The 111,669-nt window shown below is 63.6% G+C and carries 113 protein-coding genes, 2 tRNA genes and 2 pseudogenes (2 of these 117 cut by a window edge); 47 read left to right on the plus strand and 70 right to left on the minus strand.

All coding sequences use genetic code 11. The annotated features are described in order from the left end of the window. Both FJW06_RS07075 and rpiA read right to left on the minus strand, forming a co-directional pair. Positions 1-79 carry the start of a DUF2059 domain-containing protein gene (locus tag FJW06_RS07075; protein WP_140750036.1) on the minus strand. Its footprint begins 539 nt before the window's first position, so 79 of the gene's 618 nt are visible here — the first part of the coding sequence; its start codon is at positions 77-79; the stop codon falls past the left edge of the window. Positions 80-100: 21 nt separating this feature from the next. Next, positions 101-796, minus strand: a complete 696-nt coding sequence (gene rpiA, locus FJW06_RS07080) for a ribose-5-phosphate isomerase RpiA (RefSeq protein ID WP_140750038.1) — start codon at positions 794-796, stop codon at positions 101-103. Positions 797-955: 159 nt separating this feature from the next. Between rpiA and FJW06_RS07085 the strand changes: the two genes are divergently transcribed. After that, entirely contained in the window at positions 956-1,636 is a 681-nt protein-coding gene (locus FJW06_RS07085) for a phosphoglycolate phosphatase (protein WP_140750040.1), read from the plus strand. A gap of 66 nt (positions 1,637-1,702) precedes the next feature. Here the strand turns inward: FJW06_RS07085 and FJW06_RS07090 are convergent. From FJW06_RS07090 to FJW06_RS07095, 3 genes are all read right to left on the minus strand, one after another. Continuing rightward, positions 1,703-1,777, minus strand: a tRNA-Val gene (locus FJW06_RS07090). A gap of 111 nt (positions 1,778-1,888) precedes the next feature. Then, positions 1,889-2,059 (minus strand): hypothetical protein, encoded by a 171-nt coding sequence (locus FJW06_RS30045; RefSeq protein ID WP_167449170.1) that lies wholly within the window; start codon positions 2,057-2,059, stop codon positions 1,889-1,891. A gap of 98 nt (positions 2,060-2,157) precedes the next feature. Further along, entirely contained in the window at positions 2,158-2,421 is a 264-nt protein-coding gene (locus tag FJW06_RS07095) for a hypothetical protein (RefSeq protein WP_140750042.1), read from the minus strand. 532 nt (positions 2,422-2,953) lie between these two features. Here FJW06_RS07095 and FJW06_RS07100 point away from each other — a divergent pair. After that, the gene (locus tag FJW06_RS07100) at positions 2,954-3,637 is read left to right on the plus strand and encodes a Crp/Fnr family transcriptional regulator (RefSeq protein ID WP_140750044.1); all 684 of its coding nucleotides are present in this window, start codon (positions 2,954-2,956) and stop codon (positions 3,635-3,637) included. Positions 3,638-3,701: 64 nt separating this feature from the next. Here the strand turns inward: FJW06_RS07100 and FJW06_RS07105 are convergent, their stop codons facing one another. Then, positions 3,702-7,928, minus strand: coding sequence for a cytochrome P450 (locus FJW06_RS07105; protein ID WP_140750636.1), 4,227 nt, complete (start codon positions 7,926-7,928; stop codon positions 3,702-3,704). A gap of 118 nt (positions 7,929-8,046) precedes the next feature. Beyond that, on the minus strand, positions 8,047-9,828 hold the full coding sequence (locus tag FJW06_RS07110) for an adenylate/guanylate cyclase domain-containing protein (RefSeq protein ID WP_140750046.1): 1,782 nt from the start codon (positions 9,826-9,828) through the stop codon (positions 8,047-8,049). A 418-nt stretch (positions 9,829-10,246) separates the two neighbouring features. Between FJW06_RS07110 and FJW06_RS07115 the strand changes: the two genes are divergently transcribed. After that, positions 10,247-10,504 (plus strand): PepSY domain-containing protein, encoded by a 258-nt coding sequence (locus FJW06_RS07115; RefSeq protein ID WP_140750048.1) that lies wholly within the window; start codon positions 10,247-10,249, stop codon positions 10,502-10,504. 183 nt (positions 10,505-10,687) lie between these two features. Continuing rightward, positions 10,688-11,173 carry a hypothetical protein gene (locus FJW06_RS07120; protein ID WP_140750050.1) on the plus strand — a complete coding sequence of 162 codons (486 nt, stop codon included), beginning with the start codon at positions 10,688-10,690 and terminating at the stop codon, positions 11,171-11,173. Positions 11,174-11,213: 40 nt separating this feature from the next. Here FJW06_RS07120 and FJW06_RS07125 read toward each other — a convergent pair whose 3' ends face one another. Together FJW06_RS07125 and FJW06_RS07130 are read right to left on the minus strand one after the other, a co-directional pair. Further along, positions 11,214-13,097, minus strand: a complete 1,884-nt coding sequence (locus tag FJW06_RS07125; protein ID WP_140750051.1) for a murein L,D-transpeptidase — start codon at positions 13,095-13,097, stop codon at positions 11,214-11,216. A gap of 219 nt (positions 13,098-13,316) precedes the next feature. Next, positions 13,317-14,063 carry a 3-oxoacyl-ACP reductase family protein gene (locus FJW06_RS07130; protein WP_140750053.1) on the minus strand — a complete coding sequence of 249 codons (747 nt, stop codon included), beginning with the start codon at positions 14,061-14,063 and terminating at the stop codon, positions 13,317-13,319. Between the two features lie 107 nt (positions 14,064-14,170). Between FJW06_RS07130 and FJW06_RS07135 the strand changes: the two genes are divergently transcribed. From FJW06_RS07135 to plsY (FJW06_RS07145), 3 genes and pseudogenes are all read left to right on the plus strand, one after another. Further along, on the plus strand, positions 14,171-14,782 hold the full coding sequence (locus FJW06_RS07135) for a TetR/AcrR family transcriptional regulator (protein ID WP_140750055.1): 612 nt from the start codon (positions 14,171-14,173) through the stop codon (positions 14,780-14,782). Positions 14,783-14,854: 72 nt separating this feature from the next. Next, complete coding sequence (locus FJW06_RS07140) at positions 14,855-15,256, plus strand: rhodanese-like domain-containing protein (protein WP_040994826.1); 402 nt, start codon at positions 14,855-14,857, stop codon at positions 15,254-15,256. Positions 15,257-15,289: 33 nt separating this feature from the next. Further along, positions 15,290-15,980: pseudogene (gene plsY, locus FJW06_RS07145) on the plus strand (glycerol-3-phosphate 1-O-acyltransferase PlsY). Positions 15,981-16,095: 115 nt separating this feature from the next. On the opposite strand, the gene FJW06_RS07150 reads toward plsY (FJW06_RS07145), so the two are convergent. Beyond that, positions 16,096-16,986 (minus strand): alpha/beta hydrolase, encoded by an 891-nt coding sequence (locus FJW06_RS07150; protein WP_140750059.1) that lies wholly within the window; start codon positions 16,984-16,986, stop codon positions 16,096-16,098. A 47-nt stretch (positions 16,987-17,033) separates the two neighbouring features. Between FJW06_RS07150 and FJW06_RS07155 the strand changes: the two genes are divergently transcribed. Beyond that, positions 17,034-17,486 (plus strand): MarR family transcriptional regulator, encoded by a 453-nt coding sequence (locus tag FJW06_RS07155; RefSeq protein WP_140750061.1) that lies wholly within the window; start codon positions 17,034-17,036, stop codon positions 17,484-17,486. Positions 17,487-17,654: 168 nt separating this feature from the next. Here the strand turns inward: FJW06_RS07155 and FJW06_RS07160 are convergent, their stop codons facing one another. Together FJW06_RS07160 and FJW06_RS07165 are read right to left on the minus strand one after the other, a co-directional pair. Next, positions 17,655-18,266, minus strand: a complete 612-nt coding sequence (locus tag FJW06_RS07160; protein ID WP_140750063.1) for a pyridoxamine 5'-phosphate oxidase family protein — start codon at positions 18,264-18,266, stop codon at positions 17,655-17,657. 194 nt (positions 18,267-18,460) lie between these two features. Further along, complete coding sequence (locus FJW06_RS07165; protein WP_140750065.1) at positions 18,461-18,814, minus strand: DUF971 domain-containing protein; 354 nt, start codon at positions 18,812-18,814, stop codon at positions 18,461-18,463. Between the two features lie 303 nt (positions 18,815-19,117). On the opposite strand from FJW06_RS07165, the gene moaA reads away from it, so the two are divergent. From moaA to FJW06_RS07230, 13 genes are all read left to right on the plus strand, one after another. After that, complete coding sequence (gene moaA / locus FJW06_RS07170; protein ID WP_140750067.1) at positions 19,118-20,113, plus strand: GTP 3',8-cyclase MoaA; 996 nt, start codon at positions 19,118-19,120, stop codon at positions 20,111-20,113. A gap of 53 nt (positions 20,114-20,166) precedes the next feature. After that, positions 20,167-20,661: a hypothetical protein gene (locus FJW06_RS07175; RefSeq protein WP_140750069.1), complete on the plus strand. Its 495-nt coding sequence runs from the start codon at positions 20,167-20,169 to the stop codon at positions 20,659-20,661. An 87-nt stretch (positions 20,662-20,748) separates the two neighbouring features. Beyond that, positions 20,749-21,105 carry a hypothetical protein gene (locus FJW06_RS07180; RefSeq protein WP_140750071.1) on the plus strand — a complete coding sequence of 119 codons (357 nt, stop codon included), beginning with the start codon at positions 20,749-20,751 and terminating at the stop codon, positions 21,103-21,105. 123 nt (positions 21,106-21,228) lie between these two features. After that, positions 21,229-22,149, plus strand: coding sequence for a DMT family transporter (locus FJW06_RS07185; protein WP_140750073.1), 921 nt, complete (start codon positions 21,229-21,231; stop codon positions 22,147-22,149). Positions 22,150-22,153: 4 nt separating this feature from the next. Then, on the plus strand, positions 22,154-22,786 hold the full coding sequence (mobA, locus tag FJW06_RS07190; protein WP_140750075.1) for a molybdenum cofactor guanylyltransferase MobA: 633 nt from the start codon (positions 22,154-22,156) through the stop codon (positions 22,784-22,786). Beyond that, the gene (gene mobB / locus FJW06_RS07195) at positions 22,783-23,298 is read left to right on the plus strand and encodes a molybdopterin-guanine dinucleotide biosynthesis protein B (protein WP_140750077.1); all 516 of its coding nucleotides are present in this window, start codon (positions 22,783-22,785) and stop codon (positions 23,296-23,298) included. Before mobA ends, mobB begins: the two co-directional genes overlap by 4 nt. 151 nt (positions 23,299-23,449) lie before the next feature. Beyond that, on the plus strand, positions 23,450-24,235 hold the full coding sequence (locus tag FJW06_RS07200) for an ABC transporter substrate-binding protein (RefSeq protein ID WP_140750079.1): 786 nt from the start codon (positions 23,450-23,452) through the stop codon (positions 24,233-24,235). A gap of 77 nt (positions 24,236-24,312) precedes the next feature. Further along, positions 24,313-25,029 (plus strand): ABC transporter permease, encoded by a 717-nt coding sequence (locus tag FJW06_RS07205; protein WP_140750081.1) that lies wholly within the window; start codon positions 24,313-24,315, stop codon positions 25,027-25,029. After that, a complete protein-coding gene (locus tag FJW06_RS07210) occupies positions 25,026-25,850 on the plus strand; it encodes an ABC transporter permease (RefSeq protein ID WP_140750083.1) in 825 nt (274 codons plus the stop codon). The genes FJW06_RS07205 and FJW06_RS07210 overlap by 4 nt, the downstream gene beginning before the upstream one ends. Before the next feature lie 113 nt (positions 25,851-25,963). Next, entirely contained in the window at positions 25,964-26,833 is an 870-nt protein-coding gene (locus FJW06_RS07215) for an NAD(P)-dependent oxidoreductase (protein ID WP_140750085.1), read from the plus strand. A 6-nt stretch (positions 26,834-26,839) separates the two neighbouring features. Then, complete coding sequence (locus FJW06_RS07220) at positions 26,840-27,544, plus strand: DNA alkylation repair protein (protein WP_140750087.1); 705 nt, start codon at positions 26,840-26,842, stop codon at positions 27,542-27,544. Then, positions 27,504-28,082 (plus strand): GNAT family N-acetyltransferase, encoded by a 579-nt coding sequence (locus tag FJW06_RS07225; RefSeq protein ID WP_140750089.1) that lies wholly within the window; start codon positions 27,504-27,506, stop codon positions 28,080-28,082. Before FJW06_RS07220 ends, FJW06_RS07225 begins: the two co-directional genes overlap by 41 nt. Positions 28,083-28,146: 64 nt before the next feature. After that, a complete protein-coding gene (locus FJW06_RS07230; protein WP_140750091.1) occupies positions 28,147-28,719 on the plus strand; it encodes a DUF3299 domain-containing protein in 573 nt (190 codons plus the stop codon). A gap of 21 nt (positions 28,720-28,740) precedes the next feature. On the opposite strand, the gene FJW06_RS07235 is transcribed toward FJW06_RS07230, so the two are convergent. From FJW06_RS07235 to FJW06_RS07250, 4 genes are all read right to left on the minus strand, one after another. Beyond that, complete coding sequence (locus tag FJW06_RS07235; RefSeq protein ID WP_006205209.1) at positions 28,741-29,232, minus strand: Lrp/AsnC family transcriptional regulator; 492 nt, start codon at positions 29,230-29,232, stop codon at positions 28,741-28,743. Positions 29,233-29,339: 107 nt separating this feature from the next. Beyond that, positions 29,340-29,957: a uracil-DNA glycosylase family protein gene (locus tag FJW06_RS07240; protein WP_140750093.1), complete on the minus strand. Its 618-nt coding sequence runs from the start codon at positions 29,955-29,957 to the stop codon at positions 29,340-29,342. A 28-nt stretch (positions 29,958-29,985) separates the two neighbouring features. Further along, positions 29,986-30,597 carry a glutathione S-transferase gene (locus FJW06_RS07245; RefSeq protein WP_140750095.1) on the minus strand — a complete coding sequence of 204 codons (612 nt, stop codon included), beginning with the start codon at positions 30,595-30,597 and terminating at the stop codon, positions 29,986-29,988. 47 nt (positions 30,598-30,644) lie between these two features. Beyond that, positions 30,645-31,268 carry a thermonuclease family protein gene (locus tag FJW06_RS07250; RefSeq protein ID WP_140750097.1) on the minus strand — a complete coding sequence of 208 codons (624 nt, stop codon included), beginning with the start codon at positions 31,266-31,268 and terminating at the stop codon, positions 30,645-30,647. A 76-nt stretch (positions 31,269-31,344) separates the two neighbouring features. Here FJW06_RS07250 and FJW06_RS07255 point away from each other — a divergent pair, with 76 nt between their 5' ends. After that, entirely contained in the window at positions 31,345-32,871 is a 1,527-nt protein-coding gene (locus tag FJW06_RS07255; protein WP_140750099.1) for a HAMP domain-containing sensor histidine kinase, read from the plus strand. Between the two features lie 16 nt (positions 32,872-32,887). Here the strand turns inward: FJW06_RS07255 and FJW06_RS07260 are convergent, their stop codons facing one another. Further along, positions 32,888-33,883 (minus strand): nicotinate-nucleotide--dimethylbenzimidazole phosphoribosyltransferase, encoded by a 996-nt coding sequence (locus tag FJW06_RS07260; protein ID WP_140750101.1) that lies wholly within the window; start codon positions 33,881-33,883, stop codon positions 32,888-32,890. Positions 33,884-34,048: 165 nt separating this feature from the next. On the opposite strand from FJW06_RS07260, the gene FJW06_RS07265 reads away from it, so the two are divergent. Continuing rightward, complete coding sequence (locus FJW06_RS07265) at positions 34,049-34,279, plus strand: DUF1289 domain-containing protein (RefSeq protein WP_140750103.1); 231 nt, start codon at positions 34,049-34,051, stop codon at positions 34,277-34,279. A 10-nt stretch (positions 34,280-34,289) separates the two neighbouring features. Continuing rightward, positions 34,290-34,994, plus strand: coding sequence for a TIGR02281 family clan AA aspartic protease (locus FJW06_RS07270; RefSeq protein WP_140750105.1), 705 nt, complete (start codon positions 34,290-34,292; stop codon positions 34,992-34,994). 7 nt (positions 34,995-35,001) lie between these two features. Here FJW06_RS07270 and dusA read toward each other — a convergent pair whose 3' ends face one another. Both dusA and FJW06_RS07280 read right to left on the minus strand, forming a co-directional pair. Beyond that, entirely contained in the window at positions 35,002-36,009 is a 1,008-nt protein-coding gene (dusA, locus tag FJW06_RS07275) for a tRNA dihydrouridine(20/20a) synthase DusA (protein WP_140750107.1), read from the minus strand. Positions 36,010-36,210: 201 nt separating this feature from the next. Then, a complete protein-coding gene (locus tag FJW06_RS07280; RefSeq protein ID WP_040987705.1) occupies positions 36,211-36,513 on the minus strand; it encodes a DUF982 domain-containing protein in 303 nt (100 codons plus the stop codon). 305 nt (positions 36,514-36,818) lie between these two features. Here FJW06_RS07280 and FJW06_RS07285 point away from each other — a divergent pair, with 305 nt between their 5' ends. Then, positions 36,819-38,276, plus strand: coding sequence for an NCS1 family nucleobase:cation symporter-1 (locus FJW06_RS07285; RefSeq protein WP_140750109.1), 1,458 nt, complete (start codon positions 36,819-36,821; stop codon positions 38,274-38,276). Positions 38,277-38,349: 73 nt separating this feature from the next. On the opposite strand, the gene FJW06_RS07290 is transcribed toward FJW06_RS07285, so the two are convergent. From FJW06_RS07290 to tpiA, 5 genes are all read right to left on the minus strand, one after another. Further along, positions 38,350-38,895, minus strand: a complete 546-nt coding sequence (locus FJW06_RS07290; protein ID WP_140750111.1) for a DUF1697 domain-containing protein — start codon at positions 38,893-38,895, stop codon at positions 38,350-38,352. A 22-nt stretch (positions 38,896-38,917) separates the two neighbouring features. Beyond that, complete coding sequence (locus FJW06_RS07295; RefSeq protein ID WP_140750113.1) at positions 38,918-40,555, minus strand: CTP synthase; 1,638 nt, start codon at positions 40,553-40,555, stop codon at positions 38,918-38,920. A 208-nt stretch (positions 40,556-40,763) separates the two neighbouring features. After that, positions 40,764-41,894 carry a L,D-transpeptidase gene (locus FJW06_RS07300; protein WP_140750115.1) on the minus strand — a complete coding sequence of 377 codons (1,131 nt, stop codon included), beginning with the start codon at positions 41,892-41,894 and terminating at the stop codon, positions 40,764-40,766. A 211-nt stretch (positions 41,895-42,105) separates the two neighbouring features. Continuing rightward, on the minus strand, positions 42,106-42,597 hold the full coding sequence (gene secG / locus FJW06_RS07305; RefSeq protein WP_140750117.1) for a preprotein translocase subunit SecG: 492 nt from the start codon (positions 42,595-42,597) through the stop codon (positions 42,106-42,108). A gap of 263 nt (positions 42,598-42,860) precedes the next feature. After that, complete coding sequence (gene tpiA / locus FJW06_RS07310) at positions 42,861-43,628, minus strand: triose-phosphate isomerase (RefSeq protein ID WP_140750119.1); 768 nt, start codon at positions 43,626-43,628, stop codon at positions 42,861-42,863. A gap of 143 nt (positions 43,629-43,771) precedes the next feature. On the opposite strand from tpiA, the gene FJW06_RS07315 reads away from it, so the two are divergent. The 6 genes from FJW06_RS07315 to lexA all read left to right on the plus strand — a co-directional run bounded on the left by FJW06_RS07315 (position 43,772) and on the right by lexA (position 50,030). Further along, positions 43,772-45,667 (plus strand): peptidyl-prolyl cis-trans isomerase, encoded by a 1,896-nt coding sequence (locus FJW06_RS07315; RefSeq protein WP_140750121.1) that lies wholly within the window; start codon positions 43,772-43,774, stop codon positions 45,665-45,667. Beyond that, positions 45,664-46,674 carry an anthranilate phosphoribosyltransferase gene (gene trpD, locus FJW06_RS07320; protein WP_140750123.1) on the plus strand — a complete coding sequence of 337 codons (1,011 nt, stop codon included), beginning with the start codon at positions 45,664-45,666 and terminating at the stop codon, positions 46,672-46,674. The genes FJW06_RS07315 and trpD overlap by 4 nt, the downstream gene beginning before the upstream one ends. 4 nt (positions 46,675-46,678) lie before the next feature. Then, positions 46,679-47,491 (plus strand): indole-3-glycerol phosphate synthase TrpC, encoded by an 813-nt coding sequence (gene trpC / locus FJW06_RS07325; RefSeq protein WP_140750125.1) that lies wholly within the window; start codon positions 46,679-46,681, stop codon positions 47,489-47,491. A 1-nt stretch (position 47,492) separates the two neighbouring features. After that, positions 47,493-47,969, plus strand: a complete 477-nt coding sequence (moaC, locus tag FJW06_RS07330) for a cyclic pyranopterin monophosphate synthase MoaC (RefSeq protein WP_140750127.1) — start codon at positions 47,493-47,495, stop codon at positions 47,967-47,969. After that, positions 47,969-49,174, plus strand: a complete 1,206-nt coding sequence (glp, locus tag FJW06_RS07335; RefSeq protein ID WP_140750129.1) for a gephyrin-like molybdotransferase Glp — start codon at positions 47,969-47,971, stop codon at positions 49,172-49,174. Before moaC ends, glp begins: the two co-directional genes overlap by 1 nt. Positions 49,175-49,289: 115 nt before the next feature. Beyond that, positions 49,290-50,030 (plus strand): transcriptional repressor LexA, encoded by a 741-nt coding sequence (lexA, locus tag FJW06_RS07340; protein WP_140750131.1) that lies wholly within the window; start codon positions 49,290-49,292, stop codon positions 50,028-50,030. Here the strand turns inward: lexA and FJW06_RS07345 are convergent. Further along, positions 50,024-52,483, minus strand: a complete 2,460-nt coding sequence (locus FJW06_RS07345) for a ComEC/Rec2 family competence protein (RefSeq protein WP_140750133.1) — start codon at positions 52,481-52,483, stop codon at positions 50,024-50,026. The two genes, lexA and FJW06_RS07345, sit on opposite strands and share 7 nt — an antisense overlap. 102 nt (positions 52,484-52,585) lie before the next feature. On the opposite strand from FJW06_RS07345, the gene gltX reads away from it, so the two are divergent. After that, the gene (gltX, locus tag FJW06_RS07350) at positions 52,586-54,010 is read left to right on the plus strand and encodes a glutamate--tRNA ligase (RefSeq protein ID WP_140750135.1); all 1,425 of its coding nucleotides are present in this window, start codon (positions 52,586-52,588) and stop codon (positions 54,008-54,010) included. A gap of 182 nt (positions 54,011-54,192) precedes the next feature. Beyond that, positions 54,193-55,521 (plus strand): citrate synthase, encoded by a 1,329-nt coding sequence (gene gltA, locus FJW06_RS07355; RefSeq protein ID WP_040994963.1) that lies wholly within the window; start codon positions 54,193-54,195, stop codon positions 55,519-55,521. 81 nt (positions 55,522-55,602) lie between these two features. On the opposite strand, the gene lpxB is transcribed toward gltA, so the two are convergent. The 13 genes from lpxB to FJW06_RS07420 form a co-directional block, all read right to left on the minus strand. Then, positions 55,603-56,796, minus strand: a complete 1,194-nt coding sequence (gene lpxB / locus FJW06_RS07360) for a lipid-A-disaccharide synthase (protein ID WP_140750137.1) — start codon at positions 56,794-56,796, stop codon at positions 55,603-55,605. After that, positions 56,786-57,703, minus strand: a complete 918-nt coding sequence (gene lpxI, locus FJW06_RS07365; RefSeq protein ID WP_140750638.1) for a UDP-2,3-diacylglucosamine diphosphatase LpxI — start codon at positions 57,701-57,703, stop codon at positions 56,786-56,788. The genes lpxB and lpxI overlap by 11 nt, the downstream gene beginning before the upstream one ends. After that, positions 57,690-58,529 carry an acyl-ACP--UDP-N-acetylglucosamine O-acyltransferase gene (lpxA, locus tag FJW06_RS07370; protein WP_140750139.1) on the minus strand — a complete coding sequence of 280 codons (840 nt, stop codon included), beginning with the start codon at positions 58,527-58,529 and terminating at the stop codon, positions 57,690-57,692. Before lpxA ends, lpxI begins: the two co-directional genes overlap by 14 nt. Before the next feature lie 15 nt (positions 58,530-58,544). After that, positions 58,545-59,006 carry a 3-hydroxyacyl-ACP dehydratase FabZ gene (gene fabZ / locus FJW06_RS07375; RefSeq protein ID WP_040994967.1) on the minus strand — a complete coding sequence of 154 codons (462 nt, stop codon included), beginning with the start codon at positions 59,004-59,006 and terminating at the stop codon, positions 58,545-58,547. Next, positions 58,999-60,054, minus strand: a complete 1,056-nt coding sequence (gene lpxD / locus FJW06_RS07380; protein WP_140750141.1) for a UDP-3-O-(3-hydroxymyristoyl)glucosamine N-acyltransferase — start codon at positions 60,052-60,054, stop codon at positions 58,999-59,001. Before lpxD ends, fabZ begins: the two co-directional genes overlap by 8 nt. 78 nt (positions 60,055-60,132) lie before the next feature. Next, the gene (gene bamA, locus FJW06_RS07385) at positions 60,133-62,499 is read right to left on the minus strand and encodes an outer membrane protein assembly factor BamA (RefSeq protein WP_140750143.1); all 2,367 of its coding nucleotides are present in this window, start codon (positions 62,497-62,499) and stop codon (positions 60,133-60,135) included. Between the two features lie 217 nt (positions 62,500-62,716). Then, entirely contained in the window at positions 62,717-63,859 is a 1,143-nt protein-coding gene (gene rseP / locus FJW06_RS07390) for an RIP metalloprotease RseP (RefSeq protein WP_140750145.1), read from the minus strand. Between the two features lie 104 nt (positions 63,860-63,963). Next, positions 63,964-64,779 carry a phosphatidate cytidylyltransferase gene (locus tag FJW06_RS07395; protein ID WP_140750147.1) on the minus strand — a complete coding sequence of 272 codons (816 nt, stop codon included), beginning with the start codon at positions 64,777-64,779 and terminating at the stop codon, positions 63,964-63,966. Positions 64,780-64,791: 12 nt separating this feature from the next. Then, positions 64,792-65,511 carry an isoprenyl transferase gene (locus tag FJW06_RS07400; RefSeq protein ID WP_140545922.1) on the minus strand — a complete coding sequence of 240 codons (720 nt, stop codon included), beginning with the start codon at positions 65,509-65,511 and terminating at the stop codon, positions 64,792-64,794. Between the two features lie 29 nt (positions 65,512-65,540). After that, positions 65,541-66,095: a ribosome recycling factor gene (gene frr / locus FJW06_RS07405; RefSeq protein WP_082037291.1), complete on the minus strand. Its 555-nt coding sequence runs from the start codon at positions 66,093-66,095 to the stop codon at positions 65,541-65,543. 90 nt (positions 66,096-66,185) lie between these two features. After that, the gene (gene pyrH / locus FJW06_RS07410; protein ID WP_140750149.1) at positions 66,186-66,908 is read right to left on the minus strand and encodes a UMP kinase; all 723 of its coding nucleotides are present in this window, start codon (positions 66,906-66,908) and stop codon (positions 66,186-66,188) included. A 163-nt stretch (positions 66,909-67,071) separates the two neighbouring features. Beyond that, positions 67,072-68,181: an aldo/keto reductase gene (locus tag FJW06_RS07415; RefSeq protein ID WP_140750151.1), complete on the minus strand. Its 1,110-nt coding sequence runs from the start codon at positions 68,179-68,181 to the stop codon at positions 67,072-67,074. 35 nt (positions 68,182-68,216) lie between these two features. Then, entirely contained in the window at positions 68,217-68,744 is a 528-nt protein-coding gene (locus tag FJW06_RS07420; protein ID WP_140750153.1) for a nuclear transport factor 2 family protein, read from the minus strand. A 113-nt stretch (positions 68,745-68,857) separates the two neighbouring features. On the opposite strand from FJW06_RS07420, the gene FJW06_RS07425 reads away from it, so the two are divergent. After that, positions 68,858-69,784 (plus strand): LysR family transcriptional regulator, encoded by a 927-nt coding sequence (locus FJW06_RS07425; protein ID WP_140750155.1) that lies wholly within the window; start codon positions 68,858-68,860, stop codon positions 69,782-69,784. Between the two features lie 53 nt (positions 69,785-69,837). Here FJW06_RS07425 and tsf read toward each other — a convergent pair whose 3' ends face one another. The 4 genes from tsf to FJW06_RS07445 all read right to left on the minus strand — a co-directional run bounded on the left by tsf (position 69,838) and on the right by FJW06_RS07445 (position 73,054). Next, positions 69,838-70,758 (minus strand): translation elongation factor Ts, encoded by a 921-nt coding sequence (gene tsf / locus FJW06_RS07430; RefSeq protein WP_140750157.1) that lies wholly within the window; start codon positions 70,756-70,758, stop codon positions 69,838-69,840. A 121-nt stretch (positions 70,759-70,879) separates the two neighbouring features. Further along, positions 70,880-71,659, minus strand: coding sequence for a 30S ribosomal protein S2 (gene rpsB, locus FJW06_RS07435; protein WP_140750159.1), 780 nt, complete (start codon positions 71,657-71,659; stop codon positions 70,880-70,882). A gap of 202 nt (positions 71,660-71,861) precedes the next feature. Next, positions 71,862-72,140 (minus strand): DUF4031 domain-containing protein, encoded by a 279-nt coding sequence (locus tag FJW06_RS07440; protein ID WP_040987257.1) that lies wholly within the window; start codon positions 72,138-72,140, stop codon positions 71,862-71,864. An 83-nt stretch (positions 72,141-72,223) separates the two neighbouring features. After that, a complete protein-coding gene (locus FJW06_RS07445; protein ID WP_140750161.1) occupies positions 72,224-73,054 on the minus strand; it encodes a cell envelope integrity EipB family protein in 831 nt (276 codons plus the stop codon). 140 nt (positions 73,055-73,194) lie between these two features. On the opposite strand from FJW06_RS07445, the gene FJW06_RS07450 reads away from it, so the two are divergent. The 5 genes from FJW06_RS07450 (at position 73,195) to FJW06_RS07470 (ending at position 76,797) form a co-directional block, all read left to right on the plus strand. Further along, positions 73,195-73,659, plus strand: coding sequence for a RidA family protein (locus FJW06_RS07450; protein ID WP_040994991.1), 465 nt, complete (start codon positions 73,195-73,197; stop codon positions 73,657-73,659). A gap of 8 nt (positions 73,660-73,667) precedes the next feature. After that, positions 73,668-74,396, plus strand: coding sequence for a glycerophosphodiester phosphodiesterase (locus FJW06_RS07455; protein WP_140750640.1), 729 nt, complete (start codon positions 73,668-73,670; stop codon positions 74,394-74,396). 167 nt (positions 74,397-74,563) lie between these two features. Beyond that, positions 74,564-75,778: a GNAT family N-acetyltransferase gene (locus FJW06_RS07460; protein WP_140750163.1), complete on the plus strand. Its 1,215-nt coding sequence runs from the start codon at positions 74,564-74,566 to the stop codon at positions 75,776-75,778. Between the two features lie 121 nt (positions 75,779-75,899). After that, on the plus strand, positions 75,900-76,304 hold the full coding sequence (locus FJW06_RS07465) for a hypothetical protein (protein WP_140750165.1): 405 nt from the start codon (positions 75,900-75,902) through the stop codon (positions 76,302-76,304). A gap of 64 nt (positions 76,305-76,368) precedes the next feature. Continuing rightward, entirely contained in the window at positions 76,369-76,797 is a 429-nt protein-coding gene (locus FJW06_RS07470; RefSeq protein WP_140750167.1) for an HIT domain-containing protein, read from the plus strand. A gap of 89 nt (positions 76,798-76,886) precedes the next feature. Here FJW06_RS07470 and clpA read toward each other — a convergent pair whose 3' ends face one another. The 3 genes from clpA to FJW06_RS07485 form a co-directional block, all read right to left on the minus strand. Next, positions 76,887-79,352, minus strand: coding sequence for an ATP-dependent Clp protease ATP-binding subunit ClpA (gene clpA, locus FJW06_RS07475; RefSeq protein ID WP_140750169.1), 2,466 nt, complete (start codon positions 79,350-79,352; stop codon positions 76,887-76,889). Positions 79,353-79,358: 6 nt separating this feature from the next. Further along, positions 79,359-79,685 carry an ATP-dependent Clp protease adapter ClpS gene (gene clpS / locus FJW06_RS07480; RefSeq protein WP_246674561.1) on the minus strand — a complete coding sequence of 109 codons (327 nt, stop codon included), beginning with the start codon at positions 79,683-79,685 and terminating at the stop codon, positions 79,359-79,361. 277 nt (positions 79,686-79,962) lie between these two features. Then, the gene (locus FJW06_RS07485; protein WP_040972326.1) at positions 79,963-80,292 is read right to left on the minus strand and encodes a phasin family protein; all 330 of its coding nucleotides are present in this window, start codon (positions 80,290-80,292) and stop codon (positions 79,963-79,965) included. Between the two features lie 288 nt (positions 80,293-80,580). Between FJW06_RS07485 and FJW06_RS07490 the strand changes: the two genes are divergently transcribed. Continuing rightward, on the plus strand, positions 80,581-81,996 hold the full coding sequence (locus FJW06_RS07490; RefSeq protein ID WP_140750171.1) for a D-alanyl-D-alanine carboxypeptidase family protein: 1,416 nt from the start codon (positions 80,581-80,583) through the stop codon (positions 81,994-81,996). Between the two features lie 43 nt (positions 81,997-82,039). Here the strand turns inward: FJW06_RS07490 and FJW06_RS07495 are convergent, their stop codons facing one another. The 3 genes from FJW06_RS07495 to FJW06_RS07505 form a co-directional block, all read right to left on the minus strand. Then, positions 82,040-82,738 (minus strand): molecular chaperone DnaJ, encoded by a 699-nt coding sequence (locus FJW06_RS07495; RefSeq protein WP_140750173.1) that lies wholly within the window; start codon positions 82,736-82,738, stop codon positions 82,040-82,042. 175 nt (positions 82,739-82,913) lie between these two features. Beyond that, positions 82,914-83,351 (minus strand): DUF1489 family protein, encoded by a 438-nt coding sequence (locus FJW06_RS07500; protein ID WP_140750175.1) that lies wholly within the window; start codon positions 83,349-83,351, stop codon positions 82,914-82,916. Between the two features lie 84 nt (positions 83,352-83,435). Next, positions 83,436-84,839 carry an L-serine ammonia-lyase gene (locus FJW06_RS07505; protein WP_140750177.1) on the minus strand — a complete coding sequence of 468 codons (1,404 nt, stop codon included), beginning with the start codon at positions 84,837-84,839 and terminating at the stop codon, positions 83,436-83,438. Between the two features lie 178 nt (positions 84,840-85,017). Between FJW06_RS07505 and FJW06_RS07510 the strand changes: the two are divergent. Continuing rightward, positions 85,018-85,736: pseudogene (locus FJW06_RS07510) on the plus strand (DUF599 domain-containing protein). Here FJW06_RS07510 and FJW06_RS07515 read toward each other — a convergent pair. The 5 genes from FJW06_RS07515 to FJW06_RS07535 all read right to left on the minus strand — a co-directional run bounded on the left by FJW06_RS07515 (position 85,709) and on the right by FJW06_RS07535 (position 89,701). Further along, positions 85,709-86,506 (minus strand): YdcF family protein, encoded by a 798-nt coding sequence (locus FJW06_RS07515; protein WP_140750179.1) that lies wholly within the window; start codon positions 86,504-86,506, stop codon positions 85,709-85,711. The pseudogene FJW06_RS07510 and the gene FJW06_RS07515 overlap by 28 nt on opposite strands. A 29-nt stretch (positions 86,507-86,535) precedes the next feature. Then, positions 86,536-88,101, minus strand: a complete 1,566-nt coding sequence (locus FJW06_RS07520; RefSeq protein ID WP_140750181.1) for an amidase family protein — start codon at positions 88,099-88,101, stop codon at positions 86,536-86,538. Next, on the minus strand, positions 88,101-88,559 hold the full coding sequence (locus FJW06_RS07525; RefSeq protein WP_140750183.1) for a GNAT family N-acetyltransferase: 459 nt from the start codon (positions 88,557-88,559) through the stop codon (positions 88,101-88,103). Before FJW06_RS07525 ends, FJW06_RS07520 begins: the two co-directional genes overlap by 1 nt. 4 nt (positions 88,560-88,563) lie before the next feature. Then, positions 88,564-88,851 carry an Asp-tRNA(Asn)/Glu-tRNA(Gln) amidotransferase subunit GatC gene (gatC, locus tag FJW06_RS07530; protein ID WP_140750185.1) on the minus strand — a complete coding sequence of 96 codons (288 nt, stop codon included), beginning with the start codon at positions 88,849-88,851 and terminating at the stop codon, positions 88,564-88,566. 142 nt (positions 88,852-88,993) lie between these two features. Further along, entirely contained in the window at positions 88,994-89,701 is a 708-nt protein-coding gene (locus FJW06_RS07535; protein WP_140750187.1) for a metal-dependent hydrolase, read from the minus strand. Positions 89,702-89,818: 117 nt separating this feature from the next. Here FJW06_RS07535 and ruvX point away from each other — a divergent pair, with 117 nt between their 5' ends. Further along, on the plus strand, positions 89,819-90,301 hold the full coding sequence (gene ruvX / locus FJW06_RS07540) for a Holliday junction resolvase RuvX (RefSeq protein WP_140750189.1): 483 nt from the start codon (positions 89,819-89,821) through the stop codon (positions 90,299-90,301). On the opposite strand, the gene FJW06_RS07545 is transcribed toward ruvX, so the two are convergent. From FJW06_RS07545 to FJW06_RS07555, 3 genes are all read right to left on the minus strand, one after another. Beyond that, entirely contained in the window at positions 90,243-90,584 is a 342-nt protein-coding gene (locus tag FJW06_RS07545) for a DUF6105 family protein (RefSeq protein ID WP_140750191.1), read from the minus strand. The two genes, ruvX and FJW06_RS07545, sit on opposite strands and share 59 nt — an antisense overlap. After that, positions 90,584-91,141, minus strand: coding sequence for a hypothetical protein (locus FJW06_RS07550; RefSeq protein ID WP_140750644.1), 558 nt, complete (start codon positions 91,139-91,141; stop codon positions 90,584-90,586). Before FJW06_RS07550 ends, FJW06_RS07545 begins: the two co-directional genes overlap by 1 nt. Positions 91,142-91,340: 199 nt before the next feature. Next, the gene (locus tag FJW06_RS07555; RefSeq protein ID WP_140750193.1) at positions 91,341-92,969 is read right to left on the minus strand and encodes a DNA alkylation response protein; all 1,629 of its coding nucleotides are present in this window, start codon (positions 92,967-92,969) and stop codon (positions 91,341-91,343) included. Between the two features lie 200 nt (positions 92,970-93,169). Here FJW06_RS07555 and FJW06_RS07560 point away from each other — a divergent pair, with 200 nt between their 5' ends. The 4 genes from FJW06_RS07560 to dprA all read left to right on the plus strand — a co-directional run bounded on the left by FJW06_RS07560 (position 93,170) and on the right by dprA (position 97,408). Then, complete coding sequence (locus tag FJW06_RS07560; protein WP_140750195.1) at positions 93,170-94,135, plus strand: aspartate carbamoyltransferase catalytic subunit; 966 nt, start codon at positions 93,170-93,172, stop codon at positions 94,133-94,135. After that, the gene (locus FJW06_RS07565) at positions 94,132-95,418 is read left to right on the plus strand and encodes a dihydroorotase (protein ID WP_140750198.1); all 1,287 of its coding nucleotides are present in this window, start codon (positions 94,132-94,134) and stop codon (positions 95,416-95,418) included. The genes FJW06_RS07560 and FJW06_RS07565 overlap by 4 nt, the downstream gene beginning before the upstream one ends. 284 nt (positions 95,419-95,702) lie before the next feature. Further along, positions 95,703-96,284 carry a glycerol-3-phosphate 1-O-acyltransferase PlsY gene (plsY, locus tag FJW06_RS07570; protein ID WP_140750216.1) on the plus strand — a complete coding sequence of 194 codons (582 nt, stop codon included), beginning with the start codon at positions 95,703-95,705 and terminating at the stop codon, positions 96,282-96,284. After that, positions 96,281-97,408 (plus strand): DNA-processing protein DprA, encoded by a 1,128-nt coding sequence (dprA, locus tag FJW06_RS07575; RefSeq protein ID WP_140750218.1) that lies wholly within the window; start codon positions 96,281-96,283, stop codon positions 97,406-97,408. Before plsY (FJW06_RS07570) ends, dprA begins: the two co-directional genes overlap by 4 nt. A gap of 12 nt (positions 97,409-97,420) precedes the next feature. On the opposite strand, the gene FJW06_RS07580 is transcribed toward dprA, so the two are convergent. The 3 genes from FJW06_RS07580 to FJW06_RS07590 form a co-directional block, all read right to left on the minus strand. Next, the gene (locus FJW06_RS07580) at positions 97,421-98,563 is read right to left on the minus strand and encodes a hypothetical protein (RefSeq protein ID WP_140750220.1); all 1,143 of its coding nucleotides are present in this window, start codon (positions 98,561-98,563) and stop codon (positions 97,421-97,423) included. A gap of 115 nt (positions 98,564-98,678) precedes the next feature. Then, entirely contained in the window at positions 98,679-98,885 is a 207-nt protein-coding gene (locus FJW06_RS07585; RefSeq protein ID WP_140750222.1) for a hypothetical protein, read from the minus strand. Between the two features lie 98 nt (positions 98,886-98,983). After that, a tRNA-Lys gene (locus tag FJW06_RS07590) sits at positions 98,984-99,059 on the minus strand. A 277-nt stretch (positions 99,060-99,336) separates the two neighbouring features. On the opposite strand from FJW06_RS07590, the gene FJW06_RS07595 reads away from it, so the two are divergent. Further along, complete coding sequence (locus FJW06_RS07595) at positions 99,337-99,789, plus strand: BA14K family protein (RefSeq protein WP_140750224.1); 453 nt, start codon at positions 99,337-99,339, stop codon at positions 99,787-99,789. A 120-nt stretch (positions 99,790-99,909) separates the two neighbouring features. On the opposite strand, the gene FJW06_RS07600 is transcribed toward FJW06_RS07595, so the two are convergent. The 11 genes from FJW06_RS07600 to FJW06_RS07650 form a co-directional block, all read right to left on the minus strand. Continuing rightward, a complete protein-coding gene (locus tag FJW06_RS07600) occupies positions 99,910-100,338 on the minus strand; it encodes a DUF6882 domain-containing protein (RefSeq protein ID WP_246674554.1) in 429 nt (142 codons plus the stop codon). A 21-nt stretch (positions 100,339-100,359) separates the two neighbouring features. Then, positions 100,360-101,853: a glycerol kinase GlpK gene (glpK, locus tag FJW06_RS07605; RefSeq protein WP_140750226.1), complete on the minus strand. Its 1,494-nt coding sequence runs from the start codon at positions 101,851-101,853 to the stop codon at positions 100,360-100,362. 90 nt (positions 101,854-101,943) lie between these two features. Further along, positions 101,944-103,668 (minus strand): ABC transporter substrate-binding protein, encoded by a 1,725-nt coding sequence (locus tag FJW06_RS07610; protein WP_140750228.1) that lies wholly within the window; start codon positions 103,666-103,668, stop codon positions 101,944-101,946. Positions 103,669-103,745: 77 nt separating this feature from the next. After that, entirely contained in the window at positions 103,746-104,033 is a 288-nt protein-coding gene (locus tag FJW06_RS07615) for a DUF2160 domain-containing protein (protein WP_140750230.1), read from the minus strand. Between the two features lie 2 nt (positions 104,034-104,035). Next, complete coding sequence (locus tag FJW06_RS07620) at positions 104,036-104,944, minus strand: carbohydrate ABC transporter permease (protein WP_140750232.1); 909 nt, start codon at positions 104,942-104,944, stop codon at positions 104,036-104,038. 3 nt (positions 104,945-104,947) lie between these two features. Further along, positions 104,948-105,814 (minus strand): sugar ABC transporter permease, encoded by an 867-nt coding sequence (locus tag FJW06_RS07625; protein WP_041007042.1) that lies wholly within the window; start codon positions 105,812-105,814, stop codon positions 104,948-104,950. Further along, on the minus strand, positions 105,815-106,882 hold the full coding sequence (locus FJW06_RS07630; RefSeq protein WP_140750234.1) for an ABC transporter ATP-binding protein: 1,068 nt from the start codon (positions 106,880-106,882) through the stop codon (positions 105,815-105,817). Positions 106,883-106,892: 10 nt separating this feature from the next. After that, the gene (locus FJW06_RS07635) at positions 106,893-107,972 is read right to left on the minus strand and encodes an ABC transporter ATP-binding protein (RefSeq protein ID WP_140750236.1); all 1,080 of its coding nucleotides are present in this window, start codon (positions 107,970-107,972) and stop codon (positions 106,893-106,895) included. A 39-nt stretch (positions 107,973-108,011) separates the two neighbouring features. Next, a complete protein-coding gene (glpD, locus tag FJW06_RS07640) occupies positions 108,012-109,538 on the minus strand; it encodes a glycerol-3-phosphate dehydrogenase (RefSeq protein WP_140750238.1) in 1,527 nt (508 codons plus the stop codon). Positions 109,539-109,663: 125 nt separating this feature from the next. Beyond that, the gene (locus FJW06_RS07645; RefSeq protein ID WP_140750240.1) at positions 109,664-110,431 is read right to left on the minus strand and encodes a DeoR/GlpR family DNA-binding transcription regulator; all 768 of its coding nucleotides are present in this window, start codon (positions 110,429-110,431) and stop codon (positions 109,664-109,666) included. Positions 110,432-110,556: 125 nt separating this feature from the next. Further along, positions 110,557-111,669, minus strand: the 3' portion of a protein-coding gene (locus tag FJW06_RS07650) for a pyridoxal-dependent decarboxylase (protein WP_140750242.1). 300 nt of this gene lie beyond the right edge of the window; 1,113 of the gene's 1,413 nt are visible here — the last part of the coding sequence; the start codon falls outside the window, past its right edge; it ends in the stop codon at positions 110,557-110,559.

Raw genomic sequence — 111,669 nt, forward strand, 5'->3', positions numbered from 1 at the left:
ACGCCGGCGAGGACAGCGCAAGAACGGCCGAGGCCGCCAGAAACATCGAAAGGCGGCGAACTCGTTTAGGCAACATCATGGTCGGTAGAACTCCCTGGTTTCAGGCTGCATGGACGGTTTCGATACCGTCGCCGCCGGCAATGATGGCCGTTGACGCCAGCCCGATGAATAGACCGTGCTCGACAACGCCTGGAATGGCGAAGAGAGCATTCGAAAGCGCTCTTGTATCCGGAATGCGGCCAAAAGATGCATCGAGGATAAAGTGGCCGCCGTCTGTAACAAATGGCTGGCCCCCCGTCATCCTCAATGTAACCAGGCCGGAAAGGCCGAGCTTTGCCGCGGTGGCTCGAACCGCGATCTCGGTGGCGCGCAGGCCGAACTGATTGACCTCGATCGGCAGCGGGAACCGGCCGAGGGTCTCGACCAGCTTGGATTTGTCGGCAATGACGATCATGCGCTGGGACGCTGCCGCGACGATCTTCTCGCGCAGCAGCGCGCCGCCGCCGCCCTTGATCAAGGTCAGGTCCCGATCGACCTCGTCGGCGCCGTCGATGGTAAGGTCGAGTTCCGGCGTGTCCTCCAGCGTGGATAGCGGCACACCGAGCTCGCGGCAGAGCGCCGCGGTGCGCTCCGAGGTCGGAACGCCGATGATCTTGAGGCCGGTCGCGACCTTCTCGGCCAGAAGCCGCACGAATTCTTCCGCCGTGGTGCCGGTGCCGATGCCGAGCCGCATGCCGCTGCCGACATGGGCGAGCGCGGCCCGCGCGGCTTCGACCTTCAACTGCCTTGCATGCATGGGAACCCCGATTTCGCCGGTCTCGCGGGCCTCCTAGCATTTTTGCCTGCCCCGTCAAAGGCTCCCTCGTTAAAGGCTCTGTGGACCGATCGAGGCTCCTTGCTTGAACCCTGGCCAGCCTGTATCGGCTGCGGCAACGCAATTGTTGCAGGACAGCCCATGACCCGCCCGATCATTGTCTTCGACCTCGATGGTACGCTGATCGATACGGCACCGGATTTGCTGGACAGTCTCAACCACAGCCTGGCGGCAAGCGATCTCGCCGCCGTCGATGAAGCGGGCTTCAGGCGCTTCGTCGGCCATGGGGGGCGCGTCATGATCGAACGCGCGCATGCCGCGCAGAACAAGGCGCTGGCGGCCGAGGAGCACGACCGGCTCCTGAAGCTGTTCCTCGACCACTACACGCTGAACATTCCCGGAAAATCCCGCCCCTACCCCGGGGTCATCGCTGCGCTCGATCGTTTCCAGGCCGCGGGCTACCTGATGGCGGTCTGCACCAACAAATACGAAGCGAACTCCGCGACGCTGATCGGCGCGCTCGGCATGTCGAGCTATTTTGCCGCGATCTGCGGCCAGGACACGTTCGCCTTCCGCAAGCCCGACCCGCGCCATCTGACCGAGACGATCAGGCTGGCCGGCGGCGATCCGAACAGCGCCGTGATGGTCGGCGATTCGCAGACCGACATCGACACCGCCAAGGCGGCCGGCATTCCCGTGGTCGCAGTCGATTTCGGCTACACCGACCGCCATGTGCGCGAATTCGAACCGACGCTGGTGATCTCGCATTTCGACACGCTGACGCCGGACCTGGCGGAGCGGCTGATCGCGGCGGCGCGCTAGGTTTGCGACCACTGAGCTAAATTTGGTGGGATTCGTGAGATCATCCAACCTTTTCAGAAGGTTGGATGGTGGGCGATGCAGGGATTGAACCTGCGACCCCACCCGTGTGAAGGGTGTGCTCTCCCGCTGAGCTAATCGCCCGCTTGTTGCCCGAAGGCCAAGCGAGCCGCGATATAAGGGAGCCAGGCTCTCGAAGTCAAGGCGATCTACAGACGATCTTTCAAGGCCTTCAAACCTCGATCACGCCGTCGCCTAAATCAGCCCCCTCCTCACATTCATCCGGGTCACGGCCGTCACCAGAACGGCGCCGGTCATGAAATAGAGCGTGGCGATGATGTGGCCTTGGTGGAAATGCAGCCCGGCAAACAACAGGGCCGTGACCACGGCAAGGAAGGCGATGACGCGGGAGAAGGCATCGGGCATGGGGCGACCTTGTGCAATGTGTTGAGTGGCCGCCCTCATTCAGCCGCTCGCTCCATAGAGCGGTTTTCGTTTTTTCGCAATCCGCTCGTTGCGGACTGTCAGGCTAGGTCCACTTCCACCCACAGTCCGCCTGGCCCGCGCGCCGCGCCACCGACGAAATCGGTGAAACCCGGCCAATGCGGCGACGTGCCGTCGAGCTTGTTGCCGGCAAGCAGGCTGAGCGTGCCGGTGCCATGGCCGCGATTGCTGGTGAGCGTGCCGGCCTCTGCTTCGATCCCGCCAATCCGGGGCGGCCGGCCTCGCATCGCGAGGCCCGCGCCGTCGCCATGAACCTTTACAAGGAGTCCCTTCGCGGCCGCCACGGCGTGCCTCTCCCCAAAACCAGCCATGGCGCCGACCGTCCGCTCCAGTCAAGCCAAGGTTTCTGCCATGCTTCGATTGAGCTCTTTGCCGACTAGGCAATCATGCAGCCTGTCTTCAAAGCAAAGGCGACCGAGTCATGAACCCACATATTTCAGACACGACAGTCGCTCCCGCGGACATGCATATCTGTGAGCGCCTTCACATACACCGAACAGGATTTGCGCGCAGATATTGCATCGGATTCTCGATGAGAAATTTCGATCACCTAGCCATTTTCAGATTTGCTGTCTGCGCGCATGGGCGCCTCCCACCCAAGCGCGCGGACGGCGTTTCGAAGGATCGGCCCGCAACCGCCATTGCGCCCGGTCTCCTTGCAGTTTGCCGGCTTGTCCGAATTCGGCGTGTCGGGCGTGACATCAGACCTCCTGTCCGCCCTGCCGAATTCGGTCAGCCACCACAAAAGGAGACGACGCTTTGATCGAGCACGCACTTGTCCTACAATTTCCGCTCAACGAGAGGCGGAATCGTATCATGGCTACAAACGGCGCGGACGACAGGAACCTGCCGCGCCTGGCGCGCATAGACCCGCGCCAGTTCGACCTGCTGTTCGCGGGCTGCAAGCTGGAGCGCTATGCCGCCGGCCAGCATTTGTTCGTCCAGGAGGATGCGTCCGACCGCATTTACGGCGTGATGAGCGGCACCGTCGAGATTTCGATCTATTCGCCGGGCGGGCAGAAGCTGGTGGCCAATATCGAGCTGTCGCGCAGCCTGGTCGGCGAGATCGGGGCGCTCGACGGGCGCCCGCGCACCGCGACCGCCATCTGCCTCACCGCCTGCGAGCTGGTTTCGCTGAGCCGGACACAACTCTTTGACCGCATGGAGAAAAACCCGCCTCTCGCACGCGCGATGATCGAGTTGCTGTGCGCGAGACTTCGCTGGGTCAGCGGTGAACTGGGCGACCAGGCCTTTTTCGGCATCGAGGCCCGGCTGGCAAAGCGGCTGGTTTTCCTGAGCGGCGTCATGGCCGACAGCGCCGGCTGGATTCCGATTTCGCAGTCGGAACTCGGCGAGTTCCTCGGCGCGACGCGCGAATCCGTCAACAAGACGCTGAACGATTGGCGCAACCGCCAGATGATCGCCATCAAGCGCGGCGGGTTGCGCATCACCAATCTCGCCGCGCTGAACCACATCGCCGAATCGCAGGACGACGACTGAGCGTTCGGATTCCGCGACCTCGCCGGGTTTCTCTCGTCTCGACGAAGCGACCAGCCGCATCAGATCACAACCGCGAGATCATATAGCGCAGCGCCGAGCGGCTCGGCATGAAGAAATAGCCGCCGCCCCTCGTGGTGACGAACTGCGGCACATCCTTGAGCACAGTGACTTTTTCCCAGGAAGGGATCGAGAACCGGCCGCCGCCACGCCGCGCGCCGATTGTCGGATCCGTCTCGCCCACAAGGCCCTGGAACGAGTTCGATGAGACCCAGGTCTGCTGGATGAACTCGTATTGGCGTTCGATATCGGCGTTGAGGCACATGAAGAGCAGTCCCTTCTCTGTCTTCCCGCCTTTGCCCTTCTTCTCATAGGTGCGGCCGACGCGCAGGATGCGGTGGCGCTTGCCGATCCTGATCTGCGTCTCGCGATCCTCGCCCAGCGAATCGCGCGGATTGGAACGGCGTATGTGGGAGCCGAGCGGACAAGCATGCCCCTGCGGGTCTTCGGCGCCGAGCGCGAAATCATTGTCGATGCCGCGGCCCGGACGCCCGTTCGGGTTGCGCACCAGCGAGCTGCCGTCCTGCCAGCGGCCGAGCATCTTTGCCGCCACCCAGCGCGGTGTAATGGCTGCATCGCCGGTTTCGCCGGAGGCCCGAACGGCCGCCTGCCGGCAATAATCGTCGAACAATTCGACATGCTGCTCGAACTGGCGCACGACGAGGAAGGTGCCGTTGCGGCCGAAATCGCGCGGCGGAGGCGGTTGCCCCGGGATCTGCCGGTTGCGCCGCACCTGCGACAGGATGCCGGTGCGGTCCAGCGCCGCCTCGACCGATGGCGAAGCCGGGTAGAAGCCATGCTCGTCGCGATAGCCGAACAGGAACTCGCCGGGCGCGACGAGATGCATGGGCGCGGCTCCCTTGGCGGCGCGCGCCGTGCCCCGTACGATCGGCTGCGAGACGCCGTCGACGAAACCGAAATGCTCGACCGCCCGCTTGCCGTCGCGCTTCACCAGCAGCGGCAGCTCGGTGGTCACGGACATGCCGGCACCCGTCGTCTGTCGCTTCATGGCCGCGATTTCGGCTTTCAACGCGGCCGGCGTCTCGGCGTAGCAGACGATGACGAGGTCGACAGGATTCTTGGGCGAGCCCCATTGCCATTTGTCGGGAGCGTCGGGACCGGTATCGTTGAGGATGCGGCTGCGCTCGGGCGTCCCCATGCCTTGGCGGAAAGCGACCGGGAACGTATCCAACGGCTCGTCGTCGACGCCGCCTTGAAGCCCGAGCCGGCGCAGGCCGTTGGGGCCGAACGCCACCGTCATGGCACGGCCGGCCGGCACGCCGTCGCCGAAGCTGGTCTTGTCGATGACGAAATCGAGCCACGCCTTGCGCTTGGCTGCCGGCAAACCATCCGGCACTTCGATCGCAAGCATATGCGCGTGACCGAGCGCACCGAATGGGCCGAAGAAGATCGACTGGATTTCCCCGGATTCCAGCTCTTCGAGCGGGGCGGACGCCGGTTCGGGCAAGCTGGTCGTGTCCGCCGGGCGCGCTTGCGGGCGCGGCAGGGAGCCAAACAGGCTTAGCCAGTCGCGCGCCTCGTTGCCGGTGGCCGAAGCGATGCCCCGCCTGATCCTGGAGTTGATGCGGATGCGCGTGGTGTTGAGATGCGGATAGGCGCTATACCAGAACAGCGTCGGCACCTGCTGGCGCCGCGCCCAGCGCTTGAAGCGATCGCCGTCGCGCGCGCCGTCGAGGAACAGCCAGCGCGTGCGCGGATAGCCTTCAGTGTTGCTCCACACACCGGTCAGGCCGGCCGCGGCCTTGGCGATGAAATCCTCGAGATAGCTTTCCCAGCTGCCGCCGTAATTGGAAAAGAACACCAGCCTGTCCGTGCCGGGCAACAACACCCAGCGGGCGAAATGAATGGTGTTGATGGTGGCTAGGAAGCCCGGACGGAATACTTTCTGCGCCGATATCGAGATGAGATAGAAGGTGAGCCTCAGCGCGAGCCGCCTCAAGATCCCAGGCTTCATCGTCGAGATCGCCGTCAGGTTATTCTGCGCGGTGTGATCCTCCTTGGCGAGGATCTTTTCGAGCGCGCCGATATCGACCGGGGTGTTCGCCGGCCGGTCCTTGTCCTCGAGCCGCCTCAGCGCCAGGAAGCAAAGGCCTAGGAACAGGAGGAGAATGGCCAGCAGGCCGAGCACCGAAAGCAGAAGCGCCGCCCCGGCGATCGCGATATTGGCGAAAGTGACGCCATGCGGATTGCCGAACACGAGCACATAGGTCATGCGCCAAAAAGCGAGAACGACGAGCGCGACGGTGGCGAACATCGCCGGAGTGAGCAACGTCGTCGTCAACGCGCGGGCCCAGTGGCCCGCCGGTCGTTCCAGCAAGCTTTCGGCGGGCTCGAACGCCCAGCCGAATTGCCCGAGACAGCGGACATGCAGGCGCGCCTCGGCAAGTACGTCCATCGCATTGCCGTTGCCTACGCGCGGCTTCTCGACGATCTCGCGCACGCTGTCGGCGAGCTTGGCCTCCGCCAGGATCCGCCGCACGGAATGTCCCGGCGTGCCCGAGAAAACCAGCCCGGCGGCGCTGCCGAAGGAGGGCGATATCTCGATATGGTTCTTCTTCAGGAAGTCCTCCAGCGACCCGCCATCCGGCAGGCCGCAGACATCCCTGAAGATCGGCTGCAGCCGATGCCCGATCGATTGCGTGACGGCGGCGATGACCTCGTCGGTGCTGCCGTCGCCCGAGATTTCGAGCACCAACGCGCCGGTCTCGGTCCCCGTCTTCTCGTCCTTGCCGGTCGGAACGACGGCCAGGCTGGTGAAATGAATGGTGCCGACCTCGTCGAGCGCGGCGCGGATCTCGCCGATCGCCGGATTGCCGAGATCCGCGACCTTGTCGCGCACCGCGTCGAGCGGCATCGGTCGGGTGATCGGGCAGACCACCGTCACCATCGACTGTTCGGCGGTGCGGCAAAGCGGCGAGCGCTCGAAATCGACTTTGAGGCTCGCTGGATAGGCGCCGACATTGATCATCTTGCCGGCCCTGCCCCTTGCGCAGGCCAGCTTCGGTTTGCTGAACAGGGCACGAACACATTCGCCGATCTGGATGCGGGCGATCTCTGCGCCGATGCACAGATGGATGCCGTAGCCGAACACCATGTAGTCGCGATGCGGGCGCGACGTATCGAACTCGTTCGGCCGCTGCACGATCTCCGGATCGAACATGGCTGAAAGCGTCGCCGGCATCACCACCGTTCCGGCCTTGACCAAACGCTCGCGGCGCGTGCCCTTGCCGATGACCGCGTCACGCCGCGTGTAGCGCCACGGCCCGATCCAGATCGGCTTGAAGCGCATGGCCTCCATGATCGACCGGTCGAGCTTGCCGGTATCGCCGGCCGCGATAGCTGCATCCACCGCCTGTCGCGCATCGGCTCGCGACAGGATCACATCCAGACAGTTGCCGCTGGCGAGCACGTTGGTCGGCACAAAGCCGGCGACCATGCCGAGCATGATCGAATGGATGTCGGGCAGCGAGAGCCGCCCCTGGTCCATCAACGCCACGAGGCGGGCCAGCGGCCGGTCGTCCCTGCCCGCCCTTTCCCTGATCGCGGCGATCGAGCGGTCTATGACCTTGATCAGGCGATCACCGCCGACCACGGCAAGCTGGCGCGTGGTGGGGTTTGCCGTCGGGTCGGAGAAGAACAATGCGCTGAGCGCGATCGACCAGTCGGCGAACTCGGTTTCGTCGTCGATCTCGAGGCCGAAATAATCGCGGCAGATGCGCACCGGCACGATCTTCATCAACCCGGCGATGGCATCGAAACCAGGGCTGGCGCGGGTCATGATATCGCGCGAATGGCGCTCGGCGATCGGCCGGACGATGGCTTCGACTTCCGCTGGCGGGAACGCGCTCAGCACCGCCGATTTCATCTGCCGGTACGCGGCGCCGTCCTGCATGCCGAGAATAAAATTCGAGCCCCGGGCGAGCTCGGCCATTTCCGGCCCGTAGGGCGTCTCGAACTCGTCGCCCCGCTCCAATATGTCGCGCACATCCGCGCCCTTGGTGACGAGCAGGAAATTGCCGAAGCCGAGATTCGGCCAGAAACGGCGCAGCAGCGCCAGCAGCCAGCGCGGATCGCCAAGAAGAAAACCGGCGATGCGGGAAGCGATGCCGTCCTTGGAGCGCAGGCGGTTGATGTCGAAAGGCGGCATCTCGGCGACGGGACGCTGGCTCTTCTGAGCAGCGCGGACGGCGGCGAAGTATTTCAAGGTGATCATCGCGTTCAAGCCCCCCGGCTGTCCACGTCAATGCGATGCCGGCGTTGTTCTGGCCTAGGTTTGCATCGGTCCGGCGTATGTGAACCCATTCACAGTCATTTAATGTCGGCCCCGACAATCATCCGGCAGACTTGGCCAGGTCGAAATTGCCGATCAGGAACTTGTTCTTGGCCGGGTCCGCGAACGGTATCCAACGTATCCTTTGCTCGGAAAAATCGGGATGCCTGGTCATGAAAATCGCAAGCTCGCGCGCCGCCTCGTCGCGCCGGCCGCTTCTCATCAGCGCCCCTATCTTCAGGAACCTGGCGTAGAAGTAGCCTGGCGACAGGTTGAGCGAGCGCTCTGCGGTGGCGATCGCGGCCGGCCAGTCCTCGACGAAGCAATAGGCCGCGGCCAGTTCTCCCAGGTTGTGGAAGCGATAGAGGTCGAACGGGCTCAACCGCTCGGTGTCGAGGAAGAACGGTATCGCGCCGGTCGCATCGCCAAGCAGCAAATGTGCGCTGCCCATGGCCGAGCGGGCGAAGGCAAAGCTCGGATTGATGTGGATCGCCTCGGCAAGGTGCTCGACCGCCAATGCCGGCAGGCCGCGCATGATGTCGGCTGCCCCGAGATAGGCATGGGGGCGCGAATCGAGGCTGTCCATCAGCAGCGCCTTGCGCGCAAGCGTCTCGACCTTCTCGAGATCGTCACTGTCGCCGAAACGCAGCCATGCCCGCCAGAAATACCACCATGCGAGCTCGTTGAGCACGGCGCTCGAATTCGGATCTTCCTGATAGGCCTTGTCGAAGAAGTCGAGGGCGATGTCGGTGTCGCGGCGGGTACGCCTGTTCATGTGCCAGCGGCCACGCCTGACCAATTGCCAGGTTTCGAGGCTTTCCCACGGCACTTGGAACGTGCGCGCCTGCTCGGCGCGATCGACCTCCTTGTCGAGGATGGAAACGATCTCACTGCCGATCTGGTCGCGCAGGCTGAAGATGTCGACGAGATCGCGGTCGAAGCGTTGCGACCAGACCAGGCGCCCGTTCGAGGTGTCGGTGAGCGATGCATTGAGGCGGATCTGCCTGTCGGAGCGCGCCAGCGTGCCGCCGACGATATAGCGCGCGCCGAGCGCATTGCCGATGAGCCTCGTGCCCAGGCTGTCGTCGCGAAACTGGAAGCTGGACCCCTTGGCGATGACCGAAAGCCAGCGCGTGTTGGAAAGCCCGTATATGATGTCCTCGGCGATGCCGTCGGCCATATAGCCGACATCGGGTTCGCTCCCGTTGCCCTGGAACGGCAGCACGGCGACTGCAGGCGGGCCTTTGGCGATCGGCCGGTAATGGCCGGGCGCGACGGGGATGGAAGCGAAGGAAGCCGCCGCCACGGGGCCGTTGCTGCCGCGGCCCGCGATCAGGACCTGCACCGGCAGGGCGATGTTCTTCAGGCTGAATTCGCCGAGATCGGTGAAGACGGCCGACGTCTTGTCCTTCACGTGATGCCATGTCGTGGCCGAGATGGCGACGCCGTCATGCGGCGCGAATTCCTGGAGCCGGGCTGCGATGTTCACGTCGTCGCCGTAGAGCCGGCCTTCCCGGACGATGACGTCGCCGGTGTTGATCCCGGCGCGAAACGGCATGCGCATGTCCTGGGCGACCGCGGCATTCAGCGCCACGATCCGGTCCTGGAAATCGAAGGCCGCGCGCAAGGCTTCGATCGGGGTGCCGAATTCGGCCATGATGCTGTCGCCGGCATCGCCGAACGTGCGCCCGCCAAAGGCGCCGCAACTGTCGGCGATGATGTCGCGCCTCTCCTCGAAGGCGGCGACGGCGAGCTCGTCGTCGATGCCCATCAGCCGGGAGAACCCTACGGCGTCGATTGAAATGATTGTCGCAAGCTGACGGGTATAGTTCCGTTCAGCCATGATCGAGCCCCCAGTCCCCGCTTCCAGTCCAGAACAGGCGACCTGCGCTCAAAAGAAACACGTCGCCGTCTGCCGATGGATATCCCCGGCAGGTCCAGCGCGCCATTGCCACCCTGTTATGACCAGAACTCTATCAGGGTCTTGCCGAAAGCTCTACTACGAACAGCTAATATGACAAACTCCCCATCCGGCGCATGGTTAGTCGTTCGTTACATCGAGCAACACTTCCGGACAACACCTCTACCCTTTGAATCAAAGGACCTTTTGCGCCAAGCGATTCCTAAACTGGGTCCTGCCGAACGTGGATTGGCTGCATTGAGGCAAACGCTTCGGCAAGCGTTATTCTTACGTGGCGGAACCAACCTGCCCAGGTGCGAGTTTCTGACCGCATCTGCCAACACGAGATTTGAGGGCTCTCATGCGCGCTGTTGTCTTGGCAACCGGTATCGCGGTCTTCCTGGCCGGCGGACCGGCCTTCGCGGCGGATGACAAGGCACTACCCCCGCAGAATGCCAAGAAGCTCTCGGAAATCCTCGCCAAGGTCGAGCACCGCACCGACTTCCGCTATGTGAAGGAAGTCGATTGGGACAGCGACGGCTACACCATCACCTACTACACGACGGACAAGGCCAAGGTTCAAATCACCTATGACCCCGTGACCGGCGAACCCAAATAGCCTGTGCCTCAGCGTTCCGCCAAGTCTACCGAGCATACAAGCCCCTGCCCGCCAGTGTCCCACCTCGGTGCCTTGGTGCTCAACACTCCTTCGCCGCGCGCGAAACCCGGTGCGGCGGACCACGCTTGCATCGATAAACCTTTGGTGGCTGACTGCTCGCCATGATTGCGGGCACGGGGGTGCATGGCAAAGATCGGCTACGTCCTGAAGCGCATCCTGATGGTGCTTGTCGGCTATCTGGTCGCTGTGCTCGTCGGATTGATCGCCGTGGTGGTGATCTACGCGGTATTGAGCTCGCTGCCCAATGCGCCGGCGTATTTCGGGCTTATGGAGTTCACGCCCGTCGCCGTGCTGATTGTTCCACCGCTCGGCATGTTCGTCTATTTCCTGACGATCATCCTGACGGGGATGCAGACGCTGGTCTTTGCCCTGATCGCCGAGTTCTTCTCGCTACGAAACTTTTGGCTGCACATGGTCTTCGGCGCCGCCGCCGCGGCTGCCGGTTTCATGCTGGTCTGGCGCGACACTGCCGATGACCCGGAACGCTGGGCCGATATGGGCATCATCGCCGGCGCCGGCCTGGTGGCCGGCCTGGTCTACTGGTTGGTTACCGGGCGCGACGCCGGCCTCCGCCGGCCGTTGATCAAAGCAATTCCAGGAAAAGTGTGAAGCGGTTTTTCCGTCCGGAATTGCTTGAAAGTAAAAGCGCTCAGCTTGACGGCGTGCGCACCGCTTCGGTCGCGTCCAGCGCCTGCATCAGCTTGGAATCGCGGTCATAGACGTCGTCGAAATACTCGATTTTGCCCGACATGTCCGGCCATGCGGTGAAATAAGCGACATAGACCGGGATGACACGCGTGACATTCTCGGTCGAATGGCCGTGCTTCAGTTTCTCAGCGATGTCGTCGACCGTGGTGCCGAGCACGGCGGCGGCCATGCCGCGCGGATCCTGCAACCGGACACAGCCGTGGCTGAGCGCGCGCATGTCGCGTGCGAAGAACGACTTCTGCGGCGTATCGTGCATGTAGATGGCATGCTTGTTGGGGAAGAGTATCTTCAATTCGCCCAGTGCGTTGGCCTCGCTCGGCTGCTGACGCACGCTGAAGGGGATTTTAGCGCCATACGCGCCCCAATCGACCTCAGAGGAGGGAATGCGCTTGCCGCGTGCATCCGTCACCTCGTAGCCGGCGCGGTCGAGATAGCCGGGATCGCTGCGCAGCCTTGGCAGCATCTCGTTGACGATGATCGACTGCGGCACGCCCCAATAGGGATGGAAGTCGACCTGCTTGATCTGGTTGTAGAAGAAGGCGGTCTGGTTGGTGACCCGGCCGATGACCGCGCGGGTCTTCAGCTTTTCCTCGCCGTTGTCGATATAGCTGGCGGTGAAGGCGGGCTGGTTGATGAAGACGCGCGGGCTGCCGAGATCCGATGGCATCCAGCGCAATTCCTCGAGCGCCACCATGACCTTCTCGATCTTGTCGGCCTTCGACGTGCCGGCCAGCGAAGCCACCGTGCGCGGGCCGATGACGCCATCGCCCTTCATGCCGGCGCGCTGCTGCACGGCCTTGATCACCGGCACCAGCTCGGGATCGTAGAGCTCGCTCTTGCCAAGCCTGGCGAGCACCTCGCCGTAATTGCCGCCCATCTCATCGTCGAGATTGCGCGAAATCAGCGTCAGCAACTTCGGCAGTTCGGGACTGCTCTCGCCGGGCTTGAGCAGCAATTTGGGATCGACGACGATCTCGTTTTCCTCGCTGGCCTCGAGCGCTTCCAGTTCGACCCGCAGCGCCTGGTATTCGGCATTCTGCGGGTGCCGCGATTCGAGATAGGTGCGGACCTCCTGGGTATGCGCCAGTGTGTTCAGCGCGCCTTCCAGATCGAAGGGCTTGGCCGGGAAATCATAATAACCGGTCATTCGGTTTGGGTCGACACGCCCACTCTGGGCATCATGCGCATAGCGCAGCACGCGCGCCGATAGCGCCATCTCGAAGCGCGCCAGTTCCTTGGTCCGCTCTTCCGGTGTGGCGGAACTGGCGGCAGCCGGAACATCGACGGAGTAGTCGCCCGGCGTCAGGCCGTAACTCGCCGCCTCGCCAAGCACACGCAGCGCGTCCTGCGCCCTGCTGTTGGGAGCGTTGTCGCTCACCCAGATGAAATCCGGATTGGCCGAATAATAGGCGACCAGCGCCTTGGCGATTTCCGGCTCGGCAAACAACTCGTAGTCACTCAAGCCTGCGACGGCGTCACGGAAGCTGTTGCTCGTCACCGACGGGACAAAGGCGGCGTCCTGCGCGGTCGCCGGCTGCGGCGCCGGCAGCAGCGCCTTGAAATCGACCCGCACAAGCTTGTCCGCCCTGTAGGTGTTGTAGGTCGGGCTGCTGATCCTGGCGCCACCACCCTCTTCGGCTGGCACGCTCGGCCGAATCTTGCGCGGCTTGGGCGGTGGCGGAAATTCGCCTTGCGGATTGTGCCGGATGCCGCCGCCGAACAGCATGTCGAACAGCCCTTGCGCGCTCGCCGGCTGCTGTCCGAGGGCAAGCGTCGCCGCGATCGCGATCGGCAGGACGGCCTTTTTGTTCCCGAGGATTTTCATGTTTCACCCGCACCGGTTGAAACCGGTTCCCGTTCCGCACCGCTGGACGGTCCCGCCCTCCGCATGGCGGATGTATGACGTGACTATACCGATTCATACTGATTTCGTTAAGCTTCCATAAATTTCCGGAGCCGTGTTGCAGAACGGTTTCACATCGTCGTGAGACCCGAAGCAGCGATCGCTCCGGGCCCGGCGCACTCGCAAAGGTATCGGAAACAATCAGGCGTTGGCGCCGCCATCGATGGTCAGCGATGCCCCCGTGACGAAGCGTCCTTCAGTGCTCGCCAACCAGGCCACCATTCCCGCGATCTCCTCAGCCTCGCCGAAACGCGGCGTCGCCATCTTCCGGCGCTGGTGCTCCGCATGTGGCCCGTCGGCCGGATTCATGTCGGTGTCGGTAGAGCCTGGATGAACGATGTTGGCGGTAATGCCGCGCGGACCGAGGTCGCGCGCCAAAGCCTTGGTCAGTCCGATCAGCGCCGCCTTGCTGGTCGAATAGGCGCTAAGACCCGGATCCGTTACGCGCTCGGCCAGATTGCTGCCGATCGAGATGATCCTGCCGCCATCCGCCATATACCGCGCGGCGGCCTTGGAGGCGACGAAAGGCGCTCTGAGATTGACCTCCATGCTCTCGTCGAAATCGGCGAGCGACAAGGCGTCGATCGGCCCGGCGCGCCAGATGCCGGCGCTGTTGACCAGGATGTCGAGCCGCCCGAACGCATCCATCGCGTGGTCGACGGCGCTCTCGATCGCCTGGGCGTCGCGCCCATCGGCCTTGATGGCGATCGCGCGCCCGCCGGCTGCCTCGATTTCATCGACAACCGTGCGCGCCTGCGCTTCGCCCATCACGTAGGTCAACGCGACGCTCGCGCCGTCACGCGCGAGTCTTTTCGCGATAGCAGCGCCGATACCGCGGCTGCCGCCGGTGACGAATGCGGCCTTGCCGCGCAACTGATTTGAAGACATCCGATTCTCCTTTGTGTAATGATCGATACACAAATAGCTGCCAAGCTTGCCAGGTGCCGTCAAGTAAATTATGTATCGATCAACACAGAATCGAACGGAAGGGCACCATGCCGGAAAGGGGCCGCCCGCGCAGCTTTGATCGAGCCGCCGCCTTGCGCCGGGCGATGGAGGTTTTCTGGGCCAAGGGCTATGAGGGCGCATCGCTCAGCGATCTGACCGCGGCCATGGGCATCAATTCGCCCAGCCTCTACGCCGCCTTCGGCAGCAAGGAAGCGCTCTTCCTCGAGGCGACCGACCTCTACACGCGCAGCGAAGGCACCGACATCTGGTCGACGCTGAAAGAAGCCCCGACCGCGCGGCTCGCGATCGAGGGTTTTTTGACTGAGACCGCGCGGGCCTATTCACGGGCCGACCGGCCGCAGGGTTGCCTTATCGCGCTCGGAGCCTTGCACCAGGATTCCACGCAAGGGCTGATCTGCCAGGATTTGCGCCGCCGCCGCGCCGAAAATCAGACGGCGCTTCAAGCGCGTCTGGACCGGGCCGTGGCGGAAGGCGAGCTGCCTGCCGATTTCGATTGCCGGGCCGCGGCCACCTTCTTCGCCACCGTACAGCATGGCATGTCGATCCAGGCGCGCGACGGCGCAACCCATGCCGCCCTCATGGCGACCGTTGCCGGCGCCATGGCGGCATGGCGGACGATGGCCGGGGCCAACACCTGACCCCGTGACAAACGCCAGGCTTTGTGATCGAAATTTCGGCGGCCGCAGCAAACGTGGCCGGGAGGATTTGCCGTGAAGAAAGGGTATCGCCAGCTTCTCGACGAGGCGAATGCCGAGATCGAGGTCGTGTCGCCGGAGGAGGCAGCGGGGCTGCTGGAGGATGACGAGACGATCTTCGTCGATCTGCGCGACCCGCGCGAGGTCGAGCGCGACGGGAAGATCCCGGGCGCCAAGCATGTGACGCGCGGCATGCTGGAATTCTGGATCGATCCCGAAAGCCCCTACCACAAGCCGTTCTTCGCAAGCGGCAAGACCTTCGTCTTCTTCTGCGCCGGCGGCTGGCGCTCGGCTTTAGCCACCAAGACGGCGCAGGACATGGGCCTGACGCCGGTCAAGCACATCCTCGGCGGCTACACCGCCTGGAAGGCGGCCGGCCTGCCGGTAGAGCCGGGGCAGAAAAAGAAGGCGGACTGATCACAGTCCTTCGCAACACCTGGGACCGACCCGATGGTTTTCTGGATAGCGAGCGCGGTTGGATCGGTGGTCGCCTCTCCTCGGTTCGACGCCTTCCGGCTATCTGGCCGGCAGACTGCTCAAGGGCATCGACATCCGCGAGCACGGCTCCAAGTCGACCGGCGCGACCAATGTGCTCAGAACCCTGGGAAAATGGCCCGCGTTGGCGGTGCTGCTGGTCAATATATTGAAAAAATTGAAAGGCGTAGCGGCGATCGTCTTTGTTCGCTGGTTCTACCCCTGGTGCTTCACGATATCGTCCGCGCCGCCGCCGACGGCACTTGAACCGCAAATCTGGGTGTCTTGGGCCGTATGCCTGGCCGGACTTGCCGTACTGCTCGGGCATGGCCGGTCGGTCTGGTTGAATTTCACGGACGGAAAATCCGCGGCGGCAGGATTGGGCGTGCTGCTGGCAATGTCGTGGCCCGCGGGATTGGGTGCCGTGACGGCATTTGCCGTCACGCTGGCTCTTTTCCGGGTCGTTTCCCTCAGCTCGATGCTGGCGGCGCTGACGGCGGTCGCCCTTGTCTGCGGCTTGGAGCAACCGTTGCCCTATCGCTTGCTGGTGATCGCAGGCAGCCTCTACGTGATCCTGCGCCATCTCGCCAACATCCAGCGGCTGCTGGCCGGAACCGAGCCCCGCCTAGGTCATAGAAGCCCGGGACAGGGCGCGGCACGTCCCTAGAGCATGATCCCGAAAAGTGGGAACCGGCTTTCGAGAAAGATCATGCTCCAACAAAGAGTAAGATCGTGAGGGCGATTCAACGAAACGCCATCACGATCTAGTGCAAGGTCGCTTCCTACTGCCCGGTCACAAAGCCCACCGCGCGTGCAACGACATCTTTGTCGGCGAGGATTCGCCGATGGCCAAGCCCGTCGGCCCAGTGCAGATGGACATGTTTACCGGCACCCGCGTAACGCTTCGCATGGTCGGCATGGACCTCACGATCGTCCGGCGCGTGGATGATCAGCGTCGGCACGGATGCAGCGGCCAGTTGGCGGTCGCCAGTGAACTCGCTGAGCGGCCGCCCGGAAAGACGTTTCACCCTGTCCGCCATGGCGACGCGGGAGCGCGGCCCGACATTCATAATGTCGCTGAAATCGTCGAAGATCGCAGGCAGCGAGCTCGGCGCGGCAATCAGCACGAGCTTCTGCGCCTTGAGCGGCGGCATGCCTTTGACAGATGCCGCCACGGCATTGGCGGCAATCGCGCCGCCGAAGGAGTGACCGACGACGGCGGCAAAGGGACCAAACCATTCGCCCGCGACCCGCGCCGCGTCCACGGCATTCACCATGTTGAGATGACGGCCGAGCGAATGGCCATGCCCGGGCAAATCGAGCGAGACGACCTTGTAGCCGGCGCCGCGAAACCCTTCGATCAGGGCGCGCATGTATTCGGTGCGCGAGCGCCAGCCATGGATGACGAGCACGGTGCCGCGCGACTCTCTGCCCGGCTCCGCGCGGAATTCGTGCACGGCGACGCAGTCGGTCCTGGTCTTCAGCCGGTGATGGCGCGCTTCGGCCATGAAGGCTGAAGCGCGGTCGACAGCCCGGCGCTCGCCGTCGCTCAAGGCCTTGACGCTGGGTGTCCGGCAAAACAATTCGAACGCGGCGCGGCCGCTGAGACGCGGCGCAACATGCTCGCCCGCGCCGAAAACGCCCCGGATGACCTTCATTCCAAATGATGCCATATTGGCAGTTCATCCATTAGTTCAAGCATGAACATAATAGTTCAAACATGAACATTAAGCAAGAGCTGCCCTGGGACAATCCTCGCTTTCGCAACTGGGTTGCGGTGGCGCGCGCCTGCCACGTGCTGGAGCGCACGCTTGCCGTGAAGCTCGCCCCGTTCGACCTCAAGCCCGCGCAGCTCGACGTGCTGATGAACCTCTACCGGCACCCCGGCATGTCGCAGCACGACCTTGCCCGAAAACTCCTGGTCGGGCGCTCCAACGTCACCATGCTGTTGCCGCAGCTCGAGACGCGCGGACTGGTGCGGCGCGAGGGCGACGAGAAGGACAAGCGGGTGCTGCGGCTGAACCTCACTGAGGCGGGCGAGGCCCTGCTGATGAAGGCGCTGAAGGTTCACATGGCACTGATCGAGAAGGCGATGAGCCAGTCGACGCCGGAACAGTGCGACATGATCGGCGAACAGATGCGCAAGATCGCCGACGTGCTGAAGGAAGCCTGAGCGTAGGTTTGCCAAGACTTGGCTCAGGTGCGCTGAGATTTCGGTCAGGCCGAGTCGAAAATGGTGGGCTCCGAGAACCGGAGCGGAGCGTACTCAAGGTACGTGAGCACCGGAAGCGCAGGAACCCGCCATTTGCAGGCCGGCCTCACCGAACTATCGGCGCACCTGTCACCACATCGTCTTCTTTGCTCTTTCCGGCCATTCCTGGTCGTACTTCTGGCCGTCGATGTTCTTGCGGCTGGTGACCTCGAGGATCTGGCCGGGCGTCGGCAGCGACTTCAGGTCGACATGCCTGGCCGGGTTCCAGAGGTCCGAGCGCACGATGGCGCGGGCGCACTGGAAGTAGACCGTGTCGACATCGACGACGGTGACCGAGCGGGCCGGCTTGCCGTCGACCATGAAGGACGCGCAAAGTCCGACATCGGTCGTGATATGAGCACGGCCGTTGACGCGCAGCGTGGTGCCCGAGCCCGGCACCAGGAAGAGCAGCCCGACGCGCGGATCTCGAATGATGTTCTTCAGCGAATCGGCGCGGTTGTTGCCGCGCCTGTCCGGCATCATCAGCGTCTTGTCGTCGACGATGCGCACGAAGCCGGCAAGATCGCCGCGCGGCGAGCAGTCGAGCCCCTCGGGTCCGCTGGTCGCCAGCGCCACGAAGGGCGAGGCCTCGATGAAGGCGGCATATTCGAGAATCACATGGTCGAGTTCCTTGACGACCGAAGCCTCGCCCGGCAGCCCGTAAAGCGCCTCGAGCTGTTCGATGGATGTGATGCGCGACATCTTCTTCGCCTCCTGACCTTTTGCCGGCGCTACCCCATGTCCATGACGCCTTGACGACAGTCGGCTGCCGATATCGGGCTGCCAGGCGCCGGGCTAGTTCGTTTCACCGTTTCACGGAAACGTTGAAACGCCCTATCTCTTTGTTTTTACGCAATTCCGGGCGGAAAACCGATCACACTTTTCCTGGAATTGCTCTAACGGTCCCGGCTCAGCCCCTTCTCTGCCAACTCGGCAAGATAGGCGTTCCAACGCTCGTCCTTTTCGTGGCCGAGCGTATGCAGATAGTTCCAGGTGAAGATGCCGGTGTCGTGGAAATCGTCGAAGGTGATGCGCACCGCATAATTGCCGACCGGCTCGATCTTGAGGATCGCGACATTGCGTTTGCCGGGGACCGTCACCCGCTGCTCCGGCGAATGGCCCTGCACTTCCGCCGACGGCGAAACCACGCGCAGGAACTCCGCCGGCAATTCGAAGGAATGATGGCCGGGAAAGGTCACGGTCAAGAGCTTGCGGTCCTTCGAGACCCTGAGTTCTTTTGGCGCGGTCATGACTGGTCCTGTCTAGAGACGGATGATTTCAGGTCGAATCGACCTGAAATCTGAATCCGTCTCTAAGTCAAAGAGATAGAGCATGATGTCGTCCGAAAAACCGCTTCACACTTTTCGGCATCATGCTCTGGTTGCACCCTCCCCTACGCCGCTTCGCGCGATCCGGAAAGCCACTTGAGGCCGGCCGACACGCGATGTCGGTCGGGGAATGTTACCAAAGATCAAGACCTTTTATCTTGAATGCGTCGCCGGATCGTATCACATAGCCGTATATAACGACGCCGCTCAGGCCACGGGAAACGCTTGCACATGATCGATCCCTTCGGTCGCACGATCAGCTATCTGCGCATATCGGTCACCGACCGCTGCGATTTTCGCTGCACCTATTGCATGGCCGAGGACATGACCTTCCTGCCGAAGAAGGATCTGCTGTCATTGGAAGAGCTTGACCGGCTCTGCACCGTTTTCATTGAGAAGGGCGTGAAGAAGCTGCGGCTGACCGGCGGGGAGCCGCTGGTGCGCAAGAACATCATGCATTTGGTGCGTCAGCTTTCGCGGCATCTGGACAGCGGCGCGCTTGACGAATTGACGCTGACCACCAACGGCTCGCAGCTTTCGCGCTTTGCCGCCGAACTCGCCGATTGCGGCGTCAAGCGCATCAACGTCTCGCTCGACACGCTGGATGCCGAAAAATTCCACCAGATCACGCGCTGGGGCAATCTCGGCAAGGTCATGGAAGGCATCGACGCCGCGCAGAAGGCAGGGCTGAAGATCAAGCTCAATGCGGTCGCGCTGCGCGACTTCAACGACGCCGAAATCCCCGGGCTTATGCGCTGGGCGCATGGGCGCGGCATGGACCTCACCCTCATCGAGACCATGCCGATGGGCGAGATTGAGGCCGACCGCACCGACCAGTATCTGCCGCTGTCCCTGCTGCGCGCCCAGCTGGAGCGCCAGTTCACGCTGCGCGATATTCCATACAAGACCGGCGGCCCTGCCCGCTATGTCCAGGTCGCCGAGACCGGCGGCCGGCTCGGCTTCATCACGCCGATGACGCATAATTTCTGCGAAAGCTGCAACCGCGTGCGGCTGACCTGCACGGGCACGCTCTATATGTGCCTCGGCCAGGAGGACGCCGCCGATCTGAGGGCGCCGCTGCGCGCCTCCGAGGGTAACGAGCTGCTCGAAGCGGCCATTGACGAGGCCATCGGCCGCAAGCCCAAGGGCCATGATTTCATCATCGACCGCCGCACCAGCCGTCCTTCGGTATCGCGGCATATGAGCGTCACCGGCGGCTGATTTTTTCTGCGATTTGGTGCAGGATCGCCTTTGGTCATCGACCAGGGGGCATCATGCAGCATCTTCGTCGCATCGGCTTGTTTTCCGCGTTTCTGTTCTTGACGGCAACGACGCCGGCCAAGCCGTTCGCCTATGTCAACGCGCGCTTCGGCACCGTGTGCACGTTCCCGGAGCAGATTTTCAGCAAGCGCATGCCTGAGCCGGAAAACGGCGACGGCCTGGAATGGCAAAGCGCCGACGGCGCCAGCGTGACCTGCTACGGCGGCTACAATGCACAGGGCGACACACCCAAGAGCCTCGTCGAGAACGAAAAAGCCAGCCCGGAGCCAGGTGAAAAAGTCACCTACGGCAAGACCGGCAAGAACTGGGCGGTTCTGTCGGGTACGAAGGATGATAAGATCTTCTATCGGCGGTCCGTGTTCGGCAAGGGGGACGTCATCCATACCGTCTTCATCGAGTATCCTGCAGCGCTCAAGGCGAAATACGACCCGCTGGTCGGCGCCATCGCCGCGAGCCTGCACGAGGTGTCCGGGCCACACTCGAAATAAACCATCTACACGGCCTTCCGGCCGATTTACCGCCGGCCTTTTCGGGCCTAGCCTTGGAGCGCGATTTCGCTCTAGGGGGGGGTGCACATGCGCACATTCATGCTTTCACTTGCAATGCTTGGGATTGCCTCCATGCCGGCCGCGGCTCAGTCGATCGGCGGCACCTACACGGTCGCCGGCACCAATTTCGACGGCTCGAAATATGGCGGCGAGGCAACGATCGCGCTGACCAGCGACACGACCTGTACGATCCACTGGGAAACCGGCGGCTCGACCTCGGACGGCATCTGCATGCGTAACGACAATGCGTTTTCCGCCGGCTACGCGATGGGCAAGGAAGTCGGTCTCGTCGTCTACAAGATCGAGAAGGACGGCTCCCTGCATGGGCTATGGACCATCGCAGGCCAGAACGGCAACGGCACCGAAGTGCTGACGCCGAAGTAAGTCTTCGGGATTTCGGCAAATCGATCTCACGGGCCGCGCAGAAATTCGTGGCCCATTCCTTTTGGCGTTGCTGTTTCCGCCGACCTGCTACAGGTTCGATCCAAATAGGATCCGGAAACGCCTTTGCCCCTCTCGCCCAATCTGCGCGGCGCGCTGTTCATGATCGTGGCCATGGTCGGCTTCACCTTGAACGACGCGATCACCAAATTCTCTTCCGAATCGATGAACATGGCGCAGGTCATGCTGGTGCGCGGCGCCTTTGCGACCGTCTTCGTCGTTCTGCTCGCCTGGCGGCGTGGCGCGCTTGCCAATCCGGCCGCGATGCTGCAGCCGATGGTGGCCATGCGTATCGCCGGCGAGGCAGGCGCCACCGTGTCGTTCCTGATCGCGCTTGCGCATCTGCCGATCGGCAATGTCTCCGCCGTCATGCAGGCGCTGCCGCTGGCGGTGACCATGGGCGCGGCCCTGGTGTTCGGCGAAGGCGTCAGCTGGCGGCGCTGGACCGCGATTGCCGCCGGCTTCGTCGGCGTGCTGATCATCGTGCGGCCGGGGTTCGAAGGGTTTAGCGTCTATTCGCTGGTGGCACTGGCCAGCGTTGCCTGCTGCGCGGTGCGCGACCTCTCCACCAAGCGCATCCCGCAATCGATCCCGACGCTTCTGGTGTCGACGGCGACCGCCCTTGCCATGACGGCGCTGGGCGCGCTGCTCTTGTCGCCAATGGGCGGCTGGACGCCGATGAGTGGCCGGGCGACCGCGCTTCTGGCGCTCGCGGCGGTGCTGGTGCTCATCGGCTATCAGTTCATCATCATGGCGATGCGCTCGGGCGACATCTCCTTCATCGCGCCTTTCCGCTACACCGCCCTGCTCTGGTCTATCCTGCTCGGCCTCGTCATTTTCGGCGACGTCCCCGATCTGCCCATGATCGCCGGCGCCGCCATCATCATCGGCTCGGGCATCTATGCGCTCTACCGCGAGCGCGTCGTCGGCAGTCGGCAACCTGCTGCCGAAAGCGCTGGACCCGCCATGGCGCCGGACGCCATATAGGCCGATGGACCAAGACGTTGCGGGGATCATTCTGGCGGGAGGCCAGGCGCGCCGGATGAGCGGCGGCGACAAGCCGCTGCTTCCGTTAGGCAAAACCAGGCTGATCGATCATGTCGCGGCGCGCTTGAAACCGCAGGTCGCGATCCTGGGGCTCAACGCGAACGGCGACCCGGCGCGATTTGCCGGCATGGGCCTGCCGGTGATCGAAGACACGGTGCCGGGCCATGCCGGACCGCTGGCAGGCATCCTCGCCGGCCTCGAATGGGCGGCAAAGCAAACAGGCTGTCTTTGGCTGATGAGCGCCGCCGGCGACACGCCGTTCTTCCCCGACGACCTCGTCGAGCGCCTCGCAGCCGCAACCCGCGACCGGCCCGGCGCGATCGCCATCGCGAGCTCGGACGGCAGATGGCATCCGACCTTCGCGCTCTGGCCGCTTGGCCTGCGCGACGCCTTGCGTCGTTTCCTGGTCGACGAGGCCAACCGGCAGGTTTCGGCCTTCATGGAACGCCAGGGCCACGTCGAGGTCGAGTTCCCCATGATCGCGGCCGGCAGCCAGAAGATCGACCCGTTCTTCAACGTCAACACACCGGACGACCTTGCAGCGGCGGAGCGTCTGTTGCAAATCCTCAGGCCATGAGACGCGTATTCGGCATCACCGGCTGGAAGAACTCCGGCAAGACGACCCTGACGGAAAAGCTCGTCACCGAGCTGGTGGCGCGCGGCTGGACGGTTTCGACCGTGAAGCACGCCCACCATGACTTCGACATCGACAAGCCGGGCGCCGACAGCTTCCGCCATCGGCAGGCGGGCGCCACCGAGGTTGCCATCGTTTCCGGCCGGCGCTGGGCGCTGATGCACGAGTTGCGGAGCGAGGACGAACCGACGCTGGATGACATCCTGGCGCGGCTGTCGCCCTCGGACATCGTGCTGGTCGAGGGCTACAAGCGCGAAGCGCACAAGAAGATCGAGGCAAGGCGGCTCGGAGCCAGGGACCGGACGCCGCTTTCGGCCAACGACCCCAACATCGTCGCGGTCGCCGCTGACTTTACAGTCGAAGGCGAAGACCTGCCGGTTTTCGATCTCGACGATACCAAATCGATAGCCGACTTTGTCGAGCGCAGCACAGGTCTCGTTGTCCAAACCAAGTAACGCAGCGGCACATCCTGATCTTCGTTTGCCGTTGATTTGGAGTTGCTTTTTTCTTGGAAAGAGTGGGAGTATCCGCCTCAGCGGGCGGTAAAGAAGCTCCGCCCACAAGAGCCGCACGGGACAGCGGCCATGACAATATGAGAGGATTATCATGCGTATTGCACTGCGTATCGCGCTTGCCGCTTCGGCCGCGCTGCTGACACTTGGCGTCGCCCAGGCTCAGGAAAAGACCCTGAGGATCGGCACCGAAGGCGCGTACCCGCCCTTCAACAACCTTACCTCGGACGGCCAGCTGGTCGGCTTCGACATCGATATCGCCAAGGCTCTCTGCGACGAGATGAAGGTGAAGTGCACCTTCGTCGCGCAGGATTGGGATGGCATTATCCCGGCGCTCCAGGCCGGCAAGTTCGACGCCATCGTCGCTTCGATGTCGATCACGCCAGAGCGCCAGGAAAAGGTCGACTTCACGCACAAATACTACAACACCCCTTCGGCCATCGCCGTACCGAAGGATTCGCCGCTCAAGGGCGTGACCAAGGCAGACCTCGCCGGCAAGACCATCGGCGTCGCCACCACGACCACCCACTACAATTATGCTTCGAAGACCTACACGGACAGCACCATCAAGGGCTATCCGAGCAGCCCCGAGGAGCAGGCCGACCTCGCCAATGGCCGTCTCGACGCCATCGAGGACGACATCGTCGTGCTGCAGCAGTGGCTGGATTCGCCGGACGGCGCCTGCTGCAAGATCCTCGGCCAGCCCTCGCCTCAGCCGGTCGAGATATTCGGACCGGGCGCCGGCATCGCCGTGCGCAAGGGCGAGACCGATCTGGTCAACAAGCTGAACGCCGCCATCGACGCCATTCGCAAGAACGGAAAGTACAAGGAAATCAACGACAAGTACTTCAAGTTCGACGTCTACGGCGCCGAATCCTGATAAGTTAGCCAGGGCGGTGAGGCACCCCTCGCCGCCCCTCTCTTCTCCCGGGATCGCCACGGAGACACGACCCGTCAATGCCGGCCCAAAGCATTTGGACACTTCTCAGCTGGGGACCGGACGGCTGGAGTGACGACATTGCGTCTGGCGTTCTGGTCACCATTGCATTGGCGCTCGCCACATTGCCGATCGGCCTGGTGATCGGCTTTTTCGTTGCCTTCGCCAAGCAGCATGAAGAGCCGTCGCTCAGGCTCGCCGGCAACATCTACACCACGGTCTTTCGCGGCCTGCCGGAACTGGTGACGCTGTTCCTGTTCTTCTTCGGCATGCCGCTTCTGTTGCAGTATGTGGTGCGGTTGTTCAATCCGAATGCCACCATCGACGTCAACAGCTTCGTCGCCGGCATGATCGTGCTGTCATTGATCTTCTCCTCCTACGCCAGCGAGGTCTTCCTCTCCGCGTTCCGCGCCATTCCGAAAGGCCAATATGAGGGAGGCTACGCCGTTGGCCTGTCGAAATGGCAGACGATGCGGCTGGTGATCCTGCCGCAGCTGATACGCATCGCTTTTCCGGGTCTCGAGAATTGCTGGCTGAGCCTGCTCAAGGACACCTCGCTGGTCTCGGTGGTCAATCTTGCTGAAACCTTGCGCCAGTCCAGTGTCGCGGCGCGCGTCACCAGGCATTCCTTCCTGTTCTACAGCGTCGCGGCGCTGATCTTCCTGGCATTGGCCGTCCTGTCGTCGATCGCCACGAGCTACATCCTGCGCTATCTCGGGCGGTGGGAAGCGCGATGAGCGTCAGCCAGGCGGTCGCCATCGACAAGCCGCCGCCGCAAGCGCGCGGCTGGCCGCGAGCCCGCATCCTCGGCTACGCGCTGGTCGGCATCTGGATTCTGTTCGGCGCCGGCATCGTGGCCTACCTGGTCTATGCCTGGAATCCCGAGTTCTTCGCCAGATACGCGCCGGCCTATCTTCAAGGCTTGGGAACCACCCTGTCGCTGGTGGCGATTTCCATGGTCCTCGGCGCCATCCTGTCGCTTCCGGTCGCCTATGGCCGCATGTCGAAAAGCCCGATCCTGTCCGGGCTTGCCTATTGCTACGTCTATTTCTTCCGCGGCACGCCGCTGCTCGTGCAGACCTACCTGGTCTATTACGGCATCGGCTCGTTCCGGCCTGAGCTTGAGACGGTCGGGTTGTGGTGGTTCTTCCGCGAAGCCTTCTACTGCGGCGTCTTTGCCTTTTCGCTCAACACCGCCGCCTACCAGGCGGAAATCCTGCGCGGCGCCATCGAAAGCGTGCCGCGCGGCCAATGGGAAGGTGCCGCCTCGCTCGGCCTGCACAAATTGCAGACGTTGCGCAAGGTGGTGCTGCCGCAGGCGATCATCGTCGCGCTCAGGCCCTACGGCAACGAGCTCATCCTGATGATCAAGGCCTCGGCGATCGTCGCCATCATCACCGTCTATGATCTGATGGGCAACGCCAAGCTCGCCTACGCGAAGTCCTTCGACATCCAGGCCTATATCTGGGTGGCGATCGTCTATCTGGTGATGGTCGAGATCCTGCGCCACGGGGTCGAATGGATCGAGCGCCGCATCACCATCCACCTGCATCGCTAGATCAAGCCGTTCAGGCCTGCACCAGCCGATGCGGCGCTGCGTGCCTTGACGAATTTTTCGCATGGCCTAGACCTTCCGCCACTGGAAACCGTGTTTTGTTGGAAGGCAGGTCTATGGCATCGGTTGCATTTCTCGGTCTTGGCGTCATGGGCTACCCGATGGCCGGGCACCTCAGGAACAAGGGCGGCCATGACGTGACCGTTTATAACCGCACCAAGGCAAAGGCCGAGCAGTGGGTGACCCAGCATGGCGGCAAACTGGCGCTGACGCCGGCAGAGGCTGCCGAGGGCAAGGATTTCGTCTTCTCCTGCGTCGGCAATGACGATGATCTGCGTTCGGTGACCACCGGCCCGAGCGGCGCCTTCGCGGCGATGAAGAACGGTTCCGTCTTCATCGACAACACCACCGCCTCGGCCGAGGTCGCGCGTGAGCTGGACGAAGCCGCGCGCAAAGCGGGCTTCTCCTTCCTCGACGCGCCGGTGTCCGGCGGCCAGGCCGGCGCCGAGAACGGCGTTCTGACCGTCATGGTCGGCGGTGATGAGGCCGCTTTCGACGAGGCGAGGCCCGTCATCGACGCTTACGCCCGCATGGTCGGGCTGATGGGGCCGGCCGGCGCCGGCCAACTCACAAAGATGATCAACCAGATCTGCATCGCAGGCCTCGTCCAAGGTTTGGCCGAAGGCATTCATTTCGGCAAGAAGGCAGGCCTCGACATCGAAAAGGTGGTCGAGGTGATCTCCAAGGGGGCGGCCGGCTCCTGGCAGATGGAGAACCGCCACAAGACCATGAATGCCGGCAAGTATGATTTCGGCTTCGCTGTGGACTGGATGCGCAAGGATCTCGGAATCTGCCTGGCGGAGGCCAACCGCAACGGCGCCAAGCTGCCGGTGACGGCGCTTGTCGACCAGTTCTACAAGGACGTGCAGGATATGGGCGGCAAGCGCTGGGACACCTCGTCGCTGCTGGCGCGACTGGAAAAATAGGCGACGATGCCTCTGCCCGATCCAAGCTGGAGCGCCGACGACATCATTGCGCATTTGCGCGCGGTCGGCACCGACGAGAACCGGGCGGGCATGGCGCGCTTCGGCATCAATACGGCAAGCGCGCTCGGCGTCGGCAATTCGCAATTGCGGCCGCTGGCGCGAAAACTCAAGAAGAACCATGAGCGATCGCTTCTGCTGTGGAACAGCGGTGTCCGCGAAGCCCGGCTGATAGCGGCCTTCACCGGCGAGTCTAAGAAGGTCGATATCGATCAATGCCGGCGCTGGGCCGCGGATTTCGACAGCTGGGAGATCGTCGACACCGTAGCGGACCTGTTCGCTGAGACGCCATTCTGGCGTGAATTGATAGACGAGTTCGCCGAAGACGACCGCGAATTCGTTCGGCGCACCGCCTTTGCCATGCTGGCCTGGAGCGCGGTGCATCTCAAGAAAGAGCCGGACGCGACCTTCCTTGCTTATCTGCCGCTGATCGCGAAACACGCCGGCGATCCGCGCAATTTCGTCCGCAAGGCGGTCAACTGGGCGCTGCGGCAGATCGGCAAGCGCTCGATGAGCCTGCACGCACCTGCCCTTGCGCTGGCGGAAAAACTGGCGGCATCCTCGGACAAGGCGGCGCGCTGGATCGGCAAGGATGCGGTGAAGGAACTGACGAATGCCAAACAGCTCGCAAGGCTCGCAGCCGCAAAAATTTGACCTTTCCGGCGTCCGCTTTGTCGAGGTGACGCAAGAAACGCGCGGTCGTTTCGAAACGCTGTTCGAGCAGCCCGGCGCGCCGAAATATTGCTGGTGCATGGCCTGGCGCCATTCCAGCCGCGAGCACATCGAAAACGACGAGAAGAAGCGCATGATGATGGCGCGCATCGATGATGGTACTCCCGTGGGCATCGTCGCCGAGTTGGAGGGCAAGCCCATCGGCTGGTGCTCGGTTGCGCCGCGCGAGACCTACCGGAAACTGTCAAGGCAGCAGGACGATAGCGAGACCGGCATATGGTCGATCGTCTGCTTCTATGTGCCGAGGGCTTTGCGCGGCGGCGGGCTGGCCTCCGCCCTGCTCGATGCCGCGGTCGACCATGCCTTCGGCAAAGGCGCGCGTGCCGTCGAAGCCTATCCCGTCGACGAGGCGGCACCCAGCTATCGCTTCATGGGCTTTCGCGGCATGTTCGCCGCGCGGGGCTTCCATGAGATCGGAACCGCCGGCACGCGCCGGCATGTGATGCGGCTCAGCCGTTGAACCCGGACCGGTCAGGACGCTTTTACTCGATTCCGGAAATCGGCTGGCGGAGGATGGAGGGATCATGAACAAGCGGTTCAAATCATGCGCGACGCTGGCCTCCATGCTGCTGTTCGCAGCCACCGGAGCCGATGCCGCGGCCAATGTCGCGCATATCTTCTGGAAAGATCTGCGCCCTGCGACGCAAGCGATTGCCGAGGACGCGAACCTGCCGATGATCGCGGCAAAACTGCCCGACCACGGCGAGACCTTGTCGCTCGATCTGCAGGACAAGATGATACAACTAGCCGGCTATGCATTGCCGGTCGACCGCGAGGGTGACCTCGTCTACCAATTCCTGCTGGTGCCGTGGACCGGCGCCTGCAGCCACATGCCGACGCCGCCGCCCAACCAGATCGTGCTGGTGACGCCAGCGCATCCCTACAAGATGAAAGAGGCCTATGAACCGGTCGCCGTCACCGGCGTGCTGCGGCCCGGCATGGAGAAAAGCCAGCTCTTCATCCTCGACGGCGTGTCGATCGTCCAGTCCGGCTACACGGTGCGAAAGGCCGAGGTGGCGAGCGTCGACAGCGTGCCGGACACGGTCACTCTGCCGGTCAACTCGCCGTGGAATTTCCTAAACAAAAAGAAGAATTAAGGCCGATCGGCGCAACCAGCGTCACGCCGCGTTCGCGCCCGATTCCTTGTCCAGAACCATGTAATCGAGCGGAATTTCCGTCGTGTACTTGATCTGCTCCATGGCGAAGGACGACGAGACGTCACGGATCTCGATCTTGGCGATCAGCCGCTTGTAGAAGGCATCGTAAGCGGCGATGTCGGGCACCACCACGCGCAGCAGGTAATCGACGTCGCCGCTCATGCGGTAGAATTCGACTACTTCCGGGAATTCCTGGATGACCTCGGAGAAGCGCCGCAGCCATTCATGGCTGTGCGAATTGGTGCGGATCGACACGAAGACGGTGACGCGCACATTGACCTTCTCGTGGTCGAGGATGGCGACGCGCCGCTTGATGACGCCCTCTTCCTCGAGCTTCTGGATGCGCCGCCAGCACGGCGTGGTCGACAGGCCGACTTTCTTGGCGACATCGGCGACCGCGAGCGTCGCGTCCTCCTGCAGGAGGCGGAGAATTTTTCTGTCGAGGCGATCCATGGGAAGCTCCAGGGGAATAGTTTCCCCATAATCCCCTTTATCGGCCCCATTAACAAGAAAGAAATTCTGCCAAAGGCCCAAAAAGCGAGTGATATCTTGCAGGATACCTAATCAATGCGATAGCGGATTTCCGATCTCAGGAAGGGCAGCAAATCCATTTCAAACCAGGGATTCTTCTTCAGCCAGCCGGTGTTTCGCCATGACGGATGTGGTAGCGGCAGCACTTTCGGCATGGACGGTCCATCCCATATGGCGCGCCAGTTCCTGACCGTCTCGGTCAGCGACGGCAGCCGTGTCGTGCCCATATGCCATGCCTGCGCATAACCGCCGATTGTGAGCACCAGATCGATCTGAGGCATCAGCGCCATCAGCTGCGAGCGCCAGGCCGGCGCGCATTCGCGGCGCGGCGGCAGGTCGCCACCCTTGGCATCCTGGCCGGGAAAGCAAAAGCCCATCGGCACGATGGCGAATTTTTCGGTGTCGTAGAATTCCAGCGAGGTGACGCCGAGCCAGTTTCTCAGCCGGTCTCCCGAAGCGTCGGTGAACGGCATGCCCGACAGATGCACCTTGGTGCCTGGCGCCTGGCCGGCAAGCAGGATCCGCGCCGTCGAGGACGGCTGCAGCACCGGCCGCGGCTCATGCGGCAAAGGCCGACCGCGGGGCTCATCGATGCAGATATGGCAGGCCCGCACCCTTTCGGTAAGGCGCTCCAGCGCTTGTCTCATATCGGGCGGATTATCCAATTTCCGTCGCTCAGGCCGTCGCGCTCGGCCGGCTTGTCAGCGCCGCGTACCAGCGCAGCACGTTCGCGCATTCCTCCGGCACCTTGATGCGGGCCGGCTTCATGAAATCGATGGCGATCATGCCGGTGATGTCGGCGACCGAATAGGCATCGCCGGCGGCGAATTCGCGCTCCGCCAGTTCGCGGTCGAGGAGATGCAGGAAGTCGATCGCCTTCGGCTTGTTGGCCTCTCCCCATTCCGGAATTTGCGGCACTTCCCATTCCTTCATCGCCGGATGGATGTGCCGGAACGCGGCGGCGACGCTGGCCATCAGGTTCAGTTCCATGCGCCTTTGCCACATCTCGACCTTTGCCTTGCCGAGCGCGCCCGTGCCGAACAACGCCGGCTCGGGATGCAACTCCTCGAAATAGCGGCAGATGGCGATCGATTCGGTGATGATGGTGCCGTCGTCGAGCTCGAGCACCGGCAGGCGGCGCAGCGGATTGCGCTGCGCCACCTCTGCGCCGCGATGTTCCAGCGCGCCCATGTCGACGGGCACCAGCGGCACCGTCAGTCCCTTCTCGGCAAGGAAGACACGCACGCGCCGCGGATTGGGCGCGCGGCCACCGTCGAACAGCTTCATTCCATCCTCCAGCTTCTCCACCGGATCATAGGGCGCGGGTCCACCCATCACCAGAAGCGAACAAATTCGCGCAACGCATCGCCGAACGACGCCAGCGTGCCGTGCCTTCTCTCGACCGGCGCGTCATGATGGCTGTCGCGCCATTGCCGCGGCTCCTCGAAAGTGCCTGCCCAGATGCCGACCTTGGCCGCTCTCGCCACTGTTTCCTCGGTTTCGAAGTCGCCGAAGGCAACCGCCCATCCGGCCTGCACCTGGGCCCGGTTTAGGTCGGTGTCGCCCGCCTTGCAATCGCTGAGCAGCCGGCCGTAGCGGTCGCGCTGCCAGCCGCTGCAGGAAACCGGCCTGCCGGCGATCAGCCGCACCAGCGACTGCCGCGCCAGCTTGCCGCAGGGATAGTCGGCGCCACCCTTCTGGCAGGTTTGCTGGTATTCCGGAGCGTCGATGCCGCGCATGCGGATGCGTTCGCTCCCGAGTGTGATCGAATCGCCGTCATTGACGATTGCCGTGCCTTGCTCGTTGCGTGTCTCGAAGCGATCGAGCCGCGCCGCCACCAAGATGAGCAATCCCAGCAAAAGGAAGGCAAGCCCATAGTCCAGCAGCGTGCGCCAGAGGCTGCGCGGCGGGCTCGCCGCATAGCGTCGGCGCGGTCCTCGCACCCCGAAACGGCTCATATGGCAAACAGTCTCTTAATCATTCGAACGTAGCTTAACGAACTGACAGTCGCTGCGCGCAGAAATTGAAGTCTGTATGCCTTTGCAACGCTCGAACACAGCGGATAAATTTATTGTGGACCGCCGTAAACCGCACCGCAACAGCGATGTGGCGCGCGCGGTGCGCAAGACGCGCGACCGCCTTTCGCAGCAGGCGGGCAGTCTCGACTTCGACCGTGAACTGCTGAAGCTGCATGCCCGCACCATGGTGGTCAGCGCGGTCGCTATCCCCCTGCTGGTGCTTGCGGTAGCGGCCATCGGCCGGCTGGCAGGCCTGGACAGCCAGATCACCATCTGGGCCTTGGCGACGCTGCTTTGCTACACGATCGTCGCCTTCATGGCGCGTCGCGTGGAGCGGACCGAGGCGGCCGAGCTCGACCCAGCGCAGACGCGCCGCGACTTCCTGATCGGCCATTTCCTATGCGGCCTTGGCTGGGCCTGGTTCGCCTGGATCGGTTGCAACACATGCCAGATCGACCAGTTCCATGTGGCCAAGGCCATGGTGATCCTGGTCGCCATGGCGATGACGGCGGTCTTAGCCTCCTCGCTTGGCGGCGCCCTGTTCGCGACCTTCGCCATTCCCGTTGCCGTTTATGTCTACACCATCATGCGTCTGTGGACGCCGATCGAAGCCACGATGGCGGCATTGCTCATCGCAGCACTTCCCTTCTTCGGTTACGTCGCACGCCACCTCAACCAGGCGTCGTTGATGGTGCTGTCCTTCCGCTCGGAGAAGGACGCGCTGATTGCCGAAGTGGAGACGGCAAAATCGATGTCGGACGAGGCAAGGCGGCGTGCCGAGGACGCCAACCTGGCGAAATCGCGTTTTCTCGCCTCCATGAGCCACGAGCTCAGGACGCCGCTAAACGCCATCCTTGGCTTCTCCGAAGTGATGGCCAATGAAGTGCTGGGTCCGATGAACAATCCGACCTATCGCGACTATGCCCATGACGTGCATGAGTCCGGCCAGCACCTGCTCGACCTGATCAACGAGATCCTCGACCTGTCGCGCATCGAGGCCGGCCGCTACCAGCTCAACGAGGAGCCGGTGGTGCTGGTGACCATCGTCGAGGACTGCTGCCACATGATGGAGCTGCGCGCCCGCAACAAGGACATCCGCATCATCCAGGAATTCGAGGAGACCTTGCCGCGCCTCTTCGCCGACGAGCGCGCCGTCCGGCAGATCACGCTCAACCTTCTGTCCAATTCGATCAAGTTCACCCCGTCCGGCGGCGAAGTGCGCGTGCGTGTCGGCTGGACCGCCGGCGGCGGCCAGTACATTTCGATCAAGGACAACGGCCCGGGCATACCGGACGAGGAAATCCCGGTGGTGCTTTCCGCTTTCGGCCAGGGCTCGATCGCCATCAAGAGCGCCGAACAGGGAACCGGCCTCGGCCTGCCGATCGTGCAGGGGCTGCTTGCCATGCATGGCGGCACATTCGAGCTTCATTCCAAGCTGCGCGAGGGCACCGAGGCGATCGCCATCTTTCCGCTGAGCCGGGTGATGGAGGAACTGCCGGCCCTACCGACCAAGGCTGTCGCGGCAACGCGCGGACGCCGCTAAAGCGCTCTTGGAGCCTTTAACGGCGGACGGCCGCCGCCATGCCCGAACTCGTCAACGCCGCGGCCTTGACGATACCGGCGGCGAGAGCCGCGCCTACGCCTTCGCCATGGCTGATGCCGAAATCGAGCAGCGGCCGCAGTCCGAGCCTCTCGGCCGCCTTGCCGTGGCCAGCCTCCGGCGACAGGTTGGCAAGCAGGCAATGATCGAGCGAGACTGGATTGGCCGCATGCAAAACCGCGGCCGCCGCGGTCGCCACGAACCCGTCGAGCAGGACGGGGATCTTTTCCATGCGCGCCGCCAGAATGGCGCCGCAGATCGCCGCGAATTCGCGTCCGCCGACCCTGCGCAGAGCCTCGAGCGGATCGCTGAGGCCGGAACCATGAAACGCCAGCGCCCGATCGACAACCTCGGCTTTTCGCGCCATCGTCGCCGCATCGGCGCCGGACCCCGGCCCAACCCAATCCGTCCCCTTGCCGCCGAACAGCGCGGCGCAAAGGGCAGCCGCAATGGTCGAATTGCCGACGCCGAGATCGCCAAGGCACAGAAGATCGGCGCCGCCCGCGACTGCCTCCATGCCGAAGGCCATGGTGGCGGCGCAGCCGCGCTCATCGAGCGCATCCTCCTCGGTGATGTCGCCCGTGGGGATATCCAAGGCCAGATCGAAGACTTTCAGGCCGAGATCGTTGGCGATGCAGACCTGGTTGATCGCGGCCCCGCCGGCGGCGCAGAGCTCGACTTCATCGGCGGTCGCGGCAACACGCCGCGGCGAAATGCCATGGCTGACGGCACCGTGATTGCCGGCGAAGATCGCCATCAGCGGCCGATTGATCGCCGGCGGTGCGCGCCCGCTCCAGGTGGCAATCCAGGCCGCGATGTCCTCGATTCGTCCCAGCGATCCTTTCGGCTTGTCCGCCTTGGCGAACAGTGCCCGGACGCGGCCGCCCGCCGCGTCATCGGCCGGCGGCAGGGCCGCCAGGAGGCTTCGGAAATCGTCGAAAGGCTGAGCAGGCATTTATGTCGGTCGCGGTTCGTTGCGAAAATCGCAAGCGGCATAGCCGCCTTCTCCCGCCGGCACAACCGCCTGACGATGCCGCGAACGCGGTGCCTTGCGGCGCAATAAGGAGGGCTTGCATTGCTCGGGCGGTTGCACCATGTGGGATGAAGCCAAGAGAACAGCATGACCGCCATCGAATCCCCCTGCATCCTGGTCTGTTCGATCGATATGAAAACCGGCTTCTGTTTCGGTTGCGGCCGCACGCGTGACGAAATTTCCAGCTGGCTCACGATGACCCCCGAAACGCGCCGGGCGGTAATGGCCGAACTGCCGGCACGGCTCGAAACGGTCGAGCGACGGCCGCGCCGCGAGACCCGGCGTGCCCGCATGGCGCGCGAGCGCGGCCTTTTGTGAGAAGAAACCGATGAACCGCCTGTTCTGGATCGTCATGGCGGCGATCGGCGTCGGGCTCGTGCTGCTCATGCTCAACAATTCGGCCGGCCACACTTTCGGCATGAACAACAATGACTTCGGCCGACTGATCTGGGTCGGCGTGCTGGTGATGGTGATCGGCGCGAGCCTGCTCCGCTCGGGCCGGCCGCTGGGCGACATGGCACGCAATATCGGCGTCTGGGCCGCGCTGATCCTCGTGCTGATCGCCGGTTATCAATATCGCTACGAGCTGCAGGACGTCGCGAGCCGCGTGACGGCCGGCTTCGTGCCCGGCAGTCCGCTGGCGCTCGGCATGGAGAACGGCCGTCCCACCGTCACGCTCGACAAGGCCGACAACGGCCATTTCGAGGCCCGCATCCTGGTCAACGGCACGCCGGTGCGGGCCGTGGTCGACACCGGCGCGACCAGTACGGTGCTGACGTCGGAAGATGCCCAGGCCGCGGGCTTCAACCCTGCGGCGCTCAGCTACAGCATCGACGTCTCCACCGCCAACGGCATGGCGCGGGCGGCGACGGTCAGGACCGACGAGGTGGCGATCGGCGGTATCGTGCGCAAGGATATGTCGGTGATGGTCGCCGCGCCCGGCATGCTGGACCAGAGCCTGCTCGGCATGAACTTCATCGGCTCGTTGTCGGGTTTCGACGTGCGCGGCGACCGCATGATCCTGCGGGACTGATTAAAGATCAGGCTGCCTCGGCTTCCGCGGCCGTGAAATCAATCGCCGCGAATGCGGTCTTCAGCACCTCCGGGCCGGCACCGGGTTTGTTCGCGTCGGTGGAAAGAATCTGTCGGAAACGTCGCGCACCGGGCAAGCCGTGGAACAGCCCGACCATATGGCGGGTGATGTGGCCGAGCCGCCCACCCCGCTCGATGTGGCGCGCGGCATAGCCGGCCATGGCGTCGATCAGCGCCGGATAGTCGAAGCCGGCAGCCGCCTCGCCGTAGAAAGCAGCATCGACGCCGATGAGGATGCCCGGCATATGATAGGAGGCGCGGCCGAGCATCGCGCCGTCGACGTGGGAAAGATGCGTCGACGCCTCGCCAAGCGATTGAATACCGCCGTTGATGCCGATGAATTCGTCCGGCTTTCTGGCCTTCAACCGGTAGACCCGCGGATAGTCGAGTGGCGGGATGTCGCGGTTCTCCTTGGGGCTCAACCCCTCCAGCCAGGCCTTGCGGGCATGCACCCAGAGCGCTTCGGCGCCGGCGGCTAGCACGCCGTCGGCGAGGGCGTCGAGCGCGGGCTCCGGGTCCTGATCGTCGACGCCGATGCGGCATTTGACCGTGACCGGGATTTTCACCGAAGCCTTCATCGCCGCGACGCATTCGGCGACCAGTGCGGGCGTCTTCATCAGGCAGGCGCCGAACGTCCCCGACTGGACTCGGTCTGACGGGCAGCCGACATTGAGGTTGATCTCGTCATAGCCGAAGGCTTCGCCGATCCGAGCGGCTTCGGCGAGCTTTGCCGGATCCGATCCGCCGAGTTGCAGCGCGACGGGATGTTCTACAGCGTCGAAACCGAGCAGTCGCTCGCGCGCGCCTTGGATGACCGCGTCCGCCACCACCATTTCGGTGTAAAGCAGCGCGCGGCGCGTCAACTGGCGGTGGAAGAACCGGCAATGCCTGTCCGTCCAATCCATCATCGGGGCCACGGCGAGCCGGACCTTTTTGTAATCGCTGCTCTTGTCCATCACGTCCGGCGAATTTCAGAGCCTCGATGAAAGAGACACCGCGCACACATAAGCGATTTCGCGACGATTTCCTACCGCGAGCCTGGGGAGCACAACGCGGAAGAGACGCACCAACGCGGCCTTGCTGGGCCGAGCAGTTGAACAAACAGCCGCCACGCCAGTCAGGCGCAGCGTTCCCAATTTACGAATAGCGGCTCGCGCCTAACGCCTCAAGGCGTAGACATTATCCATCGGCGCGCCGCCCAACGGCAGCGCCATATCGTCGTCGAGGAGCCGGGTGATGCGGGCAAAGCCGACAAAGGCTTTCCGCGCTTCCTCGGCCGACATCTTGCCCGACATAGCCGCCGCGCAGCAATTCAGCGCGCATTGGTAAACCGGGCCGCGTCGTCCCGTGGGCCACTTCCGCAGGAACACCATCGCCTCGGAGACGCTATCGACTTCCTCCACAGGGTATCCCTGCCCACGCGCAATTCGCACTGGGGTAAAGAAATGCAAGCGATCCATGATTATCCTCCCGGTCGGCCGCAGAGCGGTCGAACCCCACTAAACGCACGTCTCGCTGATCGGTTCCAAACAAATTTGATTGCCGATGGAAAAAATCTGCAACCATCAGGTCGCGCCCGGCATGCGGGAAAGATCTGGCGACTCGGGCTGGCTGCCAGCCGGGCGCCCTCGGACAACGGCGATTCTCGTTGAATGTCTTTAAGGCGAAAGCCGGCAAATGGGTTGCTTGCCGGTTCCCCAGGGTCAGGCTTAACCTTCATGGTCAAACGCGTGAGGGCGCGTTTTGGAAAAGGGGAACACTTGCAATGACCATTCAAGGCGCCTCGCCCGACCTCTACAACGAGGATCTGGCTCCCGCAACGGTCAGGAACTGGGGACCGTTTTCGATCTTCAACGTCTGGACCTCGGACGTCCACAGCCTCTGGGGCTACTATCTGGCCGCCAGCCTGTTTCTGTTCTGTGGCGGTTTCGTCAACTTCATCATCGCCATCGGCATCGGCTCGCTGATCATCTACGGCCTGATGAACCTGGTCGGCTATGCCGGGGTGAAGACCGGCGTGCCCTACCCCGTGCTTGCCCGAGCCTCCTTTGGCATTTGGGGCGCCAACGTCCCGGCCTTGGTCCGCGCCATCGTCGCCTGCTTCTGGTACGGCGCCCAGACGGCTGCGGCGTCGGGCGCGATCGTCGCGCTGCTGACGCGCCTGCAATGGTTCGACGAGTTCAACAAGAGCTCGCATCTTCTCGGGCATTCGACCCTGGAGGTGATCTGCTTCGTCATCATCTGGACGCTGCAGCTGCTGATCATCCAGAAGGGCATGGAAACTGTCCGCCGCTTCCAGGATTGGGCCGGCCCGGCTGTCTGGATCATGATGCTGATCCTCGCCATTTTTCTTTGCGTGAAGTCCGGCACTTTCGCCTTCACCAGCGACATCCCGATGGATGTGCTGCTGGACAAGACCAAGGACGCCGGCGTTCCTGGCGAGCCTGGGTCCTGGACCGCCCTGTTCGCGGTGGCGGCGATCTGGGTCACCTACTTCTCGGCGCTCTATCTCAACTTCTGCGACTTCGCCCGCTACGCGCCGGACAATGCGGCTTTGCGCAAGGGCAACATCTGGGGCCTGCCGGTCAACCTCATCCTGTTCTCGCTGGTGGCCGGCGTCACCACGATCGCGGCCTATGACGTCTATCACGAGGTGCTTCTGCATCCCGACCAGATCTCGGCCAAGTTCGACAGCTGGTTCCTGGCCGCACTTGCCGCGCTGACCTTCGCCGTGGCGACGCTGGGCATCAACGTGGTGGCCAATTTCGTCTCGCCGGCCTTCGACTTCTCCAACGTCTTCCCGCGCCAGATCGACTTCAAGAAGGGCGGCTACATCGCGGCGCTGATCGCCCTCGTGCTCTATCCCTTCGCGCCATGGGAAGGCAGCGCCGCGTCCTTCGTCAACATCATCGGCGCGACGATGGGACCGATCTTCGGCGTGATGATGGTCGACTACTATCTGATCCGCAAAAGCGAGGTCGACGTCGAGGCGCTCTACCGCGAGGACGGCGAGTTCCGTTTCCAGAGCGGCTGGCATGTCAACGCCTTCATCGCCGCCGGCATCGGCGCCATCTTCTCCTCGATCCTGCCCAACTTCACCAACTGGCTTCCGTCCTGGTGGGGCGTCTATGGCTGGTTCTTCGGCGTGACGATCGCCGGCGCCGTCTACTACGCGCTGCGCAGCATGGCGCTTGGCGCGGGTGCGAAGGTGGCGAAGGCCTGAAACAAGGCAGTAGGCAGTAGGGACCAGGCAATAGAAAATGCCACCCTGCTGCCTACTGCCTACTGCCTACTGCCTACTGCCTACTGCCTACCATCTCCGCTAGCCGCCGCACCGTGTTCCAGTTCCGCGCCGTGCCGACGCCGAAGCGCTTGTGATTGGCGGCGGCGAGCAGCCGCGAGCTCGGTCGCTCGCGCGAGAAGACAAGCCAGATATCGCCGTCGATCAAAAGTACCTTCTCATCGTTAGCAGCGCGGGCCTGAAGTTCCGACAAGGCTTCCTCGCCGACAGGCTGGCGCATGACCCGAACCGCGACCTGATCAGCGGCTTCAGCCGACTCGGCAGGGAACGGATTGGAAGCCGCAAGCTTCAACCAATCCTCGGCCCCACGCACGATGATGTCGACATGGCGGCCGAAGGTCTTTTCAAAGGCTATTTCCAGCCGCTGCTCGAGCTTTGAGATTTCGCCCGCCCGCGCCTCGAACACCAGATTGCCGGTCGCGACCAGCGTGCGGACGTTCTTCAGCCCCAGTTCCTCAGCCATCGCCTTGAGATCGGCCATGACCACGCGCCGCCCCTCGCCCAGGATGATGCTGTAGAGCAGCGCGACGTAGGTTTGCATGGCCGATGTGCGGGCCGGTCGCTCAAACCAGCCGCGACTGATCCACGGCGGCCGAAATGAAGCTGGCGAACAACGGGTGCGGATCGAGCGGCCGGCTCTTCAGTTCGGGGTGGTATTGCACGCCGATGAACCACGGATGGTCGGGATATTCGACCGTCTCGGGCAGCACGCCGTCGGGCGACATGCCAGCAAAAACCAGGCCGCAATCCTCGAGCCGCTGCTTGTAGTCGATGTTGACCTCGTAGCGGTGCCGGTGGCGTTCGGAAATCTGCGTGTCGCCATAGATTTCGGCTATCTTCGAGCCCTTGGCGAGTTCGGCCTGGTAGGCGCCGAGCCGCATCGTGCCGCCAAGGTCGCCGGTGGCCCTGCGCTTCTCCAGCATATTGCCCTTAAGCCACTCGGTCATCAGGCCGACGACGGGCTCATCGGTCGGGCCGAATTCGGTCGACGATGCATGGTCGACGCCCGCCAGCGAGCGAGCCGCCTCGATGCAGGCCATCTGCATGCCGAAGCAGATGCCGAAGTAAGGCACCTTGCGCTCGCGCGCGAACTTTGCCGCCAGGACCTTGCCTTCCGAACCGCGCTCGCCAAAACCGCCGGGAACGAGGATGCCGTGCACCTTCTCCAGCCACGGCGCTGGGTCTTCCTTCTCGAAGATCTCGCTTTCGATCCAGTCGAGCTTGACTTTGACCCGGTTGGCGAGGCCGCCATGCGACAGCGCCTCGATCAGCGATTTATAGGCATCCTTGAGCCCGGTGTACTTGCCGACGACGGCGATCGTCACCTCGCCTTCCGGATTGTGGATGCGCTTGGACAGCGCCTGCCACGGCTCCATGCGCGGCTTCGGCGCCGGGTCGATGCCGAAAGCGGCCAGCACTTCCGAATCGAGCCCTTCCTGGTGATAGGCCATCGGCACGTCGTAGATATGCGGCACGTCCAGCGCTTGAATGACGGCGCTTTCGCGCACGTTGCAGAACAGCGACAGCTTGCGGCGCTCTTCCTTGGGGATCGGCCTGTCGGCGCGCACCAGAAGGATGTCGGGCGCGATGCCGATGCCGCGCAATTCCTTCACCGAATGCTGCGTCGGCTTGGTCTTCAATTCGCCGGCCGTCGGGATGTAGGGCATCAGCGTCAGATGCACATAGACCGCGTTGTTGCGCGGCAGGTCGTTGCCGAGCTGGCGGATCGCCTCCAGGAATGGCATCGCCTCGATGTCGCCGACCGTGCCGCCGATCTCGCACAGCACGAAATCGTAGTCGTCATTGCCGTCCAGCACGAAGTGTTTGATCTCGTCGGTGACGTGCGGGATCACCTGCACGGTCGCGCCGAGATAGTCGCCGCGCCGCTCGCGCTCGATGATGTTCTTGTAGATGCGGCCGGTGGTGATGTTGTCCTGCTGGTTGGCCGAGCGGCCGGTGAACCGCTCGTAATGGCCGAGATCGAGATCGGTTTCGGCGCCGTCGTCGGTCACGAACACTTCGCCATGCTGGTAAGGCGACATCGTTCCGGGGTCGACATTCAAGTAAGGATCGAGCTTTTTGATCCGCGCGCGATAGCCTCGCGCCTGCAGGAGAGCCCCAAGAGCTGCTGCGGCGATGCCTTTTCCGAGTGAGGAAACCACGCCGCCTGTGATGAATACATATCGCGCCATGGGAGTCATCGCTTAACGCGGCCTGATTGATTCCGCCAGAGAAAAAACCGCCGCGAAGGCTTTTTCCCAAAATGGCGCCGGTGCCTCTAGAGCATGATCCCGAAAAGTGGAAACCGGTTTTCGGGAAAGATCATGCTCCAAACAAGGAACAGCCTTGGATTCGGTCAAAACAAAAGGGCCGGCGGTGCCGGCCCTTTCGGCAGTTTGATGGAAATCGTTAGATAATAACGACCTTGGTACCGATCTTGACGCGGCTGTAGAGGTCCATGACGTGCTCGTTGATCATGCGGAAGCATCCGTTCGACGCGCTGGTTCCGATCGACTGCGGCGCGATGGTGCCGTGGATGCGCAGATGCGTGTCCTTCTTGCCGTCATAGAGGTAGATAGCGCGCGCGCCGAGCGGATTCTCGCCGCCGCCGGGCATGCCGTCCTTGTACTGGCCGTAATGCTTCGGCTCGCGCTTCTGCATATCGAGCGTCGGAATCCAGCGCGGCCATTCCTGCTTGTCGCCGACAGCCACCGTGCCCTTGAACTGCAAGCCTTCGCGGCCGACAGCGATGGCATAGCGGCGCGCGGTCGAATAGCTCTCGACCAGATAGAGGCGGCGAGCGCTGGTATCGATGACGATCGTGCCCGGCTCATAGCCGGAGAAGGAGACATCCTGTGGCACGAATTCCGGCTTCACCTTGAAGGGCCGCTTGGCGTCCTTCTTGGCGAGCGCCGAATCGAGCGCACGGGTCTCGGGCAGATAGTTGATGGAAGTCGCCTGGGCGCCGCCGAAGAGGCCGGCGAACAGCCCGCCGCTGCTCGTCTGCTTCTGGCCGGGTTGCTCACTGCGCAATTCGCCGTTGTTGCCGGTGGCGGTGACGTTCATGGCTTCCGCCGGGATCGGCTCTTCGGCCTTGACCGGAGCGAGCGGCGCTATCGGCTCCAGCGGCGCAAGGATCTTGGTGGTCTTCTTGGCAGGCTTGGCGTCGGCAGCTTCGGCCGGAGCGGCCGCGCCACCGCTCTTTCTGGCGAGCCATTCCTGGCGCGCGGCATCCGCCTTGGCCTTGGCCGCCTCGCGCATCGCCATCTTGCGAGCCTCGAGCGCCTTCTGCTTGGCGGCTTCCTTGTCGGCCGCGATCTTGGCCTCGAGCTTGCTGATCTGCGCAAGATCCGCCGAGGTCGGACTTTTCTTCTTCTTGAGAAGCCTCAGCTGCGATGCGTCGCTCTTGGCGGCGACAGGAATTGCGTCGGTCTTCTCAACCGACGGGGAAGTGGCCAGGTTTGCCGGTCCGGCAAGGGCCGAGGAACCCATGCCGAGGACGGCACAGAATCCCAGAAGGATTAAGCTGCGAAGCTGCATGGCGAAGATCCGATTTCAAAGCAAGTTGCCCACGGCGTCGCCCGGCGCCCCCCAAGGACGCCGAAAAGTGCCGCGCGCAATCTATAATCGATTAGCCGTCATCGCCTCAAGCTGAGGCACGCGCTACGCCCGGTTGAATCTTCGTGATCGGACGCGCATTTGCCGCGACTGTGTTCAAAGAACCACAGATCGCGGCCCGGTGCTTTTCCGGCTACTGGTTTGGAACCTGCGGGGTAACCGGCAAGGTGACGCCGTTGTTTGCCGGCGGCGTGGCCGGATTCGCAGGCGCCGGAGCGGGCGTCGCCGGGGCCGGCGCGGCGGTGCCATTGGCAAGCGGCGTGGTGGTCGTCGCACCGCCCGACGGGGCCGCGGGAGCCGCGGGCTTGGAGGCGCCCACCGGTCCGTTGGAACCCGGCAGCTGGTTGAGCACGCCGTTGCCCTGGCTGGACGTCGCCGGGCGGTCGAGGATGTCGATCGGCTTCTCGCTGTAGCGGGCAAGGATCGACAGCGCCAGCGAAGTCACGAAGAAGGCCGCCGCCAGGATTGCGGTGGCGCGAGTCAGTGCGTTGGCGGCGCCCCGCGCCGTCATGAAGCCGGAACCGCCGCCGATGCCCAGACCGCCGCCTTCGGAGCGCTGCAGCAGCACCACGCCGACAAGCGCGAGCACGACCATGAGGTGGATGACGATCAGTACGGTTTCCATAATTTATCCTGGCGAGGCCAAGCGCTGCCGCGCATACGACCGGTGTTTTGGAGGCGGCTCCTTACAATGCTTTGGCGGCATTTCCAAGCCCGTGGCCGGGAATATGGGAAGCAATGCGGCCAATACAACGATTTATGCCGCGCAGGCTTGGCAGACGCTCTCTAAAGCATGTCTCCCGAAAGTGGGAACCGGTTTCGGGATAAGACATGCGTAAGATCAAAACCTGAAGCGCATGGAGCGAACCTGAAAGATCGCGGCGCGCTTTAGGAGATGTTCATGTAGGCTTCCGCGATGGCCAGGAAGTCGGCCGCCTTGAGGCTGGCGCCGCCGACCAGCGCGCCGTCGACATTCTCGACGCCGAGCAGTTCCACCGCATTGGAAGGCTTGACCGAGCCGCCGTAAAGAATGCGCATCTTCGCCGCGGCATCGCCGAGCAATCCGGTCAGCTTGCCGCGGATATGCGCATGCGCCTCGGCAACGTCGGCCGCGGTCGGAGTCAGGCCGGTGCCGATCGCCCAGACCGGCTCATAGGCAATGATGCTGTTCGCCGCGGTGGCGCTGGTCGGAACCGACCCTTCGAGCTGGCGCGACAAAACGTCGAGCGTGGCGCCTGCCTCGCGCTCGGCGCGCGTCTCGCCGATGCAGATGATGGCCACCAGCCCTGCCCGCCAGGCGGCCGATGCCTTGGCATGGACCGTCGCGTCATTGTCGCCGAACAGTTCGCGGCGCTCCGAATGGCCGACGATCACATGGCTCGCGCCGGCATCCTTGAGCATCTCGGCCGAAATCTCGCCGGTGAAGGCGCCGCTCTCCTTTGGATGGCAATCTTCTCCGCCGGCCCGCACCGGCGTGCGCGACAAGATCTCGGCGGCGCGCTGGAGCAAGGTCGCCGGTACGCACACCAGGGCTTCGGTCTCAGCGTCGAGCCCGCTCATGAACCCGTTGCCGATCGACCGCAACTCGTTGAGCGAGGCGCTGGTGCCGTTCATTTTCCAGTTGCCGGCGACAAGCGGGCGGATTCCAGGGGTCATGGGGCGCGTTCTCCGGGCGACATTAAGCAGCGCCCTCACTACCAAAATCAGGTCACAAAGCAATCGACAGTGGACCGGAAGGGCGCTATTGCGCTTGTTTCAGACTCGGCGCATGCGAAAATGCGCACAAATCGGAAGTATGCATGCTTGGTATATTGAGAAGCGCGGCGGGCACCTGGGTCGCGAAGGCGTTGCTGTCCTTGCTGGTGATCAGTTTCGCCGCCTGGGGCATCACCACCCGCATGGTGGGGGGCGTTCTCGGCGGTCATCACGCGGTGATTACGGCCGGCGGCACGGAGGTCTCGATCAACGAGTACCGCCTCGCTTACGACCGCCAGCTCAGCCTTCTGTCGCAGCAATATGGCCAGCGCGTCACCCAGGAGCAGGCCAAGCTGCTCGGCGTCGACAACCAGGTGCTGGCGCAGCTCGTTTCGGGCGCCGTGCTCGACGAGCAGGCGCGCAAGCTCGGGCTCGGCCTTTCCAAGGACCGGCTGGCCGAACTGACGCGCGAGGACCCGGCTTTCAAGGGCCCCAGCGGTCAGTTCGATCGCCGGACCTTCGAATATCTCCTGCGCCAGCTCGGCATGCGGCCTGAGGACTATCTCAAGAACCGCGCGCAGGTGGCCGTGCGCCAGCAGATCGTCGAGGCGATCTCCGACGGCCTGAAGGTGCCGCAGACGTTCCTGAAGGCGGTCTCGCTCTATCGCGGCGAGGATCGCACGATCGACTATCTCGTCCTGCCGAAGACCCTCGTGCAGCCGATCGAGGCGCCGTCCGACAGCGCCATCAACGCCTATTTCGAGGCCAACAAGAAGACCTATGCCGCGCCGGAATACCGCAAATTCTCCTATGTCCGGCTGGAGCCGCAGGACATCGCGGATCCGTCCGCAGTGACCGACCAGCAGGTCAGCGACGACTACAAGAAAAATATCGCGCGCTACACGACGCCCGAGATGCGCACCATCGAGCAGTTGGTGTTCAGGACGCCGGATGCGGCGAAGGCCGCCTACGATTCGCTGAAGGCAGGCGCCACTTTCGACAAGCTCATCACCGCCGAAGGCAAGACACCGGCCGACACGCTGCTTGGCACGCTGTCGAGGGACAAGATCGCCGACAAGGCAGTCGCCGATGCCGCCTTCTCGCTCAACGTCAACGAGGTGAGCCCGGTCGTTCAGGGCGCCTTCGGCCCCGTGCTCTTGCGCGTCACCGAGATCAAGCCGCAGGTGGTGAAGCCGCTTTCGGAAGTGTCCGCCCAGATCCGCAAGGACCTGGCGCTCGGCGAAGCAAGCCGCATCCTGCTCGACGTCCATGACAGCTATGAGGACACCCGCGCCTCGGGCGCCTCGCTTGCCCAGGCCGCCGAGAAGCTGAAGCTCAAGGTCGTCACCATCGACGCTATCGACCGTACGGGCCAGCGGCCGGACGGCACGATCGTCAACGACCTGCCGGAATCAGCCACGCTGATCAAGTCGGTGTTCGCGGCCGAACCCAACACCGAGAACGAGGGCCTGACGACCGCGGACAATGGCTTTGTCTTCTACGAGGTGCAGTCGATCACGCCGGCGCGCGACCGCACGCTGGACGAAGTCCGCAAGAAGGTCGTGGCCGACTGGACGGAGGCCGAGACCGACAAGCGGCTCGACGCGAAGGCCAAGGAGCTGGAGAAGCGCCTCAAGGCCGGCACCACGCTCGACGTCATTGCCGGCGAGCTCAAGCTCGACAAGCAGACCAAGCGCGGCCTGAAGCGCGAAGCCGACGATGCCGATTTCGGCAAGGAGGGCGCCGCGGCGATGTTCAGCGTCGGCGAAGGCGGCACCGGTTTGATCGCCTCGCCCACCGGCGACGGCCAGATCCTGTTCAAGGTCGCCGAGGTCTTCGAGCCGGCGGGCGCCGACGGCAGCGCGGTGCCCGACGACGCGCAGAAATCCTTCGGCGCCGGCATGTCCGACGACCTGCTCGACCAGCTGGTGGCGCAGCTGCAATCGCAATATGACGTTCGCATCGACCCGAACGCTGTTTCGCAAGCACAGACACCATGAGCGCGCTGAAGACACACATAGCCAAGGTCGCCGCGGGCACCGCGCTTTCCTTCGAGGAGGCGCGTGAGGCGTTCGACATCATCATGTCGGGCGATGCGACGCCCGGCCAGATCGGCGGCTTCCTGATGGCGCTGCGCGTGCGCGGCGAGACGGTGAGCGAGATATCCGGCGCGGTGGCGACGATGCGCGCCAAGATGCTGCGTGTCGAGGCGCCGCACGGCGCCATCGACATCGTCGGCACCGGCGGCGACAATTCGCACTCGGTCAACATCTCGACCGCTTCGGCCTTCGTCATCGCCGCCGCCGGCGTGCCCGTCGCCAAGCATGGCAATCGTGGCCTGTCCTCGCTGACCGGCTCCGCCGACGTGCTGACGGCGCTGGGCGTCAAGATCGATATCTCGCCGGAGATGATCGGCCGCTGCATCCACGAGGCCGGTGTCGGCTTCATGTTCGCGCCGGCGCATCATCCGGCGATGAAGCATGTCGGGCCGACCCGCGTCGAGCTCGGCACGCGCACCATCTTCAACCTGCTCGGTCCGCTGTCGAACCCCGCCGGCGTCAGCCGTCAGATGGTCGGCGTTTTCCTGCCGGAATGGATCATGCCGGTGGCCGAGACGCTGAAGGCGCTGGGCGCCGAGCACGCTTGGGTCGTCCATGGCGATGGCTATGACGAGATCACCACCACCGGCGAGACCCAGGTGGCGGAGCTTGCCGGCGGCGAGATCCGCAGCTTCACCCTGACGCCGGAAACCGTCGGGTTGAAGCGGCACACCAAGGAAGAGCTGCGCGGTGGCGACGCGGCCTACAACGCCAAGGAATTGCGCGATATGCTGAGCGGGGCCGCCGGTGCTTATCGCGACACGGCGCTGATGAATGCCGGCGCCGGGCTGGTCGTAGCCGGCAAGGCGACGACTTTGGCCGACGGCATCGCCGCCGCGGCACAAGCGATCGACAGCGGCCGCGCGCTTGGCGTGCTGGACAAGCTGGTCGAGATTTCGAACGGGTAAGGCCTTGTCGGATATCCTGCGCAAGATCGAAGCCTATAAACGCGACGAGATCGCTGCGGCGAAAGCGAAAGTGCCGCTGGCCGAGATCAAGGCTCGGGCAAAGGATGCCGGTGCGACGCGCGGTTTTTTGGCGGCGCTCGAGGCGAAGCGCAGAGCGGGGAGCTTCGGCCTGATCGCCGAAATCAAGAAGGCCAGCCCTTCCAAGGGCTTGATCCGAGCCGATTTCGATCCGCCGGCGCTGGCCAAGGCCTACCAGAAAGGTGGCGCCGCCTGCCTTTCGGTGCTTACTGACGCCCCGTCTTTCCAGGGCGCTCCGGAATTTCTCACCAATGCGCGCAAGGCGGTATCCCTGCCCGCGTTACGTAAGGATTTCCTGTTCGACCCTTACCAGGTCTACGAAGCACGCGCATGGGGCGCAGACGCCATCCTGATCATCATGGCAAGCGTGGACGATGCCTTGGCGGGCGAATTGGAAGCTACCGCCTTCGAACTCGAGATGGACGCGCTGATCGAGGTGCATGACGAGGCCGAAACGGAGCGCGCGCTAAAATTGTCGTCGCGGCTGATCGGTATCAACAACCGCAATTTGCGGAACTTCGAGACCAGCCTCGAGACATCCGAGCGGGTGGCGCCGATGGTGCCGGGCGGCTACCTGCTGGTCGGCGAGAGCGGCATCTTCACCCACGACGACTGCCTCAGGCTGCAGAAGACCGGCATCAGCACCTTCCTGGTCGGCGAGAGCCTCATGCGGCAGGCGGACGTAGCCGCGGCGACCGAGCTTCTGCTGACGGGCAAGGCAGCGGCCGAGGCCATCTGATATGGCCCTCACCCATCTCGGCGCCAAGGGCGAAGCCAACATGGTCGATGTCGGCGACAAGGTCGAGACGACGCGCACGGCAATCGCCGAAGGTGTTGTCACCATGCAGCCGAAAACGCTGGAGATGATTCTGGCCGGCGATGCCAAGAAGGGCGATGTGCTGGGCACGGCGCGCATTGCCGGCATCATGGCGGCGAAGAAGACGCATGAACTGATCCCGCTTTGCCATACTCTGCTTCTCACCAAAGTGGCCGTCGACATCGAGCCGGACCGCACGCTGCCCGGCCTCAAGGTCACCGCGCTCGCCCGCGTCACCGGCAAGACGGGGGTGGAGATGGAAGCGCTGACCGCCGCTTCGGTCGCGTGCCTAACTATCTATGACATGGCCAAGGCGGCGGACCGCGGCATGGTGATTTCCGGTATCCGGCTGGTCGAGAAGACCGGCGGCAAGTCCGGCGACTACAAGGTGGATGCCTGATGGCCCTGGTTCCGGTCGCCGAAGCTCTCGAACGATTGCTCGACGGCGCGGCGCCTTTGCCGGGCGAAAGCATGCCGCTGGCGGACGCGGCCGGGCGGGTCCTGGCGGAACCGGTTGTGGCGCTGCGCACGCAGCCGCCGTTCAACGCCTCGGCGATGGACGGCTACGCCGCACGCTCCGCCGATGTTGCCGCTGCGCCGGCGCGGCTCGAGGTCATAGGCATGGCGCCGGCCGGGCGCGGCTTTTCCGGGACCGTCGGCGACGGCCAGGCCGTGCGCATCTTCACCGGCGCGCCGCTGCCTGAAGGCGCCGACACCATCGTCATCCAGGAAAACGTCCGTGATCTCGGCAGTGGCCGGATCGAGGTGACGGAACCGACCGCGCAAGCACGCAATGTCCGCCGCCGCGGGCTCGACTTCGTCCAGGGCGACGTGCTGCTCGAAAAGGGCCGTGTACTCGATGCCGCGGCGCTTTCGCTGGCCGCCTCGGCCAACCATCCCGCCTTGAACGTCGTGCGCCGGCCGCGGGTCGCCATCATCGCCACCGGCGACGAATTGCTGCCGCCGGGCAGCGCGCTCGGCCCCGATCAGATCATCTCGTCCAACGCCTATGGCGTTGCCGCCGCCGCCCAGTCGGTCGGCGCGCGTGCGCTTGATCTCGGCATCGCGGCCGACCGCAAGGAGGCTATCGCTGCGCTGGTCAGGAAAGCGGTCGAGGCGAACGCCGATGTCATCGTCACGCTCGGCGGCGCCTCGGTGGGCGATCACGACCTGATCCATGACGTGCTGACCGGCGAAGGCATGAAGCTCGACTTCTGGAAGATCGCCATGCGCCCCGGCAAACCGCTGATGTTCGGCCGGCTTGGCAATGTCCGCTGCATCGGCCTGCCCGGCAACCCGGTGGCCAGCATCGTCTGCTCGCAACTGTTCCTCAAGCCGCTGCTTGCCCGGCTCGGCGGCCGCGACTACAGGCAAGACCTACGAAGGGCCCGGTTGGGCGCCCCGATGCAGGCCAACGATCTCCGGCAGGACTATGTGCGCGCCGTCGCGCGCGACAACGATGGCACGCTCGTTGCGACCCCCTTCGGCATCCAGGACTCCTCGATGTTGAGAATGCTCGCCGACGCCAACGGCCTGATCGTGCGCGAGCCCTTTGCGCCGGCCGCCGAAACAGGCGCCGAATGCAGCGTCCTGATGTTACGCTGAACAAAACGTCAACAAATTCACTAAACTTTAAACGGTTGCGGAACACAACTGGAACAGATAGTGTTTGTTCTGGGTTTGTTTTCTGATTCTGGTTTCAGAACCCGTGGGGGCCGCCATGCTGACGCGCAAACAACATGAACTTCTGATGTTCATCCACGAAAGGCTGAAGGAAAGCGGGATTCCGCCGTCTTTCGACGAGATGAAGGAAGCGCTCGATCTCGCCTCCAAGTCCGGCATCCACCGGCTGATCACGGCGCTGGAGGAACGCGGCTTCATTCGCCGGCTGCCGAACCGGGCGCGTGCGCTGGAAGTGCTGCGCCTGCCCGACTCGATCGCCCCCGGCCTCAATGCAGCGAAGAAGTTTTCGCCGAGCGTCATCCAGGGCAGCCTGGGTCAGAACAATCTCAGCCGTCAGGTGAAGCCGGCCACGCCGTCGCGTGCCCCGACGCCAAGCAATGACGACGATGCCGGCTCGGCCGTATCCATCCCGGTGATGGGCCGCATTGCCGCCGGCGTGCCGATCGACGCCATCCAGCATCAGACGCATTCGATCGCCGTGCCGCCGGACATGATTGCCGGCGGCGAGCATTACGCGCTGGAGGTGAAGGGCGACTCGATGATCGAGGCCGGCATCTTCGACGGCGACACCGTCATCATCCGCAACGCCAACACGGCCAGCCCAGGCGAGATCGTGGTGGCGCTGGTCGACGACGAGGAAGCGACGCTCAAGCGCTTCCGCCGCAAGGGTGCCTCGATCGCGCTGGAGGCCGCCAACCCGGCCTACGAGACCCGCATCTTCGGGCCCGACCGGGTAAAGGTGCAGGGCAAGCTTGTCGGGCTGATCCGCCGCTACTGATCCGGTTGCGAAGGTTTCGCATCCGTCCGTTCAGGCTTCTGATAGGGCGGCAGTCCTCTCGCCTCGCGCGTATATTTCCGCTGCTCGTGCCAGGGCCGGTATGGCTCTTCCACTGCATAGCGAACGGCCGGCCGCGCGGTTGCCGATTGCGGATCGAAGAAAACGGCGGCGCTGCCGTCGCGCGCCAGTTGCCGCTTGGTGACGACAAGCACGCGCGGATCCCAACAGGGGTTATAGGCCGTGGCGTCGTTGATGACGATGAGGTCGGCGAAGCCGCAGGCCGGCCGGGCGCTGTCGCGGCCTTCGGCGAGCGCCACGATCGCGCCGGATGGATGCCGGCCGATGCAGAGATCGCCCGTGCAATAGAAGGGCGAGCCGGGTGGCAGGTCGACGGGATCGGCGATGTCCAGCGTATCTTTGGCGAACCTTTCCGGCGGCACGATATCCTCGGCCTTCAGCGCCCGCTTCCAATTATCGGTGGTGAATTCGTTGGAGCGTTCGCGATTGACGGCAAGCTCCCCGCCGCCGATCGGCATCGCCACCAGATGCGCGTCCTCGGAGATGAGCACATCCGGCGTGCGGACATGCGGAATGGCCAGCAGCGCGGCGAGCGCGAAGGGAACGGCGGCGAGCCTGAGCCAAGTGGTGGCCATTGTCGCGATGACCAGCGCGATGGTCGCCAGCAGCACCGACTGGATCGAGATCAGCCCGACAGCGTCTACCGGTGAGCGCTCCGATATCCATGCCGAAATGGCGATCAACGCCGTCAGGCCCTTGCCCATGACAAAGAGGAACGGACCGTCGAAGCCGAAGGGCATGGCCAGCGCGCTCAGCACGGCGAACGGCATGACGATCAGCGAGACGATCGGCATGACAGCCAGATTGGCAAGCAGGCTGAGCGGCGACACGCGCTGGAAATGCCAGATCGCAAACAGCAACGTCGCGCTGCCCGCGATGAGCGACGTCACGGCGGCGCCGCCCACGCCAACCGCCAGTTTTCGCGACAGGAACCCGAGGAACGAACGCTTTGCCGGCGGCGCGGTCGTTTTGCCGGCGCGATAATCGGCAAAGCCGGCATAGGCGCCGACCAGGGCGGCGGTGGCGGCGAAGGACATCTGGAAACTCGGGCCGACCACTTCATGCGGCGAGACGAGAATCACGGCGATGGCTGAGATCGCCAGGTTGCGCATGGTGAGCGCCGCTCGGTCGAAGAGCACGGCGGCGAGCATCACGGCGAGCATAATGAAGCTTCGCTCGGCCGCCACCACGATGCCCGAGATCACGAGATAGGCGGCGATCGAGATGAGCGCGATCGCGGCGGCGTATTTCTTCACCGGCCGCCGCGACGCGAAGTCGGGAAACAGCGCGAAGGCGCCGCGCAAAAGTACCATGATCGTGCCGGCGACCAGCGCCATGTGGAGGCCGGAAATCGAGATGATGTGGTAGATGCCGGTGCGCCGCATCGACTCGTTGATCGCTTCCGGAATGCCGGCGCGCACGCCGACGATCAGAGCCGCCGCGATCTCGCCCTCGGGCCCTCCGATGCTGCTCCTGATGTGGTCGGCGATCCCCTCGCGCGCGTTCTCGATTGCCGATGCGAAGCGCGCGCCAAAAGGCGCATCCACCGGCGCAACAAGTTTCGGATCGCCCAGGAAAAAACCGCTGCCGCCGATGCCGGAAAAGTAGCTGTCAAAGGAAAAGTCGTAGCTGTCCGGCCGAACCGGGCCGGTCGGCGGCAGCAGCTTCGCATAGCCCGTCAGCATCGATCCGGCCGTCATGCCGGGCGGGATCCTGCGCGCCGACAGCCTGACGCGGTCCGGTGCGTAGCGCAGCTTCGGATGTTCCGTTGAGATCAGATCGATGGTCAGCCGGACACGGCCATTGGCCATCGCCTCGGCGATGACGAGGCGGCCCGTCAGCCGTGTCTGGATTTCGGAGCCCAGCATCGGGGTCGCCATCCGCCAGGTCTCCACCTTGGCCGCCAGAAAGCCGAGTGCGCAGAAGAGCGATGCCATGAAGACAAGATGCGTTCTCTGCCGGGAGCGCGATATCGCCGCGCAGACAGCCATCAGAACCGCCGCCGCAAGCGGCCTGTAGAGATCCGGCTCGGTGCTCAGCGAAAAGTAATAGATCACGCCGGCGGCCAGGAACACCGGCACCAGCAGAAAGCCTACGCCGCGGTCGAGCTCGGTGGTGGCAGCGACCGCAACGCTTCGGCGCAGCGCAGGAAGCGAAACGCGGCCAAGCTGTTTGCGGATCCTGCCGACGATCCCTGTTGGCACGGCCGGCTGCAGCGCGCCGCCACCGGGCGGCGGCCGTTCGGCGGGTGGACGGAGTTCCGGAAGCGAAAGCGGCGCTTCTGCGGTGGGCTCGGTATGGGCAAACATCAGGCGTTCGCTGACGCCTGCTGTCATTCCCCCGCCCTCTTCCGTGCCCCGGCCACGTCCAGCCATCGGGTCTGCCCCTTGCGCCCCAGACCGCCTATGCTACATGAACGCCGGTCGCGTGGAAGTCTGCGCGAAATATGCATTTTTCAGTGCTTCTTCGAGAGTTCCATGCCCGACAAGGTCGTCACACGTTTTGCCCCCTCGCCCACAGGCTACCTACATATCGGCGGGGCGCGCACGGCGCTGTTCAACTGGCTTTACGCCAAGCACACCGGCGGCACGATGCTTTTGCGCATCGAGGACACCGATCGCGAGCGCTCCACCGAAGCCGCCACGGCCGCCATTCTCGACGGTTTGACCTGGCTTGGCCTTTCCTGGGATGGCGATGCCGTCTCGCAGTTCGAGCGCGCACCCCGCCATCGCGAGGTGGCCGAGGAGCTCGTGCGCATGGGCAAGGCCTATTACAGCTACGAGACGCCGGCGGAGCTGGAGGCGATGCGCGAGGCCGCCAGGGCCAAGGGCCTGCCGCCGCGTTACAACGGCCAGTGGCGCGACCGCGATCCGTCCGAGGCCCCGGCAGGCGTCAAGGGCGCCATCCGCATCAAGGCGCCGACCGAAGGCGAGACGGTCGTGCAGGACCGCGTGCAGGGCGAAGTGCGTTTTCCCAACAAGGATCTCGACGACTTCATCATCCTGCGTTCGGACGGCAACCCGACCTATATGCACGCCGTCGTCGTCGACGACCACGACATGGGCGTCACCCATATCATCCGCGGCGACGATCACCTGACCAACGCCGCGCGCCAGACCGTGATCTACAACGCCATGGGCTGGGACGTGCCGTCGATGTCGCACATCCCGCTGATCCACGGCGCCGACGGCGCCAAGCTGTCGAAGCGGCACGGCGCGCTCGGCGTCGAGGCCTATCGCGCCATGGGCTATCTGCCCGAGGCCTTGCTCAACTATCTGGCGCGACTTGGCTGGAGCCATGGCGACGACGAGGTGATGTCGATCAAGGACATGATCGCCTGGTTCGATATCGGCGACGTCAACAAGGGCGCGGCCCGCTTCGACTTCGCCAAGCTCGAGGCGCTGAACGGCGTCCACATGCGCAAGATGGACGATCGCTCGCTGTTCGACATCTTCGTCGCCACTCTGCCTTATCTCGAGGGGGGGCCGGCGCTTGCCGCGAAGCTCGATGACAAGCGCAGGGCGCAGTTGCTCGCCGCCATGCCCGGCCTCAAGGAGCGGGCCAAGACCCTGGTCGAGCTGGTCGACGGCGCAGGTTTCCTGTTTGCCGAGCGGCCCTTGCCGCTCGACGAGAAGGCGGCGGGCTTGCTCAGCGCGGATGCGCGCGCGATTCTGCGCGGCGCGCATGGGGCATTGTCTTCCATCCATGGCGACTGGAGCGCCGCTTCGGCAGAGGCCGCGATCCGCGAGTTCGCGCAGGCAGGCGGACACAAGCTCGGCGCCGTGGCCCAGCCGCTCAGAGCCGCGCTGACGGGCCGCAGCACCTCGCCCGGCGTGTTCGACGTGCTGGCCGTTCTGGGCCGCCAGGAAAGCCTGGCGAGGATTGACGATCAAATCGATTAGGAGCGAACTGGCCCAAGAAGATTGGCATTGAAAGGTGTGTTTCGCAGTGCAACATTAGGCCTTGGCCCAATCTGGCACGCACCTCCTAAAATGCGGTGGCGAGTTCGCGCATTCCGGTGATTTCGACGTGTCGTTTGCAGGAATTGCCTTGCCGGCATGAGGAAACATAAAGGAGTTTGGGAATGAGCGAAGCTGCGACAAAACTGGAACCTGGCGGCAAGGCGCACGAATCGACCGCCAGGCTCGAACTCGCCGGCAAGACGCATGAATTCAAGGTGCGAAGCGGGTCGACCGGGCCTGACGTCATTGACATCGGCGCGCTCTACAGCACGACCGGCGCCTTCACCTACGATCCCGGCTTCACGTCAACGGCAAGCTGCGAGTCGGCAATCACTTTCATCGACGGCGATGCCGGCATCCTGCTGCATCGCGGCTATCCGATCGACCAGCTTGCCGAACATGGCGACTTCCTCGAGGTCTGCTATCTGCTGCTCTACGGTGAACTGCCGACCAAGGCGCAGAAGGAGGATTTCGACTATCGCGTGACGCGCCACACCATGGTGCACGAGCAGATGTCGCGCTTCTTCACCGGCTTCCGCCGCGACGCGCACCCGATGGCCGTGATGTGCGGCGTGGTTGGCGCGCTGTCGGCCTTCTATCACGACTCGACCGACATCTCGGACCCGTATCAGCGCATGGTCGCCTCGATGCGCCTGATCGCCAAGATGCCGACGATCGCGGCGATGGCCTATAAATACCATATCGGCCAGCCCTTCATTTATCCGAAGAACGACCTCGGCTTCGCAGCCAACTTCCTGCACATGTGCTTTGCCGTGCCGTGCGAGGAATACAAGATCAATCCGGTGCTGGCGCGCGCGATGGAGCGCATCTTCATCCTCCACGCAGACCACGAGCAGAACGCCTCGACCTCGACGGTTCGCCTCGCCGGCTCTTCCGGCGCCAATCCCTTCGCCTGCATCGCCGCCGGCATCGCTTGTCTGTGGGGTCCGGCGCATGGCGGCGCCAACGAAGCGGCGCTGAACATGCTGGGCGAGATCGGCCATGTCGATCACATTCCGGAGTTCATTGCCCGCGCGAAGGACAAGAACGACCCGTTCCGTCTGATGGGCTTCGGCCATCGCGTCTACAAGAACTACGATCCGCGCGCCAAGATCATGCAGAAGACCGCGCATGAGGTGCTGGGCGAGCTCGGCATCAAGGACGATCCGCTGCTCGACATCGCGATGGAGCTCGAAAAGATCGCGCTGACCGACGAATATTTCATCGCCAAGAAGCTCTATCCGAATGTCGATTTCTATTCCGGCATCACGCTGAAGGCGCTGGGTTTCCCCACCACCATGTTCACCGTGCTGTTCGCGGTCGCGCGAACCGTCGGTTGGATCGCCCAGTGGAAGGAAATGATCGAGGATCCGCACCAGAAGATCGGCCGCCCGCGCCAGCTCTATACCGGCGCCACGGAACGCGATTACGTGCCGATTGCGAAGAGATAGGGAATGGTGAGTAGGCAGTAGAACGAGAGCTCCTACTGCCTACTGCCTACTGCCTACTGCCTACTGCCTACTGCCTACTGCCTACTGCCTACTGCCTACTGCTACTGCCTTCCTGATACATCCCATCACCACTTCCGCGGCGATCTCGCCCGAGGGCCGCTCGGTCGCCATACGCCGGGCGATCTCGGCAAAGCCTGCCTTTTGCCAGGCGCGCATGCCGGTGTCGGCGAACAGGGCTTCCAACTGCCGGGCGAGATTTTCCGGACGGACATACTGGTCATAAAATTCTGGAACCAGCGTGCGGTCGGAGATGAGGTTGGGCAACAGCGCCGACCATGTCGTCACCATATGCTGCAGAAGCTGGCGCGCGATCGGGTCGAGCTTGTAGCAGGACACCATCGGAACGCCGGCAAGCGCGAGCTCGAGCGACACTGTTCCAGACGCGATCAACGCCGCATCGGCCTTGCCGAAGGCCTGCCATTTGCGCTCCGGCTCGGTGATGATTTCCGGCTTGTCGTCCCAGCTAGAGATCGATGCCTTCACCAGCTCGGCGACATGCGGCACCGTCGGTAGGAGCAGGCGCAGATTATGGCCGCGTTGGCGCAGCGCCGACATCGCCTTGCCGAAGGGTTCCATCAGCCGGCGCACCTCGCCGCGGCGCGAGCCGGGCAGCACCAGCACCGTCTTGACCCGATCGTCGGCGAGATCGCGCGGCTGGCTCTGCGTCTTGGCGGCGCCGAGCACGCCCGGGTCCTGCGTCAGCCGGTGACCGACATAAGTGCCCGGCGGCCCGCCGAGGCGGGCAAGCGCCTTCACCTCGAAAGGCAGGATGCAGAGGATATGGTCGACATAGGGCTTCATCGCCACCGCCCTGCCCGGCCGCCAAGCCCATACACTCGGGCAGACATAGTGGACGGTCGGGATGGCCGGTGCTGCCGCGCGGACCTTCTTCGCGACGCGCAGTGAAAAGTCCGGGCTGTCGATGGTGACGAGGCAATCGGGCCGCTCGGCCGCGATCGTCGCCGCCGTCTGGCTGATCCGGCGCATCAGCCGCGGCAGGTCGCGCAGCACCGCGCTGAAGCCCATCAGCGCGATCTCGCTGCCGTCGAAAAGCGGCGTGAGCCCCAGCTGCTGCAGATGCCGCCCGCCAATGCCCACAATTTGCACCTTGCGGCCGGTGGTACGCTCGAGCGCGCGCACGATGTCGGCGCCGAGCAGATCGCCGGATTCCTCGCCGGCGACGATCGCCAGCTTGAGCGGCTTGTCAGCGACCATTAGCCGGCTCCCCATCAGCCAATTCCGTCGCGGGCAGGCCGACGATGAACAACCCAAGCGCGTTGGCGCGCGCCAGCGTTTCCGGGCCTTCCAGAATAAGCGAGCGGCCGGCTTCCAGCGCAATGCCGGCCAGTCCGGCGGCATATGCGGCCTCGACCGTCTGCGGGCCGATGGAGGGCAGGTCCGCACGCAATTCCTGGCCGGGCTTGGCGCATTTGACAAGGACGCCGCGCGTCTTGCCGGCAAGCCTGCCGTGGCCGCGCAATTCCCTTGTCCGCTCGAGCAAAGCGGCGGTGCCCTCCACCCCCTCGAGCGCTATCGCCCGCCCGCCGATCGCGATCGCCGCCTGCCCGATGTCCAGCGCGCCGATGGCCTTGGCCGCCGCGCGGCCGGCCTCGATGTCGCGCCAGTCCGATTGCTTTGGCGCTGTGACCGTCAGCGTGCCTTTGCCGGCGGCGAGTTCCGGCACGACCTCGTGCGCGCCGACGACCGCAATGCCGCGCTTCTCCAATCCACGGGTGATGACTTTCAAAAGCCCATCGTCGCCGCGCGCCAGCGCCGAGATCACGGAAGGGATTATCGCCAGCAGGCCAAGGGTCGGACGGATCCTGGCCAGCCGTGGCCTGCGCCTGATCTCGCCGGCCAGAACCAGATGGCTGATATTCCGGCGTTTCAGCAACGGGACCAGGGAACCGACGTCTTCCAGCGCAAGCGTCGCCTGCTCGTACCCTGCAAAATCCGCCTCGCGGTCGACCTCGCCTTCGGCCATGATGATGAAAGCCGAATATCCCTGCCGCGCAAGGCCCTCCGCCACTTCGACCGGCAGGCTGCCGCCACCGGCGATGATGCCGACCTTGGAGCCGGGCGTGAGTACGAGCCGTGTCTCGGCGGCCTCAGCCCTCGTCATCGCCATCATTGTCGTCGCCGTCACCCTTCGGCGGCGGCATGGCATAGTGCCGCTTGCCGCCGCTGGCGATGAAGTCGATCATCTTCATGGCGGCGGGAGACGAAGAGGCGAATTCCGCCCTGGCGAGCTCGATATTCTCGGCGACGCCGCGGGAACGGTCGAAAATCGACCGATAAACCTTGCGCAGCAGGTAGATTTCCGAGCGCGGCATGCCGGAGCGCTTGAGCCCGATAATGTTGAGGCCGCGCAAATTGGCGCGATTGCCGGCGGCGATCGCGTAGGGAATGATATCGCCGACGACCGCCGAGCAACCGCCGATAAAGGCATTGTCGCCAACACGCACGAACTGGTGAACGGCCGTCAGTCCGCCGATATAGACGTTGTCGCCGACCTCGCAGTGGCCGCCGAGCGTCGCGCCATTGGCGAAGGTGGCATTCTTGCCGACGACGCAGTCATGGGCGATGTGGGCATAGGCGAGGAAATTGCCGTTGTCGCCGACACTCGTCTCGCCACGGCTGGAATCGGTGCCGACATGCATCGTGACGCCTTCGCGGATGGTGCAGTTCTCGCCGATGACGAGCGTGGTGCGCCCGCCCTTGTGCTTGGTGTTCTGCGGCGGCGCGCCGAGCGTCGCCATCGGATAGACCCTCGTCCCTGCCCCGATGGTGGTGGCGCCTATCACCGACACATGGCTGACCAGTTCGACGCGGTCGGAGAGAATTGCATCGGCGCCGACATGGCAGAAGGGTCCGACGCGGACGCCTTTGCCGAGCCGGGCTCCTTCTTCGACGACCGAGGAAGGATGAATGGATGTCTCGACTTTCATGAGCATTTCAAATCGTCAGCCGGTAACCATCATGGCCGAAACTTCGGCTTCGGCCGCCTTCGCGCCATCGACCATCGCCTCGCAGGCGAACTTCAGCAGATTGCCGCGTTTCTTGATCTTCTTGACATGGATCCTGAGCTGATCGCCCGGAACCACCGGTTTGCGGAACTTCGCATTGTCGATGGTCATGAAATAAACCAGCGACGGCTTTTCCGTATTGAGGCTGCGAATGCAGATCGCGCCCGCGGTCTGCGCCATGGCCTCGATGATGAGCACGCCGGGCATGACCGGCTGCTGGGGAAAATGGCCTTGAAAATGCGGCTCGTTGATGGTCACGTTCTTGATGCCGACGGCGGAGTCGTCGCCGTCGATCTCGACGATACGGTCGATCAGCAGGAACGGATAGCGGTGCGGCAGGAGCTTCATGAGCCCCATGATGTCGACCGCCTCGAGTGTCGTTGCCACCATGTCAGCCATTTCCGTCGCCTTGCTTGCGGGTCCTGGCCATCTTGCGCAGCATCGCTATCTCGCGCATCGCTTCCGCCATGGGCTGCGCCGGATAACCTCCCCAGACCTCGCCTGCCGGCACGTTGTTCATGAATCCACTTCTCGCAGCAAGCTTGGCCCCCGGCCCGATGGTCAGATGATCGGCGAGGCCGACACCGCCACCCATGGTGACGTTGTCGCCGACGACGACGGAACCGGAAATACCCGAAAGCCCGGCTATAATGCAATTGCGGCCGATGCGAACATTGTGGGCGATCTGCACCAGATTGTCGATCTTGGTGCCTTGGCCGATGATGGTGTCGGACATCGCGCCGCGGTCGACGGTCGAATTGGAGCCGATCTCGACATCGTCCTGGATGATGACGCGGCCGATCTGTGGCACGCGCTCAGGTCCCTTGGCGCCGCCGACGAAGCCGAAACCGTCCTGGCCGATCCGGGCGCCGCCATGGATGATGACGCGATTGCCGACGAGCGCATATTGAATGCTGGCGCCGGGGCCGATGAAGCCGTCGCGGCCGATCTGGCAGGAACGGCCGACAACGGCGTGGGGCGCAACGACCGTGCCGCTGCCGATGGATGCGCCGGGTCCGATCACGGCACCGGCCTCCACGATCGCCCCGTCCTCGATATGCGCGGATGGATCGACGAACGCATGCGCAGAGATGCCGGTTTCTCCGGTCATTGGCCCCGGTGTCGCGGCCTGCGGAAACAACAGGCGCCCGACCATCGCAAAAGCCTGTTGCGGACGTGGATGCATGAGCACGGCGATGCCCGGCGGCGCCTTGCTGGCAAAATCGGCGGGGCACAGAACCGCGGCCGCCCTGAGCGACGGCATAAGCGCGAAATTGCGCTTGCCGTCGACAAAGACGAGCGCGCCGTTGCCACCCTCATTTGCTGGAGCCAGCGCCTCGATGGCAATTTCGGCCTGAGCGGAATCGAACAGGCTGGCGCCGGTCAGATTCGCGACCTCGCCAGCCGTATACCGGCGTGAAGGCGCGAAGAACACCGGATCGGTCATTCCAGAAGCAATATCCAGCTGGGTCGGATCAGTCCACTCCGGGCCGTCAACCGGCCCGGAACGATCGCAACCACGAAATCAGAAGCGGGTCGCGATACCGAAGTTGAATTCCTGAACGTTGTCGGTCGACTCTTTCTTGACCGGAATCGCATAGTCGATGCGGATTGGGCCGAACGGCGAAGCCCACATCAGGCCAACCCCGACCGAGGCGCGCAGCTTCATGCCGGCCGAATCCGGATTGACGCCGACAAGATTGTTGCCATAGAGCGTCGCCGCATCCGCAAAGACGGCGCCACGCAGACCGAAGCTCTCCGGAATGACCGGCAGCGGGAACTGGGCTTCCGCGGAGGCATTGAAATAAGTCGTGCCGCCAAGGTGATCGCCGCTGTTGTCATTAGCCACCGGACCAATGCCGCCATACTCAAAGCCGCGGATCATGCGATCATTGCTCTGGAAAAGATCGAAGATACGCAGATCGCCATTGCCGTAGCCAGCAATGTAGCCCGCGCCGCCGGAAACCAGACCGACGATATCGAGCTGCTCGGACAGAGTCTGATAGACGCTTGCGCGTCCCGTAACCTTGACCCACTTGGCGTCGCCGCCCAAACCGGCAAACTCGGTCGTACCGGTGATATAAAGACCCTCATGCGGGTTCTTCATATCGTCGATCGTGTTGTAGACCAGACCGAGGCTGACCGACGACTTGAGCCAAGGGCTTTCCGCAACACCATCCCGAATAGCCTGGGAGATCGTGCACTTGCCTGGATCGTAGGCTCCATTGGCATCCACACAATTGTCCGAGAGAGAATACTTCTCTTGCGAGATGTTATACGCCAGCTGCGTCGAAATGTTGTCGGTAATCGGCAGGCCGAACCGAACAGTCGCACCGGTGGTATCCGTATCGTAGTGATCATATTCGCGGGTCGACTTGTAGATGTCGAAGCCAGCCGCGATACGCCGGCCGAGGAAGTAAGGCTCGGTGAAGGAAAGTGCGAAGTCGCGCGAATGCTTGCCGCCGCCGGCCGACAGCTTGATGTACTGGCCGCGGCCGAGGAAGTTGCGCTCCGTGATCGAACCCTCGATCGACGGTCCGGGCGTGTCGCCGCCGGTCGAATAGCCGGCGCCGACCGAGAATTCGCCGGTCGACTTTTCGACCACGGTGACCACCAGCACGACCTGGTCAGGGGCCGAGCCCGGAACGGTCGAAATTTCCACGGACTGGAAGTAATCAAGGTTCTCCAGCCGCTTTTTCGCGCGCTGGATGAGAACCTGGTTGAAGGCATCGCCCTCGCTGACATCGAATTCGCGACGGATGACATAGTCGCGCGTACGGTCGTTGCCGCGGATTTCGATGCGCTCGATATAGGCCTTGGTGCCCTGGTCGATGGTGTAGACGACCGAGATGGTGTGATTCTCGAAATTGCGGTCGCCGCGCGGCGTCACCTGGGCGAAGGCATAGCCCGAGCCCGCGACCTTCTCGGTCAAGGCGACGATCGAATCCTCGACGTCCTTGGCGTTGTAGACGTCGCCCTTATGGGTTTCGACGACCGATTCCAGCGACTTCGAATCGACTTCGGGAATGGTGCTTTCCACGCTGACGTCGCCGAACGTGTAGCGATCGCCTTCCTGCACGGTGATGGTGACCGTGTATTTGTTGGTCGTATCGTCAAGCTCGCCGACTGCGGAGACGACCTGGAAGTCGGCATAGCCGTGATTGTAGTAGAAGCGGCGCAGCAGCTCCTGGTCGGCGCGCAGCTTGTCCTCGTCATAGACGTCGTCGCGCAGCACGAAGGACAGCCAGGACGAGCGCTTGGTGTTGATGACGTCCGACAGGCGGCGGCTGGAATAAGCGTGATTGCCGACGAAATTGATCGCCGCGATCTGAGTGCGGCCGCCTTCAGTGATATTGAAGACCACGTTCACCCGGTTGTCGCCGAGATCCATGATTTGCGTCGTCACCGCAGCGTCGTCGCGGCCGATGCGCTTGTAGGCCGCCTTGACCGCCTCGACATCGGCGTCAAGCGCCTGCTGCGAGAAGGTCGCGCGCGGCTTCAGCTGAATAGCAGCCTGGAGCGCGTTGTCCTTCAGCTTCTTGTTGCCCTGGAACAGGACCTGGTTGACGACCTTGTATTCGGAAACCTTGACGACCAGGCTCGAACCGACCTGGTTGATCTGTACGTCCGAGAACAGCCCGGTGCCGAACAGCGCCTTGACGGCGTCGTCGATATCGGAGCTGGAGAAAGGCTTGCCCGGCTTGATCGAGATGTAATTGCGGATGGTCTCGGCGTCGACGCGCTGGTTGCCGCTGACCTCGACCCGCGAAATCACCGCAGCCTCGGCCACAGATGTGGCGGCCAACTGCACTGCGAGCGCGCCTGGCACGACCAGAGCGGCGGACAAAGCCGCCGCGGAAGCGGCGCTCAGAAACTTGGATGCTGCCTTCATCGGGCTTTGTACCTTTTTCTCGTAGTCCCCACGGCGAGAAAACCGGACGTGCGGTATTTTCCCTTACCGTATTAACCGGATTTTCCCTACACGCAAGGCTCCCGGTTAATTTGTATTTACTTAACCGTACCGCGTGGCTTTCGCGTCACGCATATCCCCACGCATGGTAAACGGCATCTCAATATGACAGGCGCTGAAGCCAAATTTCTTCATGATTTCAGCACCCAAACAGATCGTTCCAAAACACGAAGCCCATGAAGCCGAGCACCAGGAACAGCCCGGTCCGGTAGGCCATCTCCATCGTTCGCTCCGAAACGGGCCGCCTTATGACGGCCTCCACGCCGTAGAACAACAGGTGGCCGCCGTCGAGGGGGGGAATCGGCAGGAGATTGAGAAATCCTATTCCGACTGACAGAAATGCAACAAGCTGCACCAGCCACTCGAAGCCGAGCTTGGCTGCCTGGCCCGACATCTTCGCGATCTTGATCGGCCCCCCCAGCTGGCATTTGTCCTCGCGCCCAAGCGCAAAGCGCTGCAGGAACTGGCCGGTGCGCTCGATCACGTGCCCGGTTTCCTCAACCGCGGCCACCACCGCGCCGACCGGCGTATAAGAGATCAGGCGCGGCTGCCCGAGCTCGGCGTTGTTGACGACGCCGATCACCGCGACCTTGACCTTGTTACCCAGGGCATCCTGCTGCTCCATGGGCTCCGGGGTCGCCGTAACGTCGATTTCCTTGCCGTCGCGCAGCATGGTGAAGGTGATGGCATCGCCTGCCCTGCCCGAAACCAGCCGCTGCACGTCGGCGAAGGTCTCCACCTTGCTGCCGTCGACTTTGACGAATCGGTCGCCTGGCTGGATTCCGGCTTTTTGCGCCGGGCTGCCGGCGGTGACTTCGGCCACCGTCGGCTCCAGGACCGGACGGCCATAGAGGGAAAAAAGCACCGCAAACACGGCGATCGTCAGCAGGAAATTGAACAGTGGCCCCGCGACGACGGTGGCGGCGCGCTTCCAGATCGGTTGCGTATGGAAAGCGACCTCGCGCTCGGCTTCCGTCAGCGTTTCGAGCTCTTCCGTGCTCGGCTGGCTCGACGTCGCATTCATGTCGCCGACGAATTTGACGTAGCCGCCAAGCGGAATGGCGCAAAGCTTCCAGCGCGTGCCGCGGCGGTCGTAAAACCCGAAGATCTCAGGGCCGAAGCCGATGGAAAAGGCCTTAACGCCGATCCCGCACCAGCGGCCGATCAGATAGTGGCCCATCTCGTGGACGAACACGACCACGGTCAGCACGAACAGGAACGGCACGAGCGTGCCAAGGACGAAGCCCTGTGTGCTGAACACCGTGTGAAAGATGTCGTTCAAGTCATGCCCTCAAATTCGCCCGCACGCGACATTCCACCCCGACTGTGGCATCAATCCGGGCGAATCCGCGGCTCTCGCCACTTTTCGCCTTACTGCTGCGTCGTTCAGTTCGGAAACAGCCCCAATGCCGGATGCTCGGCGCCCGCCGCGATCCAGCCCATGACGTACAGTGCCAATGCTGCCGCGACAAGCCCGTCCACCCTGTCCATGACACCGCCATGGCCGGGAATGAGATTGCTCGAATCCTTGGCGCCGTGCCGCCGCTTGACCCATGATTCGAACAGGTCGCCGATCTGCGAAACGACCGAGAGGACCAGCGCGACAAGGCCAAGCTGGACGAGATTGCCGGCGCCGGCGGCGATTGCGAGCAAAACTCCGGCGATAACGCCGCCGGCCGCGCCGCCCAGCGCGCCGCTCTGCGTCTTGCCGGGCGAAATCGACGGCGCGAGCTTCGGGCCGCCGACGGCTCGACCGACGAAATAGGCCGCTATGTCCGTCGCCCAGACCACGGCGAACAGGAAGAGAATCGCAATCAGCCCGGAATGATTGTCGTCACGGAGATAGGCGAGCGAAAAGCCGGATAGTGCCGCATAGGCCACCCCGGAGGCTTCCCACTGCGCAGCCCCCCGGATCCGGGCGGCAATGGCCGCGACCGCCACAAGCATCGCGACCAGCAAAAGCAGCCACAAGGCCGGCAGGCCGGCGATCAGCGCGACGATGAAGATCAGAATCAGCGCTTCAGTCAGGAAGCCGAGCGCCGCGCCGTTGCCGGCGCGCGCCATGCGCGTCCATTCGTAAAAGATCAGCGCCGCTATTCCCGCGCCAAACAGCCGGAACGGCAATCCGCCGAGCCAGGTGAGCGAAAGCGTCAGAGCCGCCATCACGATTGCCGAGATGACGCGCTGTTGGAGGTTGCTCATGCGTGGCGGCGCCTAAAGCGCAACATCGCGGGCGGCGAGCCCGCCAAAGCGTCGTTCACGGCCGGCAAAGTCGCGCAACGCGTCGGCCAGATGCTCGCGGCTGAAGTCCGGCCAATAGCAAGGCAGGAAGACAAGCTCGCTATAGGCGGCCTGCCAGAGAAGGAAGTTCGACAGCCTGAGCTCGCCGCTGGTCCGGATCACCAGTTCGGGATCGGGAATGCCCTTTGTGTCGAGCGACGCAGCGAAGCTTTCCGCCGTGATCGCCTCGCTCGCCATGTCGCCGCGCGCGACGGCTTCCGCCAGCTTGCGGGCGGTGCGCACGATCTCGTCTCGGCCGCCATAGTTGAAGGCGATCACCAGCGTCAGCGCCTCGTTGCCGGCAGTCAGCGATTCGGCCTCCTGCAGCAGGCCCCTGATGTCCGGCTGCAGCCCCTCCTTGTCGCCGATCACCCTCACCCGCACCCCGTTCTGGTGCAGCTCGGCGAGATCGCGGCGGATGAACAGCTTCAAGAGACCCATGAGGTCGCTGACCTCGGATTTCGGCCGCGACCAGTTCTCCGAGGAGAAAGCGTAGACGGTCAGATAGGAGATGCCGAGCTCGGGCGCCGCACGAACGGTCTTGCGCAGGGCCTCGACGCCAGCGCGGTGCCCGGCAAGCCGCGGCAGGCCGCGCGCCTTGGCCCAGCGTCCGTTTCCATCCATGATGATCGCGACATGCGCGGGCGTTGCCATAGTCTCGCTTTCGAGCCGGGAACCCGACCCTAAACCTGCATGATTTCAGCTTCCTTATCGGAAAGCAGGTGATCGATGGTGCTGATCATCTCGTCGGTCAGCTTCTGGACCTGGTCGGACCGCTTGCGCTGGTCGTCCTCGCTGATGGTGCCGTCCTTCTCAGCCTTCTTGAGGAAATCCATGCCGTCGCGGCGGACATGGCGCACCGCGACGCGCGCGTTCTCGGCGTAGCCATGCGAGATCTTGACCAATTCCTTGCGGCGCTGCTCGTTGAGTTCGGGCAGCGGAATCCTCAGCGTGGTGCCGTCGACGATCGGGTTGAAGCCGAGATTGGCCTCGCGGATAGCGCGGTCGACCGCGCTGACCATCGACTTGTCCCAGACCGACACCGAAATCATGCGCGGCTCCGGCACCGAGACATTGGCGACCTGGTTGATGGGCATCGCCGTGCCGTAGGCCTGCACCTGAACGGCGTCGAGCAGGTTGCTGGAGGCCCGGCCGGTGCGCAGCGAAGCCAGGTCATGCTTGAATGCGGCGATCGCTCCGTCCATGCGTCGCTTCAGGTCTTCGTACTCGCCACTCATGATCATCTCCTCGACCCGTTCGCCGGGTTCACTGCTTCTATCGTTATTCGGTCGGCGGTTCCGTGATCGTTTGACGGATCCCGGCGCCTGCTACTTGTCGGTGACGACCGTGCATTGGCCGCCGCCCCTCAGAATATCGCCGAAACCACCTTTTTCGTGGATCGAATAGACGATTATCGGAATGTTGTTTTCGCGCGCAAGTGCAATCGCTGCCGTATCCATGATCGCAAGCCCGCGTTTGATGACTTCGGCGTGGCTGATGCGGTCGAAGCGGACAGCGCTCGGGTCCTTCTTGGGATCGGCCGAATAGACCCCGTCGACCTGCGTGCCCTTGAACAGCGCATCGGCGCCGATCTCGGCGGCACGCAGGGCCGCTGCCGAATCGGTGGTGAAGAACGGGTTGCCGGTGCCGCCGGCAAAGATGACCACCTTGCCCTGGTTCATATAGGCGGTCGCCTGGCGCTGCGAAAAACTTTCGCAAAGTTCCGGCATGGCGATCGCCGAAAGCACGACGGCGTCCACGCCGATCTTGTTGAGCGAAGTGCGCAGCGCCAGCGAGTTGATGACCGTGGCGAGCATGCCCATGTGATCGCCGGTGACGCGGTCGCCGCCCTTGGAGGCGACCGCGACGCCGCGGAAAATATTGCCGCCGCCGATGACGACGCCCACTTCCACGCCCAACGCGCGTGCCTCGGCGATGTCCGCGGCGATGCGGTCGACCACGGAGACATCGATGCCGAAATGCTGCTCGCCCATCAACGCTTCGCCGGACGCTTTCAGCACGACACGTCGATAGAGGGGTTTCACCGTCATCTCATTCCTCGAAATCTCGGCGCGGCAAATTTGGAGGCAAACCGCCCCCGCTTCATCCGGCGATGCTGTCATGACGGGTTGACCCGATACACGAAGGGCGCGGCGATGTCACGCCGCGCCCTCGTGCAAAATTCCAGGCTTTTTCGGTCGGTAGCCGCCTTGATCAGCTGCTTGAGATGCTGACCGCCTCGCCTTCGATGATGACCGCAGGCGAATAACCGGCCGGCTTGTCGCCGGTCACCACGCCCCCGGTCACCCGGACCTGGATCTCGGGCCCGAAATAGGAATGTGGGAACGGCGCCGGCGCGGCGCTGACCTTTTCCAGCCGCGCGCGAAGCTCTGCGGGTATCGAAAAATCGAGCGCGCCGAGATTATCCTCGAGCTGGTTGAGCTTCGTCGCCCCGAGGATGACGGACGCGACGCCGGGCTGCGTCGCCACCCAGGCGAGCGCGACCTGCGCCATGCTGCGGCCAAGCTCGGCCGCCACCTTTTCGAGCTCCGCCACGATCGTCCAGTTGCGGTCGCTGAACTTCCGGAAGCCGGGATGCGTGGTGTTGCGGAAGCCGTCGAGCCTTCCGGCATTCCCGGCTTGCGTCGGCCTGTATTTGCCGCTGAGCAGGCCGCTGGCCAATGGGCTCCACACCATGATGCCGGCGCCATGACGGGCGGCGAAAGGCACATATTCATGTTCGATGGCGCGCTCGGCGAGCGAATATTCGAGCTGCAGCGCCGAGACTGGCTCATAGCCGCGCAGTTCGGCGATCGCCTGTGCGCGACCGGCATACCAGGCCGGCACGTCGGAAAGGCCGATATGGCGCACCTTGCCGGCGCGAACGAGGTCATCAAGCGTGCGCAGCACCTCCTCGGCCGGGGTGATCCGGTCCCAGACATGCAACAGGTAGAGGTCGATATAATCGGTGCCGAGCCGCTTCAGCGAGGCGTCCACCGCCCGCATGATGTTCTTGCGGCCATTGCCGCCGGCATTGGGATTGCCGGCCTCGGAATTCATGGTGAATTTGGTGGCGATCACCGCCTTGTCGCGCAGGCCGCGCTCGGCGACGAACTCGCCGAGCCAGGTCTCGGCTGTGCCGCCGGTATAGAGGTCGGCCGTGTCGAAGAAGTTTCCGCCGGCTTCCACATAAGCATCGAACATAGCGCGCGCGGTCTCACGGTCCGCGCCCCAGCCCCATTCGGTGCCGAAGGTCATGGTGCCGAGCGCCAGCCGGCTGACGCGCAGCCCGCTGTTGCCAAGCGTGTAATAGGTCATGGTCATGGTGGTCTTCCGATTCTGAACTGATTTGCTGCCGGTCACTGGCCGGGGGTCGCCTTGACCCAGGGATTGCCGCGCTCATGCGTCATGCGGAAGGTGAAGCCGTCGACCTTCCAGCCGGCAACCGAGCGCGTCAGATGGTGCTCATAGGTGCCCCAGACTTCCCAGAGCGGGTCGCCATTGCCTTCCATCCGGTTCCAGGCATAGCCGTTGGAATGGACGGTCGCGGCATCGGCCTCGAGCACGACCTGATGGTTGGTGCGCAGATGCAGGCTGGTCTTGCTGCCCTTGAGATTGCCCGCCCAGGCGCCGATCAGCTCGTCGGAAGCGATGTTGGCCGCGGGTTGCCCGGACAGGCTGCTGAAATCGGCGGTGACGCGGTCGGCGAAATAGCTGCGGGCAAGCGCCCAGTCCTGCGCATCCACGGCGCGGTCGATGGCGTCGGCGATGCGGATCACCGCGCGCTCATCGGCAAGCGCCTGCCAGCCGGCCGGTTCTGCGCCACCCGCATCCACCGGCGCCAGCGCCATGCCTGCGGCAAAAGTTACATGTCTCAACGCGGTCATTTGTCTCTCCTCGAGCATCAGCCCATCGCCGATGTGGCGACGACAATATGAGCTGGCCCTGGCACATCGATAAGATTGCATTGTTCGCAAAGACTGTGCGATATCATTCATGAATGGATCGCGATCTGCTTACACATTTGCCGGTCATTGTCGCCGTGGCGCGGCGCGGCGGCTTCGCGCTTGCCGCTGCTGAGCTCGGCATGAGCCCGTCTGCCGTCAGCCATGCGGTAAGGCTGGTGGAAGAGCGCATCGGCCAGCCGCTCTTTGCGCGCACGACGCGCAGCGTCTCGCTGACGGAAGCCGGCAAGGCGCTGGTGGAGACGGCGGCCCCAGCCCTCCAGGACATCGCCGAGCGGATGGACCGCATCCGCGGCGTGAAGGGAAGACCGGCCGGCCTGCTCAGGATCAACGCCTCCAACATAGCGATCCCCCTGGCGGTGACACCGGTGGTCGCGGCGATGGCCGAACGCTATCCCGATGTGACGGTCGAGATCGTTGCCGACCAGGGATTGATTGATATCGTCGGCGAAGGTTTTGACGCCGGCATCCGGCTGGGCGAGATGATCGCGCAGGACATGGTCGCCGTCAGGATGACGCCGCCGTTCAAAGCCGTGATCGTCGCCTCTCCCGCCTATGTCGGAAAGCACGGCCGTCCGCGCGACGTGGCCGATCTCGCCAATCACAACTGCATCGGCTACCGGCTGGTTCGGTCAGGCGCGCTCTACCGCTGGGACCTGAACGACAACGGCAAGGATGTCGTCGTCGAAACGCGCGGCACGGCTATCGTCACGGATTCGCTTGGCGCCATCGACCTGGCGCTCGCCGGCATCGGGCTCGCCTACGTCTTCGAGCCGCTGGTGCGCGCCGACCTTGCCGCCAGCCGCCTCATCCAGATCCTGCCGCAGACGGCGATCGAGGAACCCGGCCTCTTCCTTTATTTCCCGCGCCGCGCGTCGATGGCGCCGAAGCTCAGGGCCTTTATCGACACCGCACAAGAAATCGGCCGGGCATCCATGCGGACACCCGGCCGAGTTGCCTGAGCTCGTGAGCTCTTCACCTTAAGGGAAACGCCGAGCGCTCCCCCGGATCAGAGCTATTTCTTGACCGCGGCCGCGACTTCCGCGGCGAAATCGGTCGTTTCCTTCTCGATGCCCTCGCCCAGCGCGTAACGCAGATAGGCGGTGATCTTCGCCGGGGCGCCGATCTCCTTCTCCGCATCCTTCAGCGCCTTCTCGACGGTGATGTCGGGATTGAGCACGAAGGCCTGCTTCAAAAGCACCACCTCTTCATAGAACTTGCGCAGGCGGCCCTCGACCATCTTCTCGATGATGGCTTCCGGCTTGCCCGACTGGCGCGCCTGGTCGGAGAAGATCGCCTTCTCGCGCTCGACGAGCGTCGGGTCGACTTCCTCGGCGGTCAGCGCGACCGGGTTGCTGGCGGCGACATGCATCGCCACCTGGCGGGCAAAGGCGTTGGCCGCATGCTCGTTGCCGGTGGTCTCGATCGCCACCAGCACGCCGAGCTTGCCGAGGCCATCGGCAACGGCATTGTGGACATAGGTCGCCACCACGCCATGCGGCACGGTGAGCTTGGCCGAACGGCGGAAGCCCATGTTCTCGCCGATGGTGCCGACCGCGTCCTTGATGGTCTCGGTGACCGACTTGTCGGAGCCCGGATACTTCGCGGCGGCGACCGCCTCGGTCGTGCCGTAGGCGAGCGCAACCTTGGCGACGTTGGCGACGATCTCCTGGAAGGCCGCGTTGCGGGCGACGAAGTCGGTCTCGGAATTGACCTCGACGATTGCCGCTTCACGCACGCCGGCGTCGACGCCGATCAGGCCCTCGGCGGCGGTGCGCCCGGCCTTCTTGTCGGCCTTGGAGATACCCTTCTTGCGCAGCCAGTCGACGGCCGCTTCCATGTCGCCGTTGGTCTCGTTCAACGCCGCCTTGCAGTCCATCATGCCCGCGCCGGTCAAGTCGCGGAGTTCTTTGACCTGTGCAGCCGAAATCGTCATTGTCGCCTCTTTGTTCAAATGCGCCGACGCACCAACCGGGACTCGGATGATGCGCTCGGCAAAAGCGCTTTAGCGCGCCAACTTATTGGAAAGATGAAGGCCGGGATTCCGGCCTTCCTTATCAAGCTTCCGGAGCTTCGGCAGCCGGAGCGTCGAGCGCCGGCTCGACCGGAGCCTCGGCCGAAGCGCCGATGTCGACGCCGAGCGCGCCCTGCTGGCGGGCGATGCCGTCGATGGCCGCCTTGGCGATCAGGTCGCAATAGAGCTGGATGGCGCGGGCCGCGTCGTCATTGCCGGGGATCGGGAAGTCGATCTTGTCCGGGTCGCAGTTCGAATCGATGATGGCCACGACCGGAATACCGAGGCGCTTGGCCTCGAGGATGGCGATCGCTTCCTTGTTGGTATCGATGACGAACATCAGGTCCGGCGTCGAGCCCATGTCCTTGATGCCGCCGAGAGCCTTGTTGAGCTTCTCGCGCTCGCGGTCGAGGTTCAGGCGCTCCTTCTTGGTGAGGCCCTGGGCCTCGCCGGCCAGCGTCTCGTCGAGCTTGCGCAGGCGCTGGATCGAGTTCGAGATCGTCTTCCAGTTGGTGAGCATGCCGCCCAGCCAGCGCGAGTTGACATAATACTGGGCCGAACGCTGCGCGGCGTCGGCGACGATGTCGGAGGCCTGGCGCTTGGTACCGACGAACAGCACGCGGCCGCCCTTGGCGACGGTGTCGGACACCTGCTTCAGCGCCTGGTGCAGCAGCGGCACAGTCTGCGACAGGTCGATGATGTGGATGTTGTTGCGGGCGCCATAGATGTAGGGCGCCATCTTCGGGTTCCAGCGATGGGTCTGGTGGCCGAAGTGAACACCAGCTTCCAAAAGCTGGCGCATGCTGAAATCTGGCAGAGCCATTCTTTAGTTCCTTTCCGGTTGGCCTCCACGGACACAGGCATTTCGGACGGGATGTCCTGATGCCACCGGAGGTTTCAGCCGGATTTCTCCCGGGCAGACACCAAAGTCCGTGTGTGGAATGAGCGCGCATATAGAGGGGAAGTCCGTCAAACGCAAGCCGGGTGCCGGAAAACGCCCAGACCTACGGCGATCCGCCCAATTCTCAGCGTTTTACCTTGCCGTTCGGCACTCTGACGCGACGAAAGATCGCAACGATCTCCTCGCGGCTGCATTCGATCGCGCCAAGCCGGACGGCGCGGTCGCGCTCGAAGCCGGTGATATCGTAATGCGGCGCCGAGGTCTTGGGCGGTCCCTGATAGGAGGAAAGCTTGAGGCCGAGCTCGGTGGCGAAACGATGCAGCTCATCCGTGTCGTCGGCAAGGAGGTGGCACCAACGGTGGCCGGCCCATTTCCAGATCGCCGCATCGACATAGACCGCCATCAGGCCCGCCGCATTCCGTGATCCCGACACATGGCGAGTTGGAGCAAAGCGTGCAAGCCTGATCGCCTGCCGTCGGGAGGCTGCTATTTCGAAGCCGGGCAAGGCTTGGTCTGGTCGAACAGCGACAGGTTCACCAGCTTACCGGTCATCGAGAAGTCGCCATAGTCCATGACGAGGTCGCGGGTGATGCCGTTCTCGTGCAGCTTGAAGCTGATCCGGTATTCCGGCACTTCCTCGCCGCTTTTGTCCGTATCGTCGAAATAGGCGATGTCGACGGGCCAGTATTTGTCGGAGGCGAGCTTGGCCAGCGCCGGCGCTTCCGGATCAGTCTTGCCGGCCTCGGTCTTCTTCCCGACGATGACGGTGGTGGTCATCACCTTGTTGGCATCCTCGGAGCCGTCGAACAGGTTGGTCTGGTAGAAATTCTCGCCCTTCTCGGCCTTGCCGATCAGCTCGACCAGATGCTGGGTCGGAAACTGCGTGGCCGCGAGCTCGAGGCTGCTCTTCTCCGGCTTGTCGATATCGACCTTGAGGCCCTTGGCCTCCCTGGTGGCCGTGCCTCTGACCTCCTTGTCGAGGTTCTGGTCGACAAAGGATTTCGTCACGAAGGAAAAAGTCTTGCCCTCGGCGTCCTCGAAAGTCGTCGTCTGCTGGTCGGTCAGCCTAGTGTTGTCGTTGGTGACGATCTGGGTGACGAAGCGGAACTTGACCGTATAGCCTTCACAGGCGGAGCCGTTGAACTCGTAGACCATGCGGCCGGTGATGCCGGTTATCCCCGAACGGTCGGAGGCCTTGTTGAGCGTCAGATCGTAGACGGCGCGATGCGCCTGCAGCGCGGGCACCGCAAAGGCCGGCGCCATTGGGAACGCGGCCGAAAGACAGGCGGCGGCGATAAAAAGGCGCGTTGCGCGCATGCGTTGCTCCGATCGTCACGGCCGGGGGGGCAGGCCGCAGGGAAAGATAGTCCAGCTTAAAAAAAGTCGTGGCGGAAGCGAGGCAAAAATAGCAATTTCGGCCCGGCCAACGCGGCGTCTTCCAGCAATAGGGAAAACCAATGAGCGAAACAATCGAAAAGCGGCTAAGCGATCTTGGCGTCACCATCCCGGCCGCCGCCGCGCCCGCCGCGAATTACGTGCCCTACTGCCGGACCGGCAACACGCTGTTCACCGCCGGCCAGCTGCCGCTGAAGGACGGCAAGCTGCAGGCAAGCGGATTGCTCGGCCGCGACATCGATACCGCCGCAGGCAAGGAAGGCGCGAAATTCTGCGCCATCAACATCTTGGCGCAGGCCAAGGCAGCGCTTGGCGATCTCGAAAAAATCCGCCGGCTGGTCAAGATCACGGTCTTCGTCGCCTCAGCGCCGGACTTCGTCGAGCAGCATCTGGTTGCCAACGGCGCCTCCGACTTCCTGGTCGCAGCCCTCGGCGAACGCGGCAAGCATGCCCGCTCCGCCGTCGGCACCGCCTCGCTGCCGCTCAACGCCGCGGTCGAGATCGAAGCGATCTTCGAAGTCGAGTGATGCCCAACATGACCGATCTCTCCTGGCTGATTGCTCGCCCTGTCGCGCATCGCGGCTTCCACGACATGAACAAGACCCGCTGGGAGAATACGCTGTTGGCCTTCGCCGCGGCGGCCGAGCGCGGCTACGCGATCGAATGCGACGTGCATATCTCGTCAGACGGCGTCCCGGTCATCATCCATGACGGCGACCTGAAACGCCTCACCGGCCAGGACGGATTCGTCTGGCAGCGCACCGCGGCCGAGCTGGCGACGCTCAGGATCGGCGGCACCAAGGACCATGTGCCGACGCTTGAGGAAGCGCTCGACCTGATCGATGGCCGCGTGCCGCTGGTGGTCGAGCTGAAAGGTGTTCCCGGCCACGACGCGGGGCTGGTGGCAAGCGTCGGCCGACTGCTCAAGCGCTACAAGGGCAAGGTGGCGATCATGTCGTTCGACCACTGGCTGATCCGCGACTTCGCCAAGGACGCGCCTGGCATCCCCGGCGGGTTGACCGCCTACGGCAGGGACAACCAGTTGATCGAAGCGCATTTCGCCATGCTCGCGCACGACCTCGCCTTCACCTCCTACGCCGCCGGCGACCTGCCGAACCCCTTCGTCAGCTTCGTGCGCGAAAAGCTGAAAATGCCCGTCATCACCTGGACCGTGCATGACCAGCCGGCTGTCGACCTCACCTTCAAATATGCCGACCAGATGACCTTCGAGGGCTTCGAACCCGATCTGGTCAAGGTCGCCTAGAGCCGGATGATTTCAGGTCAAACGACCTGAAATCATCCGGCCCTAAACAATCTAAAGAGAGAGCATAATGTCGTCCGAAAAACCGTTTCACACTTTTCGGCATCATGCTCTGAGGCGGTGCCTGAAACGTGACTTGTAGCAGCCTTGAGGACGCTTAAATAAGCCGCATGGATCAAGGCGACAACGACGATGGACGGGCAGCGAACGCGGATTATGCGATCCGCGTCGCTGCGGGCATCGGCGCCTTCACCTGCGAGGAATGGGACGGCTTTGCCGGAACCACGCGCAGCGATAAAGAAAACGGCTACAACCCGCTTGTTTCATTCGCTTTTCTAAGCGCCTTGGAGGACTCCGGCTGCGCTGTCCGGCGCACCGGCTGGCAGGGCCATCACCTGCGGCTGGAAACCGCGCAAGGCAGGCTTCTCGGCGCCGTCCCTTGCTATCTCAAGTCGCACAGCCAGGGCGAATATGTCTTCGACCATGGCTGGTCCGACGCCTTCGAGCGGGCCGGTGGCCGCTATTATCCCAAGCTGCAATGCTCGGTGCCGTTCACGCCGGTCACCGGCCCTCGCCTGCTGGTCAGCAAAGGCGAGGACGCGGGCGCCGTGAAGGCCGGATTGGCGGAGGGCCTGAAGCTCGTGACCGACAAGCTCGGCGTCTCTTCCGCGCATGTCACCTTCGCCACCGAGCCCGATGTCGCGACGCTGGAAGCGGCCGGTTTTCTTCACCGCACCGACCAGCAGTTCCATTTCTTCAATGACGGCTTTTCGACCTATGACGACTTCCTCGCCACGCTCGCCTCGCGCAAGCGCAAGGCAATGAAGAAGGAGCGTCGCGAGGCGCTGGTCGACGGCATCTCGATCGACTGGCTGACCGGCAAGGACATCACCGAACGCGCCTGGGACGATTTCTTTGCTTTCTACATGGATACCGGCGGCAGGAAATGGGGCCGGCCCTATCTCAATCGCCAGTTCTTCTCGCTGATCGGCGAACGCATGGCCGACGACATTCTTCTGGTGATGGCCAGGCGCAACGGCCGCTACATCGCCGGCGCCATCAACTTCATCGGTTCCGACGCGCTCTATGGACGCAACTGGGGTTGCATCGAGGACCACCCCTTCCTGCATTTCGAGGTCTGCTACCATCAGGCAATCGATTTCGCCATCGAACGCAAGCTCAAGGTGGTGGAGGCAGGCGCGCAGGGCGAGCACAAGCTGGCGCGCGGCTACCGGCCGGTGACCATGCATTCGGCGCACTACATCTCGCATCCCGGCCTGCGCAACGCCGTCGCCGACTATCTCAGGCGCGAGCGGCGCGAGGTCGAGCGCATGGGCGAATATCTCGAAGAGCACACGCCCTTCCGCAAGGACCTGGAGGAATAGCCGGTCTGGCGGTCAGTGCGGCTTTCTGGCAGCGACCGGAACAAGGAACGAGAAGCAGGCGACCAGAAAGAGCACGGCGCCGGCGAGCGCCAGCAGATCGCCCGCGCGCCATGCGGCGGCGATGAAAAACAGCGCCGAGACAATGAACAGCAGCCAGCCTGCGACGACCCAAAACCGCGCTGAACGGCCGGCCGGCCATCATCGTGCGTTACGGCATCACCAGCCCTCATTCACGGCCGCCCTCACCGGCCTGCCGCCTTCCGACAGGGCCTTGCACAAAACCTTCTACGCGATCGAGATAAGTAAACGGCGCGTTGCCCGGCGATTTGGCGGCTCCTGCCATGTTCCACGCGGCCTTCCTGTCGACGTTGACCATGTCGGCCGCGCGTCTGCCGTTCGATCCGGTATTCGCGACCAGGGCGGCCCTTCTGGCGGACTGTGCCGCGCCTATTTCGCGAGCGAGTCTGTGCGCAAGAAACGCTTCCACCGGGCTCTTGTCGAAGCGGGCATGGTCGATCTCGCCTGAACGCCTTGCCGCCTACCGGCGGCTTCGCTACACCGGGTAGCGAATGCAATTGGGAGTGTCCCCCATGGCCGAAGCCTATGATCCCGGCAACATCTTCGCCAAGATCCTGCGCGGCGAGATCCCCTCGCACCGCGTCTACGAGGACGACGCGGTCGTCGCCTTCATGGATGTGATGCCGCAAGGCACGGGCCACACGCTGGTGGTGCCCAAGGCGCCGTCGCGCAACATGCTCGACGGCAATCCGGCAACGTTCGGACCGTTGTTCGGCGTCGTGCAGAAAGTTGCGGTCGCGGTGAAAAAAGCTTTCAACGCGGACGGCGTCACCATCATGCAGTTCAACGAGCCGGCTTCCGGGCAAACCGTCTACCACCTCCATGTCCATGTCATCCCGCGCTTCGAAGGCGTGCCCTTGAAGCCGCATTCCGGCCAGATGGAGAAGCCGGAGGTGCTGGCCGAGAACGCCGACAAGATCCGCGCGGCGCTGGGAAGCTGACCAGACCTCGACTCTGTTCCTGCGCGCTGACCGCTCAAAAGAAAAGAGCCCCATTGCCGGGGCTCTTTTGCATTTCACATGAAGGCCGATCAGCCCTTGCGCGGCAGTTGCGGCACAAGGCTGCGTTTGTTGCCGTCCTTGCCCTTCAGCTCCGGCTTCTGCGCCACGGCCTTCTTGGGCGCCGGCTTCTTGGCCGCCGCCTTCTTCGGCTTCGGCGAGTCTTCCGGCTCTTCCTTCTTCGGCTGCACGGGCGACTCGTCGGCGAGCGATTCGAGCTTCAGGCCGGATTCGCCGGTTTCCTTCTTCTCGACGGTGACACGCACCGTGCCGCCCTTCTTGAGCTTGCCGAACAGCACCTCGTCGGCCAGCGGCTTCTTGATGTGCTCCTGGATGACCCGGCCGAGCGGACGCGCGCCCATGCGCTCGTCATAACCCTTGTCGGCCAGCCAGGCGATCGCGTCCGGCGACAGATCGAAGGTGACGCCACGCTCGGAGAGCTGGGCCTCGAGCTGCATGACGAACTTCTGCACCACCTGATGGATCACCGGCACCGGCAGCGAGCCGAACGGGATGATCGCGTCCAGACGGTTGCGGAACTCCGGCGTGAACAGCCGGTTGATCGCCTCGACATCGTCGCCCTCGCGCTTGGTCGAGCCGAAACCGATCGCCGCGCGCTGCGCATCCGAGGCTCCCGCATTGGTGGTCATGATCAGGATCACGTTGCGGAAGTCGATCTGCTTGCCGTTGTGGTCGGTCAGCTTGCCGTGGTCCATCACCTGCAACAGGATGTTGAACAGGTCCGGATGCGCCTTCTCGACTTCGTCAAGCAGCAGCACGCAATGCGGATGCTGGTCAACGCCGTCGGTGAGCAGACCGCCCTGGTCGAAGCCGACATAGCCGGGAGGCGCGCCGATCAGCCGCGAGACGGTGTGGCGTTCCATGTATTCCGACATGTCGAACCGGATCAGCTCGACGCCGAGCGAGGCGGCAAGCTGCTTGGCGACTTCCGTCTTGCCGACGCCGGTCGGGCCTGAGAACAGGTAGGAGCCGATAGGCTTCTCCGGTTCGCGCAGGCCGGCGCGCGCCAGCTTGATCGCCGAGGTCAGCGCAGTGATGGCCGTATCTTGGCCGTAGACCACGCGCTTCAGCTCGATATCGAGCCCCTGCAGCACCTTCTCATCATCTGCCGAGACCGTCTTCGGCGGGATGCGCGCCATGGTGGCGATCGTCGCCTCGATCTCCTTGATGCCGATCGTCTTTTTGCGCTTGGCCTCCGGCACCAGCATCTGCGAGGCGCCGGTTTCGTCGATCACGTCGATCGCCTTGTCCGGCAGCTTGCGGTCGCTGATGTAGCGGGCCGACAGCTCGACCGAGGCCTTGATCGCCTCGCTGGTGTAGCGGACCTTGTGGAACTCCTCGAAATAGGGCTTCAGGCCCTTCATGATCTCGATGGCGTCCTCGATGGTCGGCTCGTTGACGTCGATCTTCTGGAAGCGCCGCACCAGCGCGCGGTCCTTCTCGAAGAACTGCCGGAACTCCTTGTAGGTGGTCGAGCCGATGCAGCGGATCGCGCCGGACGAAAGCGCCGGCTTCAGAAGGTTCGAAGCATCCATGGCGCCGCCCGAAGTGGCGCCGGCCCCGATCACGGTGTGGATCTCGTCGATGAACAGCACCGCGCCCGGATAGTCCTCGAGCTCCTTCACGACCTGCTTCAGCCGCTCCTCGAAATCGCCGCGATAGCGGGTGCCGGCCAAGAGCGTGCCCATGTCGAGCGCGAAGATGGTGGCGTCCTGCAGCACTTCCGGCACGTCGCCCTCGACGATGCGCTTGGCGAGCCCCTCGGCGATGGCCGTCTTGCCGACACCGGGGTCGCCGACATAGAGCGGGTTGTTCTTGGAACGGCGGCACAACACCTGGATGGTGCGGTTGATCTCGCTGTCGCGGCCGATCAGCGGGTCGATCTTGCCGGCGCGCGCCTTGTTGTTGAGGTTGATGCAGTAGGCCGTCAGCGCGTCCTGCTGCTTCTTCTTGCCGCCCTCTTCCTGCGGCTCGGCGCCGTTCTGGCCGCCCTGCTCGTCCTCGGCGCCGCGCGGCGTGCGCGATTCCGAAGCGCCGGGGCGCTTGGCGATGCCATGCGAGATGTAGTTGACCGCATCGTAGCGGGTCATCTGCTGTTCCTGCAGGAAATAGGCGGCGTGGCTCTCGCGCTCGGCAAAGATGGCGACGAGCACATTGGCGCCGGACACTTCCTCGCGGCCGGACGACTGCACATGGATCACGGCGCGCTGGATGACGCGCTGGAAGCCTGCCGTCGGCTTCGAATCCTCGTCGTAACCGGTGACGAGGTTGTCGAGCTCCGTGTCGATATAGGTGAGAACGGTATGCTTGAGCTCGTCGAGATCGACGTTGCAGGCACGCATGACGGCGGCCGCCTCGGTGTCGTCGATAAGGGCGAGCAGCAGATGTTCGAGCGTCGCATACTCATGATGCCGCTCGTTGGCGAATGTCAGCGCCTGATGTAGCGCCTTTTCCAGGCCTTGGGAGAAAGCCGGCATGTTACCTCACTTCTTCTCCATCACGCATTGCAGCGGATGCTGATTCTGTCGGGCGAAATCCATGACCTGGGACACTTTGGTCTCGGCCACCTCGAATGTGTAGATGCCGCACTCGCCCACTCCATGATTGTGAACATGAAGCATGATGCGTGTGGCGGCTTCGCGGTCCTTTTGGAAAAACCGTTCCAGGACGTGAACGACGAACTCCATCGGAGTGTAGTCGTCGTTCAGAATAAGGACCCGGTAGAGGCTGGGCTTCTTGGTCTTGGTTTTGGTGCGCGTGATGACAGCAGTGCCGCGACCGGGATCGTTGCGGTCACCGTCACCTTGCATTCGCACCACGTCTGCCGTGGCAGTCAAACCGATCGTCACGTAGTCCAGCCTTTTCGAATCCTCATGCGAGCTCAACATGTAGGTTCTCGATGGACGATTTTAAGCCCTTCTGTTTAGCTGACAATATGGCTAGGTGGGCAAACCTCAGCGAAATTCTCAATCGTGAATGCGGCAAGGCGCATCGGGTTGCGATTGCGCATGAAAAAACCCGGCCGCGTTTCCGCGACCGGGTCCTTTCCGCAGGCCGGTTGGCCGTATCGGCTGTGACCAGCCGAAATTACTTCGCCTTGGCGACCACCGATTCGAAGGGCTTATAGGCTTCCTTGGCGAGCTCGGCATAGAGATTGCCGATCTTGCTGGCCTCGGCCACGAAGCTCTCATAGCTCTGCTTGGCGTAATCGGTCTGGATCTCGATGGCCTTCTCGATCGACTTGGCCGAGAACAGCTTCTCGAAGGCGGCGCTGCCGGCCTCGAAGCTCTTCTTGGTGTATTCGCCGGCCTCGGTGGCGATCGCCTGCGCTCCCTTGGTGAGCGAGGCAAAGCTCTTCAGCCCCGTGTCGGCAAACTCCTTGCCGTATTTCGTGAAGTCCTCATAGGTCTGGGTCATTTCATACTTCCCTTCGGTTGAAACGCCCTTTTGGCCCCGGGCGCCCTTGTGCAATGCACCTCAATATATTGTGCAATGCACAAAAGTCAAGAATCCCTTGGCGCGCGGGGGCTCCAGCGCCCCCGGCCGGTAAAATTCGATTAAAGAGAAGCTCGATTTGCCGAAAAATGGTGAACGCGGCGGTTACCATAAACGGATTGGTAACGCTGCGCGCGATAGCTTGGCCGGAAGCGAGGCAGGCAGTCCCTTAGCCGCCTCCGGGGCAACGAAATTTCAGGGTAAGTAACGGTGCGTCAGGCGTTGTCGGGCTTCGTCTCCAAATCTTCATTCTCCCTCAAGGCGATCATGGTCGCCGCGCTCGCGGTGACAATTGTCGCCGCCGATGTCGCGTCGGCGCTTGCCGCGAAGTCCGCGGCCATCGTGGTCGATGCCAAGACCGGTAAGGTGCTCTATTCTGCCGACGCCAACGGCCGGCGCTATCCGGCATCGCTCACCAAGATGATGACGCTCTACCTCACCTTCGAGGCGCTGGCGAAGGGCAGGATCAGCAAGGATACGCCGGTACCGTATTCGGCGCATGCCGCGTCCGAGCCGCCGACCAAGCTCGGCGTGCGCGCCGGCGGCTCGGTTCCGGTCGAGACCGCGATCCTTTCGATGGTGACGAAATCGGCCAACGACTCCGCCACCGCGCTCGGCGAGTTGCTCGGCGGCAGCGAAGACAATTTCGCCCGCATGATGACGGCCAAGGCGCGCCAGCTCGGCATGAACGGCACCGTTTTCCGCAACGCCAACGGCTTGCCCGACCCGGGCCAGTTCACAACGGCGCACGACATGGCAATGCTGGGCATCGCGCTGCGCGAGCACTTCCCGCAATATTACGGCTATTTCTCGCAGCGCTCGTTCCTGTATGGCCGCCAGCGCATCAACGGCCACAACCGCCTGCTTGGCCGCATCAAGGGCGTCGACGGCATCAAGACCGGCTACACCCGCGCCTCGGGCTACAATCTCGTCTCCTCCGTCGCCGACGGCGACCGCCGCCTCGTCGCGGTGGTGATGGGCGGCGCTTCCGGCCGCAGCCGCGATAACCAGATGGCCGCGCTGATCAACACCTATCTGCCCCGCGCCTCGACGCGCGGCGGCGGCGATCTCATCGCCAAGGCCAAAGACAATCCGGACAAGACGCTGGCCAAGGCCTTGCTGCCCAAGCATGACGCGCCGACACCGGACGCCAAGCCGGCAACGGACGACACCGTCGTTGCCTCGGCCGACGACGTTAAGGACGATACCCAGCAGGTCGCGGAAGAGACCAAGCCGGTGCTCAAGGCCCGCAAGGTCAAGACGGTCGCGATAGCAGCCATGGCGCCGGCTCCCAAAGCTGAGGACACCGGCGTCGCCGCCTATGCCGAGCCGGCGCCCGCCGCGCCCGCGATCGATCCTGTCAAGACGTCGTCGGTGCCGTCCGGCTGGGTGGTTCAGATTGCCTCTTCACCCACGAAGTCGGGCGCTCAGAGCCTGCTCGACCAGACCGCCAAGCAGGCGCCGAAGATCCTGGCCGACGCTTCCGGCTTCACCGTCGCCTTCGACAAGGACGGCACCACCTACTACCGCGCCCGCTTCGGCGGCTTCGGCTCGAAGGACGCCGCCTGGAAGGCCTGCGATGCGCTGAAACGCAAGAAAATCTCGTGCTACGCCGTCGAGCAGTAGGCGGCTGTTGAAATCTCCCGGAAGGTACCGGCGTCGAAGGAGACTAATCGTGATTGGAGAGCAAGACGTCCTTGGCTTCATTGATCCGCGCCGCCAGGACAGACGTGCCGCCGACGTCGGCGTTCAGGCGCTGCATCAGGCGGCGGTGCGCCTTGCGGATATCCGCCGCGGCAGCCCCCGCTTCAAGACCAAGGACCTTGTAGGCCTCCTCCTTAGTCATGGCGCCCGCACCTGGCGCAACACCCAGCCCTTCGCCACCGTGCGGCTGCGCGTCCTTGCGCCAGACGGGAAAACGGCCGTCAAGATACGTCTCTAGAAGCTGGCGGCTCTCGAGATCGGGGCTGAGTTCACCATGGAGCTGGCGCAGGTCGGTCAGCCCCATCGCCCCAAGCATCTTGCCCTCATAGCGCCCGGCCAGAACGAGCCCCTCAAGCCTGCCGCTGTCATGGTCGAGGTCCATCTCCAGCGCTGCAGTGCGCACCGTCGAGTGCTTGGATGCCGCCGCCCTGGCCACCGGCCGCCTCGTGCGTATCCAGCCGACCCAGGCCAGCGCCGCGAGCAGCAGCAGTCCGCCGATAAGGCTGCGACCGAAGATCAGCATGGGCGCGCCGACCAGCCCAAGGAAGGCCGGCCCGAGCGATCTCAGACCGTCGGCCATCCTTGCCGCGTCCGCGCGCACAAAGAGCAACGCGGCGCCGAAAAGCACCACGAGCACCGCTGCCAAAGCGAGGATCACACCCATCGGTTAGCACCGCCACAGAGACGACCGAGCATAGAAATAGGATGGGACCAAGGTCTGGCGCTTGCAAGTCCCACATCAGGCGAGCCAAAGGGCCAGCGCAGAGGACGATCCGCAAAGCCGCGCCGGGTGTGTTGAGATTCAGGTCAGGCCGGGATCACCTGAATGTCAACGCAGCCTAGAGCAGGCCGAGTTCGGCAAGTTCCAGCCTGAGCTTCGGCGACATCTCGGCGAGCGCCGCCCTGCCCTTGCCGAGATCGGCCGGCGCATCGGCGGGCTTGAGGTAACGCCAGCCCTGGAAAGCGCGGCGCGGCTGCCACTCGGTGCGCATGACCTCGGGATCGAGCACAAGATGACAGCGGCCGATGCCTTCATCGTCGGTGAAGGGCCTGATCTCGGTGATCAGTTGCCGGCACTGCACGCTGCCCTTAATCACCCAATAGAGCGACCCGCCATCCGTGATCTCGCTACCGCGCGTCGGCACCATGCGGGTGGTGTGCCAGTGTTCGGCCGGCTCGCCGGCGCGGCGCCGCTCGTCGAGGCGGAAGGCGATCCACTCTTCAAGGTCCTCGATGCTATCGCAGCCGACGCAGAGTTTGATCAGATTGAGTGACATGCCCCAAGATTTAGCCGCAAGGGTTGACGCGTCAACGCCTTGAGGGACTTCTCCACAGGGCTAGGCGCGGGTCTCAATAAGACCTCAGCACTCCACCACATTGACCGCCAGGCCGCCGAGGCTGGTTTCCTTGTACTTCTCGTTCATGTCGAGGCCGGTCTGGCGCATGGTCTCGATCGCAGCGTCGAGCGGCACGAAATGCGTGCCGTCGCCCTTGATGGCCAAGGAGGCGGCGGTCACGGCCTTCACCGCGCCCAGCGCATTGCGCTCGATGCAGGGCACCTGCACAAGGCCGCCAACGGGATCGCAGGTCATGCCAAGATGATGCTCGAGCGCGATCTCGGCGGCGTTCTCCACCTGCTCGGGCGTGCCGCCCATGACCGCGCAAAGCCCAGCGGCGGCCATCGCCGAAGCGGAACCCACCTCGCCCTGGCAACCGACTTCGGCGCCCGAGATCGAGGCGTTCGATTTGATGATGCCGCCAACGGCGGCGGCCGTCAGCAGGAAGTCGCGGATGCTCGGCTGGTCCGCTTCGGGATGGAAATGCAGCCAGTAGCGCAGCACCGCCGGCAGCGTGCCGGCCGCGCCATTGGTCGGCGCGGTGACGACGCGGCCGCCGGCGGCGTTCTCCTCGTTGACGGCCATGGCGTAGATCGACAGCCAGTCATTGGCGAGCAAGGGATTGGGCCGGTTCTGCTGCCACTGTTCCTGCAGCTTGTCATGCAGTTGCCGCGCGCGGCGGCGCACCTTCAGCCCACCCGGCATGATGCCGTCCTGCGACAGGCCGCGGTCGATGCAGCCTTTCATCGCGCCCCAGATCGCGTCGAGGCCGGCATCGAGCTCCTCGCGTGACATATGCTTTTCCTCGTTGGCGCGCTTCATCTCGGCGATAGAGAGCCCGCTCTTTGCCGCCATCGCCAGCATCTCGACGGCATTCTTGAATGGATACGGCACCTTCTTGCCCTCGGTCGTCACCGAGCCCTTGGCCTTCATGCGCTGCAGCTCTTCCTCGGAAACGACGAAGCCGCCGCCGATGGAGTAATAGATGCGCTTGAGCAGCAGCCGGTCGGATGCGTCATAGGCATAGAAGGCCATGCCGTTGGCGTGGCCGGTGAGCGGCGTCTTGCGGTCGAGCACGAGGTCCTTGGCTGGATCGAAACGGTATGCCGGATGCCCGGGCGGTGAAATCCGCTTCTCCGCCCCGATGCGGGCGACGATGCCGTCGGCCTCGTCCGGATCGACCGTCTGCGGCGTCTGGCCGGCCAGGCCGAGGATCACGGCGCGATCCGAGCCATGGCCGATGCCGGTATAGGCGAGCGAGCCATGCAGGCTGGCGCCGATGCGGTCGACTTTCACACCCGCCGGCCGCGGCCAGTCCTCGGCCAGGATCTCGTCGAGGAAACGGCGCGCGGCCGTCATCGGCCCCATCGTGTGCGAGCTCGATGGGCCGATGCCGATCTTGAACAGGTCGAAAACCGAAAGGAACACGGGGCCGTTGTCTCCTGGAGGCCGATCAAAATTACATATAGGAATTCCCGCGATGTTTCCGCTGTTTTGCAAATCGCGGCGCGGCGACTGCCGACCTTGTTTGCTCCGCCAGCGACATCGCAATGCCGGCGCATCGGGCGCCTGTCGAAGCGCCGGTCCGGCCCGTGTTACAAGAATCATGGGCGACTCACTCCATCTTTCAATGGCAGATCTGGGGGCTTTGACCTTCTTCCTGGCGGTCTGGGTGCTGCACACGCTCGCCTCGGACGGCAGGCTGATCAGCCGCGTCTCGCTGACGACCGCCATGAACGCCCAGCGCGAAGCCTGGATGCGCAACATGGCCGAGCGCGAGATCCGCATCGTCGACACCGCCATTATGGGCGGCCTGCAGCAAGGCACCGCCTTCTTTGCCTCGAGCTCGCTGATCGCGCTTGGCGGCTGCTTTGCCCTGCTCGGCGCCTCGGACCGCGTGCTTCAGGTGCTGGCCGACCTGCCCTTTGGCGCGGCCACGTCGCACGAAGCCTTCCAGATCAAGGTGTTCGGCCTGATGCTTATCCTGGCCTTCGCCTTCTTCAAATTCGGCTGGGCGTACCGCCTGTTCAACTATTGCTCGATCCTGATCGGCGCAGTGCCTACCCCGCATGGCCCGGCCTCACGCAATCCGGTAAGCGAAACGGCGGTGTGGCGGGCGACGCGCATGAACCTGCTCCCGGCAAGCACTTCAACTCCGGCCTGCGCGCCGTTTTCTTCTCGATCGGCTATCTCGGCTGGTTCGTCGATCCGGTCGTCTTCGTCATGTCGACGCTGGTGTTGTTGGCGGTGCTGGTGCGCCGTCAGTTCTTCTCGGCGGCGCGGCGGGCTGTGCTCGGTCAGCCGCCCGGTCCGGGAAAGAACTGATCGATCTTGCCCGAGAGCCGGTAGGCGAAAAGCCCGATCCATTCGCGCACCGCGATGGTGGTCGCCTGCACCGAGTCGACGGGATTGTCGCGATAGAAGCCGACGCCTTCCCTGCCTGAGGTGCGATAATCGACCGGCCACGGAATGGCCGCAAAACCCGCCTTGTCGAACAGCGCCTTGGCGCGCGGCATGTGGAAAGCCGACGTGACCAGCAGCCAGGTCTCGCCCGGTTTCGGCTCGACGAGCTTTCGCGAGAAGACAGCGTTCTCGTAAGTGTTGCGCGATTTGTCCTCGAGGATCATCCGATCGGCGGAGACGCCGAGCGCCCCAAGCAGGCGCGGTGCCGTGTCGGCGTCGCCCTCGCCGTCGAGGAAAAGCGAACCGTTGCCGCCGGACACCACGATCTTCGCTTGGAGAAAGCGTCTCGCCAGGATCGCGGTCTCGACCATCCGGTCGCCGCTGCTGTTCAACTCATAGCCGCCGCGCGCCAGGTTGATGGCGCCTTCGAAGCCGCCGCCAAGCACGATGATGCCGTCGACCTTATCGGGCAATGGCGGCTTCGGAAAGCGTTCTTCCAGTGGCGTCAGCATCATCGCGCCGACCGACGTCCAGGCCGAAAGAACCAGGATAGCGACGCCGAGCAAGCTCCCCGTCGCTGCCAGCCGACGGCGCCGGAACAGCGCTGCCAGCAGGCCGGCGAGCAGCAGGAAGATAGCCAGGTTGATCGGTTGGCCGAAGAACCAGAAGATTTTCGACAGATAGTAGAACATCCCTCACCCTCTCGTCGGAGGGGACGATGCTACCACCACTTTTCCGGCTGAAATTTGCCCGCTGCCTCCTCGATGACATTGGCCGTCTGGAACAGCGTTTCCTCGTCGAACGGGCGGCCGATCAGCTGCAGGCCGAGCGGCAGGCCCTTGCCGTCGAGGCCGGCCGGCACGGAAATGCCGGGAAGACCCGCCATGTTCACCGTCACGGTGAAGATGTCGTTGAGGTACATTTTGACCGGATCGGAGGCCATGTCCTCGTCGGCGATGCCGAAGGCGGCCGACGGGGTCGCCGGCGTCAGGATGACGTCGACGCCGGCGGCGAAGACATTCTCGAAGTCGCGCTTGATCAGCGTGCGCACCTTCTGCGCTTGCAGGTAGTAGGCGTCGTAATAGCCCGCCGACAGCACATAGGTGCCGATCATGATGCGCCGCTTGACCTCGCGGCCGAAACCGGCGGCGCGCGTCTTCTCATACATGTCGACGATGTCCTTGCCTGGCACGCGCAGGCCATAGCGCACGCCGTCATAGCGGGCGAGGTTCGACGAGGCCTCGGCGGGCGCCACGATATAATAGGCCGGCAAGGCGTATTTGGTGTGCGGCAGCGAGATGTCGACGATCTCGGCGCCGGCATCCTTCAGCCAGGCGATGCCCTGCTGCCAGAGCGCCTCGATGTCTTGGGGCATGCCATCGACACGATACTCCTTCGGAATGCCGACCTTCATGCCCTTGATCGGCTTGCCGATCGCCGCTTCATAGTCCGGCACCGGGCGGTCGACCGAGGTCGTGTCCTTCGGATCGACGGAAGCCATCGATTTCAGCAGGATTGCGGCGTCGCGCACGTCGCGCGCAATCGGCCCGGCCTGGTCGAGCGAGGAGGCGAAGGCGACGATGCCCCAGCGCGAGCAGCGACCGTAAGTCGGCTTGATTCCGACCGTGCCGGTCAGGGCGGCGGGCTGGCGGATCGAGCCGCCGGTATCAGTCGCGGTCGCGCCGGCGCACAGGAATGCGGCCACGGAGGATGCGGACCCGCCGGACGAGCCGCCCGGCACCAGTTGGGCATTGTCCAGCGTGCGCTGGGTCTTGGCGCCGCCCGCGGAGACAAATCCACCGTCGCCCTGATGCGTCGTCGGCATCACCACCGTGTCTAGGCGCGAGCGCCGCCACGGATTGATGACCGGGCCGTAATAGGAGGTTTCGTTGGACGAGCCCATGGCGAACTCGTCCATGTTGAGCTTGCCGAGCATCACCGCGCCGTCAGCCCAAAGATTGCTGGTTACGGTCGATTCATAGCGCGGCTTGAAGCCGTCCAGCACGTGGCTGCAGGCCTGAGTATGGATGCCTTCGGTGGCGAACAGGTCCTTGATGCCGAGCGGAATGCCCTCCAGCGCGCCGCCCTCGCCCTTGGCGAGCTTGGCATCGGAGGTCTTTGCCATGTCGCGCGCCTTGTCGGCGGTGACAGCCACATAGGCATTGAGCACCGGATTGGCGCGATCGATGGCCGCGAGATAGGCCTCGGTGATTTCGGCCGCGGAGATCTCCTTGCCGCGCAGCTTGGCGCGGGCCTCGGAAATGGTGAGATGTGTGAGATCGCTCATCAGGCAAGGCTCTTTTCGTAAAACACCGACCATTCGGAGTCGGGATAATCCAGCACCGGTCCGCAACGCGTGAATCCGGCGCGCTCATAGACGGTCCAGGCGGCGGGATGGCGATCGCCGGTTTCCAGCACCAGCCGCATCAGCCCTTCCTGCCGGGCAAGCCCCTCGACGCGTCCGACGATCTCGGCGCCGATCTTGCGGCCGCGATGCGAAGGCCGGGTGTACATGCGCTTGACTTCACCGACCGCGCCATCATGGCGCTTGAGCGCGCCGCAACCGACGGCAAGGCCGTTGTCACGCGCGATGAACACCGTCGTGTCCGGGCCTGCCATCTGCTCGACGGTCAGATGATAGCAATGCTCGGGCGGGGTCAGTTCGAGCAGCGCGGCATTGAGCTCGGCGACCAGCGCCCGCACGTCGTCCTGCAAAGGCGTCTCGACGGCGATCTCGACAGCCACGGCCCTACTCCACCACCTTCGGAACGAGGAAGAAGTTCTCTTCCGTTGCCGGCGCATTGGCGACGATGTCGGCGGGCTTGTTGCCGTCGGTCACGACATCCTCGCGCTTCTTCATCTCCATCGGCGTGACCGAGGTCATCGGCTCGACGCCCGAAACATCGACCTCGTTCAATTGTTCGACGAAGCCGAGGATGGCGTTCAGTTCGCCGGTCATGCGCTCGGCGTCCTCCTCGCTCACCGCGATACGAGCAAGGCGCGCGACGCGCTTCACGGTCTGAAGATCAACGGACATGTTCTTTTCGCCTCGGGAAAACCAGTGCGGGCTATAGCGGCGCGGCGCTCAGCGCGCAACATGGATCATGCCGGCCGATCGGCCTTGAGATGCTTAGGGGGCGCCCAAGGCAGCGCGCCCCCATCGCAGAGGAGCAAAGCGCCTAGATCGTGATCGCCTTGCCGATCTCGGGTAGCGCCACCTGGACGCCCGAGCCTTCCATGCCGGTGACGAACTTGTCGGCCGTCTGGTCGATCATCGAGAACGTGCCGAAATGGCAGGGAACGACGGTCTCGAAGCTGAAGAATCGCCGGCAGGCAAGGGCCGCCACCGCACCGCCCATGGTGAAGCGGTCGCCGATCGGCACGATGCCGATCTTCGGTTCGTGCAGTTCGTTGATCAGGCCCATGTCCGAGAAGATGTCGGTGTCGCCCATGTGATAGAGCGTCTTATCCTCGGGAAAATGCAGGACCAGCCCACCGGGATTGCCGAGATAGGTGTTCGTGCCACCGTCGCCGCCGAAGGAGGACGAGTGCAGCGCCTGGACAAAGGTGGTGGTGAACGGCCCGCAATCGACGGTGCCGCCGATATTGCCCGGGTTGATCTTGTCGCCGCTGACGCCCTGGCCGACGAGATACATGCAGATCTCGAAATTGGCGACCAGCATGGCGCCGCTCTTCTTCAGCACCTCGACGGCGCCGCTGACATGGTCATTGTGGCCGTGGGTCAGGAGAACGTGGGTCACGCCTTCCGCCGGCCCTTCCCAACCGCCCGTCCAGGACGGATTGCCGACCAGATAGGGGTCGATGAGAATGGTGGCGTCCTTGGTCTCGACGCGGAATGCCGAATGTCCGTACCAGGTCAGTTTCATAATGCCTTCCTCGATTTTTCCGTTGCCGAAGGATAGAACGCTGGCGGCAAATTGAAAGTAGCGCGGCGCTCTCCACCGTCAAAAGGATGTGTGACGCCCGGATGTCAGAGGAAGCCGTTGGGCATTATTTCAATCGAGGAACTGCCGGCGCGGCTTGCCGACGGCAAGACGCTTGCCGGGCTCGATCTCGGCGACAAGACGATCGGCATGGCGGTCTCCGATCGCGGGCTGTCTTTCGCTCATCCACGCCCGGTGATCCTGCGCAAGAAATTTTCGCTGGATGCCGCCCAGTTGCTCGCGCAGTTCGAGAAGGACAATGTCGGCGCCGTCGTGCTCGGCCTCCCCGTCAACATGGACGGGTCGGAAGGCCCTCGTGCGCAAAAATCACGCGCCTTCGTCCGCAACATGGCGCCGCTTTCCGACCTGCCTTTCGTGCTGTGGGACGAGCGGCTGTCGACGGTCGCGGCCGAGCGGACGCTGATCGAGATGGATTTCTCGCGCAAGAAGCGCGCCGGCAAGATCGATTCGGCGGCCGCCGCCTTTATTCTGCAGGGAGCGTTGGACCGGCTTCAGTCGCTCGGCCGAGCTGATCGGAACTGATATCGCTCTGCCGGCGCTGCTTGATCCATTCGGCGATGTTGCGCCGGCGGCGGAAGGCCCAAAGCCCCATGAGCAGGAAAAAGTCGAAAACGCAGGTCCGCGCCACCATGCCCGGGATGATAGCCGGATCGACGCCGAGAATCTGGCCGTAGAGCTGGAAAGCGAAATCGTGCACCTGCCGGCTCAGCATCGCATAGCCGAAATTCATGTCGTTGGCCGACAGGAAGAACCATCCCCAGAAGATGGCCATCGGAGCAGCCCAGAGGGTGAATATCGTGCGCATCAGCGCCTGCCTCCAGGCTTGTTTTCCGGGCGGCCGGATATGCGGGAAAGAAGCGAACTGTGCGCGGCGCTCATCGCCATGCGCGCGGCGGCGCGAACATCGCCCTCGGGCAAATGCATTGCGGCAAAGTTGGAGCGGCGTTCGGCCAGCACCGCGACATAGGAGGCAAGCAGCGCCGTCATCTGGATGGCGACGATCATGAACAGGCCGTTTATGCCTTGCGCCACGCCGCCGATGAGGATCAGCGAAAGCAGGAGCGACGCCGCGATGAAGGCGATCCGCGCCACGCTCTCGCCCGCGTCCGGCCTTGCCGCCGCGTTCAGCAGCGTTTCGACGAAGGCCCAGCAGAACAACACCGCGACGGTCAGGAGCGCAATGGAAAGCGGCGCCAGAACGGCAACATTTTCAAGCTCGGGAAGCCCGTTGGCCTTGACTGAGAGGCCAAGCACGCCAAGCGCCGTCGCTATGCCGCGGCTGCCGTCCATGCAGATATAGGCAAGCAGGGCGAAAACCACCGCCCAATGCAAGGCCAGAACTGAGCTCAACACGTGCCGCATACGCTTCCCGCTGACGGAGCTCGGGGAGGCCATGGTTAACCTTTCCCTACTCCAGCAAACGGAGATTGGGCTTTGCAACGGCTCACCGCAATGGAAACCATTTGTTAAGGTTAACAGCTATCCACAGATAGGCAATCCGCCCATGAAGCCGAACAGCGTGAAGCGGTTTTCGGATCATGCTCTTCGATTTAGAGCGGGATCAGGTCACCGGCGGATAGAGCGTGTCGATGATCATGCGCGCGTCGTGGCGCGAATCAAGCATGCCGTAGGTGGTGCGCCACTGGCCGCCCAGCCGCGTTTCGACGAAGGCGTCGGCGATCCGCCCTGCTCCCAGCCGGCGCAGCTCCGCCGCCGCGGCCGACAGCGCTAGCTGTTCGGTGAGCAGCCGCGCCGAGCCCTGGTCGGTCGCCGCCACCTGCATGGCCGCCTTCAGCACGCCGATGGTGCCGCGCCCACCGGCGCCGAGATCGCGGTCGATGCCGGCGAGCACTTCCTCGAACAGGCCGGGCGCGCGGCCGAGCACGCGCAGCACGTCGAGCGCCATGACATTGCCCGATCCTTCCCAGATCGCGTTGACCGGCGCCTCGCGATAGAAGCGGGCAAGCGGCGCTTCCTCGACATAGCCGTTGCCGCCAAGGCATTCCATCGCCTCATAAAGCAGCGCCGGCGCGATCTTGCAGACCCAGTATTTGACCACCGGCGTCATGGCGCGGGCAAAGGCCGCCTCGCCGCGATCGCTTGCCGCCTCGTCGAAAGAACGCGCCAGCCGGAATGACAGCGCCGTGGCCGCGGCGACATCGAGCGCCATGTCGGCCAGAACCCGCTGCATCAGCGGCTGGTCGATCAGGTTCGAGCCGAACACCTGGCGATGGCGCGTGTGATGCACAGCCTCCGCAAGGCCCGCCCGCATCAGCGCCGACGAAGCGACCGCACAGTCGAGCCGGGTCAGCGTCACCATGTCCATGATCGTCTTCACGCCGGCGCCCGGGTCGCCGACCATCTCACCGATGGCATTGACGAACTCCACCTCCGACGAGGCGTTGGAGCGATTGCCGAGCTTGTCCTTCAGCCGCTGGAAGCGGAAGCCGTTGCCGGAACCATCGCCCAGGATGCGCGGAACGAGGAAGCAGGACAGTCCCTCCGATGCCTGGGCAAGCACCAGGAAGGCATCCGACATCGGCGCCGACATGAACCACTTGTGGCCGGTCAACCGGTAAAACCCGCTTCCCGTACGCTCCGCCCTGGTGGTGTTGGCGCGCACATCGGTGCCGCCCTGCTTCTCGGTCATGCCCATGCCGAGTGTCAGGCCGGTCTTCTGCACCGGCGGCTTCTGCGTCTGGTCGTATTTGCGCGTCGTCACGCGCGGCGCCCATTCGCGGAAAAGCTTCGGGCTCGCCATCAGCGCCGCAAGCGAGGCGCTGGTCATCGTGATGGGGCACAAATGCCCCGTCTCGAGTTCGGCGGTCAGATAGAAACGCGCCGCCCTCACCTGATGGCGGCGGCCGATCTCGGCGTCGCCGTTTTCCCACACCGAAGAATGCAGGCCGCCGGCAATCGAGCGGCGCATCAAGGCGTGGTAGGCCGGGTGATATTCGACCAGGTCGAGGCGCCGGCCCTGGCGGTCATGGGTGCGCAATTTCGGCGTGTCGGTGTTCGCGAGACGGGCAAGCTCCTGCGCCTCCGGCGTCATCACGAACCGGCCAAGGCCGTCGAGATCCTTGCGCACGGCCTCGGAAAAACGCTCGGCAAGCTGGATGAGCAACGGATCGCCCCGCCATGCATTGCCGCCTGCCAGCGGCGGCGGCTGGTTGATCACCTCGTCGGTCACGCCCAATCCTTCAGTTGCCCAATCCTTCAATTGGCCGAGAGGTTCTTAGCATTTCCAAGGCCGCGGTCGCGAATCCGGAGCCCCCGGGCCTTATAGCCCAAGCCGCGGAAGGCGCGCGACGAAAATACCGGGGAGAACGCCCGCAATCCAAAGCTGGCGCTTGCCGCAGGCCGGGCCGCACCCTATAGCAGCGCCTTGAGATGACCGACGCTTCGTCCCTGCCGCTCTTTCCCCACCGCCATCTTCTCGGCATCCGCGATCTGTCCCCGTCCGATATCGAGCTGTTGCTCGATCGCGCCGACCAGGCCGTGGCGATCTCACGGCAATCGGAAAAGAAAACCTCGACGCTGCGCGGCCGCACCCAGATCAACCTGTTCTACGAGGCGTCGACCCGCACGCAGTCCTCCTTCGAGCTGGCCGGCAAGCGTCTCGGCGCCGACGTCATGAACATGTCGGTGGCGAGTTCCTCGGTGAAGAAGGGCGAGACGCTGATCGACACGGCGATGACGCTCAACGCCATGCGCCCCGACATCCTGATCATCCGCCACCAATCGGCCGGTGCGGCTGCGCTGCTGGCCCAGAAGGTCGGCTGCTCGGTGGTCAATGCCGGTGATGGCGCGCATGAGCACCCGACCCAGGCGCTGCTCGACGCGCTGACCATCCGCCGCGCCAAGGGTCCGCTGTCAAAGCTGATCGTGGCGATCTGCGGCGACATCCTGCATTCGCGCGTCGCCCGCTCCAACATCATGCTTCTGAACGCGCTCGGCGCGCAGGTGCGCGTCGTGGCTCCCTCGACGCTGCTGCCCTCCGGCATCGACAGGATGGGCGTGATCGTCGCGCGCTCGATGGCAGAAGGGCTGAAGGACGCCGACGTGGTCATGATGCTGCGCCTGCAGCGCGAGCGCATGGAAGGCGCCTTCGTGCCGTCGATCCGCGAATATTTTCGCTATTTCGGCCTCGATGCCGAGAAGCTGAAAGCCGCCAAGGACGATGCGCTGGTCATGCACCCCGGCCCGATGAACCGCGGCGTCGAGATTGCCTCCGAGATCGCCGACGGACCGCAAAGCGTCATCCAGGAACAGGTCGAGATGGGGGTGGCCGTACGCATGGCGGTGATGGAAGCGCTGCTTGATCCGCGCCGCAACCATGAGGGGCGCGGCGCATGAGCGTGACCGTCTTCAGCAAGGCGCACATCGTCGACCCGTCGCGCGGCGTGGACGAGATCGGCAGCGTTATCGTCGACGGCCGCAAGATCGTCGCGGCCGGGAAAACCGCATTGAACCAGGGCGTGCCGGAAGGCGCCACCGTCGTCGATTGCGCCGGCAAGACGATCATTCCGGGCCTTGTCGACGCGCGCGTCTTCATCGGCGAACCCGGCGGCGAGCATCGTGAGACCATCGCCTCGGCAAGCGTGGCGGCGGCAGCCGGCGGCGTCACCTCCGTCGTCATGATGCCCGACACCGACCCGGTGATCGACAATGTGGCGCTGGTCGAATTCGTGCTGCGCACGGCACGCGATACCGCAAGCGTCAACATCTTTCCGGCGGCCGCGATCACCAAGGGCCTGGAAGGCCGCGAGATGACCGAGTTCGGCCTGCTGCGCGAGGCGGGCGCCGTCGCCTATACCGACGGCCGGCATACGATCGCCAATGCGCTGGTGATGCGCCGCGCGCTGACCTATGCGCGCGATTTTGGCGGCGTCATCGCGCATGAGACGCAGGATGCCAACCTTGCGTCATCCGGTGTGATGAACGAAGGCCTCTATGCGAGCTGGCTCGGTCTGTCGGGCATTCCGCGCGAGGCCGAGCTGATCCCGCTCGAACGCGACCTGGCATTGGCGCGGCTGACCGGCGGCGCCTATCACGCGGCCAAGATCTCATCCGCGATGGCGGCCGGCGCGGTGAACCGGGCAAAGACGGACGGAGCCAACGTCACGGCCGGGGTCGCCATCCACAATCTGTCGCTCAACGAGAACGATGTCGGCGAATACCGCACCTTCTTCCGGCTGACCCCGCCCCTGCGCGCCGAGGACGACCGGCTGGCGATGATCGAAGCGATCAAGGACGGCACGATCGACGTCATCGTCTCCTCGCACGACCCGCAGGACGTCGACACCAAGCGCCTCCCCTTCGCCGATGCCGCCGCCGGCGCGATCGGGCTGGAGACGCTGCTTGGCGCGGCGCTGCGGCTCTATCACAACGGCGATGTGCCGCTCACCAGGCTGATCGAGACGCTGTCCACGGCGCCGGCGCGACTGTTCGGCCTGCCGGGCGGCACACTGAAGCCGGGCGCGCCGGCCGATCTCGCGGTCGTTGATCTCGACGAGCCGTGGATCGTCAGCGAAAGCGGCCTGCGTTCGCGTTCGAAGAACACCTGCTTTGAAGGCGCGCGCCTGCAGGGCAAGGTCTTGCAGACGATGGTCGCGGGTCGCACGGTGTTTTCTGCCTAGAGCATGATCCCGAAAGTGGAAACCGGCTTTCGGAGAAAGGTCATGCTCCGACGAAAAGTTAGATTAGGGTGGCGCTTCAACGAAACGTCATTCTGAACCGCCCCATCGTTTTGAGCCTTGCGGAGCCCGCACGGCACAGGATTGCTTGGCGAACCCTCCCGACTCTACCATTATATGACCAATTGGTGCTTGAGCAGTGCCGGCTCTTGCAAACTATGGTTGCATAGCGCACATTAATTCAATCGTAAGACGAGCACCCACAGAGAAGGAATACGGGGGAGACAATGGGTTACGCGATCGCGCTCGTCTTCGGTTATCTGCTAGGCTCGATCCCGTTCGGGCTGCTGATCACCCGTGCGGCCGGGCTCGGCGACGTGCGCAAGATCGGCTCCGGCAATATCGGCGCGACCAATGTGTTGAGGACGGGCAACAAAGGGCTCGCTGCCGCAACGCTGCTGCTCGATGCGCTGAAGGGCACGGCCGCGGCGTTGATCGCCGGGCATTTTTCGCCGGATTACGGCCTTCTGGCGGGTTTCGGGGCCTTTCTCGGCCACCTCTTCCCGGTCTGGCTCGGCTTCAAGGGGGGCAAGGGCGTCGCCACCTATCTGGGCGTGCTGCTCGGCCTTGCCTGGCAAGGCATGCTCGTCTTCGCCATCGTCTGGCTCGCTATGGCCTTCCTGTTCCGCTATTCCTCGCTGGCGGCATTGGCGGCCGCGGTGGTCGTGCCGATCGCGCTCTATTTCATGGGCACGCCGCAGATCGCCGGCCTGTTCGCGCTGATGAGCCTGATCGTCTTCATCAAGCATCATGCCAACATCTCGCGCCTGCTGGCCGGCACCGAAGGCAAGATCGGGGCGAAGGGATGAGCGCCCCGGCCGCCGGCCCGCGGCTCAGCGACCGGCAGCGGGTTGCCTGGCTTCGCCTGATCCGCACGCCCAATGTCGGTCCGGCCTCGTTTCGCGAACTGATCAGCCGCTTCGGCTCGGCCGAAGCCGCGCTCGAAATGCTGCCCGAATTGATGATCTCGGGCGGCGCCAATCGTATCGTCCGCATCCCCTCCATTGCCGAGGCCGAAGCCGAGTTGGACGCCGCCCGGCGCGCCGGCGCCCGCTTCGTCGGCATCGGCGAGGCCGATTATCCACCCCTGCTGAAGACCCTGGACAATCCGCCGCCGCTGCTGGCGGTGAAGGGCGAAGGCGCGGTCTTCCGCTTGCCGGCGGTGGCGATCGTCGGCGCCCGCAATGCGTCGCTCGCCGGCATCAAGATGGCGCGCATGCTGGCGGCCGATCTCGGCCGCGAAGGCTACGCCATCGTTTCCGGCCTGGCGCGCGGCATCGACACGGCCGCGCACAAAGGCAGCGTTTCGACCGGCACAATCGGCGTGCTCGCGGGCGGGCTCGATGTCCCCTACCCGCCAGAGAATGCCGGCCTGTGCGACGAGATCGCCGATCGCGGCGGCGCCATCGTGTCGGAAATGCCCTTCGCCTGGCAGCCGCGCGCCCAGGATTTCCCGCGCCGCAACCGCCTGGTCGCCGGCATGGCGCTTGGGCTCGTGGTGGTCGAGGCTGCGCAGCGCTCCGGTTCACTGATCAGCGCCCGTCTTGCCAATGAGATGGGCCGGCTGGTCTTCGCAGTGCCGGGCTCGCCGCTCGATCCGCGCGCCGCCGGCTGCAACGCCCTCCTCAAGGACGGCGTCACGCTCGTCACCGAAGCCGTCGACGTGCTCGGCGCGCTGGCACCGCTTGCCGGCACCCGGCTTCCTAGAACACTCCCGCTTGCCGAGGCGCCCGACACGTCGGCCATGCCGCCGCCCGGCGAAAACGACCGCGCCGATGTGCTGGAAGCGCTCGGACCGACGCCGACAGGGATAGACGAGATCATTCGCCACACGGGATTAAGCGCCGCGCAGATATCGATGGTGCTGCTGGAACTCGACCTCGCGGGACGACTGGAGCGTCACGCCGGCGGGAATATATCGCTGATCGCGTGACCTGCGGGGCTCCTAGCGGAACAAATATTTCGACACTTCCGGATTGCCGCGGCGCCACATCACATTGTCGAGGAAATAGTGGTGCACGTTGATGAAGATCAGCACGATGAAGAAGAACAGCGAGGAACCGAGCACCTGCCTGTCGTAGGGGACCAGGGCGGTCAGCACGAACGGTATCAGCCAGAAGCCGAGATAGCCGAGGGCAGCGCCTCCAATGATGAATCCCAACACCCGCAGCCTGTAGCGAGGGCCGAGGACGGACAGCATTTTCGGCTCCGGATCCCCCGCCGCATCCGAAACGTCACGCTCGACATTGGTCTGATAGCGCCACACCACGGCCAGATATTGCAGCGAATGCAGCGCCGGCACCACCAGCAGCCAGAGCGGGTTTATCCTGGCAATCAGGATCCAGAGATAAAGCGACGCGACATAGGCAACGATGCCGTTATACGGAAGGCCGCCATTTTTTCGCCAGCGGCTGGCCAGCATCATGAGTGTAGCCGCTGTCGATACGACGGCCGCGGCCAAGGCAATGTCGGTGATCCATGAAGGCGCGGCGAAGGTGTAATACTGGAGCCCGTAATACTGTCCCGCGGTCACCGCCGTGTTGGTCTGCAGCCAAGCCAGGATCCACACAGCGTAGCTGTTGACGAGCAACACCTTCTTGTCCCGGTCATCGAAGAATTTGCGCTTCAGGACGGCGTCTACCATCAGCATACCGTAGCCTTGCTTGACATAGTGCCAGCCGACGAAGAAGAACATCGCGTTGGCGGCGAGGCCGAGCAGCCGCGTGTTCGACGTCGCCGCGCCATAGGCGAAGAATAGAGCCATGATCACCGGAACGATGACGCCTGCGAAAATGTAGCGAAGCTGCAGGCTTCGGTCGTAGCCGTCGCCACGCGCCTTGCGGCCGAAATTGCGATAAAAGATCTGGTAGGAATGGGCGAAATGCGGGTAGTTCACCAGATAGGCCACGATGACCATCGTCGCGGCCAGCGGGCCTTCATAATCGCGCGGCACGAAGAACAGCACCGGCAGGATCAGGAACGCGCTGCCGCCGAGCATCAGGAAATCGGCGGCCGGGCCGAAGAGATATCTGCCCGGCGGCGTCGCCGCTTTGCGGGCCGTGGTCTCTACCGAAAGGTCAAGTGCCATCCTGGAGCCTCCGTCGGGCCCCCGAGTTTAACCATGCTCCCTGTCCAGGGACAAGTTTGCCCGTGACCGGCACTCATTGTCTTGGAAAAAGTCGGTCTTGGGAAAAATCGCCCCCTCAGGGCAAGGCAGCCCGAGCGATCTTCAACAGCCGCTTTCGGGCTTCTGCCACGCGCTTCTGTTCCGACCGTATGCGGCTGCACAGCGCAAGGTTGATCCCGACGCCACGGTCCTCGTCCAGCATTTCCTTTGCGTGATTGAGAGAAGTCTCCGCGCGCTTTACGCTCTGCCTGGCCCTGGCCAGTTCCAAATTCAGTACGTCCACTGTATCCGCATCCTATTTGCGGTCCCTTCGACAGGGAAACAGCCGCGCATAATTTTGGTTCCGATTGCCGGGAGATGGACGGTTTGGATCATTGATTTTGGTGAGCGCGATGGGATTCGAACCCATGACCTACTGATTAAAAGTCAGTTGCTCTACCGGCTGAGCTACGCGCTCCCGCGGGCTCGAAACGCCGCCCTCGAAATTGCGCGGAACATAGGGAGAGTGCCGCGGCCGGTCAACCGGAAAAAGATGGGCCTCCAAGGCGGATTTTTTGAACGGATTCGAGGCGTCGCCGAGGTGTTTGCGAAGAGCTTCCGATGCCCACGCCAATGATCCGGGTCCGCATTGCTTCGGAAAGCTCCACAACAACGGGTTGATATGGAAGGGGAACAATTTGCAACCCGGACCCGTTTCGCAGCAGGGACGTCGATCAACCTCGAGGAGAAGATTCATGAACAAGATCGTATCGGGCCTGCTGGCAGCCGCTCTCTCGGCGTCGTTCGTCGCGGCGGAGGTCGTGCCGGTCAACGCTCAGCCAAACTATGTCCCGCAACCCCAGGCCTTGTCGGATGTGCAGACGGTGCAGTATCGGGATTGGAGAAGGCACCGCGGCTTCAACCGTGATTTCTCGCCTCGTGGTGACTCCGTCTACTGGAACGGCCATCGCGGCTATCGTGAGTATCGCCGCGGCTATCGCCGGCATGGCGACTACTGGTTCCCGCTGGCAGCTTTCGCCACCGGCGCGCTGATCACCGGCGCCATCGTCAACAGCGAGAACAATCGCGTGTATCGCGGTAACTCGCACGTGCAGTGGTGCTACGACCGCTATCGCTCTTACCGCGCCTCGGACAACACCTTCCAGCCCAACAGCGGTCCCCGTCGGCAGTGCGTGTCGCCCTATTGACGGCCTTCAGTCAGTGTCCAGGTCGTTGACTGAGCCCGCGCCGCGAGGCGCGGGCTCTCTCGTTGCCCCTCAGCCGAATTCAACCGGCCCAACTAATGCTCTTCAAAATCAGATACAAACCTACGCCGTCGCCGGGAGGAGTGCGATAGGCTCCACAGGCCTTGCAAATCCGAGCCACTGCAGAGGTGAGCCCCAGCCGAGTGCATCAAGATCTTCGTCCCTCACATAGCCTTGAGTTAGCTCGCTGATGCCGTGCTTCTCACCAAAAGATCGAGCTGATTGGGCGTCGGCTGTGAACTCCGAAGGCCAATTCGAATTTGCCCAAGCCCAGAGCCAATTGCCGGCTTTGGCGCTGGTGGTGCCCGCGATCTGGATTTCCGAGATGACCTCGACGCCGCTCTGATCGGAAAACATTAACTTTCCGGCCGTCAAGTCGTAGTTGTAGCGCGACCAGCTGCCGAGGCGGAAATCCTTCGCCAGGCGCGCGTTCTTGGCGGCGAGCTGTTCAAAGGCCTCATCGCGCCATGCAGGATACCAATCCGGCTGCATTTCCCCCCGGTCCAGAGATTGCTACTGCGTGCTCAGCGTCCGGCGCACCGCATCGCGCCATCCGGCCAGCTTCGTCGCGCGCGTTGCGGCGTCCATTTCCGGCTTGAAGCGCCGCTCAAGCGCCCAGCTCCTGGCGAATTCCTTCGCTTTCGGCCACACGCCGGCCTTCGACCCGGCAAGCCAGGCCGCGCCCAGCGCCGTCGTCTCCAGGATCGTCGGACGGTCGACCGGCGCGTCGAGAATGTCGGCGAGCCGTTGCATGGTCCAGTTGGACGCCACCATGCCGCCGTCGACCCGAAGCACCGTCTTGGCCGAGGCGCCTTTCCAGTCCTTGCGCATGGCGTCGAGCAGGTCACGCGTCTGGAAGGCGACCGATTCGAGTGCGGCGCGGGCAAATTCCGCCGGTCCGGAATTGCGCGTCAGGCCGAAGATCGCGCCGCGCGCGTCCGCGTCCCAATGCGGCGCGCCGAGGCCGACGAAGGCCGGCACCAGATAGATTTGTTGCGTCGGATCGGCGGTCGCAGCGAGCGCACCGCTTTGCTCGGCCTTGCCGATCACCTTGATGCCGTCGCGCAGCCATTGCACGGCGGCGCCAGCAATGAAGATCGAACCTTCCAGCGCATAGGTGGTCTTGCCGTTCAACCGGTAGGCGATCGTGGTCAGAAGCCGATTCCTCGAGCGCACAAGGTCGGCGCCGGTGTTGAGCAGCGCGAAGCAGCCTGTACCGTAGGTCGACTTCATCATGCCGGGCTCGAAACAGGCCTGGCCGATGGTCGCCGCATGCTGGTCACCGGCGACGCCGAGGATCCGCATCTCGGCCCCGAAAAGGCTCTTCTCGGTGACGCCGAAATCGTCGGCGCAATCCTTCACGTCCGGCAAAATCGCGGCCGGGATGTTCAGGATCGAGAGCAGCTCTTCGTCCCAGACATTCTTCTCGATGTTGTAGACGAGCGTGCGCGAGGCGTTTGTCGCGTCCGTGGCGTGCACTTGGCCGCCGGTCAGTCGCCAGATCAGGAAACTGTCGATGGTCCCGGCGAGCAGTTCGCCCTTCTCGGCGCGCTTCCTGGCGCCCTTCACCTTGTCCAGCATCCAGGCGATCTTGGTGCCGGAGAAATAGGGGTCGAGCAGCAGGCCGGTCTTCTTCGTGAATTTTTTCTCCAGCCCCTGCTTCTTGAGCTTCCGGCAGAGCGGCGCGGTGCGGCGATCCTGCCATACGATCGCATTGTGGATCGGCTTGCCAGTCGCCTTGTCCCAGATCACGACCGTCTCGCGCTGATTGGTGATGCCGATAGCCGCGACATCCGAGGCCGTCCGGCCGGCGGACTTCAGCGCCGCCTTCACCGTGGCGAGAACGCTTGCCCAGATGTCTTCCGGATCGTGTTCGACCCAGCCGGAGGCAGGGTAATGCTGCGCGAATTCCTGCTGGCCGGTACCTGCGACCTTCATCTTATCGTCGAACAGGATCGCCCGGGTCGAGGTTGTTCCCTGGTCGATCGCTAGCACAAAACCGCTCATTCCATCCCTCCGCTTCTCATGCAACAGGGGAGACGGCCAAGCCGCCTCCCCTGCATTCCTTACGCGGGCATACGCGCCCACGTCATGCAGTTACTTCTGCCAACTCTTCACCAGCTCGTCGTAATTGATGGTGACCGGCTTTTCCTTCTCGTTCTCGATCTTGAGCTGCGGCGCAAGATTGCCTTTCGAGACGGCGTCCTTGTTCCAGTAATCGAGGTCATGCTCCTCGGCCATCTTCGGGCCGATGTCGCCCTGGACGCCCGACTTCTCCAGACGAGAGAGCACCTTCTCCTGGTCGGCGCAGAGCGAATCCATCGCTTCCTGCGGGCTCTTGGCGCCCGAGGACGCGTCGCCGATGTTCTGCCACCACAGCTGCGCCAGCTTCGGGTAATCCGGAACGTTGGTGCCGGTGGGGGTCCACTGCACGCGCGCCGGCGAGCGGTAGAACTCGATCAGGCCGCCGAGCTTCGGCGCCCGTTCCGTGAAGCTCTTGTCGTGGATGGTGGAGTCGCGGACGAAGGTCAGACCGACCTGGCTCTTCTTCACGTCGACCGTCTTCGACACCACGAACTGAGCGTAGAGCCACGCAGCTTTGGCGCGGTCGGTCGGGGTCGACTTCAGCAACGTCCACGAACCGGCATCCTGGTAGCCGAGCTTCATGCCGTCCTTCCAGTAGACGCCATGCGGCGACGGCGCGACGCGCCATTTCGGCGTGCCGTCGTCGTTCACCACCGGCAGGCCGGGCTTGGCCATGTCGGCGGTGAAGGCGGTGTACCAGAAGATCTGCTGGGCGATATTGCCCTGCGAGGGTACCGGGCCGGATTCGGAGAAGGTCATGCCCTGGGCTTCCGGGGGCGCATAGGCCTTCAACCAGTCGAGGTATTTCTGGATGGCATAGACCGAGGCGGGGCCGTTGGTATCGCCGCCGCGGGCGACGCAGGAACCGACCGGACGTGAATTCTCGTCGACCTTGATGCCCCATTCGTCGACCGGCTTGCCGTTCGGGATGCCCTTGTCGCCATTGCCGGCCATGGAAAGCCAGGCATCGGTGAAGCGCCAGCCAAGCGACGGATCCTTCTTGCCGTAGTCCATGTGGCCATAGACCTTCTTGCCGTCGATCTCGCGGCCGGTGAAGAACTGGGCGATGTCCTCATAGGCCGACCAGTTGACCGGCACGCCGAGGTCGTAGCCGTATTTGGCCTTGAAATCCGCCTTGTTCTTCTCGTCGTTGAACCAGTCGTAACGGAACCAGTAGAGGTTGGCGAACTGCTGGTCGGGCAGTTGGTAGAGCTTGCCGTCGGGTGCGGTCGTGAACGACTTGCCGATGAAGTCGTCGACGTCGAGCATCGGATCGGTGACGTCCTTGCCCTCGCCGGCCATCCAGTCGGTCAGGTTGCGCGCCTGCTGATAGCGCCAATGCGTGCCGATCAAGTCGGAATCGTTGACCCAGCCGTCATAGAGGTTCTGCCCGGTCTGCATCTGGGTCTGGATCTTCTCGACGACGTCGCCTTCCTGGATGACGTCATGCGTGACCTTGATGCCGGTGATGGCGGTGAAGGCCGGTGCAAGCGTCTGCGACTCGTACTGGTGCGTTGTCAGGGTTTCCGACACGACCTTGATTTCCATGCCGGCGAACGGCTTGGCGGCGTCGATGAACCACTGCATTTCCTTTTCCTGATCGGCGCGCGAAAGCGTCGACAGGTCGCCTATCTCCTTGTCGAGAAAGGCTTTTGCCTCGTCCATCCCGGCATAGGCGTGGCCCGCTCCAAGCAATAGGACAAGGGCGGTCGTCGATGTTAGAAATTGCCGTCGCATGTGTCTCCTCCAGTCTTAGGTTTCAAGTTCAATCCGGAGCGGACCGCCAGCACGCGGCCGCTTCGGCTATTCCCCCTCTATACGTATCGGAATACGCCGATGGCGTAGACCACGGAGAGAGCGAGAGCCCACCACAGGTTGGGCCCAACCAGGCCCAGCCAAGCGAGATGGATGAAGGCGCTGCCGAGCAGCGAAACGAAGAGGCGGTCGCCGCGCGTCGTCTCGAAGCGCAGCACGCCGACGCGCGGATTGCCGCCCGGCGAGACATATTCCCAAACGCCCATGCCGCAGAGCATCAGCGCAATCACGATGAAGAAGGCGGCGGTCGGCCACGTCCACGCCATCCAGGAGAAGTCGAGGTTCATGATCAGACCCTCCCCAGGGCGAAGCCCTTGGCGATATAATTGCGCACGAACCAGATGACCAATGCGCCGGGGATCAGCGTCAGCACACCGGCGGCCGCGAGCAGCCCCCAGTCCATGCCGGCGGCGGAGACCGTGCGGGTCATGGTGGCGGCGATCGGCTTGGCATCGGTCGTCGTCAGCGTGCGCGCGATCAGGAGTTCAACCCACGAGAACATGAAGCAGAAGAAGCAGGCGACGCCGATGCCGCTCGCGATCAGCGGCATGAATATCTTCACGAAGAAGCGCGGGAACGAATAGCCGTCGATGTAGGCGGTCTCGTCAATCTCCTTCGGCACGCCGGACATGAAGCCTTCGAGGATCCACACCGCCAGCGGCACGTTGAACAGGCAGTGCGCCAGCGCCACCGCGATATGCGTGTCGATGAGACCGAAGGCCGAATAGAGCTGGAAGAACGGAAGCGCGAACACCGCCGGCGGCGCCATGCGGTTGGTGAGCAGCCAGAAGAACAGGTGCTTGTCGCCGAGGAAGCGGTAACGCGAGAAGGCATAGGCCGCCGGCAATGCCACCGCCACCGATATCACCATGTTCATCACCACGTAGGTGATCGAATTGATATAGCCCGAATACCAGGACGCGTCGGTGAAGATGATCTTGTAATTGCGCAGCGTCGGCTCGTGCGGAAAGAGCGTCAGCGAGGAAATGATCTCCTGGTTGGTCTTGAAGCTCATATTGATCAGCCAGTAGATCGGCAGGAGAAGCACGATGATGTAGAGCGTCGGCACGATCCACCACCAGCGCGATTCCTCACCGCGGCGGCGCATCAGCTTGGCCACCTCGTCCCGGGACAGCGTGCTGCCCACCTCGGTGACCGCCGTTTCGCTCACGCGCGTCGTATCGTTGGCGCTCGCCATCTGTCAGCGCTCCGCGTCGTAGTTGGTCATCACGGTGTAGAACACCCAAGACAACAAAAGGATGATCAGGAAGTAGACCAGCGACATGGCTGCCGCCGGACCGAGGTCGAACTGGCCGAGCGCCGTCTTGACGAGATCGATCGACAGGAAGGTCGTCGAATTGCCGGGGCCGCCGCCGGTGACGACGAAGGGCTCGGTATAGATCATGAAGCTGTCCATGAAGCGCAGCAGCACGGCGATCAGGAGCACGCGTTGCATCTTCGGCAGTTGGATGTAGCGGAACACCGCCCAGCGCGAGGCGCCGTCGATCTTGGCCGCCTGGTAGAAGGCGTCGGGAATGGAGACCAGGCCGGCGTAGCAAAGCAGCACCACCAGGCTGGTCCAGTGCCAGACATCCATGACGATGACGGTGACCCAAGCGTCGAACGGGTCCTGGACGTAGTTGTAGTCGATGCCGAGCGCGTTGACGTAGTAGCCGAGCAGACCGATGTCGTTGCGGCCGAACACCTGCCAGATCGTGCCGACGACGTTCCACGGGACCAGCAGCGGCAGCGCCATCAGCACCAGGCAGACCGGCACGCCCCAGCCCTTCTTCGGCATGTTGAGCGCGATGAAGATGCCGAGCGGCACTTCGATCGCCAGGATGATGAAGGAGAAGATCAGGTTGCGCACCATCGCTTCCCAGAAGCGGTCGGAATGCAGCAATTCCTCGAACCACTCGGTGCCGGCCCAGAAGAAGACGTTGTTGCCGAACGTGTCCTGCACCGAATAGTTGACGACGGTCATCAGCGGGATGACGGCCGAGAACGCCACCAGAACCAGCACCGGCAGGACGAGGAACCAGGCCTTGTTGTTCCAGGTCTTGTCCATCTATGCCCCCATCTCGACAAGCCAGGAACCGGCATAGATGTTGATGCCGGCCGGATCGAAGCGGACTTTCGGCTCGGCAGGCATCTCGTCGTCCTCGCCGATCACCGCGGCAATCTCCCTGCCCTCCAGATTGGCGCGCACGACCTTGTGGCGGCCGACGTCCTCGACCTTGCTGACCTGCACCGCCATGCCCTCGCGGCCGAGCCGCACATATTCGGGACGGATGCCGAGCTCGACGGCGCCGGCTTCGGCTTTGGGCACGCCCGGCAATTCGATGCGTTGCGCGCCGAGTGTCGCCGTCCTGCCGTCGAGCGACACCGGCAGCACATTCATGCCCGGCGAGCCGATGAAATAGCCGACGAAGGTGTGGCGCGGACGCTCGAAGAGCTCGGCCGGCGTGCCGATCTGGACGATCTCGCCGTCATACATGACCACCACCCGGTCGGCGAAAGTCAGCGCTTCGGTCTGGTCATGCGTGACATAAACCATCGTGTAGCCGAAGCGCCGATGCAGTTGCTTCAACTGCGAGCGCAGCACCCATTTCATATGCGGGTCGATCACCGTCAGCGGCTCGTCAAACAGGATGGCGTTGACGTCGGAGCGCACCAGGCCGCGCCCGAGCGAGATCTTCTGCTTCTGGTCGGCGGTGAGCCCGCGCGCCTTCTTCTTCGCCAGCGAAGCGAGATCGATCATGTCGAGCGTCTCGCGCACCTTGCGGTCGACGTCTGTCTCGGGCACGCGGCGGTTGCGCAGCGGGAAGGCCAGATTGTCGTAGACGGTCATGGTGTCGTAGATGACTGGGAACTGGAACACCTGCGCGATGTTGCGCTCCTGCGTCGACAGGTTGGTCACGTCCCGGCCGTTGAACAAAAGCTGGCCGTGCGAGGGATGCAGCAGCCCAGAAATGATGTTGAGCAATGTAGTCTTGCCGCAGCCGGACGGTCCGAGCAGGGCATAGGCGCCGCCATCCTCGAAGGTGTGATGCACCTCCTTCAGCGCGAAATCGGAATCCTTCTGCGGATTGGGCAGGTAGGAGTGGCGGATATGGTTGACCTCGATGCGCGCCATCTGATCCTCCTCAAGCCGCCAGCTTCGACGCCGTCACGGCGCGACCGTTCTGGTCGAACACCATGATGTGGCGCGGGTCGATGAACACCTCGACCTCGTCGTCCGTCTCGAAATCGAGGATGCCGTGCGCCAGCATCACCCAGCGCGCATCAGCGAAGTCGAGATGGACAAAGCTTTCCGAGCCGGTGATCTCGGTGATGGTGACCTTGGCCCGCACCGGCACCGCGCTGGCGTTCGGCCGCTCCAGCGATAGATGATGCGGCTGGAAGCCGATCGTGTAGCTGGCATCCGCAATGCCCGCGAGCTCCGGCGGCACCGGCAGCTTGACGCCGCCTTCGAGCAGGAAGTCCGCGCCCTTCTTGGAGAGCACGATGGTGTTGAGCGGCGGGTCAGCGAAGGTCCGTGCCGTCACCAGGTCGACCGGCTTGCGGAACACGTCGACGGTCGGGCCGAATTGCGTGACGCGGCCTTCCGAGAGCGTCGCGGTGTTGCCGCCGAGCAACAGCGCTTCGTGCGGTTCGGTCGTGGCATAGACGAAGATGGTGCCGGCGGCAGCGAATATCTTCGGCAATTCGGCGCGCAATTCCTCGCGCAGCTTGTAGTCGAGATTGGCCAGAGGCTCGTCGAGCAGCACCAGGCTGGCATTCTTGACGATGGCGCGGGCAAGCGCGGTGCGCTGCTGCTGTCCGCCCGAAAGGTTGAGCGGCGTGCGGTCGAGATAGGGTGTCAGCTTCAAGAGCGCCGCCGCGTTGCGCACTTCCTTGTCGATCTTGGCCTGCTCGACGCCGGCGACCCGAAGCGGCGAGGCGATGTTCTCGTAGACGGTCATCGCCGGGTAGTTGATGAACTGCTGGTAGACCATGGCGACGTTGCGCTTCTGCACCTTCTGTCCGGTGACGTCCTTGCCGTCGAACCAGACCGAGCCGGATGTCGGCGCATCGAGACCCGCCATCAGCCGCATCAGGCTGGTCTTGCCGGAGAGTGTCGGCCCGAGGAGCACGTTCAGCGAGCCGTGCTGAAGCGTCAGCGACACGTCGCGGATATGCTCCTGCGCGCCGACCGTCTTCGTCACGTTCCTCAGTTCCAGCATCACGCCTCCTCCCAGGCCTTGCGCATCAGTGGCCGAACCTCATTCCGCCGCCACGACGTGACGGTTGCTCAGTCCGCGCATGAATTCCTCCAGCGCCGCCGCCTGCTCGCGGCTGAAATGCAAGCCGCGCTTGGTGCGGCGCCACAGCACGTCCTCGGCGGTGACCGCCCATTCGTTCTCGACGAGATAGCGGACTTCCGCCTCGAAAAGGTCGGCGCCGAAATTGCGGCCGAGATCGGCATTCGACTTGGCGAGCCCGAGCAGCTTTTCCGCGCGCGTGCCGTAAAGCCGGGTGAAGCGGCGCGCCAGCCGCTGGTCGAGGAACGGATAGGCGCTCTTCAGCCTGGCGACCTGGGCATCGAAACCGGTCGCGGGGAAATCGCCGCCGGGCAGCGGCGCGTCATGCGTCCACGGCCTACCGCGCTTGCCGAGAAAGCCCTCGACCTTTTCCAGCATCGATTCCGCCAGCCGGCGGAAGGTCGTAATCTTGCCGCCGAAGGCGTTGACAAGCGGGGCAACGCCCTCCCCGCCATCGGCTTTGAGCACATAGTCGCGCGTCGCCTCCTGCGCCTTGGACGCGCCGTCGTCGTAGAGCGGGCGTACCGCCGAATAGGTCCAGACGATGTCGGAGCGCTTCACCGGTTGCGCGAAATACTCGCTCGCCGCGGCGCACAGATAGTCGATCTCGGCATCGGAGATATTCACGTCATGCGGATCGCCCGGATAGTCGCGATCGGTGGTGCCGATCAGCGTGAACTCTTCCTCGTACGGAATGGCGAAGATGATACGACCGTCCTTGTTCTGGAAGAAATAGGCGCGCGGATCGTCGAACTTCTTGGCGACGACGATGTGGCTGCCTTGCACGAGGCGGACATTGTGGACCTCGCTCTGGCCGACGGCGGCCGAGAGCACGTGATCGACCCATGGGCCGGCGGCGTTGACGAGAAGCCGCGCGTGAACCTCCTCGGTTTCGCCGGTCAGCACGTTCTGCACCTTGATGGTCCAGGTCGAACCGCCGCGCCGCGCGCTGACGACCTTGGTGCGGGTGCGGATGATGGCGCCCCGGTCGGCGGCGTCACGTGCGTTCAGCGCCACCAGGCGCGCATCGTTGACCCAGCCGTCCGAATATTCGAACGCCTTGCGGAACAATGGCTTGAGCGGCTTGCCTGCCGGATCGCTCGCCATGTCCAGCGTCTTCGTCGCCGGCAAGAGCTTGCGCCCGCCGATATGATCGTAAAGGAACAGGCCGAGACGGATCAGCCAGGCGGGCCTCAGGCCCTTCGCGTAAGGCAGGACGAAGCGCATCGGCCAGATGATATGCGGCGCGTTCTTCCACAGGACCTCGCGCTCCATCAGCGCTTCGCGCACCAGCCGGAACTCGTAGAATTCGAGATAGCGAAGGCCGCCATGGATGAGCTTGGTCGAGCCGGAGGAGGTCCCGCTCGCCAGGTCGTTCATCTCGGCCAAGTATACCGAGTATCCGCGGCCGACAGCATCGCGGGCGATGCCGCAGCCATTGATGCCGCCGCCGATGACGAAAATGTCATGGATCGGGGATGCGTCCAAAGGGTCCTCCAACGATTTCGCATTACACCATTTTTGTGTTTTACGAAACCGTGTCGGAATTATTTCGAACTAAAACCGAATGTCAAACGAAATATCACAGTAGCGTGAACAGTCGCGATGCACGCCTATTCGAGCGCGGTCTCGATCAGCCGGACCTCCGTCTCCTCGCAAATCCGACGGATCGACGGGATACCGCAGCGATCGGTGATGAAGGTGTTCACCTGCGAAAGGTGACCGATCCGGACCGGCGCCGTGCGCTCGAATTTGGTCCGGTCGGAGACCAGAATGACATGGCGCGCATTGGCGATGATGGCCTGCGCCACCTTCACTTCGCGGAAATCGAAATCGAGCAGCGCGCCGTCATGATCGATCGCCGAGGCGCCGATGACGGCGTAGTCGACCTTGAACTGGCGTATGAAATCGACGGCCGCTTCGCCGACAACGCCGCCGTCGGAGCCGCGCACCACGCCGCCGGCGATCACCACTTCCATCGTAGGATAGATGCGCATCCTATTGGCTACATTAATGTTGTTGGTGATGACCATAAGCCCGCTATGGTCGAGCAGCGCCTTGCTGACGGCCTCGGTGGTGGTGCCGATATTGATGAACAGTGAGGCATTGTCCGGGATCAGTCGCGCCGCCGCGCTGCCGATCGCCTCCTTTTCGTCGGCGGCAATCTTGCGCCGCGCTTCATACTCCATGTTCTCGATGCCGGACGGAAACAGCGCGCCGCCATGGATGCGGGTCAGCAGGCGCTGATCGCAGAGATCATTGAGGTCCTTGCGGATAGTCTGCGGAGTCACATTGAAATGCGTCGCCAGATCGTCGACCAGAACCCGGCCATGGTCTTTCGCCATCTGGATGATTTTGGCGTGGCGCGGCGAAAGAAACATCCGGCATCCTCCATTTTCGTTTTTTTCGTCTATACCGGAAAACGAAAGCGAAGAAAAGGCATGAGCCGGCTAACGAAAATCACCTGGTTGCAAAAGGCAAACCGGTGCGGAACACGTCTGCCGCATCAGGATGGGCGACGCGCAATCTCGGTTACGACGTCGAACGCGGCGTCCACATCGGCCGCCGTCGACCCGAACTGCCCCGCCTGAAAGCGGATCGCCACGCGCCCATCGACCCGCGTTTGCGTCAGGTAAATGCGGCCATCGGTGTTGATGGAGTCGACAAGGCGGAGATTGTGCTCGTCCGGATCGACGCCCGGGGGCGCTTGGTGACGGAACGAGAACAGCGAAAGCATCGGCTCGGAGACGAGCTCGAAATCCGCCTCCTTGGCGAGGCGCGCGGCAAGCCCTTTACTCCAGGCGACGTGGTTGCGGATCATTGTGCGCAGGCCCTCGAGGCCATGGGCACGCAGCAGGAACCAGAGTTTGAGCGCGCGGAAGCGGCGCCCGAGCGGCACCGACCATTCCGAATAGTTGATGATGCCGTCATGGCCGCGCGTCTTCAGATAGTCCGGCTTTATCGCCAGCGTGCGCACGAGATCTTCCGGCTGGCGTACGAACTGGATCGAGCAGTCGAACTGCGCGCCCAGCCACTTATGCGGGTTGAAGACGATGGAATCGGCGCCTTCGACGCCCGCCCAGAAATGCCGGTACTCCGGGCAGATCATCGCCGATCCGGCCCAAGCGGCGTCGACATGCAGATAAAGCTCGTGCCGCTTCGCGACTGCGGCCACCGCGGCGATGTCGTCGGTGCCGCCGGTGCTCGTGCCGCCGACGCAAGCGATGATGCCGGCGGGCATTAGGCCGGCCTCACGATCGGCGACGATCGCTGCCTCAAGCGCGGCCGTGTCCATCGCGCGAAAACGTCCGGAGACCGGGATGCGGACGAGGTTTTCCTCGCCGATGCCTGAGACCCAGATGGCACGGTCGATTGAGGTATGGACCTGATCGGAAGAATAGACGCGCAGCTTGCCCTGCCCGGCGAGGCCCTTCTTGTTGCCCTGCCAGTCGAGTGCCCGCTCGCGCATGGTGAGCACCGCCGCAAGCGTCGCCGATGAGGCCGAATCCTGGATGACGCCGGAAAAGCCCTCGGGCAGGCCAAGCGCCTGGCGCATCCAGTCGACGATGCGTGTCTCGAGTTCGGTCGCCGCCGGCGAGGTCTGCCACAGCATGCACTG

Source organism: Mesorhizobium sp. B4-1-3 (assembly GCF_006439355.1).
Taxonomy (GTDB): domain Bacteria; phylum Pseudomonadota; class Alphaproteobacteria; order Rhizobiales; family Rhizobiaceae; genus Mesorhizobium.

Bases quoted from the DNA above. Each gene is read 5' to 3' on its own strand.
- mobA (WP_140750075.1), top strand. From the start codon at position 22,154: ATGGACCAAGACGTTGCGGGGATCATTCTGGCGGGAGGCCAGGCGCGC.
- rpiA (WP_140750038.1), bottom strand. From the start codon at position 796: ATGCATGCAAGGCAGTTGAAGGTCGAAGCCGCGCGGGCCGCGCTCGCC.
- FJW06_RS07160 (WP_140750063.1), bottom strand. From the start codon at position 18,266: ATGTCGCGCATCACATCCATCGAACAGCTCGAGGCGCTTTACGGGCTG.
- FJW06_RS30045 (WP_167449170.1), bottom strand. From the start codon at position 2,059: ATGCCCGATGCCTTCTCCCGCGTCATCGCCTTCCTTGCCGTGGTCACG.
- FJW06_RS07520 (WP_140750181.1), bottom strand. From the start codon at position 88,101: ATGAGCGATCTCACACATCTCACCATTTCCGAGGCCCGCGCCAAGCTG.
- FJW06_RS07295 (WP_140750113.1), bottom strand. From the start codon at position 40,555: ATGACTCCCATGGCGCGATATGTATTCATCACAGGCGGCGTGGTTTCC.
- FJW06_RS07265 (WP_140750103.1), top strand. From the start codon at position 34,049: ATGACCGCCATCGAATCCCCCTGCATCCTGGTCTGTTCGATCGATATG.
- dusA (WP_140750107.1), bottom strand. From the start codon at position 36,009: ATGGACAAGAGCAGCGATTACAAAAAGGTCCGGCTCGCCGTGGCCCCG.
- FJW06_RS07645 (WP_140750240.1), bottom strand. From the start codon at position 110,431: ATGTTTCTTTCGCCGCGCCACGCCAAAATCATCCAGATGGCGAAAGAC.
- FJW06_RS07110 (WP_140750046.1), bottom strand. From the start codon at position 9,828: ATGGCTGAACGGAACTATACCCGTCAGCTTGCGACAATCATTTCAATC.
- FJW06_RS07580 (WP_140750220.1), bottom strand. From the start codon at position 98,563: ATGGCACTTGACCTTTCGGTAGAGACCACGGCCCGCAAAGCGGCGACG.
- fabZ (WP_040994967.1), bottom strand. From the start codon at position 59,006: ATGGCTGACATGGTGGCAACGACACTCGAGGCGGTCGACATCATGGGG.
- FJW06_RS07115 (WP_140750048.1), top strand. From the start codon at position 10,247: ATGCGCGCTGTTGTCTTGGCAACCGGTATCGCGGTCTTCCTGGCCGGC.
- plsY (WP_140750216.1), top strand. From the start codon at position 95,703: ATGGGTTACGCGATCGCGCTCGTCTTCGGTTATCTGCTAGGCTCGATC.
- FJW06_RS07635 (WP_140750236.1), bottom strand. From the start codon at position 107,972: ATGCTGGAACTGAGGAACGTGACGAAGACGGTCGGCGCGCAGGAGCAT.
- FJW06_RS07455 (WP_140750640.1), top strand. From the start codon at position 73,668: ATGACCGATCTCTCCTGGCTGATTGCTCGCCCTGTCGCGCATCGCGGC.
- clpS (WP_246674561.1), bottom strand. From the start codon at position 79,685: ATGCAAGGTGACGGTGACCGCAACGATCCCGGTCGCGGCACTGCTGTC.
- FJW06_RS07205 (WP_140750081.1), top strand. From the start codon at position 24,313: ATGCCGGCCCAAAGCATTTGGACACTTCTCAGCTGGGGACCGGACGGC.
- lpxI (WP_140750638.1), bottom strand. From the start codon at position 57,703: ATGACGAGGGCTGAGGCCGCCGAGACACGGCTCGTACTCACGCCCGGC.
- FJW06_RS07150 (WP_140750059.1), bottom strand. From the start codon at position 16,986: ATGGCATCATTTGGAATGAAGGTCATCCGGGGCGTTTTCGGCGCGGGC.
- FJW06_RS07180 (WP_140750071.1), top strand. From the start codon at position 20,749: ATGCGCACATTCATGCTTTCACTTGCAATGCTTGGGATTGCCTCCATG.
- FJW06_RS07315 (WP_140750121.1), top strand. From the start codon at position 43,772: ATGCTTGGTATATTGAGAAGCGCGGCGGGCACCTGGGTCGCGAAGGCG.
- FJW06_RS07230 (WP_140750091.1), top strand. From the start codon at position 28,147: ATGAACAAGCGGTTCAAATCATGCGCGACGCTGGCCTCCATGCTGCTG.
- gatC (WP_140750185.1), bottom strand. From the start codon at position 88,851: ATGTCCGTTGATCTTCAGACCGTGAAGCGCGTCGCGCGCCTTGCTCGT.
- FJW06_RS07125 (WP_140750051.1), bottom strand. From the start codon at position 13,097: ATGAAAATCCTCGGGAACAAAAAGGCCGTCCTGCCGATCGCGATCGCG.
- trpD (WP_140750123.1), top strand. From the start codon at position 45,664: ATGAGCGCGCTGAAGACACACATAGCCAAGGTCGCCGCGGGCACCGCG.
- FJW06_RS07165 (WP_140750065.1), bottom strand. From the start codon at position 18,814: ATGACCGCGCCAAAAGAACTCAGGGTCTCGAAGGACCGCAAGCTCTTG.
- FJW06_RS07280 (WP_040987705.1), bottom strand. From the start codon at position 36,513: ATGGATCGCTTGCATTTCTTTACCCCAGTGCGAATTGCGCGTGGGCAG.
- FJW06_RS07630 (WP_140750234.1), bottom strand. From the start codon at position 106,882: ATGGCGCGCATCGAGGTCAACCATATCCGCCACTCCTACCTGCCCAAT.
- FJW06_RS07465 (WP_140750165.1), top strand. From the start codon at position 75,900: ATGAAAAACAGCGCCGAGACAATGAACAGCAGCCAGCCTGCGACGACC.
- lexA (WP_140750131.1), top strand. From the start codon at position 49,290: ATGCTGACGCGCAAACAACATGAACTTCTGATGTTCATCCACGAAAGG.
- FJW06_RS07130 (WP_140750053.1), bottom strand. From the start codon at position 14,063: ATGTCTTCAAATCAGTTGCGCGGCAAGGCCGCATTCGTCACCGGCGGC.
- FJW06_RS07470 (WP_140750167.1), top strand. From the start codon at position 76,369: ATGGCCGAAGCCTATGATCCCGGCAACATCTTCGCCAAGATCCTGCGC.
- FJW06_RS07535 (WP_140750187.1), bottom strand. From the start codon at position 89,701: ATGAAACTGACCTGGTACGGACATTCGGCATTCCGCGTCGAGACCAAG.
- gltA (WP_040994963.1), top strand. From the start codon at position 54,193: ATGAGCGAAGCTGCGACAAAACTGGAACCTGGCGGCAAGGCGCACGAA.
- FJW06_RS07200 (WP_140750079.1), top strand. From the start codon at position 23,450: ATGCGTATTGCACTGCGTATCGCGCTTGCCGCTTCGGCCGCGCTGCTG.
- dprA (WP_140750218.1), top strand. From the start codon at position 96,281: ATGAGCGCCCCGGCCGCCGGCCCGCGGCTCAGCGACCGGCAGCGGGTT.
- FJW06_RS07290 (WP_140750111.1), bottom strand. From the start codon at position 38,895: ATGCAAACCTACGTCGCGCTGCTCTACAGCATCATCCTGGGCGAGGGG.
- glpK (WP_140750226.1), bottom strand. From the start codon at position 101,853: ATGAGCGGTTTTGTGCTAGCGATCGACCAGGGAACAACCTCGACCCGG.
- FJW06_RS07240 (WP_140750093.1), bottom strand. From the start codon at position 29,957: ATGAGACAAGCGCTGGAGCGCCTTACCGAAAGGGTGCGGGCCTGCCAT.
- FJW06_RS07135 (WP_140750055.1), top strand. From the start codon at position 14,171: ATGCCGGAAAGGGGCCGCCCGCGCAGCTTTGATCGAGCCGCCGCCTTG.
- frr (WP_082037291.1), bottom strand. From the start codon at position 66,095: ATGAGTGGCGAGTACGAAGACCTGAAGCGACGCATGGACGGAGCGATC.
- FJW06_RS07460 (WP_140750163.1), top strand. From the start codon at position 74,564: ATGGATCAAGGCGACAACGACGATGGACGGGCAGCGAACGCGGATTAT.
- FJW06_RS07500 (WP_140750175.1), bottom strand. From the start codon at position 83,351: ATGTCACTCAATCTGATCAAACTCTGCGTCGGCTGCGATAGCATCGAG.
- FJW06_RS07565 (WP_140750198.1), top strand. From the start codon at position 94,132: ATGAGCGTGACCGTCTTCAGCAAGGCGCACATCGTCGACCCGTCGCGC.
- FJW06_RS07260 (WP_140750101.1), bottom strand. From the start codon at position 33,883: ATGCCTGCTCAGCCTTTCGACGATTTCCGAAGCCTCCTGGCGGCCCTG.
- FJW06_RS07255 (WP_140750099.1), top strand. From the start codon at position 31,345: ATGCCTTTGCAACGCTCGAACACAGCGGATAAATTTATTGTGGACCGC.
- FJW06_RS07215 (WP_140750085.1), top strand. From the start codon at position 25,964: ATGGCATCGGTTGCATTTCTCGGTCTTGGCGTCATGGGCTACCCGATG.
- FJW06_RS07415 (WP_140750151.1), bottom strand. From the start codon at position 68,181: ATGACCATGACCTATTACACGCTTGGCAACAGCGGGCTGCGCGTCAGC.
- lpxA (WP_140750139.1), bottom strand. From the start codon at position 58,529: ATGAAAGTCGAGACATCCATTCATCCTTCCTCGGTCGTCGAAGAAGGA.
- FJW06_RS07485 (WP_040972326.1), bottom strand. From the start codon at position 80,292: ATGACCCAGACCTATGAGGACTTCACGAAATACGGCAAGGAGTTTGCC.
- lpxB (WP_140750137.1), bottom strand. From the start codon at position 56,796: ATGGTCGCTGACAAGCCGCTCAAGCTGGCGATCGTCGCCGGCGAGGAA.
- clpA (WP_140750169.1), bottom strand. From the start codon at position 79,352: ATGCCGGCTTTCTCCCAAGGCCTGGAAAAGGCGCTACATCAGGCGCTG.
- FJW06_RS07120 (WP_140750050.1), top strand. From the start codon at position 10,688: ATGGCAAAGATCGGCTACGTCCTGAAGCGCATCCTGATGGTGCTTGTC.
- FJW06_RS07245 (WP_140750095.1), bottom strand. From the start codon at position 30,597: ATGAAGCTGTTCGACGGTGGCCGCGCGCCCAATCCGCGGCGCGTGCGT.
- FJW06_RS07595 (WP_140750224.1), top strand. From the start codon at position 99,337: ATGAACAAGATCGTATCGGGCCTGCTGGCAGCCGCTCTCTCGGCGTCG.
- FJW06_RS07395 (WP_140750147.1), bottom strand. From the start codon at position 64,779: ATGAGCAACCTCCAACAGCGCGTCATCTCGGCAATCGTGATGGCGGCT.
- FJW06_RS07625 (WP_041007042.1), bottom strand. From the start codon at position 105,814: ATGGACAAGACCTGGAACAACAAGGCCTGGTTCCTCGTCCTGCCGGTG.
- secG (WP_140750117.1), bottom strand. From the start codon at position 42,597: ATGGAAACCGTACTGATCGTCATCCACCTCATGGTCGTGCTCGCGCTT.
- FJW06_RS07155 (WP_140750061.1), top strand. From the start codon at position 17,034: ATGAACATTAAGCAAGAGCTGCCCTGGGACAATCCTCGCTTTCGCAAC.
- FJW06_RS07420 (WP_140750153.1), bottom strand. From the start codon at position 68,744: ATGACCGCGTTGAGACATGTAACTTTTGCCGCAGGCATGGCGCTGGCG.
- FJW06_RS07450 (WP_040994991.1), top strand. From the start codon at position 73,195: ATGAGCGAAACAATCGAAAAGCGGCTAAGCGATCTTGGCGTCACCATC.
- FJW06_RS07400 (WP_140545922.1), bottom strand. From the start codon at position 65,511: ATGGCAACGCCCGCGCATGTCGCGATCATCATGGATGGAAACGGACGC.
- FJW06_RS07250 (WP_140750097.1), bottom strand. From the start codon at position 31,268: ATGAGCCGTTTCGGGGTGCGAGGACCGCGCCGACGCTATGCGGCGAGC.
- FJW06_RS07515 (WP_140750179.1), bottom strand. From the start codon at position 86,506: ATGTTCTACTATCTGTCGAAAATCTTCTGGTTCTTCGGCCAACCGATC.
- gltX (WP_140750135.1), top strand. From the start codon at position 52,586: ATGCCCGACAAGGTCGTCACACGTTTTGCCCCCTCGCCCACAGGCTAC.
- FJW06_RS07345 (WP_140750133.1), bottom strand. From the start codon at position 52,483: ATGGCTGGACGTGGCCGGGGCACGGAAGAGGGCGGGGGAATGACAGCA.
- FJW06_RS07495 (WP_140750173.1), bottom strand. From the start codon at position 82,738: ATGGGTGTGATCCTCGCTTTGGCAGCGGTGCTCGTGGTGCTTTTCGGC.
- FJW06_RS07560 (WP_140750195.1), top strand. From the start codon at position 93,170: ATGACCGACGCTTCGTCCCTGCCGCTCTTTCCCCACCGCCATCTTCTC.
- FJW06_RS07225 (WP_140750089.1), top strand. From the start codon at position 27,504: ATGCCAAACAGCTCGCAAGGCTCGCAGCCGCAAAAATTTGACCTTTCC.
- rpsB (WP_140750159.1), bottom strand. From the start codon at position 71,659: ATGGCTCTGCCAGATTTCAGCATGCGCCAGCTTTTGGAAGCTGGTGTT.
- tsf (WP_140750157.1), bottom strand. From the start codon at position 70,758: ATGACGATTTCGGCTGCACAGGTCAAAGAACTCCGCGACTTGACCGGC.
- FJW06_RS07210 (WP_140750083.1), top strand. From the start codon at position 25,026: ATGAGCGTCAGCCAGGCGGTCGCCATCGACAAGCCGCCGCCGCAAGCG.
- FJW06_RS07085 (WP_140750040.1), top strand. From the start codon at position 956: ATGACCCGCCCGATCATTGTCTTCGACCTCGATGGTACGCTGATCGAT.
- FJW06_RS07100 (WP_140750044.1), top strand. From the start codon at position 2,954: ATGGCTACAAACGGCGCGGACGACAGGAACCTGCCGCGCCTGGCGCGC.
- FJW06_RS07615 (WP_140750230.1), bottom strand. From the start codon at position 104,033: ATGAACCTCGACTTCTCCTGGATGGCGTGGACGTGGCCGACCGCCGCC.
- mobB (WP_140750077.1), top strand. From the start codon at position 22,783: ATGAGACGCGTATTCGGCATCACCGGCTGGAAGAACTCCGGCAAGACG.
- FJW06_RS07105 (WP_140750636.1), bottom strand. From the start codon at position 7,928: ATGATCACCTTGAAATACTTCGCCGCCGTCCGCGCTGCTCAGAAGAGC.
- glp (WP_140750129.1), top strand. From the start codon at position 47,969: ATGGCCCTGGTTCCGGTCGCCGAAGCTCTCGAACGATTGCTCGACGGC.
- FJW06_RS07440 (WP_040987257.1), bottom strand. From the start codon at position 72,140: ATGGCGGTCTATGTCGATGCGGCGATCTGGAAATGGGCCGGCCACCGT.
- FJW06_RS07610 (WP_140750228.1), bottom strand. From the start codon at position 103,668: ATGCGACGGCAATTTCTAACATCGACGACCGCCCTTGTCCTATTGCTT.
- FJW06_RS07285 (WP_140750109.1), top strand. From the start codon at position 36,819: ATGACCATTCAAGGCGCCTCGCCCGACCTCTACAACGAGGATCTGGCT.
- FJW06_RS07600 (WP_246674554.1), bottom strand. From the start codon at position 100,338: ATGCAGCCGGATTGGTATCCTGCATGGCGCGATGAGGCCTTTGAACAG.
- FJW06_RS07175 (WP_140750069.1), top strand. From the start codon at position 20,167: ATGCAGCATCTTCGTCGCATCGGCTTGTTTTCCGCGTTTCTGTTCTTG.
- tpiA (WP_140750119.1), bottom strand. From the start codon at position 43,628: ATGACCCCTGGAATCCGCCCGCTTGTCGCCGGCAACTGGAAAATGAAC.
- FJW06_RS07545 (WP_140750191.1), bottom strand. From the start codon at position 90,584: ATGCGCACGATATTCACCCTCTGGGCTGCTCCGATGGCCATCTTCTGG.
- FJW06_RS07445 (WP_140750161.1), bottom strand. From the start codon at position 73,054: ATGCGCGCAACGCGCCTTTTTATCGCCGCCGCCTGTCTTTCGGCCGCG.
- FJW06_RS07235 (WP_006205209.1), bottom strand. From the start codon at position 29,232: ATGGATCGCCTCGACAGAAAAATTCTCCGCCTCCTGCAGGAGGACGCG.
- FJW06_RS07620 (WP_140750232.1), bottom strand. From the start codon at position 104,944: ATGGCGAGCGCCAACGATACGACGCGCGTGAGCGAAACGGCGGTCACC.
- pyrH (WP_140750149.1), bottom strand. From the start codon at position 66,908: ATGACGGTGAAACCCCTCTATCGACGTGTCGTGCTGAAAGCGTCCGGC.
- FJW06_RS07425 (WP_140750155.1), top strand. From the start codon at position 68,858: ATGGATCGCGATCTGCTTACACATTTGCCGGTCATTGTCGCCGTGGCG.
- FJW06_RS07270 (WP_140750105.1), top strand. From the start codon at position 34,290: ATGAACCGCCTGTTCTGGATCGTCATGGCGGCGATCGGCGTCGGGCTC.
- FJW06_RS07220 (WP_140750087.1), top strand. From the start codon at position 26,840: ATGCCTCTGCCCGATCCAAGCTGGAGCGCCGACGACATCATTGCGCAT.
- FJW06_RS07550 (WP_140750644.1), bottom strand. From the start codon at position 91,141: ATGCGGCACGTGTTGAGCTCAGTTCTGGCCTTGCATTGGGCGGTGGTT.
- lpxD (WP_140750141.1), bottom strand. From the start codon at position 60,054: ATGACCGATCCGGTGTTCTTCGCGCCTTCACGCCGGTATACGGCTGGC.
- FJW06_RS07300 (WP_140750115.1), bottom strand. From the start codon at position 41,894: ATGCAGCTTCGCAGCTTAATCCTTCTGGGATTCTGTGCCGTCCTCGGC.
- moaC (WP_140750127.1), top strand. From the start codon at position 47,493: ATGGCCCTCACCCATCTCGGCGCCAAGGGCGAAGCCAACATGGTCGAT.
- bamA (WP_140750143.1), bottom strand. From the start codon at position 62,499: ATGAAGGCAGCATCCAAGTTTCTGAGCGCCGCTTCCGCGGCGGCTTTG.